This window comes from Polaribacter marinivivus, assembly GCF_042651285.1.
Classification (GTDB): Bacteria; Bacteroidota; Bacteroidia; order Flavobacteriales; family Flavobacteriaceae; genus Polaribacter; species Polaribacter marinivivus.
Map to the genome: position 1 here is coordinate 398,831 of NZ_JBHSCY010000001.1, position 115,343 is coordinate 514,173.

Annotated in this window: 112 protein-coding genes (2 of these 112 running past the window's edge); 57 read left to right on the plus strand and 55 right to left on the minus strand. The window is 29.1% G+C overall.

Going from position 1 to position 115,343, the window contains the following annotated elements:
• Both ACFOWD_RS01845 and ACFOWD_RS01850 read left to right on the plus strand, forming a co-directional pair.
• On the plus strand, window positions 1–1,337 hold the final stretch of the coding sequence (locus ACFOWD_RS01845; protein ID WP_377407624.1) for a WD40/YVTN/BNR-like repeat-containing protein. It extends 1,771 nt beyond the left edge of the window; 1,337 of the gene's 3,108 nt are visible here — the last part of the coding sequence; its start codon lies beyond the left edge, outside the window; the stop codon is at window positions 1,335–1,337.
• Between the two features lie 189 nt (window positions 1,338–1,526).
• Entirely contained in the window at window positions 1,527–2,837 is a 1,311-nt protein-coding gene (locus tag ACFOWD_RS01850) for an OmpP1/FadL family transporter (RefSeq protein WP_377407626.1), read from the plus strand.
• A gap of 339 nt (window positions 2,838–3,176) precedes the next feature.
• Here the strand turns inward: ACFOWD_RS01850 and ACFOWD_RS01855 are convergent, their stop codons facing one another.
• Together ACFOWD_RS01855 and ACFOWD_RS01860 are read right to left on the minus strand one after the other, a co-directional pair.
• Window positions 3,177–3,443, minus strand: a complete 267-nt coding sequence (locus ACFOWD_RS01855; protein WP_377407628.1) for a hypothetical protein — start codon at window positions 3,441–3,443, stop codon at window positions 3,177–3,179.
• Entirely contained in the window at window positions 3,444–3,770 is a 327-nt protein-coding gene (locus ACFOWD_RS01860; RefSeq protein ID WP_377407630.1) for a nucleotide pyrophosphohydrolase, read from the minus strand. It abuts the gene before it with no gap.
• Window positions 3,771–3,937: 167 nt separating this feature from the next.
• Here ACFOWD_RS01860 and ACFOWD_RS01865 point away from each other — a divergent pair, with 167 nt between their 5' ends.
• The 3 genes from ACFOWD_RS01865 to ACFOWD_RS01875 all read left to right on the plus strand — a co-directional run bounded on the left by ACFOWD_RS01865 (window position 3,938) and on the right by ACFOWD_RS01875 (window position 8,134).
• Complete coding sequence (locus ACFOWD_RS01865) at window positions 3,938–6,019, plus strand: adenylate/guanylate cyclase domain-containing protein (RefSeq protein ID WP_377407632.1); 2,082 nt, start codon at window positions 3,938–3,940, stop codon at window positions 6,017–6,019.
• 114 nt (window positions 6,020–6,133) lie between these two features.
• On the plus strand, window positions 6,134–7,408 hold the full coding sequence (locus ACFOWD_RS01870; RefSeq protein WP_377407634.1) for a carboxypeptidase-like regulatory domain-containing protein: 1,275 nt from the start codon (window positions 6,134–6,136) through the stop codon (window positions 7,406–7,408).
• A 114-nt stretch (window positions 7,409–7,522) separates the two neighbouring features.
• Window positions 7,523–8,134, plus strand: coding sequence for a type IV pili methyl-accepting chemotaxis transducer N-terminal domain-containing protein (locus ACFOWD_RS01875; RefSeq protein WP_377407636.1), 612 nt, complete (start codon window positions 7,523–7,525; stop codon window positions 8,132–8,134).
• On the opposite strand, the gene ACFOWD_RS01880 is transcribed toward ACFOWD_RS01875, so the two are convergent.
• Window positions 8,121–8,894: an alpha/beta fold hydrolase gene (locus ACFOWD_RS01880; protein ID WP_377407638.1), complete on the minus strand. Its 774-nt coding sequence runs from the start codon at window positions 8,892–8,894 to the stop codon at window positions 8,121–8,123. The genes ACFOWD_RS01875 and ACFOWD_RS01880 overlap by 14 nt on opposite strands.
• A gap of 49 nt (window positions 8,895–8,943) precedes the next feature.
• On the minus strand, window positions 8,944–9,657 hold the full coding sequence (locus ACFOWD_RS01885) for a pyridoxine 5'-phosphate synthase (RefSeq protein ID WP_377407640.1): 714 nt from the start codon (window positions 9,655–9,657) through the stop codon (window positions 8,944–8,946).
• A gap of 61 nt (window positions 9,658–9,718) precedes the next feature.
• On the opposite strand from ACFOWD_RS01885, the gene ACFOWD_RS01890 reads away from it, so the two are divergent.
• The 8 genes from ACFOWD_RS01890 to murI all read left to right on the plus strand — a co-directional run bounded on the left by ACFOWD_RS01890 (window position 9,719) and on the right by murI (window position 17,635).
• Complete coding sequence (locus ACFOWD_RS01890; protein WP_377407642.1) at window positions 9,719–10,378, plus strand: CBS domain-containing protein; 660 nt, start codon at window positions 9,719–9,721, stop codon at window positions 10,376–10,378.
• A gap of 32 nt (window positions 10,379–10,410) precedes the next feature.
• Window positions 10,411–11,310: an NAD kinase gene (locus tag ACFOWD_RS01895; RefSeq protein WP_377407644.1), complete on the plus strand. Its 900-nt coding sequence runs from the start codon at window positions 10,411–10,413 to the stop codon at window positions 11,308–11,310.
• A 105-nt stretch (window positions 11,311–11,415) separates the two neighbouring features.
• Complete coding sequence (gene porG, locus ACFOWD_RS01900) at window positions 11,416–12,093, plus strand: type IX secretion system protein PorG (RefSeq protein ID WP_377407646.1); 678 nt, start codon at window positions 11,416–11,418, stop codon at window positions 12,091–12,093.
• 4 nt (window positions 12,094–12,097) lie between these two features.
• Window positions 12,098–12,841, plus strand: a complete 744-nt coding sequence (locus ACFOWD_RS01905; RefSeq protein ID WP_298989679.1) for an isoprenyl transferase — start codon at window positions 12,098–12,100, stop codon at window positions 12,839–12,841.
• Complete coding sequence (gene bamA, locus ACFOWD_RS01910) at window positions 12,822–15,347, plus strand: outer membrane protein assembly factor BamA (protein ID WP_377407648.1); 2,526 nt, start codon at window positions 12,822–12,824, stop codon at window positions 15,345–15,347. The genes ACFOWD_RS01905 and bamA overlap by 20 nt, the downstream gene beginning before the upstream one ends.
• 64 nt (window positions 15,348–15,411) lie before the next feature.
• Window positions 15,412–16,227, plus strand: coding sequence for an OmpH family outer membrane protein (locus ACFOWD_RS01915; RefSeq protein WP_298989684.1), 816 nt, complete (start codon window positions 15,412–15,414; stop codon window positions 16,225–16,227).
• 36 nt (window positions 16,228–16,263) lie between these two features.
• A complete protein-coding gene (locus ACFOWD_RS01920) occupies window positions 16,264–16,770 on the plus strand; it encodes an OmpH family outer membrane protein (RefSeq protein WP_298989686.1) in 507 nt (168 codons plus the stop codon).
• 67 nt (window positions 16,771–16,837) lie between these two features.
• Window positions 16,838–17,635, plus strand: coding sequence for a glutamate racemase (gene murI, locus ACFOWD_RS01925; protein ID WP_377407651.1), 798 nt, complete (start codon window positions 16,838–16,840; stop codon window positions 17,633–17,635).
• Here the strand turns inward: murI and ACFOWD_RS01930 are convergent.
• From ACFOWD_RS01930 to ACFOWD_RS01940, 3 genes are all read right to left on the minus strand, one after another.
• Complete coding sequence (locus ACFOWD_RS01930) at window positions 17,632–18,612, minus strand: PorP/SprF family type IX secretion system membrane protein (protein ID WP_377407653.1); 981 nt, start codon at window positions 18,610–18,612, stop codon at window positions 17,632–17,634. The genes murI and ACFOWD_RS01930 overlap by 4 nt on opposite strands.
• A gap of 123 nt (window positions 18,613–18,735) precedes the next feature.
• Complete coding sequence (locus ACFOWD_RS01935) at window positions 18,736–19,104, minus strand: Na(+)-translocating NADH-quinone reductase subunit F (protein WP_298989711.1); 369 nt, start codon at window positions 19,102–19,104, stop codon at window positions 18,736–18,738.
• Between the two features lies 1 nt (window position 19,105).
• Complete coding sequence (locus ACFOWD_RS01940; protein ID WP_377407655.1) at window positions 19,106–20,458, minus strand: DEAD/DEAH box helicase; 1,353 nt, start codon at window positions 20,456–20,458, stop codon at window positions 19,106–19,108.
• Window positions 20,459–20,560: 102 nt separating this feature from the next.
• Here ACFOWD_RS01940 and ACFOWD_RS01945 point away from each other — a divergent pair, with 102 nt between their 5' ends.
• From ACFOWD_RS01945 to ACFOWD_RS01965, 5 genes are read left to right on the plus strand one after another with little or no spacing between them, the layout of a single operon-like run.
• Window positions 20,561–21,325: a TatD family hydrolase gene (locus ACFOWD_RS01945; protein WP_377407657.1), complete on the plus strand. Its 765-nt coding sequence runs from the start codon at window positions 20,561–20,563 to the stop codon at window positions 21,323–21,325.
• Window positions 21,325–21,807 (plus strand): methylated-DNA--[protein]-cysteine S-methyltransferase, encoded by a 483-nt coding sequence (locus tag ACFOWD_RS01950; RefSeq protein ID WP_377407659.1) that lies wholly within the window; start codon window positions 21,325–21,327, stop codon window positions 21,805–21,807. The genes ACFOWD_RS01945 and ACFOWD_RS01950 overlap by 1 nt, the downstream gene beginning before the upstream one ends.
• Window positions 21,808–21,862: 55 nt before the next feature.
• Complete coding sequence (locus tag ACFOWD_RS01955; RefSeq protein ID WP_377407661.1) at window positions 21,863–25,240, plus strand: hypothetical protein; 3,378 nt, start codon at window positions 21,863–21,865, stop codon at window positions 25,238–25,240.
• 51 nt (window positions 25,241–25,291) lie between these two features.
• Window positions 25,292–25,810, plus strand: coding sequence for a DUF3575 domain-containing protein (locus tag ACFOWD_RS01960; RefSeq protein ID WP_298989725.1), 519 nt, complete (start codon window positions 25,292–25,294; stop codon window positions 25,808–25,810).
• 11 nt (window positions 25,811–25,821) lie between these two features.
• Window positions 25,822–26,319: a DUF3575 domain-containing protein gene (locus ACFOWD_RS01965; RefSeq protein ID WP_298989736.1), complete on the plus strand. Its 498-nt coding sequence runs from the start codon at window positions 25,822–25,824 to the stop codon at window positions 26,317–26,319.
• A gap of 81 nt (window positions 26,320–26,400) precedes the next feature.
• Here ACFOWD_RS01965 and ACFOWD_RS01970 read toward each other — a convergent pair whose 3' ends face one another.
• Window positions 26,401–27,942, minus strand: coding sequence for a glycine--tRNA ligase (locus ACFOWD_RS01970; RefSeq protein ID WP_377407664.1), 1,542 nt, complete (start codon window positions 27,940–27,942; stop codon window positions 26,401–26,403).
• Between the two features lie 113 nt (window positions 27,943–28,055).
• Here ACFOWD_RS01970 and ACFOWD_RS01975 point away from each other — a divergent pair, with 113 nt between their 5' ends.
• Complete coding sequence (locus tag ACFOWD_RS01975; protein WP_377407666.1) at window positions 28,056–28,742, plus strand: ComF family protein; 687 nt, start codon at window positions 28,056–28,058, stop codon at window positions 28,740–28,742.
• A gap of 55 nt (window positions 28,743–28,797) precedes the next feature.
• Complete coding sequence (locus tag ACFOWD_RS01980; protein ID WP_377407668.1) at window positions 28,798–30,417, plus strand: Ig-like domain-containing protein; 1,620 nt, start codon at window positions 28,798–28,800, stop codon at window positions 30,415–30,417.
• Window positions 30,418–30,447: 30 nt separating this feature from the next.
• On the opposite strand, the gene ACFOWD_RS01985 is transcribed toward ACFOWD_RS01980, so the two are convergent.
• Together ACFOWD_RS01985 and ACFOWD_RS01990 are read right to left on the minus strand one after the other, a co-directional pair.
• Entirely contained in the window at window positions 30,448–31,596 is a 1,149-nt protein-coding gene (locus ACFOWD_RS01985; RefSeq protein WP_377407670.1) for a cystathionine gamma-synthase, read from the minus strand.
• A gap of 42 nt (window positions 31,597–31,638) precedes the next feature.
• Entirely contained in the window at window positions 31,639–32,094 is a 456-nt protein-coding gene (locus ACFOWD_RS01990; RefSeq protein ID WP_377407672.1) for a DinB family protein, read from the minus strand.
• A gap of 41 nt (window positions 32,095–32,135) precedes the next feature.
• On the opposite strand from ACFOWD_RS01990, the gene ACFOWD_RS01995 reads away from it, so the two are divergent.
• A complete protein-coding gene (locus ACFOWD_RS01995; RefSeq protein ID WP_377407674.1) occupies window positions 32,136–32,483 on the plus strand; it encodes an arsenate reductase family protein in 348 nt (115 codons plus the stop codon).
• Between the two features lie 19 nt (window positions 32,484–32,502).
• Here the strand turns inward: ACFOWD_RS01995 and ACFOWD_RS02000 are convergent, their stop codons facing one another.
• The 4 genes from ACFOWD_RS02000 to ACFOWD_RS02015 are packed head-to-tail and all read right to left on the minus strand — an operon-like array spanning window position 32,503 to window position 35,380.
• Complete coding sequence (locus tag ACFOWD_RS02000) at window positions 32,503–32,979, minus strand: DUF4252 domain-containing protein (protein WP_298989757.1); 477 nt, start codon at window positions 32,977–32,979, stop codon at window positions 32,503–32,505.
• Between the two features lie 59 nt (window positions 32,980–33,038).
• On the minus strand, window positions 33,039–33,512 hold the full coding sequence (locus tag ACFOWD_RS02005; RefSeq protein ID WP_377407677.1) for a hypothetical protein: 474 nt from the start codon (window positions 33,510–33,512) through the stop codon (window positions 33,039–33,041).
• A gap of 14 nt (window positions 33,513–33,526) precedes the next feature.
• On the minus strand, window positions 33,527–34,510 hold the full coding sequence (locus ACFOWD_RS02010) for a glycosyltransferase family 4 protein (protein ID WP_377407679.1): 984 nt from the start codon (window positions 34,508–34,510) through the stop codon (window positions 33,527–33,529).
• 9 nt (window positions 34,511–34,519) lie between these two features.
• The gene (locus ACFOWD_RS02015; protein ID WP_377407681.1) at window positions 34,520–35,380 is read right to left on the minus strand and encodes a hypothetical protein; all 861 of its coding nucleotides are present in this window, start codon (window positions 35,378–35,380) and stop codon (window positions 34,520–34,522) included.
• Window positions 35,381–35,481: 101 nt separating this feature from the next.
• On the opposite strand from ACFOWD_RS02015, the gene ACFOWD_RS02020 reads away from it, so the two are divergent.
• The 7 genes from ACFOWD_RS02020 to ACFOWD_RS02050 all read left to right on the plus strand — a co-directional run bounded on the left by ACFOWD_RS02020 (window position 35,482) and on the right by ACFOWD_RS02050 (window position 40,706).
• Complete coding sequence (locus ACFOWD_RS02020; protein ID WP_298989775.1) at window positions 35,482–36,105, plus strand: thymidine kinase; 624 nt, start codon at window positions 35,482–35,484, stop codon at window positions 36,103–36,105.
• Window positions 36,095–37,198, plus strand: coding sequence for an alanine racemase (alr, locus tag ACFOWD_RS02025; RefSeq protein WP_377407684.1), 1,104 nt, complete (start codon window positions 36,095–36,097; stop codon window positions 37,196–37,198). Before ACFOWD_RS02020 ends, alr begins: the two co-directional genes overlap by 11 nt.
• 54 nt (window positions 37,199–37,252) lie before the next feature.
• Window positions 37,253–37,660, plus strand: coding sequence for a large-conductance mechanosensitive channel protein MscL (gene mscL, locus ACFOWD_RS02030; RefSeq protein WP_298992516.1), 408 nt, complete (start codon window positions 37,253–37,255; stop codon window positions 37,658–37,660).
• Window positions 37,661–37,793: 133 nt separating this feature from the next.
• Window positions 37,794–38,324, plus strand: coding sequence for an RNA polymerase sigma factor (locus ACFOWD_RS02035; RefSeq protein ID WP_377407686.1), 531 nt, complete (start codon window positions 37,794–37,796; stop codon window positions 38,322–38,324).
• Between the two features lie 5 nt (window positions 38,325–38,329).
• A complete protein-coding gene (locus ACFOWD_RS02040; protein ID WP_377407688.1) occupies window positions 38,330–39,082 on the plus strand; it encodes a zf-HC2 domain-containing protein in 753 nt (250 codons plus the stop codon).
• Between the two features lie 9 nt (window positions 39,083–39,091).
• Window positions 39,092–39,913, plus strand: coding sequence for a hypothetical protein (locus tag ACFOWD_RS02045; protein WP_377407690.1), 822 nt, complete (start codon window positions 39,092–39,094; stop codon window positions 39,911–39,913).
• Window positions 39,914–39,944: 31 nt separating this feature from the next.
• Window positions 39,945–40,706 carry a DUF4097 family beta strand repeat-containing protein gene (locus ACFOWD_RS02050; protein ID WP_377407692.1) on the plus strand — a complete coding sequence of 254 codons (762 nt, stop codon included), beginning with the start codon at window positions 39,945–39,947 and terminating at the stop codon, window positions 40,704–40,706.
• 63 nt (window positions 40,707–40,769) lie between these two features.
• Here the strand turns inward: ACFOWD_RS02050 and ACFOWD_RS02055 are convergent, their stop codons facing one another.
• The gene (locus ACFOWD_RS02055) at window positions 40,770–40,940 is read right to left on the minus strand and encodes a hypothetical protein (RefSeq protein WP_377407694.1); all 171 of its coding nucleotides are present in this window, start codon (window positions 40,938–40,940) and stop codon (window positions 40,770–40,772) included.
• A gap of 211 nt (window positions 40,941–41,151) precedes the next feature.
• On the opposite strand from ACFOWD_RS02055, the gene ACFOWD_RS02060 reads away from it, so the two are divergent.
• On the plus strand, window positions 41,152–42,111 hold the full coding sequence (locus ACFOWD_RS02060) for a glycosyl hydrolase (RefSeq protein WP_377407696.1): 960 nt from the start codon (window positions 41,152–41,154) through the stop codon (window positions 42,109–42,111).
• A gap of 116 nt (window positions 42,112–42,227) precedes the next feature.
• Window positions 42,228–43,967 carry a T9SS type A sorting domain-containing protein gene (locus tag ACFOWD_RS02065; RefSeq protein ID WP_377407698.1) on the plus strand — a complete coding sequence of 580 codons (1,740 nt, stop codon included), beginning with the start codon at window positions 42,228–42,230 and terminating at the stop codon, window positions 43,965–43,967.
• A gap of 8 nt (window positions 43,968–43,975) precedes the next feature.
• Here the strand turns inward: ACFOWD_RS02065 and aat are convergent, their stop codons facing one another.
• A complete protein-coding gene (aat, locus tag ACFOWD_RS02070; protein WP_377407700.1) occupies window positions 43,976–44,608 on the minus strand; it encodes a leucyl/phenylalanyl-tRNA--protein transferase in 633 nt (210 codons plus the stop codon).
• A 1-nt stretch (window position 44,609) separates the two neighbouring features.
• Window positions 44,610–45,989 carry a short-chain fatty acid transporter gene (locus ACFOWD_RS02075; protein WP_377407702.1) on the minus strand — a complete coding sequence of 460 codons (1,380 nt, stop codon included), beginning with the start codon at window positions 45,987–45,989 and terminating at the stop codon, window positions 44,610–44,612.
• A gap of 124 nt (window positions 45,990–46,113) precedes the next feature.
• Here ACFOWD_RS02075 and ACFOWD_RS02080 point away from each other — a divergent pair, with 124 nt between their 5' ends.
• Both ACFOWD_RS02080 and ACFOWD_RS02085 read left to right on the plus strand, forming a co-directional pair.
• On the plus strand, window positions 46,114–46,734 hold the full coding sequence (locus ACFOWD_RS02080; protein ID WP_298989861.1) for a YqaA family protein: 621 nt from the start codon (window positions 46,114–46,116) through the stop codon (window positions 46,732–46,734).
• 19 nt (window positions 46,735–46,753) lie between these two features.
• Window positions 46,754–46,996 carry a DUF1456 family protein gene (locus tag ACFOWD_RS02085; protein WP_298989863.1) on the plus strand — a complete coding sequence of 81 codons (243 nt, stop codon included), beginning with the start codon at window positions 46,754–46,756 and terminating at the stop codon, window positions 46,994–46,996.
• 65 nt (window positions 46,997–47,061) lie between these two features.
• On the opposite strand, the gene ACFOWD_RS02090 is transcribed toward ACFOWD_RS02085, so the two are convergent.
• Window positions 47,062–47,430 carry a DUF3127 domain-containing protein gene (locus tag ACFOWD_RS02090; RefSeq protein WP_298989872.1) on the minus strand — a complete coding sequence of 123 codons (369 nt, stop codon included), beginning with the start codon at window positions 47,428–47,430 and terminating at the stop codon, window positions 47,062–47,064.
• A 5-nt stretch (window positions 47,431–47,435) separates the two neighbouring features.
• Window positions 47,436–48,296, minus strand: coding sequence for a flavin reductase family protein (locus ACFOWD_RS02095; RefSeq protein WP_377407704.1), 861 nt, complete (start codon window positions 48,294–48,296; stop codon window positions 47,436–47,438).
• Window positions 48,297–48,374: 78 nt separating this feature from the next.
• Between ACFOWD_RS02095 and ACFOWD_RS02100 the strand changes: the two genes are divergently transcribed.
• A complete protein-coding gene (locus tag ACFOWD_RS02100; RefSeq protein ID WP_377407706.1) occupies window positions 48,375–49,526 on the plus strand; it encodes a sensor histidine kinase in 1,152 nt (383 codons plus the stop codon).
• Here ACFOWD_RS02100 and ACFOWD_RS02105 read toward each other — a convergent pair.
• The 3 genes from ACFOWD_RS02105 to greA all read right to left on the minus strand — a co-directional run bounded on the left by ACFOWD_RS02105 (window position 49,523) and on the right by greA (window position 50,862).
• Window positions 49,523–49,924, minus strand: a complete 402-nt coding sequence (locus ACFOWD_RS02105; RefSeq protein ID WP_377407708.1) for a hypothetical protein — start codon at window positions 49,922–49,924, stop codon at window positions 49,523–49,525. The two genes, ACFOWD_RS02100 and ACFOWD_RS02105, sit on opposite strands and share 4 nt — an antisense overlap.
• 2 nt (window positions 49,925–49,926) lie before the next feature.
• Window positions 49,927–50,316, minus strand: coding sequence for an HIT family protein (locus tag ACFOWD_RS02110; protein WP_377407710.1), 390 nt, complete (start codon window positions 50,314–50,316; stop codon window positions 49,927–49,929).
• A gap of 72 nt (window positions 50,317–50,388) precedes the next feature.
• Window positions 50,389–50,862, minus strand: a complete 474-nt coding sequence (greA, locus tag ACFOWD_RS02115; protein WP_298989884.1) for a transcription elongation factor GreA — start codon at window positions 50,860–50,862, stop codon at window positions 50,389–50,391.
• A gap of 114 nt (window positions 50,863–50,976) precedes the next feature.
• Between greA and ACFOWD_RS02120 the strand changes: the two genes are divergently transcribed.
• The 5 genes from ACFOWD_RS02120 to ACFOWD_RS02140 all read left to right on the plus strand — a co-directional run bounded on the left by ACFOWD_RS02120 (window position 50,977) and on the right by ACFOWD_RS02140 (window position 56,514).
• Entirely contained in the window at window positions 50,977–51,393 is a 417-nt protein-coding gene (locus ACFOWD_RS02120; protein WP_377407713.1) for a phosphoribosylaminoimidazole carboxylase, read from the plus strand.
• A gap of 56 nt (window positions 51,394–51,449) precedes the next feature.
• Entirely contained in the window at window positions 51,450–52,604 is a 1,155-nt protein-coding gene (locus ACFOWD_RS02125) for a 5-(carboxyamino)imidazole ribonucleotide synthase (RefSeq protein WP_377407715.1), read from the plus strand.
• A gap of 85 nt (window positions 52,605–52,689) precedes the next feature.
• Window positions 52,690–53,169, plus strand: a complete 480-nt coding sequence (gene purE / locus ACFOWD_RS02130) for a 5-(carboxyamino)imidazole ribonucleotide mutase (protein ID WP_377407717.1) — start codon at window positions 52,690–52,692, stop codon at window positions 53,167–53,169.
• 50 nt (window positions 53,170–53,219) lie between these two features.
• Window positions 53,220–55,241, plus strand: a complete 2,022-nt coding sequence (locus ACFOWD_RS02135) for a M3 family metallopeptidase (RefSeq protein WP_377407719.1) — start codon at window positions 53,220–53,222, stop codon at window positions 55,239–55,241.
• Window positions 55,242–55,296: 55 nt separating this feature from the next.
• Window positions 55,297–56,514 carry a carboxypeptidase-like regulatory domain-containing protein gene (locus tag ACFOWD_RS02140; RefSeq protein ID WP_377407721.1) on the plus strand — a complete coding sequence of 406 codons (1,218 nt, stop codon included), beginning with the start codon at window positions 55,297–55,299 and terminating at the stop codon, window positions 56,512–56,514.
• Here the strand turns inward: ACFOWD_RS02140 and ACFOWD_RS02145 are convergent.
• Together ACFOWD_RS02145 and ACFOWD_RS02150 are read right to left on the minus strand one after the other, a co-directional pair.
• Entirely contained in the window at window positions 56,504–57,748 is a 1,245-nt protein-coding gene (locus tag ACFOWD_RS02145; RefSeq protein WP_377407723.1) for a glycosyltransferase, read from the minus strand. The two genes, ACFOWD_RS02140 and ACFOWD_RS02145, sit on opposite strands and share 11 nt — an antisense overlap.
• Complete coding sequence (locus tag ACFOWD_RS02150; RefSeq protein WP_377407725.1) at window positions 57,749–58,222, minus strand: heme-binding domain-containing protein; 474 nt, start codon at window positions 58,220–58,222, stop codon at window positions 57,749–57,751.
• 97 nt (window positions 58,223–58,319) lie between these two features.
• On the opposite strand from ACFOWD_RS02150, the gene lpdA reads away from it, so the two are divergent.
• From lpdA to ACFOWD_RS02190, 8 genes are all read left to right on the plus strand, one after another.
• Window positions 58,320–59,720, plus strand: coding sequence for a dihydrolipoyl dehydrogenase (gene lpdA / locus ACFOWD_RS02155; RefSeq protein ID WP_377407727.1), 1,401 nt, complete (start codon window positions 58,320–58,322; stop codon window positions 59,718–59,720).
• Window positions 59,721–59,798: 78 nt separating this feature from the next.
• Window positions 59,799–61,136: an anthranilate synthase component I family protein gene (locus ACFOWD_RS02160; RefSeq protein WP_377407729.1), complete on the plus strand. Its 1,338-nt coding sequence runs from the start codon at window positions 59,799–59,801 to the stop codon at window positions 61,134–61,136.
• A gap of 2 nt (window positions 61,137–61,138) precedes the next feature.
• Entirely contained in the window at window positions 61,139–61,378 is a 240-nt protein-coding gene (locus ACFOWD_RS02165; RefSeq protein ID WP_298989914.1) for a hypothetical protein, read from the plus strand.
• A complete protein-coding gene (locus ACFOWD_RS02170) occupies window positions 61,375–62,196 on the plus strand; it encodes an alpha/beta hydrolase (protein ID WP_377407731.1) in 822 nt (273 codons plus the stop codon). The genes ACFOWD_RS02165 and ACFOWD_RS02170 overlap by 4 nt, the downstream gene beginning before the upstream one ends.
• Before the next feature lie 23 nt (window positions 62,197–62,219).
• Window positions 62,220–63,524 (plus strand): tRNA lysidine(34) synthetase TilS, encoded by a 1,305-nt coding sequence (gene tilS / locus ACFOWD_RS02175; protein WP_377407733.1) that lies wholly within the window; start codon window positions 62,220–62,222, stop codon window positions 63,522–63,524.
• Window positions 63,521–65,485: a protein-disulfide reductase DsbD family protein gene (locus ACFOWD_RS02180; protein ID WP_377407735.1), complete on the plus strand. Its 1,965-nt coding sequence runs from the start codon at window positions 63,521–63,523 to the stop codon at window positions 65,483–65,485. The genes tilS and ACFOWD_RS02180 overlap by 4 nt, the downstream gene beginning before the upstream one ends.
• 153 nt (window positions 65,486–65,638) lie before the next feature.
• Complete coding sequence (locus ACFOWD_RS02185) at window positions 65,639–68,218, plus strand: phosphoenolpyruvate carboxylase (protein ID WP_377407737.1); 2,580 nt, start codon at window positions 65,639–65,641, stop codon at window positions 68,216–68,218.
• Between the two features lie 34 nt (window positions 68,219–68,252).
• Window positions 68,253–69,788 (plus strand): YifB family Mg chelatase-like AAA ATPase, encoded by a 1,536-nt coding sequence (locus tag ACFOWD_RS02190; protein WP_377407739.1) that lies wholly within the window; start codon window positions 68,253–68,255, stop codon window positions 69,786–69,788.
• Here ACFOWD_RS02190 and ACFOWD_RS02195 read toward each other — a convergent pair.
• From ACFOWD_RS02195 to ahcY, 4 genes are all read right to left on the minus strand, one after another.
• Entirely contained in the window at window positions 69,785–71,062 is a 1,278-nt protein-coding gene (locus tag ACFOWD_RS02195; RefSeq protein ID WP_377407741.1) for a Y-family DNA polymerase, read from the minus strand. The two genes, ACFOWD_RS02190 and ACFOWD_RS02195, sit on opposite strands and share 4 nt — an antisense overlap.
• Complete coding sequence (locus ACFOWD_RS02200; RefSeq protein WP_298989947.1) at window positions 71,059–71,424, minus strand: S24 family peptidase; 366 nt, start codon at window positions 71,422–71,424, stop codon at window positions 71,059–71,061. The genes ACFOWD_RS02195 and ACFOWD_RS02200 overlap by 4 nt, the downstream gene beginning before the upstream one ends.
• Before the next feature lie 100 nt (window positions 71,425–71,524).
• Window positions 71,525–72,955: an SLC13 family permease gene (locus tag ACFOWD_RS02205; protein WP_377407743.1), complete on the minus strand. Its 1,431-nt coding sequence runs from the start codon at window positions 72,953–72,955 to the stop codon at window positions 71,525–71,527.
• A gap of 72 nt (window positions 72,956–73,027) precedes the next feature.
• Complete coding sequence (ahcY, locus tag ACFOWD_RS02210) at window positions 73,028–74,341, minus strand: adenosylhomocysteinase (protein ID WP_377407745.1); 1,314 nt, start codon at window positions 74,339–74,341, stop codon at window positions 73,028–73,030.
• Window positions 74,342–74,403: 62 nt separating this feature from the next.
• On the opposite strand from ahcY, the gene ACFOWD_RS02215 reads away from it, so the two are divergent.
• Genes ACFOWD_RS02215 through arfB form a run of 5 tightly spaced genes read left to right on the plus strand, consistent with a single transcriptional unit; the run spans window position 74,404 to window position 77,101 of the window.
• Window positions 74,404–75,027 (plus strand): 4'-phosphopantetheinyl transferase family protein, encoded by a 624-nt coding sequence (locus tag ACFOWD_RS02215; RefSeq protein ID WP_377407747.1) that lies wholly within the window; start codon window positions 74,404–74,406, stop codon window positions 75,025–75,027.
• 10 nt (window positions 75,028–75,037) lie between these two features.
• Window positions 75,038–75,478 (plus strand): hypothetical protein, encoded by a 441-nt coding sequence (locus ACFOWD_RS02220; protein WP_377407749.1) that lies wholly within the window; start codon window positions 75,038–75,040, stop codon window positions 75,476–75,478.
• The gene (pnuC, locus tag ACFOWD_RS02225; RefSeq protein WP_377407751.1) at window positions 75,478–76,110 is read left to right on the plus strand and encodes a nicotinamide riboside transporter PnuC; all 633 of its coding nucleotides are present in this window, start codon (window positions 75,478–75,480) and stop codon (window positions 76,108–76,110) included. The genes ACFOWD_RS02220 and pnuC overlap by 1 nt, the downstream gene beginning before the upstream one ends.
• Complete coding sequence (locus ACFOWD_RS02230) at window positions 76,071–76,694, plus strand: AAA family ATPase (RefSeq protein WP_377407753.1); 624 nt, start codon at window positions 76,071–76,073, stop codon at window positions 76,692–76,694. Before pnuC ends, ACFOWD_RS02230 begins: the two co-directional genes overlap by 40 nt.
• Window positions 76,695–76,696: 2 nt before the next feature.
• Complete coding sequence (gene arfB / locus ACFOWD_RS02235) at window positions 76,697–77,101, plus strand: alternative ribosome rescue aminoacyl-tRNA hydrolase ArfB (RefSeq protein ID WP_377407755.1); 405 nt, start codon at window positions 76,697–76,699, stop codon at window positions 77,099–77,101.
• Here the strand turns inward: arfB and ACFOWD_RS02240 are convergent.
• The gene (locus tag ACFOWD_RS02240; protein ID WP_377407757.1) at window positions 77,098–77,493 is read right to left on the minus strand and encodes a nuclear transport factor 2 family protein; all 396 of its coding nucleotides are present in this window, start codon (window positions 77,491–77,493) and stop codon (window positions 77,098–77,100) included. The genes arfB and ACFOWD_RS02240 overlap by 4 nt on opposite strands.
• Window positions 77,494–77,814: 321 nt before the next feature.
• On the opposite strand from ACFOWD_RS02240, the gene ACFOWD_RS02245 reads away from it, so the two are divergent.
• Window positions 77,815–80,163, plus strand: a complete 2,349-nt coding sequence (locus ACFOWD_RS02245) for a TonB-dependent receptor (RefSeq protein ID WP_377407759.1) — start codon at window positions 77,815–77,817, stop codon at window positions 80,161–80,163.
• A gap of 49 nt (window positions 80,164–80,212) precedes the next feature.
• Here ACFOWD_RS02245 and ACFOWD_RS02250 read toward each other — a convergent pair whose 3' ends face one another.
• Window positions 80,213–80,665, minus strand: coding sequence for a hypothetical protein (locus ACFOWD_RS02250; protein ID WP_377407761.1), 453 nt, complete (start codon window positions 80,663–80,665; stop codon window positions 80,213–80,215).
• A 421-nt stretch (window positions 80,666–81,086) separates the two neighbouring features.
• Between ACFOWD_RS02250 and ACFOWD_RS02255 the strand changes: the two genes are divergently transcribed.
• Window positions 81,087–81,278, plus strand: coding sequence for a hypothetical protein (locus tag ACFOWD_RS02255; RefSeq protein WP_298989979.1), 192 nt, complete (start codon window positions 81,087–81,089; stop codon window positions 81,276–81,278).
• A 27-nt stretch (window positions 81,279–81,305) separates the two neighbouring features.
• Window positions 81,306–82,169, plus strand: a complete 864-nt coding sequence (locus ACFOWD_RS02260; protein WP_377407763.1) for a sigma-70 family RNA polymerase sigma factor — start codon at window positions 81,306–81,308, stop codon at window positions 82,167–82,169.
• Between the two features lie 36 nt (window positions 82,170–82,205).
• Here ACFOWD_RS02260 and ACFOWD_RS02265 read toward each other — a convergent pair whose 3' ends face one another.
• The 13 genes from ACFOWD_RS02265 to ACFOWD_RS02325 form a co-directional block, all read right to left on the minus strand.
• Window positions 82,206–82,472 carry a heavy-metal-associated domain-containing protein gene (locus ACFOWD_RS02265; protein WP_377407765.1) on the minus strand — a complete coding sequence of 89 codons (267 nt, stop codon included), beginning with the start codon at window positions 82,470–82,472 and terminating at the stop codon, window positions 82,206–82,208.
• 5 nt (window positions 82,473–82,477) lie between these two features.
• Window positions 82,478–82,843, minus strand: coding sequence for a rhodanese-like domain-containing protein (locus ACFOWD_RS02270; protein WP_377407767.1), 366 nt, complete (start codon window positions 82,841–82,843; stop codon window positions 82,478–82,480).
• A 4-nt stretch (window positions 82,844–82,847) separates the two neighbouring features.
• Window positions 82,848–84,254 carry an MBL fold metallo-hydrolase gene (locus tag ACFOWD_RS02275; protein WP_377407770.1) on the minus strand — a complete coding sequence of 469 codons (1,407 nt, stop codon included), beginning with the start codon at window positions 84,252–84,254 and terminating at the stop codon, window positions 82,848–82,850.
• A 69-nt stretch (window positions 84,255–84,323) separates the two neighbouring features.
• The gene (locus tag ACFOWD_RS02280) at window positions 84,324–86,063 is read right to left on the minus strand and encodes a SulP family inorganic anion transporter (protein ID WP_377407772.1); all 1,740 of its coding nucleotides are present in this window, start codon (window positions 86,061–86,063) and stop codon (window positions 84,324–84,326) included.
• Window positions 86,064–86,066: 3 nt separating this feature from the next.
• The gene (gene ruvB, locus ACFOWD_RS02285; RefSeq protein WP_377407775.1) at window positions 86,067–87,089 is read right to left on the minus strand and encodes a Holliday junction branch migration DNA helicase RuvB; all 1,023 of its coding nucleotides are present in this window, start codon (window positions 87,087–87,089) and stop codon (window positions 86,067–86,069) included.
• A gap of 102 nt (window positions 87,090–87,191) precedes the next feature.
• Window positions 87,192–88,973 (minus strand): cytochrome c oxidase subunit I, encoded by a 1,782-nt coding sequence (locus tag ACFOWD_RS02290; RefSeq protein ID WP_298990002.1) that lies wholly within the window; start codon window positions 88,971–88,973, stop codon window positions 87,192–87,194.
• 32 nt (window positions 88,974–89,005) lie between these two features.
• On the minus strand, window positions 89,006–90,016 hold the full coding sequence (locus ACFOWD_RS02295) for a cytochrome c oxidase subunit II (protein WP_377407777.1): 1,011 nt from the start codon (window positions 90,014–90,016) through the stop codon (window positions 89,006–89,008).
• 38 nt (window positions 90,017–90,054) lie between these two features.
• A complete protein-coding gene (locus ACFOWD_RS02300; protein WP_377407780.1) occupies window positions 90,055–91,497 on the minus strand; it encodes a quinol:cytochrome C oxidoreductase in 1,443 nt (480 codons plus the stop codon).
• 26 nt (window positions 91,498–91,523) lie between these two features.
• Complete coding sequence (locus tag ACFOWD_RS02305) at window positions 91,524–92,075, minus strand: c-type cytochrome (RefSeq protein ID WP_298990010.1); 552 nt, start codon at window positions 92,073–92,075, stop codon at window positions 91,524–91,526.
• Window positions 92,076–92,085: 10 nt separating this feature from the next.
• Window positions 92,086–92,613 (minus strand): DUF3341 domain-containing protein, encoded by a 528-nt coding sequence (locus tag ACFOWD_RS02310; protein ID WP_298990016.1) that lies wholly within the window; start codon window positions 92,611–92,613, stop codon window positions 92,086–92,088.
• 2 nt (window positions 92,614–92,615) lie between these two features.
• On the minus strand, window positions 92,616–94,082 hold the full coding sequence (gene nrfD / locus ACFOWD_RS02315; protein WP_377407782.1) for an NrfD/PsrC family molybdoenzyme membrane anchor subunit: 1,467 nt from the start codon (window positions 94,080–94,082) through the stop codon (window positions 92,616–92,618).
• 21 nt (window positions 94,083–94,103) lie between these two features.
• Complete coding sequence (locus ACFOWD_RS02320) at window positions 94,104–97,163, minus strand: TAT-variant-translocated molybdopterin oxidoreductase (RefSeq protein ID WP_377407784.1); 3,060 nt, start codon at window positions 97,161–97,163, stop codon at window positions 94,104–94,106.
• 73 nt (window positions 97,164–97,236) lie between these two features.
• Window positions 97,237–98,544 carry a c-type cytochrome gene (locus ACFOWD_RS02325; protein WP_377407786.1) on the minus strand — a complete coding sequence of 436 codons (1,308 nt, stop codon included), beginning with the start codon at window positions 98,542–98,544 and terminating at the stop codon, window positions 97,237–97,239.
• Between the two features lie 194 nt (window positions 98,545–98,738).
• On the opposite strand from ACFOWD_RS02325, the gene ACFOWD_RS02330 reads away from it, so the two are divergent.
• Entirely contained in the window at window positions 98,739–99,107 is a 369-nt protein-coding gene (locus tag ACFOWD_RS02330) for an SPOR domain-containing protein (RefSeq protein ID WP_298990028.1), read from the plus strand.
• A 72-nt stretch (window positions 99,108–99,179) separates the two neighbouring features.
• Here ACFOWD_RS02330 and infB read toward each other — a convergent pair whose 3' ends face one another.
• From infB to rimP, 3 genes are all read right to left on the minus strand, one after another.
• Complete coding sequence (infB, locus tag ACFOWD_RS02335; protein ID WP_377407788.1) at window positions 99,180–101,942, minus strand: translation initiation factor IF-2; 2,763 nt, start codon at window positions 101,940–101,942, stop codon at window positions 99,180–99,182.
• Window positions 101,943–102,005: 63 nt separating this feature from the next.
• Window positions 102,006–103,262, minus strand: coding sequence for a transcription termination factor NusA (gene nusA / locus ACFOWD_RS02340; RefSeq protein WP_377407791.1), 1,257 nt, complete (start codon window positions 103,260–103,262; stop codon window positions 102,006–102,008).
• A gap of 12 nt (window positions 103,263–103,274) precedes the next feature.
• Complete coding sequence (gene rimP / locus ACFOWD_RS02345) at window positions 103,275–103,736, minus strand: ribosome assembly cofactor RimP (protein ID WP_377407793.1); 462 nt, start codon at window positions 103,734–103,736, stop codon at window positions 103,275–103,277.
• A 166-nt stretch (window positions 103,737–103,902) separates the two neighbouring features.
• Here rimP and ACFOWD_RS02350 point away from each other — a divergent pair, with 166 nt between their 5' ends.
• Window positions 103,903–104,733 carry a universal stress protein gene (locus ACFOWD_RS02350; protein ID WP_377407795.1) on the plus strand — a complete coding sequence of 277 codons (831 nt, stop codon included), beginning with the start codon at window positions 103,903–103,905 and terminating at the stop codon, window positions 104,731–104,733.
• Here ACFOWD_RS02350 and truB read toward each other — a convergent pair.
• The 7 genes from truB to ACFOWD_RS02385 form a co-directional block, all read right to left on the minus strand.
• Window positions 104,730–105,422, minus strand: coding sequence for a tRNA pseudouridine(55) synthase TruB (gene truB / locus ACFOWD_RS02355; protein ID WP_377407797.1), 693 nt, complete (start codon window positions 105,420–105,422; stop codon window positions 104,730–104,732). The two genes, ACFOWD_RS02350 and truB, sit on opposite strands and share 4 nt — an antisense overlap.
• Window positions 105,423–105,428: 6 nt before the next feature.
• Entirely contained in the window at window positions 105,429–106,223 is a 795-nt protein-coding gene (locus ACFOWD_RS02360) for an undecaprenyl-diphosphate phosphatase (RefSeq protein WP_298990044.1), read from the minus strand.
• 2 nt (window positions 106,224–106,225) lie between these two features.
• Window positions 106,226–106,468 carry a DUF3098 domain-containing protein gene (locus ACFOWD_RS02365; protein WP_377407799.1) on the minus strand — a complete coding sequence of 81 codons (243 nt, stop codon included), beginning with the start codon at window positions 106,466–106,468 and terminating at the stop codon, window positions 106,226–106,228.
• Between the two features lie 3 nt (window positions 106,469–106,471).
• Window positions 106,472–107,350 (minus strand): cell division protein FtsX, encoded by an 879-nt coding sequence (locus ACFOWD_RS02370; protein ID WP_377407801.1) that lies wholly within the window; start codon window positions 107,348–107,350, stop codon window positions 106,472–106,474.
• A gap of 59 nt (window positions 107,351–107,409) precedes the next feature.
• Window positions 107,410–107,820: a methylmalonyl-CoA epimerase gene (mce, locus tag ACFOWD_RS02375; protein WP_377407803.1), complete on the minus strand. Its 411-nt coding sequence runs from the start codon at window positions 107,818–107,820 to the stop codon at window positions 107,410–107,412.
• 66 nt (window positions 107,821–107,886) lie between these two features.
• Entirely contained in the window at window positions 107,887–109,290 is a 1,404-nt protein-coding gene (locus ACFOWD_RS02380; protein ID WP_377407805.1) for a DUF5689 domain-containing protein, read from the minus strand.
• Between the two features lie 17 nt (window positions 109,291–109,307).
• Entirely contained in the window at window positions 109,308–112,058 is a 2,751-nt protein-coding gene (locus tag ACFOWD_RS02385; protein ID WP_377407807.1) for a carboxypeptidase-like regulatory domain-containing protein, read from the minus strand.
• A gap of 140 nt (window positions 112,059–112,198) precedes the next feature.
• Between ACFOWD_RS02385 and ACFOWD_RS02390 the strand changes: the two genes are divergently transcribed.
• Window positions 112,199–113,251, plus strand: coding sequence for an endonuclease/exonuclease/phosphatase family protein (locus tag ACFOWD_RS02390; protein ID WP_298990063.1), 1,053 nt, complete (start codon window positions 112,199–112,201; stop codon window positions 113,249–113,251).
• 83 nt (window positions 113,252–113,334) lie between these two features.
• Here ACFOWD_RS02390 and ACFOWD_RS02395 read toward each other — a convergent pair whose 3' ends face one another.
• Together ACFOWD_RS02395 and ACFOWD_RS02400 are read right to left on the minus strand one after the other, a co-directional pair.
• Window positions 113,335–114,879, minus strand: a complete 1,545-nt coding sequence (locus tag ACFOWD_RS02395) for an Rne/Rng family ribonuclease (protein WP_377407809.1) — start codon at window positions 114,877–114,879, stop codon at window positions 113,335–113,337.
• Window positions 114,880–115,170: 291 nt separating this feature from the next.
• Window positions 115,171–115,343, minus strand: partial view of an HU family DNA-binding protein gene (locus ACFOWD_RS02400; protein WP_298990068.1) — the 3' portion only. Its footprint extends 118 nt past the window's final position; the window shows 173 of its 291 coding nt (coding positions 119–291); its start codon lies off the right edge, out of view; it ends in the stop codon at window positions 115,171–115,173.

Here is a 115,343-nt window from a genome sequence, read left to right on the forward strand (position 1 = left end):
CAACTTGGAATAATATTACTCCTAAAAAAATGCCAGAATGGATGATGATTAATTGCATAGAAGTTGATCCCTTTAATAAAGGTGGAGCTTACATTGTTGGGACTAAATATAAAACAGGAGATTATGCACCTTACATTTATAAAACTGAAAACTATGGTAAATCTTGGAAACAAATTACAAACGGAATTGCCTCTGAAGATTTTACAAGAGCATTAAGAGCAGACCCAAAACGTAAAGGTTTATTATATGCAGGTACTGAAAGAGGTATGTATATTTCTTTTGATGATGGTGATAATTGGCAAACTTTTCAGCAAAATTTACCAATTGTACCAATTACAGATTTAGCTATTAAAAACGATAATTTAATTGCAGCTACACAAGGTAGATCTTTATGGATTATTGATGATTTAACACCTCTTCATCAACTAAATTCTTCAACATTAAAAGAAGATGTTGTCTTATATAGACCAAAAGATGCCTATAATATGAGTGGTGGTCGTGGAAGGACTTCTAGAACTGCAGGTACAAATCATGCAGGAGGAGTTGCAGTAAATTTCTACATCAAAGAAAAAGGTGATAAGGATGTGGTTTCTTTAACTTTTTATGATAAAAATGATAATGCCATCAAAACATTTAGCACCAAACCAAATAAAGATAATAAAGATGGTAAATTATCTGTAAAAGATGGTAATAATATTTTTTATTGGAATATGATGTATGATGGTGCAGAACGTGTACCAGGCATGATTTTATGGTGGGCTTCTTTAAGTGGACCAATGGCTTTACCTGGAGATTATAAGGTTGAATTAAAAGTAAATGACAAAATAATGAGTCAGCCTTTTATTATCTTAAAAAATCCTAAATCAGAAGCTACAGAAAGTGATATGAAAGCTCAATTTGACTTTATAAATAACATTAATGCTAAAATGACTGAGATACATAAAGCATTAAAGAATGTGAAAAAAGTTAGAAGTCAAGTTGGTTTATTGAAGAAATCCATTAAAGACAAAAAGAAACATAAAGACTTAATAGATTTTGCAGATAAGTTAGTAAAAGATATGACTGTTGTTGAAGAAACATTGTACCAAACAAAAAGTAAAAGTGGTCAAGATCCTTTAAATTTTCCAATTAGACTTAACAACAAATTAGCTCATTTAAATTCATTAACAAGAATTGGTAATTATGCTCCTACACAACAGGCTATCGATTTTAAAAATGAAATTACAAAACAAATAGATCTTGAATTGGCTAAATTAAATAAGCTCTTTAATAATGGTGTAAAAGAATTAAATACAAAAGTGAAAAATAGTGATATAGACTTAATTCAATTAGATTAATTTCATTTAGTATTTAAAACTTAGAAAAGTATATTAAACACGACTCATAGGGTCGTGTTTTTTGTTTTAAAAAGAGATGAAAATTTTCTAAAAATGATATTTGTCATAGCATAAAAATAGGGTTCGCCTTAGATTTAATGTTGCAAATAGAATGTTTAAAATCTTTAAATATTCACAAATATTAATATTATGAAAAATTCATTTTTAAAATTAATTACACTTTTATTCGCGTCAACTTTATTTGCTCAAACTGGGCATGTTATGCAAGGTGTTGGTGCTGTTAATATGTCTATGGGTGGTGCTGCAACAGCACAACCATTAGATATTTCTGGAGCAATGCAATGGAATCCAGCTGCATTATCAACCTTTGACCAAAAACTTATAAAATTTGATTTAGGCTTATTTTTCTCAGCACCAGAATTAAATTCTACAGTTCCTATTTTTGATTCAAATGGACAACCAACAGGAAACTTTATGAGTGGAACCACAGCTGATGATAGAGGAATATCTCCAATGCCAGCACTAGCAATGGTTTGGGGTAAAGAAGATAGTAAACATACTTTTGGAGTGTCTGCATTTGGTATCAGTGGATTTGGAGTTACTTTCCCAGAAAGTACAACAAACCCTATTAATATGCCTCAAAGTATGGGAGGATTTGGTAAAATTGAATCTGATTACATGCTATTACAAGTTGGTTTTAGTTGGGCTTATGAGTTAAGTGATAAGTTTTCTATTGGAGTACAACCTACAATGAATTACGCTGCCTTAGAATTGATGCCAAATCCAACAGCAAATCCAACACAAGCAGGTTACCCATCAACAGATAAAGCTACTGCACTCGGTTTTGGGGCTCAATTTGGAGTTTTCTTTAATACAGGTTCTGGTTTTAAGTTAGGCGCATCCTATAAAACAACTCAGAAGTTTAGTGAATTCGAGTTTAATAATACATATTTAGATGGTAGTACTGCTACCAATAATTTTCAAATGGATTATCCTGCTATATTATCATTTGGTCTTGGTTATTCAAAAGGAAATTTTGATTTCGCTTTAGATTACAGATCTGTTGATTACGAAAACACAGATGGTTTCTCTAAAACTGGATGGACTCAAACTGCATCTGTTGCAGGATTTGGGTGGAAAAACATAAATATTATATCTGCAGGATTGCAATATAAAGGAATTGAAAAGTTTCCATTAAGATTAGGCTATACATATAGTTCAAATCCTATTGAAAGTGATGTTGCGTTTTTCAACATTCCTGCTACAGCTATTATAGCAAATGCTTTCCAATTTGGTTTTAGTTATGAAATTAGTAATAAAATAATGTTAGATGCTGTTTATCATCATGGAGCAAGTGATGGTAAAACTTCTGGTCAATTATTAAACCCAATGTTTGCTTCAGCAAATAATCCTTATGGAGCAATACCAGGTAGTGAGGTTTCATATGACATGACCACTGATTTAATTATGTTTGGAATTTCTTATAACTTCTTAAAATAAGAAGGTAATAACTTGAATAGCTAGTTTAAATAACAAATAATTTTAAAAAGAAAATCGTCTAAAATTTTATTTTAGACGATTTTTTTAATTGTTTTTATTTTTCCAATTTGAATTGATTACTTTTCTAATTTTATGAAAAATTCTAAATAAAACAGCAAAACTAATATCTTGAAATAAAATCAAACGCCAATCAAACTCAATATTTAAAAAAAACTAGCTATAATTTGACCTATTGCAAACATTGCAAATAGTATAGGAATATAAATTAATAAGTACTTACCAATAGATAAAGAATTTATTAATTCTGTCTCTTCATTTATGTTTTTATTTAGTTTTTGATTAACCTTTTTTATATTCACTTTTTATATTTTTATTTGCCATATAAAAACCATACACTAAGCTTAAAACAATTTTAGGAGCAAAAAAGGCTTTATATCGTCCTTCTGCAAAGTTGGTTTTATTAACCTCAGAAAAATTACCAGAAAAAATATCTGAAAAACTATTTATTAAAAGAGAAAAAACAATTACAAAAAGAAAAAATGGAATGGCAAAATTTATAAATAATCTCCAAAATTTTGGTTTTTTAAAGTTGTCTAAAAATTTCATTTATTTTAATTTTTTGTTATTATGATGTCTGTCATGATCACGCTTAGTTTTAATATCTAACTTTTTCTCAAAAGCATCTTGTAGATTAACTCCTGTTTGGTTTGCTAAACATAAAACCACAAATAGCACATCTGCTAATTCTTCTCCTAAGTCTTTATTTTTATCAGATTCTTTTTCACTTTGCTCTCCATATCGTCTTGCAATAATTCTAGCAACTTCACCAACTTCTTCTGTTAATTGAGCCATATTTGTCAATTCATTAAAATAACGAACTCCATGATTTTTAATCCATTCGTCTACTTGTTGCTGAGCGTTTTGTATTTTCATATCTTAGAAGTTAAAGTTGTAAATTTACAAACTTTGCAAAGAATTATTTTTAAATTATCATAATTCTATAGGTTTTAAAAAAATTAGGTATATTGTTATGTCTATTTGATTTGAAACCATCTTTCTGTCCCTTCTAAATGGAATAAATCAATCTAAACTTTTATTCTATGAAAAAAATCATCTTTATTCTTACTCTTGCTTTTTTTACAACATCAATTAATGCACAAAAAAATGAATTTCAACAAAAACAAGACTCATTGTTCACCATTTGGCAAGACACAACAAAAAAAGATTATGACAGAGCCTATGCATTTGTAGATTATATAAACCCATATATGCAATTCGATTTAGACTCAGTATTAATTCATGCAGAAAACTTACAAAGTTTTGGGTTAAAAAATAATTTATCCTATGCTATAAAACATGCTAATAATTACAAAGGTAGTTACTGGATGAGCAAAGGAAATCTAGATAAAGCTATCTATTTTTTTAAAGAAAACATTGTTATCGCTGAAAAGATGAATGATAAAGACGGATTAGCTATAGCAGAGGCAAATATTGGTGTAAATTATTTCTACAAGAATGACTACGTGAAAGCTCTTAATTATACTTCAAGAAGTATTAAATATTTTAAAGAACTTGGAAAAAACTTAAGAGTTGCTAATGGTTTTAATATGATGGGAAACATCTATGGTAAAATAGGTAATAAAATAAAATCTATTGAGTATTATATTAAATCTTATGATATCCATAAAAAAGAGAATTTTAGGAGAGGTATGGTAAGTAATTTAATAAATTTAGGAACTAGATATTACGAAATTAAAGATTATAATAAAGCTTTAGAATATAGTAATAAAGCATTAAATATTAGAGGAATAAGTTCAGATAAATATTCATACTCAGTAGCTCTTAGTCATGTGGGATCTATATATATAGAACTTAAAAAGTTTAGTAAAGCAAAAGATTACTATACTCAAGCACTAAAACTTCAAGAAGAAATGGGCCTTGGCTTAAATATTTCTACTACTTTAATAAGTCTTGGAGTTTTAAGTCATAACGAAGGCAAAAAAAAAGAAGCTCTCCAATATTACAAAAAAGGGTTAAAAATTAAAGAACAAATCAAAGACCTAAATGGTATTTCAGATGCTCTATCTCGAATTGGTACATTATACAAAGAACAATCAAAATATAGTTTATCAATAAAATACTGTAAAGAAGGTTACGAAATGGCCAAGACTATAGAAAGTTTTGAAAAACAACAACAAAATTGTGATTGTTTGTATGAAAGTTATAAAGCCTCAGGTAATCTTAAAAAAGCACTAGAATACTATGAATTAGGAAACCAAGCAAAAGATTCCTTAAAGGAAGGCGAAACTGCAAAAAAACTCCAACAAATGGAGTTTGACAAACAAGTTACTGCAGATAGCTTAGCAACTGCAGAAAAAGAAAGATTAGTAGAGGTAGCTCATAAAGAAGAAGTACGTAAAAAAAACCAAACACGTAATATTTTATTTGGTGTTGCAGGTTTAATTTTACTTATAGCAGGTGGTATTTATAGTAGATTAAGATATGTTCGTAAATCGAAAGCCATCATAGAAAAAGAAAAAGATAGATCAGAAAACCTTCTTCTTAATATTTTACCTGCTGAAATTGCAGAAGAATTAAAAATAAAAGGGAAAGCAGATGCGCGAGATTTTGATATGGTTTCTATACTGTTTACAGACTTTAAAGGGTTTACAGAGCAAAGTGCAAAACTTAGTGCTGCTGAATTAGTAAATGAAATAAACACTTGCTTTGAAGCTTTTGATGCTATTATGGAAAAGTTTGGTATTGAAAAAATAAAAACCATTGGAGATGCTTATATGGCTGCAGGTGGTTTACCTATTCCAACTGATGATTCTGTAAAAAATACTGTTTTGGCTGCTTTTGAAATGCAAAATTTTATAAGAGAACGAAAAGCAGAAATGGATGCAAAAGGACTTCCTTCTTTTCAAATGCGAGTTGGTATAAACACAGGTCCTGTAGTAGCTGGTATTGTAGGTGTTAAAAAATTTCAATATGATATTTGGGGAGATACTGTAAACACAGCAAGTCGTATAGAAAGTAATGGAGAAGTAGATAAAGTTAATATAAGCCAATCTACTTATGAATATCTAAAAGATGATTCTGATTTTACTTTTGAAAGTCGTGGTAAAATTGTAGCCAAAGGTAAAGGAGAAATTAACATGTATTTTGTGAGTAAAAAATAAATACTAAACCAATCCTTTTTCTTTTGAAAAACTATTTATTTTGCAGCATTAGCTTTAATAAGAATATTCTAATCTTGTGAAAACAGAACTCACCTCTAAAAACATAGTATTTTTATGAAAATAAAAACACTAATTCTTTTTTTAATTGGCTTAAGTTTTAATTTAACTAGTCAAAATCAGTTTTCGATTTCTGGAGTAATTTTTGATAAAAAAACAAAGAATCCTTTACCTTTTGCATCTGTAGTTTATGTAAAAAAATCTTTGGGAACAACTTCAGATATTAATGGTAACTTTTCATTTACCATTTTTAATGCAAAAAAAACTGACACAATTTTAATCTCACATATAGGCTACAAAACTCTTAAACTACAGGTTTCTGAAATTAATAAAATAAAAAATATAGCACTTTTAGAAAATACCATTAGTTTAAAAGAAATTATTATTAAAACTAAAAGTAACTTAAAACTAAAAAAGTTTATTAAAGAAACTATTTTAAACTATAATAATAACAAAAAACAAGAACCTCATATAGCTATTGCACATTACAGAGAAAAGGCTAAAAAAAATAGCAAGTATATAATGTTTATGGAAAGTGTTGGGTATTCTGTTTATGCTGGCAAAACCAATAATGCCAGTCAGCTGTCTAATTATAAGTTTTTTAATAAATTATCTAGAGCTTATGTTAATCACCCTAAATGGAAAGCCTACAAAAAAAATGAAAAGAACTTAACAAAAGAAACCATAAATCCTTCAGGTGGTTCAAATTTAAATGCTTTTAGATATACAGAAATTTATGGGGTTTTATCTAAAAAGAATATCAATAGATATAAATTTAAAGTAGATAGTACTTTTTTTATTAAAGATGATTTAGTTTATGTTTTTAATTATAAGGGTAATATAGATAATGGAATATTATATGTTATTGCAAAAAATAAACACATTATAAAAATTACATCAAATACTAAGAAGTATTATAGTCAAGCTTTTCAGAAAAGAATTCCTGCAGAATTAGAAATTTCATTTAGTTATTATATCAACATTCCTTTTATTTCAAAAATTGATGCTTATATAAAACACAAAGACCTAACATATACTAACACATTAACTATAAAAACTCAGAAGTTTAAGGATTTTAAATTTTCGAATAAAGATTATTGGAGTTTAAACAGGTATGAGACGAATCCTTACATATTCTATGATTCTATAAAGTGGAATCAATTAGGAATTAAGGAGGATAAAGACTATTATAAAATAGCTATAGATTTAGTTGAGTCTACTTCAAATTTAGAAAATCATTTTAAAAAATTTAATAATCGATGGTTTTTTAATACCAAAAAAAATAATTATAATTCAATAAAAATAATAGAAGAATTAAAGTTAAATTTTTGATTTGAAAAGTTTAAAAAACTGATTTGGAGTAAAAATATTTATACAATCATTAACTATTTAATTATAAATATTTAGTTTTTAATTTGTTATCTTTATTAAAAATTCCTCCATGCTATGAAAAAAAGACTCTATTTTACAATAATAGTGCTTACTCTTCTTGTCTTTATAGACAAATATTATATTTATAATGATTTAGAGATTATTAAAAAAGATATTGAAGTAATTAATCTGGCAGGCTCTCAAAGAATGAGAAGTCAGAAAATAATTAAATTAGTTCTCTATTATGAAATAAATAAACCAGCGCCTTTTATTAATATTATTTTTTTAGAAAACAGTATTAATGAGTTTATTATATCACATAACCAACTTAAACAATTCCACATTAAAAGATATAAAAGCGAAAATCTAGAATTTTTATATAAAAAAATTGAACCTTTTTACAATAATATTGTCAACTCTGCTAAAACATTAATAGATGACAAAGACAATATTAAAAAAGTAAATAACTTTGTAAAAATGATTAAATTAAATGAAAACGACTATTTAAATCTTATGGATAAAATAGTTATGGAGTACGAAGCAATTGGACAACAAAGAATTGCAAAAATAGAATCTAGAGAGAACATTTTAAACACCATGGTTGTTCTTATTTTTTTAAATATTTTCTTTATGTCTGGTTTTGAAATCTTGAAAAAGAAAAAGAAAAAGAAAGCTAATTTGGCTTAAGAAAAACACAAACCTCATTGTAAAAATCTTTTGGATTTTCTGCATGTAACCAATGACCTGCTTTTTTAATTTCTATAATTTTATGATTAGGAAAATGAGCATTAATTATTAAACTTTCATTTTCTGTGATGTAACCCGACTTTTCTCCTTTTAAAAATAAAGAAGGTTTTGTAAATTTTGTGTTCTGAGGTAAAGCTTTACCAACTTCTGGATTATTATCAGTTAAAGATTTTAAATTAAACCTATAATCTAAAACACCTTTTGCTGCCCAATACACATTTTTTAATAAAAATTGACGAACACCCATTTCTGGAATATATTTTTTTATTTGATCGTCTACTAAACGTCTTGTATTTTGTTTAGAAAAATCAACCGAATTTAATCCAGCTAAAATTGCATTATGATGAGGCTCATAAGCCCTTGGAGATATATCAACTACGATTAATTTATCTACTAATTCTGGATAGGTAACTGCAAATAACATTGCTGTTTTACCTCCCATAGAATGGCCTATTAAGAAAATATTTTCAAGTTGATGATGTTGAATATAATTATATAAATCTTCAGCTAAAACTTCATAATTAAATTCATTTGCATGAAAACTACGCCCATGATTTCTTTGGTCTATTAAATGTACTTCATAATCTTCTGCAAACTGGTTGCCTAAAGTTCGCCAGTTATCAGACATCCCAAAATAACCATGTAATATCAATAAAGGTTTACCTTCTCCTAAAATTTGTGAATGTAAAATTGGTTTCATTTAATTAGGATAAAATTTTTTGAATTTCAATTTTCAGACTTAACAACATCTAGCATAATCTATGCAAATACATATTCACTACGTTTTGTAGTCCTAAATACAAACTCTCAGATATTAAGGCATGACCAATAGAAACCTCTGCTAAGTTGGGAATATTTTCTTTAAAAAACTTAATATTGTCTAAGCTTAAATCATGACCTGCATTTATACCAAGGCCTAATTTATGAGCTAAAACAGCAGCTTCTGTATAGGGTTCTATAGCTTGTTTATTTCCTTTGTCAAATTCACTTGCAAAATGTTCTGTATACAATTCTATTCTATCTGTACCTGTTTTTGCAGCAGCTTCCATTAACTTACTATCAGTATCTATAAATATAGAAGTTCTAATATTATTGTTTTTAAACTCAGTAATAACTTCTTTTAAAAACGATTGATGCTTAATAGTATCCCATCCAGCATTAGATGTAATTGCATCAATTGCATCTGGCACTAAAGTAACTTGTGTTGGTTTTACTTCTAAAACCAAATCCATAAAAGATTGTATTGGGTTACCTTCTATATTATACTCAGTGGTAACTACATCTTTTAAATCACGAGCATCTTGATAACGTATATGACGTTCATCTGGTCTAGGATGTATAGTAATTCCTTCTGCTCCAAAAGACTCTATATCTCTAGCAACCTTTAATAAATTAGGTACATTTCCTCCTCTAGAATTACGTAAAGTTGCAATTTTGTTAATATTTACACTTAACTTTGTCATGCGTATAAAATTAGTTTGCAAAGGTAACTCATTAAATCATTTTATCCTATATTCGTAACAAATGAACATTACAGATTACATACTAAATGAGATTAAACCACTAAAATTAAAAAGTAGTGTTGCAGATGCAATTGAACTTTTTGATAATTACCCAATTACTCATTTTCCTGTAATTGAAAATAATAAATTATTAGGGTCTTTTGCAGAGGATGATATTCATACTACAAATGAAAATGATCAAGAATTAGTTGAGCACACTCATTTGTTAAATTCTTTTTTTGCTGATGAAAAAGCAACAGTTTTAGAGTTGTTAAAAATTTTTGCAGATAATGATACTAATATTATACCTGTTTTAAATAAAAACAAAGATTATATTGGATATTATGATTTACGTGATGTTTTAGATGTATTTTCTACAAGTCCTTTTATGATAGAAGAAAGTGAAACTTTAATTGTAGAGAAATTAGAAAACGATTATTCTATGAGTGAAATTTCACAAATTATAGAATCTAATAGTGCAAAATTATTAGGTTGTTATATTTCTGAAAAAAAGAACGACTTTGTACAAATAACATTAAAAATTGTATCTAGTGACATACATGAAATTATGCATACATTTAGAAGATATGAGTATAAAATAATTTCTATGCATGATAACGATATATATTTAGAAGATTTAAAAAATAGGTCAGAATATTTACAGAAATATTTAGAAATGTAACGTTTAGCTATAAAATCTTAAAAATTTAAATTTTGAAAAAAGTAGCAATTTTTGGTCAATCTTACTCTATCTCTGCAGAGAAAGAAATAAAAGTTTTATTGAATGTATTAGAGACCAATAATATTGTTTGTTTCATAGAAAAAAAATTCTACGATTTATTAATAGAAGGTAATATTCTCTCAAAAAAGTATCCAACCTATTCAAACTTTTCAGATTTAAACTCGTCATTTGAAGCTATGTTTACATTAGGTGGAGATGGTACAATTTTAAGAGCAGTTACCTATATAAGAGATTTAGATATCCCAATCTTAGGTATTAATACTGGTAGGTTAGGTTTTTTAGCAACCATAAACAAAAATGAAATAAAAGAAAGTGTAGAACTTATTTTAAAAGGAGATTATTCTGTACAAAAAAGAACGTTATTATCTGTAGCTAATTCTCCAAAAAATGATGCATTTTCTGATATTAACTTTGCTTTAAACGAAGTCACAATTGCTAGAAAGAACACAACTTCTATGATAGGTGTAAAAACCAATTTAAATAACGAATATTTAACCAATTATTGGTCAGATGGTTTAATAATTGCAACACCAACTGGTTCTACTGGTTATTCTTTAAGTTGTAATGGCCCTGTAATATCACCAGATTCTAAGAACTTAGTTATAACTCCAATTGCGCCTCATAATTTAAACGCAAGACCTATGGTTATTTCTGATGAAACTACTATACAATTAGAAGTAGACTCAAGAGAAAAAGAATTTTTAATTTCTTTAGATTCAAGAATTGCCTCAATACCAAAAAACACAAAAGTTACCATCAAAAAAGCTCATTTTACAATTAAGAGTATAATCCCTAAAAATCAATCTTTTTTAAAGACATTAAGAAGTAAATTATTATGGGGAGAAGACACTAGAAATGAGAATAATATTTAAAAAACGAATACAATAAAAAGCTTAAAAAGTTGTTATTCAAAAAAGACTGAATATTAACTTTATTAAGCAAATTGAAATCCCTATATTTGCTCGCTATTTTTTAGGATGAAAAAAAGTATTTTATTAATAATTTTCATAGGTTTTTCTAATATTATGTTAGGCCAATTATATGAGATAGGCGTTTCTCTTGGTGGGTCAAATTATGTTGGTGATATTGGTAGAACTAACTATATTTATCCAAATAAACCAGCTGGAGCTGCTTTTTTTAAATACAATTGGAATCCGAAAATAGCATTAAGAGCAACATATAGTTATTTACCTATAGAAGGGAATGATTTAGATGCAGATACAGATTTTAGAGTTACAAGGGGCTTAAGCTTTACAAATACAATTCACGAATTGGCAATAGGGTTAGAATATAATTTTTACGATTACAATTTATCTGAATCAGATAAAACATGGACACCATATATCCTTTTAGAATTGGCAGCTTTTAATTCAAAATATGTTGTATCAGAAAACGCACCAAACCAATATGTTTTTGATAATAAAAACTCATTTGCAATTCCTTTTGGAGTAGGCATAAAATCAAAATTGGTAGGTTCATGGGCAATTTCATTAGAAAGTAGATTCAGATACACTTTTGATGACGATATTGATTACACAACAGACACTATTCAAAGTTTAAATTTTGGAAGTAATAATAGTGATTGGTATATGTTTACTGGTGTTTCTTTAATTTATACCTTTGGGAGACCTCCATGCTATACTAACGGATTATAATTATATGGATAAAAAACTACGTATAGACCTTACTAGAGTACCAAAACACGTTGCCATTATTATGGATGGTAATGGACGTTGGGCAAAAAGTAAAGGTATGAATCGTGTTTTTGGACATAGAAATGCACTAACAGCTGTTAGGCAATCAATAGAAGCAGCAGCCGAAATTGGAACAGAAGCTATAACTCTTTATGCTTTTTCTACTGAAAATTGGAACAGACCTTCAACAGAAGTAAAAGCCTTAATGACACTTCTTGTTAATTCGCTTAATAGCGAATTAAAAACATTTCAAGAAAATCAAGTGAAAGTTAATGCAATTGGTAACATTAAAAGTTTACCAAAAAAAGCGCAACAAACTTTAGCAAGTGTTATTGAACAAACAAAAAATAATAACAGAATTGTATTAACATTAGCTCTTAGTTATGGAGCAAGAGAAGAAATTGTTAATGCAATCAAAAACATATCTAAAAAAGTTGTTAATAAAGAACTCGATTTAGAAAAAATCGACGAAAATACTATTAATAACCATTTATATACATTTAATTTGCCCAATGTCGATTTAATGATAAGAACTAGTGGAGAACAACGCATTAGTAACTTTTTGTTATGGCAAATGGCATATGCCGAATTATATTTTACAGATGTACTTTGGCCAGATTTTAGACAAGAACATTTTTATGACGCTGTCATAGATTACCAGAATAGAGAAAGACGATTTGGAAAAACAAGTGAACAACTTACAAAGTAAATTTTATTTAAAATTAACTTCATATACAGTAGTGCTGTTTGCACTATTTTTTAGTTTTAGTGCTAATGCACAAGTACAAAAAGATACTATATCTAAAAATATAACTTTCGAAAAAGGGAAAGAATATATTTTAGGTGGTATTACAGTTACAGGCTTAAAAAAGTTTAGTGAAGAAACTGTAAAAGTTTTTACAGGATTAAGAAACGGACAAGTCATAAAACTTCCTGGAGACAAACTAACTAGTGCTATTAAAAAGTTATACGAAAGTAAACAGTTTAGTAACGTAGATGTTTATTTAGCAAGAATTGATGGAAATACTGTGTATTTACAGTTTGATGTGCAAGAGTTACCTCAATTAAATCAAATTAAAATATCTGGTGTAAAAAAATCAAAACAAAAAGAACTAATTAAAGACGCTGAGTTAAAAACTGGTGTTATGGTTACAGATAACCTTATTGTAACTACTAAAAATTACTTTACAAAAAAATATACAGATAAAGGTTTTTTAAAGACAAAAGTAAACCTTGACATTGTAAACGATACTACAGACCTTAATACTGTAAACATGAATGTGTTTATAGATAAGGGCAAAAAAATTAAAATCAAGAACATAAACTTTAATGGTAATGAAAAAATTTCTGATAAGAAATTAAGAAAAGCCATGTCTAATACCAAAAGAAAATTTGTTGGTAGATTTTGGAAAGGCTCTAAGTTTATAGAAGAAGACTATCAAGAAGATTTAGAAAGTATTTTAGATAAATACAGTAGATTAGGTTTTAGAGATGCAAGAATTTTAGATGATAAAATTTCTTGGAATGATGACAATACAATTAATATCGATATTGATTTAGAAGAAGGTAGACAATATAGATTTGCAGAAATCATCTTTGTAGGAAATAAAGAATACACAGACGAAGAGTTAAATGAAGTTTTAAGAATTGATAAAGGAGACGTATATAATGGAGCCGTTTTAAAAGAACGTGTAAAGGGTGATGGAACTCCTACATCAGAAGATTTATCTACTTTGTATCAAGATAGTGGTTTCTTATTCTCTCAAGTAAATGCTGTTGAAACTAAAGTACAAAATGACTCGATTACAGTTGAAATTAGAATACGTGAAGATGAAAAAGCACGTATTAGAAAAGTAACTGTTTCTGGAAATGACAAAACAAATGATCATGTTATTTTTAGAGAATTACGTGTAAAACCTGGTGATTTATTTAGTAGAACTAACATTATTAGATCTATTAGAGAAATAGGTCAATTAGGGTTCTTTGATCAAAATGTAGTACCAGATGTTATACCAGATTACAATAATAAAACTGCAGATATAGATTTTACTGTTGTAGAAAAAGGAGGTAGCCAAATAGAATTACAAGGTGGTTATGGTGGTGGATCTTTTATAGGTACTTTAGGTTTATCTTTTAATAACTTTTCAATAAGAAATATTTTTAATAAAGAAGCCTATAAACCATTACCAATGGGAGATGGTCAGAGTTTATCTTTACGTTTACAATCTAGCAGAACTTTTAATACATATAGTTTCTCATTTACAGAACCTTGGTTAGGAGGTAAAAAACCAAAATCTTTATCTTTTTCTGTATATTCTTCAAATCAATTTCAAATAAATCCTCAGACTTTTGATGTGGATAGAAGTAGAAGTTTAGGAATTGTTGGAGCTTCTATAGGTTTAGGTCAAAGATTAAAATGGCCAGATGATTTTTTCCAATTATCACAAACCATTGCTTATCAAAGCTTTAATTTAAATAACTATGGTTTTAGAGTTGGTAATGATGTTTTAAATAATGGTACATTAAATAACTTATCATATAATGTTTCTCTTACAAGAAACTCTGCAGGACCAAGTTTAATTTTCCCAACTTATGGTTCAGAATTTTCTATAGGAGTTAAAGCAACTTTCCCTTATTCTTTATTGAATGATAGAGATTACTCTCAATTAGATGCTGCAGAAAAATATAAATGGTTAGAATATTATAAAATTAAAGCAAAAGGTAAATGGTATACTTCTTTTACAGATAAATTAGTATTAATGACTAATGCAGAAATGGGATATCTAGGTTTCTATAACTCAGAAATTGGCTTATCTCCTTTCGAACGATTCTTTGTTGGTGGTGATGGAATTGCTGTTTTTCAATTAGATGGTAGAGAGGTTATTGGATTAAGAGGTTATGAAAACAATAGATTATCTTCTGTAGATGGAGGTTCTATTTATAATAAATTTCAATTAGAGCTAAGATATTCTATTACAGATTCTCCTTCTGCTTCTATATATACTTTAGGATTTTTAGAAGCTGGTAACTCTTATGACAATTTTAGCACGTTTAATCCGTTTGAATTAAAACGATCAGCTGGACTAGGGATAAGAATATTTATGCCTGCATTTGGATTATTAGGGATAGACTTTGCTCATGGTTTTGACCCATTACCTGGTTTCACAGAAAAATCTGGCTGGCAAACACATTTTATTATTGGTAGACAGTTCTAAGAAAAATGTACATTTGTAAAGTTCAATTTTTTTTGGCACGGTTTTTTCTAAACACATTATACAAATGAAAAAGTATTTTTTATTAGTCGTTCTTTTATTTACTGTAACAAACTTTTGGTCTCAAAGAAATCAGTTAATTGCTTTTATAGATATGGAATACATTCTAGAAAATGTTCCAGAATATTTACAAGCACAAAATACATTAGATGCTAAAGTTGCAAAATGGCGCAAAAAACTAGATGATCAAGCAAGACATATAGAAGTATTAAAAACAGATTTAGCAAACGAAAAGGCAATATTAACAAAAGATTTAATCGAAGAGAAAGAGGAAGAGATTACGCTAAAGCAGCAAGAACTTAGAAGATTAGAATCTTTATATTTTGGTCCAAAAGGTGATATGTTTTTAGTAAGAAAGCAATTGGTTAAACCTATTCAAGATCAAGTTTATAATGCAATACAGAGTATTGCAGCTAGAAAAAAGTATGATTTTGTTTTTGAAAAATCTAGTGATTTAATCATGTTGTATTCCAATAAAAAATACGATATTAGCGACCTCGTTTTATCAACCATAGACAGAACAAGATTAGCAAATAAAAAGCAAGAGGAGCGTAAAAAGAAAACAGAAGCTTCTAAGCTACCAAATAAAGATTTAACTGTTAAACAAAAAGAAATTTTAGCTAAGAAAGAAGAAGCTAATTCTAAAAAAGAAGATGCTTTAGCTAAAAAGAAAGCAGATAAAGAAGCTAAGAAAAAAGCTATTGAAGAAAAGCGTAAAGCTCTTTTAAAACAAAGAGAAGAAAAAAGAAAGTTGTTAAGAGAAAAAAAAGAAGCGCTAAGAAAGAAAAAAGAAGCAGAGAAAAAGAAAAAAGAAGATAATTAAACAAAAGACAAGAATAATAATTAAATGAAAATCAGGATGAGAAATTTAAAATCTTTACTATTAATTGCTGTATTTACTTTAGGGTTAGGTGGTGTTGCAAATGCACAAAAAATGGGACACATAGACTTTGAAAAATTAGTAGCTGAAATGCCAGCAACAAAACAATTGAAAGCAGATATCGAAAAATTAGGTAAAACATACCAAGACGAAATAGAAGGTATGGCTAAGAAATTAGATGCTAAAATGAAAAAATATACTGCAGAGCAAAATAATCAGACTAAAGAGATTAACGAAATTAGAGCTAAAGAAGTTCAAACAGATAATCAAAGGTATGAGCAATTAAGACAAACTGCTTATCAAGAAATGCAGAAAAAACAAGCTGAAGGCTTAAAACCAATTATCGAAAAAGCTCAAAAAGCTATTGAAGAGGTTGCTGCTACAAAAGGTATTTTATATGTATTAGATGCTTCTGTTGGTAAAGGCTTATTAGTTAAAAAAGGTGAAGACTTATATGCTGCAGTTAAAGCAAAATTAGGCTTCTAAAAAAGAAACTTTTATTAAAATAAAAAAACCTACTCTTCAGTAGGTTTTTTTTTATTTTTACAACCATATGAAATCTAATAATACACCTATAGGAATATTTGACTCTGGTGTTGGTGGTACATCAATCTGGAAAGAGATTGCAGAACTCTTACCTAATGAAAATACTATTTATCTATCTGATAGTATAAATGCGCCTTATGGAGAAAAATCTAAGGAGCAGATTATTCATCTTGCTAAAAAAAATACAGATTTATTATTAGAAAAAGGGGCTAAAATTGTTGTTGTTGCTTGTAATACAGCTACTACAAATGCTATTGATATTTTAAGAAAAGAATATAGTGTACCATTTATAGGTATAGAACCTGCTATAAAACCAGCATCTTTACAGACAAAAACAAATGTTATTGGAATTCTTGCTACTAAAGGAACATTAACAAGTGATTTATTTGAAAAAACTTCAAGTAGTATAAGGCAGAAAACAATGATTAAAGAAATAGAAGGTAAAGGTTTGGTTTCATTAATAGAGTCTGGCAAAATTGCTTCTATTGAAATGAAAAAATTATTAGAAAGCTATTTACATCCGCTATTAAAAGAGAACATAGATTGTTTAGTTTTAGGTTGTACTCATTACCCATATCTCATTCCTCAAATTAGAGAAATCGTAGGAAATAAAATTCAAATAATAGATTCTGGTGAAGCTGTTGCTAAACAAACTAAAGCTGTTTTGCATAAAAATAATATCTTAAGCCTTGCTACTTCAATTGGCAAGCATCAGTTTTATATAAACAAAAACAAAACTGTACTAGAAAACTTAATTATAAATTCTGGTATTAGTAATTGTTTTGTAGATCAATTAAGTTTTTAGAATCTTCCAAAAGCAGAATTAATATTAGGACAAGCTGCTGCTCTAGGCTCTCTAGTCCAAAGATTTAAACCAACTGATACTTGATGAAAACCAGTATTTGTTAGTACCACTTCGTTAATTTGACTAGTATATGTATAAGAAAACATCCAGTTTTTATAATTTAAACCAATTACTGGAGTTATAAATTCTGCATTTTGTATTGCATTTGCATCAAATGATCTTCTGTAAGATAAGGCTGCCCAAAGTTGAGATTCAGAAATATTCTTATAGGCTTTTAAGTTAATGTCTGCAATTCTTTCTCCTGTACCTTCTCTAAATTGTAACATAATTGAAGGCTCAAATTGAGCAAATAAATCTTCTCCAAAATAGTATCCAGCTGAAAATATATAATTTCTTAAATCTAAATTTTCTTGAACATTTAAGTTATTCTTAGCTGTTAGCAGTAAATTTTTAACTGTAAAGTAAGAAGATAATCCTCCATAATGATAAGCTACACCAAAATCTGCATTATAATAACTTGTGCTTTGCACAATAGCTGCTACTGCTCTATCTCCTGTAAATGTTCTTTGATCTGATTGATTTTGAACAAACGTAAAAGATAATCCAAAAGATAATTGATTAAAGTATTTACCATTTCCCATAGGTAAATGATATGCATATGTACCTTGAATTCCTTTTTGTGAATGAAATCCGTTTTTATCATTAAATAATACTAAACCATAACCTGCATTAGAATACTCTCCAAATCTAGTATGAAAACTTAAAGTTTGTAAAGAAGGAGCATTTGGTATACCTGCCCATTGTTGTCTAGCTGTTAAACGTAATTTACTTGAGTTACCTATACCTGCAGCAGATGGGTGTACTAAATACACGTTATCTGATAAATAATCTTGATAAATTGGTAAGGTTTCTTGAGCATAACTTTTAAATGAAAAAGTACAAACAAAAAGTAGGAGTAACCTAAAGATAAATTTCATTTAAAATTTTAATTTTTTTAAGAATTCAAATATATTCATTTTATAAGAAAATATATGTTTTCAAATAAATATTTAACATAGTATATAACTGATATATTTGGAGTTTATTTTAATGCTAAAACTTTATTCAATTATTTTTACAAAGTCTTCGAAAGCTACATAGTAGGGTTGGTCTTTAAAAACAGGGTTTTCTACACTTTCTGCATTAGCAATACCAACACCTGCAAACCAAACTTTTGCATTATTTTTTATGGCATGTTGTTTAAAAGTTTCCATCCAAATTTTATCATAATCATCATTTGGATTTTGTAAGTTATTTGAAGCTTTTACTAATACAAAAATCGTAGGCTCACCTTTTTTAAATAAAACAAACTGAGGATGTCTTTTTAACTGACTATTAATTGCTTGAAATTCATAGCCCATTTTTTCAAGTTTTTCACCAACAATATTCATTGCTAAATTATGAAGTTCTTGTGCTGTTAAAATCTGCATTTTATTTTTTCTTATTTCGTTTGTTATAGTTTTTGTCTCCTCTAGTTTTTGGCTTTTTATATTTTTTAGCAATTTCTCTTCTGTAAGAACCTCCTAAATTTACTTTTTTATTTTTTTCACTTTTTTCATGGAAAGCAGGCCCAGGAACATATTCTAATCCTGTTCTATTTTTAGATTGCTCTATATCTTCTCTTGGACGTTCATCTTCTGTTAAAAGTATAGAAATTTCTACATCTTCAGGTATTTCTAGTAAAGGAATTTTATAATTCATTAATTCCTCTATATTCAATTTAGCTTCTTGCTCTTTTTCAGTAGATAATAAAATTGTTTTTCCAGCTTTTTCTGCTCTTCCTGTTCTACCAATTCTGTGCATATAATTTTCAGGAAAATCTGGTGTATCAAAATTTATTACATGGCTAACATTATCAAAATCTAAACCACGAGCCATAACATCTGTTGCTACTAAAATTCGATTATTACCTTCATCAAATTGTCTAATAGATCGTATTCTATAATTTTGAGTTTTATTAGAATGTATTACACAAGTTTCACTACCAAAAACTTCTTCTAAGTGCTTAAATAAATAATCTGCTGTTCGTTTAAAAGCAACAAAAATTAATACTTTATTGTAGGTTTCTTTATCCTGTAATAGATGATTTAATAAATTGACTTTAGTAAAAAAGTTAGGTACATTGTATGCTACTTGCTCAATATTATCAAGTGGTGTTCCACTTACTGCAATTGAAATTTTATTTGGGTTTTTAAAGTAATCGTAAATTAATTGGTCTACATCTTCTGTCATTGTTGCAGAAAATAGAATGTTTTGTCTTTTCTCAGGTATAATATCAAAGATATTCATTAACTGAAATCTAAAACCTAAATCTAACATTACATCTACTTCATCTATCACTAATTTTTGAATAGATTTTAACTTTAAAGCATTACTTAAGCCTAAATCATACAAACGACCTGGAGTAGCAACAATAATATCTTGCCCTTGTAAAATAGCTTGTTTCTGTGTGTTTATATTTGTGCCACCATAAACTCCTAAAACACGAACATTTATATATTTTGCAAGTTTTTCAATTTCATCAACTACTTGTAAAACCAATTCACGAGTTGGTACAAGGACTAAAACTCTTGGATGTTTTTGCTTAGAGAATTTTAAATCTCGTAAAATTGGCATCATATAAGCAAAGGTTTTTCCTGTACCAGTTTGCGCAATTCCAACCATATCTTTACCAGATCTAACCACAGAAAAAGCCTGCTCTTGAATTGGAGTTGGGTTTTCGAAACCTAAATCATCAATGGCATATTGCAGCTGATTAGAAAGGTCTAATTCTTGAAAAGTCATTTACAAATCTTTTTGCAAAGGTACGTTTTATAAAACGTGATACAATAGCACTTTAAAGGAAGAATAATTTGTAGTTTTGTTAATGAAAATTTATAGGCTATAATGATTACAGATACGCATACTCATTTATATTCAGAACAATTTGATGAAGACAGAAAAGAGATGATTAGTCGTGCTAAAAATGCAGGTATTACTCGTTTTTTTATCCCTGCAATAGATGCTTCTTATACTCAAAGAATGCTAGATTTAGAGCAAGAAAATCCTAATGATGTTTTTTTAATGATGGGCTTACACCCTACTTCTGTAAAAGAAAACTATAAAGAAGAATTAGCTCATGTTAAAGAGTGGATAGATAAAAGAAACTTTATTGCAATTGGAGAAATTGGGATAGATTTATATTGGGATAAAAGTTTTTTACCACAACAACAAGAAGCTTTTAGAACTCAAATAAAATGGGCAAAAGAAAAAAAACTACCTATTGTTATTCATTGTAGAGATGCCTTTGACGAGATTTTTGAAGTTTTAGAATCTGAAAAAGGAGAAGACTTAAGAGGAATATTTCATTGTTTTACTGGCACTTTAGAACAGGCAAAACAGGCTATTTCTTATAACATCAAATTAGGAATTGGTGGGGTTGTTACATTTAAAAATGGTAAGATTGATAAATTTCTAAATCAAATAGATTTAAAACACATAGTTTTAGAAACAGATGCACCTTATTTAGCTCCTACTCCTTATAGAGGAAAAAGAAATGAATCTTCATATATTACCAATGTTATTGATAAACTTGTTGATATTTACGATTTAAATTTTCAAGAAATTTCAGAAATTACAACTCAAAATTCTAGAGATATTTTTGGAGTTTAATGGAATTAAAAACCACATACTATAAAAGTCCAATAGGTACAGCAAAAATTGTAGGTAATAATAATGGCATTCAATCTATTTCTGTATTAGATGATGAAACTATAAGTAGTTCTGCAATTATTCCTGAATGTTTAATAGAATGTGTTTCTCAACTTGATGAATATTTTAAAGGAGAAAGAAAGACCTTTGATTTAAAGCTAAATCCTCAAGGTACAGAATTCCAAAAAAAAGTTTGGCAAGAATTATTAAACATTCCTTTTAATAAAACTAGAACTTATTTAGAACAAAGCAAAGCTTTAGGAGATGTAAAAGCCATAAGAGCTGTAGCTTCTGCAAATGGCAAAAACCCTATTTGGATTGTTATACCTTGTCATAGAGTTATAGGTTCAGATGGTTCTTTAACAGGTTATGCAGGTGGTATTTGGCGAAAAAAATGGTTATTACAGCACGAAAACCCCAATAAACAACAATCTCTATTTTAATTTTATTTGCTGTAAAACATAAAAACATATTTTTACGTTAGTGGTTAAGGTTTCTATGTTTAAAAAAATCTTTTTTCTTTTTGTTTTATGCATTGGTGTTACTATCCAATCTCAAACTATTTCTTCAGATTTTAGAAAAAAAAATATTGAAGTAAAAAAAGACACCATTCAATTAGATTCAGTTGCCATAAATCCACAAAAGTTTAAAGTTTTAAATCAGTTTAATTTAGAAATTAAACCTTCTGAGTATGTTGTTGATTTTACTAAAGCTATTTTAATTATAGATGCTAAAAAATATCCTAACATCATTGTAGAATATTTTAGATTACCCGATTTTATAACCAAAACATATGCTCCTTTTGATGAAAGTTTAATTTTACAAAACAATACCAATAATGGTATTTTATATAGTTTAACAACCAATAAAAAACCCTCAGAAATTAAACTTTTTAATGGTTTGCAAACTCGTGGTTTTATTACAAGAGGAGTAACATCTGGTAATAACCAAAATGCAGTTACTAACTCTTCATTAGATTTAGAAATTTCAGGTAAGCTATCAGAAAGTGTTACCTTAAGAGCAAATATTTTTGACACTAACATCCCTATTCAAGAAAACGGAACTTCACAAAATTTAACAGACTTCGATCGTATTTTTATCGAAATTTTTCATGAAAATTGGAGAGTAAAAGCAGGAGATTTATCAATAAAAAATAACGAAACTTTCTTTTTCCCTTTTCAGAAACAAGTCTCTGGATTAGAAGTTGAGGCAAAAGTTACAGATAACCTAAAAGTAAGAGCTTCTGGTTCTATAGTTAGAGGTAAATTTAATACATACAGGTTTACAGCAGTAGAAGGTAATCAAGGGCCTTATAAAATTTTTGGTGCAAATAATGAAGCCGTAATTTTAATGATTGAAGGTGCAGAACAAGTTTATGTGAATGGTGTACAAATTAAAAGAGGTGAAAATGAAGATTATACTATAAACTATAATTTAGGTGAAATTACTTTTAACACCACGTTTCCTATTACTAATGATATGCGAATTTGGATCGATTTCCAATATGCAGATAGAAACTACACTAGATTTATTACTTATGAAAAAGCTGAATATAACAGTGAAAGCTTTAATATAGCTGGATATTTTTACTCAGAAAATGATGCTAAAAATCAACCTATACAACAGAGTTTATCTGAAAATCAAAAACAAATTTTGGCAAATGCAGGTAACAATCCTGATAATATGGTTGCAGAAAGTGCTTTTTTAGATGCATTTGATGAAAACAAAATTCTTTATAAAAAATCAACAAATAATCAAGTAGAGTTTTTTGAATATTCTACAAATCCACAAGATGAATTGTATAATGTAACATTTACTAATGTTGGAATAAATCAAGGTGATTACGTTCTAGACAGAACAATAGCTATAGGAAATATATTTGTATATGTAGGTCCTAATATGGGAGATTATGAACCAATAGTTCGTTTAGTTGCCCCTACAAAATCTCAATTATTTCTAGTAAAATCTGATTATAGTTCATCTAAAAAAACAAAACTAAATACAGAGATTGCTGTTAGTAATTACGATCAAAACTTATTCTCTTCTTTAGATGACAATCAAAATGTAGGTGTTGCTGCCAAAATTGGTTGGCAACAGATTTTAATTGATAAAAAATGGCAGTTAAAAACAAATATAAATCATGAATATGCTCAAAAGAATTTCTACTCAGAGCAGGTTTGGGAGCCTGTAGAATTTAATAGAGATTGGAATATTTTAACAAATAAAGCCACAAAAAATTATTTTCAATCAGAACTAATCTTACAAAATAAAACCAACGATTTTATAAAATATAACTTTAGTAATTTAAATTATGATAATGGTTTTAAAGGAAATAGACATACATTAACATCGATCTTAAAGAATGGAAGAACCACATTTTCTGCTAATGTAAGTTTGCTTAATAACACCTCTAATTTAGAGGATAACTCTTTTTTTAGAGCAATTGGTAAAGTAAATTATCAACTTAAAAAAACCTGGTTTGGATCTTTAGTTAATTTTGAAACTAACTCTAGAAAAAACGTAACAACAAATCAATTTGTGAACACAAGTCATAGATATAAAGATTTTGAAGTCTATTTTGGTGTGGGAGATACTACTAAAGTCTATGCAAAATTTGGTTATAATTTTAGAAATAATGATAGTATAAAATCGAATGCTTTTGCTGAAATAAATAATAGAAATACATTTTATGTAAAAAGTAAACTAATACAAAATAAAAAAACTAATCTTAGTGTTTTTGCAAATTATAGAATTACAGAAAACGCCTTTACAACAGACGAAAAAACATTAAATTCAAGAGTAGTTTACAATCAAAAACTTTTTAATAATTTTTTAAACTTGGGTACAGTTTACGAAACCTCTTCAGGTAATGTAGCAAGACAAGATTTTTTATATATTAAAGTAGAACCAGGTCTTGGTTATTATACTTGGATAGATTATAATAATGATGGTATTGAAGATTTTAACGAGTTTGAAGTTGCACAATTTCAAGACCAAGCCAATTACTTACGCCTACCAAAACCTAATTTACTATTTATACCTACTCAACGTGCCAAATTACAACAGAGTATTACGTTAAATGCTGGTAAATGGGCTAACCAAAAAGGATTAAAAAAGTTACTATCACATTTTTATAATCAAAGTTATTTAACGGTAGAAAATGAACAAGAAAGAGTTGAAAATTCATTTCAACTAAACCCTTTTGATTTTAATGAAAATTCTCTAATTTCTTTGAATTATAATATTAGAAACTCACTTTTTTACAATAGAGGATTACAAAATCATAGTATGACGTACACCTATGGAAACTCTAATATTAAACAACAATACTTTATTGGGAATCAAGAAAATAAAATTAATTTACATCAATTAGATTACACTCATAAATTTGCAGATTTTTGGTTAATAAATTTAATGGGAAAACTTGCTGAAAACAGTTTAGAAACAGAAAATTTTGCAGATAGAAATTATGATTTAAATGAGTTTGAAATTCAACCAAAAATTAGTTTCTTATACAATCAAAACAATAGATTTTCTGCATTTTATCATTTAAAAAATAAAGAAAATATAATTCAAAATTTCGAGTCTTTACAGCAACATAAATTTGGTGTTGAATATTTTTATATTAGTAAAAAACAAAATCAAATTTCTGCAAATGTAAACTACTTTTTAAATGATTTTGTTGGATCTACAAACTCACCTGTTGCTTACCAAATGCTAGAAGGTTTACAAGCAGGCAAAAACTATACTTGGAATGTTATTTTTAATCAAAAATTAAATTCTTTTTTAAACTTAAACCTAAGTTATTTTGGAAGAAAAAGTGAAACCTCCAAAACTATTCATACAGGTAACGTACAATTAAGAGCTAATTTTTAAGTTGTATTCTATGTCTTTTTAATACATTTGTTTTAAATCAATTTACAAAAAATGAAAAAACTGTTATTAGTTTTATTACTTACTTGCACTGTTGTAACTTTTGCTCAAACAGATGAGAAGTTTCCTCAAGATGTTAACAAAAAACATGAAATTAAATTAAATGCATTAACGTTAATCGCAGCAAAATGGATAGACGTTTCTTATGAAAATTTAATTAATGAAGAATCATCTTTTGGTATAACTGCTGCAATTAATACAGATAAAAGTGAAACAGACTTAAATTACCAATTAACTCCATTTTATAGAAGATATTTTTCAGGTAAATTTGCAAGAGGTTTTTTTGTAGAAGGTTTTGGCTCATTATTTTCAGCTAGAGAATACACAAACCTTTTTACATCTTCAAATGAATTTACAACAGGTTTTGCACTAGGCGTTTCTGTTGGAGGAAAATTTGTTTCTAAACAAGGTTTTTCTACAGAGTTGTTGTTAGGTGTTGGTAGAAACTTATCAGGAGACACAGATTATGAAGGCTTTGGTAGAGTTGCAATTTCAGTTGGATACAGATTTTAATACATTTATATATGAAAAAGTTTATTTTATTTTTCGCATTTTTAGTTAGCATTTCATGTTTTTCACAAAAAGAAATAAAGTTAGATGTTGCAGATGCACTAGTCATTAGAAGTTTAGAATTTTCTTATGAAAATTACATTAATGAAAATTCTTCTTTTGGTATTTCTGCTTTATTTAATTTGGCAAAACAATCAGCAGACTTTAGGTATAATGAAAACATGATGATTACTCCTTATTATCGTCATTATTTTACAACTGAAAAACAATGGAACTTTTTTGGGGAGGGTTTTTTAGGTATAAATTCTGGTAAAAAAGAATCTACAAAAGACTCTGGAGTTTATGATTTAAAATATACAGATGGAGCATTAGGTATTGCTGTAGGTACAAAATACGTTTCAACAGGTGGTTTAATAATAGATGCTTATGCAGGTGTTGGTCGTAATTTATTTGGATCTGACTCTCCTGTTTTAGTGCCTAGAGTTGGTGTTAATGTGGGTTGGAGATTTTAACTCAGTTAGCAGTTAGTAAACATAAAAAAAGAGAATTTCTGTTATAGAAATTCTCTTTTTTATTGCTTTATCTTATTTTAATTACATTTTCTGTAACCACTTTTTTACATCAACTTCTGCTTTAATAATAGCTTTTAAATCAGAAATTTTAACTCTTTTTTGTTCCATAGTATCTCTATGTCTAATTGTTACAGAATCATCTTCTAAAGAATCATGATCTACTGTAATACAAAAAGGTGTACCTGCTGCATCTTGTCTTCTATAACGTTTACCAACTGCATCTTTCTCATCATAAAACACATTAAAATCCCATTTTAATTCATCCATGATTTTACGTGCAACTTCTGGTAAGCCATCTTTTTTAACTAAAGGTAAAATCGCTGCTTTATAAGGTGCTAAAACTGCTGGTAACTTTAAAACCGTTCTTGTTGTTCCGTTTTCTAACTCTTCCTCAACAAGAGATTTAGAGAAAACAGCTAAAAACATTCTGTCTAAACCTATAGAAGTTTCTACAACATAAGGTACATAGCTTTTGTTTTCTGTATGGTCAAAATATTGTAATTTTTTACCTGAATACTCTTCATGTTGACTTAAATCGAAATCTGTTCTAGAATGAATACCTTCTAATTCTTTAAAGCCAAAAGGAAAATTAAATTCTATATCTGCAGCTGCATCTGCATAATGAGCTAATTTATCATGGTCATGAAAACGATAGTTTTCTGCTCCCATACCTAAACTCAAATGCCATTTTAAACGAGTTTGTTTCCAAGCTTCATACCATTCTTTTTGAGTGCCTGGTTTTACAAAAAACTGCATTTCCATTTGTTCAAACTCACGCATTCTAAAAATAAATTGTCTAGCTACAATTTCATTTCTAAAAGCTTTACCAGTTTGTGCAATTCCAAAAGGAATTTTCATGCGCCCAGTTTTTTGCACATTTAAAAAGTTTACAAAAATACCTTGAGCAGTTTCTGGTCTTAAATATACTTGTGTAGAATTTTCAGCAGAAGCTCCAATTTGAGTTCCAAACATTAAATTAAATTGCTTAACCTCTGTCCAGTTTTTAGAACCAGAAACAGGGCAAACAATTCCTAAATCTAATATTAGATTTCTAAATCCTTCTAAATCATTTTCTTCTTGAACTCTAGTTAACTCAACTGTAATTTCGTCCATTTGTTTTTGACGACGTAACACATTTGGGTTTGTACTTCTAAATTCTTCTTCATTAAAAGCATCTCCAAAGCGTTTTTTAGCTTTGGTAATATCTTTATTTATTTTTTCGTTTATTTTTTCTCTAAAATCCTCTACTAAAACATCAGCTCTGTAACGTTTTTTAGAATCTTTATTATCTATTAAAGGATCATTAAAAGCATCTACATGACCAGAAGCTTTCCAAGTAGTTGGGTGCATTAAAATTGCAGCATCTATACCTACAATATTTTCATGCATTTGTACCATTGCTTTCCACCAATAATCTCTAATATTTTTTTTAAGCTCAACTCCATTTTGAGCATAATCGTAAACCGCACTTAAACCATCATATATTTCTGATGATTGAAAAACATAACCATATTCTTTTGCGTGCGATAAAACTTTTTTAAACTGATCTTCTTGTTTTGCCATAATGAGCGCAAAGATAAACGTTTAGTGATTTTTATCAACTAAAAATCACCTTTTTTAAACAGAACTTATTTTGGTTAAAAATGTTTATATTTAAACAAAAAATTGCCTTTTAAATGAATCTACTAAAAGATTTATTTCATCTTTTTTACCCTAATTTATGTGCTACTTGTCATCAACAATTATTGCAAAACGAATCTGTTATTTGTACAATTTGTAGACATGATTTGCCTCATACTCACATCACAGATTTTACACAAAACAAAATTATTGATGCTTTTTATGGTAAAGTAATTATAGAGAAAGCTTTTGCTTTACTTTTTTATAGAAAAAACAATATCACCAAAAAACTAATTGAAGAATTAAAATACAAAGGAAATGAAGAGATTGGAGTTTTATTTGGAGATTGGTTAGGAGAATTGTTAAAAGAAAATAAAGAATTTAATGATATAGATTATATTATACCTGTTCCTCTACATAAAAAAAGATTAAAAGAAAGAGGTTATAACCAAGTAACCAAATTCGGACAAACTTTAAGCAATCATTTAAAAAAACCACTTGTAGAAAATAAATTAATTAGAGTTTCTGCCACTAAAACACAAACTTTAAAAACTCGTTTTGAACGGTTTAGAAATAATGACACAAAATTTTTACTAACAGATATAAACTTTTTTAAAAACAAACATATTCTTTTAATAGATGATGTAATTACAACAGGCGCCACTTTAGAAGCTTGTGCAAGAGAATTTTTAAATTCAAAAGACTGTAAAATTAGTGTTCTTACAATTGCTTATACAGAATAAATTTTATGATTTTATATTCAAAAATTAATCGTTAATTTGTGTCAAAATTATTTTTGTGAAAGCATTTTACAAACCACTTTTTATATTATTTACAATACTTTTGTACGTTAATTGTGCAAGAACAGGCAGGCCAGATGGAGGACCTAAAGATGAAGAAGCTCCTTTATTTGTTACTGCAGATCCACCTTATGAAACTGTAAACTTTAAAGAGAAAGAAGTAAAAATTGAATTTAATGAATTCATAAAACTAAAAAACATTAATAAGCAATTTGTGGTTTCTCCACCATTGAAAAATCCTCCACTTATTACTCCTCAAGGATCTGCAAGTAAATCTATAAAAATTGAAATTTTAGATACGTTACAACCAAATGTAACCTATATTTTTAATTTTGGAAATGCAGTAGAAGATAATAATGAAGGTAATAAATTAGAAAACTTTAAATATGTTTTTTCTACGGGTTCATATATAGATTCTTTAAAAACATCAGGCTTTGTAAAAGATGCAAAATCAACAAAAAAAATAAAAAATATTAATGTTTTATTATATAGAATAGATAGCAGTTTTAATGATTCTATTATTTATAAAAAGAAACCTAATTACATTACAAGTACACTAGATTCTACCTTATTTAATTTTACAAACTTGCATAAGGGTAATTATTTAATGATTGCTTTAAAAGAATCTGCAAACGATTATATTTTTAATCCAGTTACAGATAAAATCGGTTTCATTAAAGATACAATTCAATTACCTAGAGATAGTATCATTAGTAAACCCATAATTCTTTTCAGTGAAAATTTACCATTCGATTTTAAAAGAGGTAAAGAAATTACAAGGGGTAAACTTGAGTTTGGCTATGTTGGTAATGTAAAAGATTTAAAGTTAGAGTTACTCTCTAAAGTTCCTGATTCTTTTAAAAGTGTCTCAAAATTTATGATTGATAAAGACACATTAAACTTTTGGCATACTCCAGTAGATTTAGACTCTTTAAATTTTAAAGTTACTAATAGAGAATATATAGATACAGTTACTGTAAGATTAAGAAAAAATAAAATTGATTCTTTACAAATTAGCGTTTCTACAAGAAACACTTTGCATTTAAGAGATACCTTTTTTGTGAATACTAATAATCCAATTGTAAAAATAGATACAAGTAAAATATCTTTGTTCGACAAAGACACTATTGCAGTAAACTTTAAGACAATCTCTTCAAAAAAAGAAAATAAAATAGCAATACTTTTTGATATTAAACCTCAACAGAAATACAGAATTGTAGCTTTACCAGAAGCATTTACAGATATTTTTAATGTTAAAAATGACACCTTAAAATATTCCTTAACCACTAAAGAAATAGAAGATTATGGAAGAATAACAGTAAATGTTAATAATCTAAAAAACAAGAATGTTATTATTGATTTACTTTCTGGTACAAAACAAGATGAGCTAGTAGAACGTAAAATTATTACCTCTTCTTCACAAATTGTCTTCGATTTATTAAGACCTAGAAAGTATACTTTAAGAGCAATTGTTGATGAAAACAAAAACAACAAATGGGATACAGGTGATTTTCTAAAAAAGTTACTTCCAGAAAAAATAATGTATCATCCAGAAATTAGTGATTATCCTTTAAGGGCAAACTTCTTTTTAGAAAATATTAATTTTGTAATTGAATAAAAAAAGAGCGCTAATTGCGCTCTTTTTTATTTATAAGTTTAAGGCTTGATCTAAATCTGCCAATAAATCTTCTTCATCTTCTATACCTACACTTAAACGAATTAAAGAATCAGTAATTCCTATTTTTAGACGTTCTGGTTCTGGAATAGAAGCATGTGTCATTGTTGTTGGATGATTAACCAAACTTTCTACACCACCTAAAGATTCTGCTAAAGTAAATACATGTGTATTTTCTAAGAATTTAAAAGCAGCTTCTTTACTTTCATCTTTTAAACGAAAAGAAACCATGCCTCCAAAATCTTTCATTTGTTTTTTGGCAATAGTATGATTTGGATGATTTTCTAAACCTGGATAATATACCTCACCAACTTTTGGGTGATTTTGTAAAAACTGAGCTACTGCTCTTCCATTTTCACAATGTCTTTGCATTCTAATATGTAATGTTTTTACACCTCTTAATGCTAAAAAAGAATCCATAGGACCAGCAACAGCACCTGCAGCAAACTGTATAAAATGCAATTCTTCTGCAAGCTTTTCATCATTCACCATTAAAGCTCCCATAACTAAATCTGAATGTCCTCCTAAATATTTAGTAGCAGAATGCATTACTATGTCTGCCCCTAAACTTAATGGTTGTTGTAAATAAGGAGTTGCAAATGTATTATCTACAGCTACCAAAATGTCTGAATTATGTTCTTTAACTGCATTAGTAATTGCTTTAATATCAGCAATTTTCATTAAAGGATTTGTTGGTGTTTCTAACCAAACTAATTTTGTTTTTTCTGTAATTTTAGCTGTTACATTGTCTACAGAATTCATATCTACAAACGAAAATTCTAATCCGTATTTTTTAAATAATCGTGTAAACATTCTATAAGTTCCACCATATAAATCGTCTCCTGCAATAATTTCATCACCAGGATTTAATAAACGTAAAACACAATCTATAGCAGATAAACCAGATGAAAATGCAAAACCATGCGAACCTCCTTCTATAGCTGCAAAACTATTTTCTAAAGCTGTTCTTGTTGGGTTTGCTCCTCTAGAATATTCGTAACCTTTATGTTCTCCTGGACTAGATTGTGCATATGTTGATGTAAAAAAAACTGGAGGCATTACAGCACCTGTTGCTTCTTCATGCTTTTGACCTCCGTGAATTGTCTTTGTGTTAAATTTCATTATTTATTTATTTCTATCTGTAGTCTAAAAAAAGACAAAAGTTTACAAAAATTTCTTAATTGATCTTATAATTCCATAGTGAATGCCCTCATGAAAATTATTAAAAGGTATTGCATTTTCTATAGAAGTTAAGGTAAACCCAGTACTAGTAGGATACTCTATATAATTCTCGAAAATACCTGCTTCGTAATCTTCTTGTAATGTGTCTGGTAAACCCAATAACAATTCTACAACCTCTTCAAATTCTTCTTCAGTAAAAGTTTTTGTTGGTGCAGTTCCTTTTCTATGTGCCTCTATTAACTCATCTGTACATAAACAATTTAAGCCAGATAATTTATAATGCAAGAGCTGTTGTGTAACCACTAAATGCGCTACATTCCAAGCAATGTTATTTTTAAAACCTTCAGGTATTTTATGAATTTGATCCATAGACAAACCTTCTAATTCTTTAACAACTAGCTCTCTAGATTTTCTTAAAATATCAAATTGTGTTTTCATTATATTCACTAATTTTGAAAGTGTAAATATAAATCAATAAAATGAAGAAAGTATATTTTTTACAAACTTGTGATACGTGCAGAAGAATTTTAAAAGAAGTAAATTTAGATGGTTTTGAGCGACAAGAAATTAAATCAAATCCTATTTCTGTAAATCAATTAGAAGAAATGTATGCGCTTTCTGGAAGTTATGAAGCTTTATTTAATAAAAGAGCTAAGTTGTATAAAGCTATGGATTTAAAAAATCAAGATTTATCTGAGGCAGATTATAGACAATATTTACTTGATGAATATACTTTTTTAAAAAGACCTGTTTTTATAGTTGATAATTCTATTTTTATTGGAAATAGTAAAAAAGAAATTGAAAAACTAAAAGAGAAGATTGGTTAAATCTTCTCTTTAAATGGTATTAATCTGTTGTAATTTTTATGTTAGAATTAGACATCATCTCTGCTAATTCATCTGTAGTTAAATTAGTTTTTAAACCAAAAATAACCAATTTGTCATCATCACTATTTGCTCTTAGAATAATCTCTTTTACGATATCATTTTCTTCTAAAATATAAAAAGCGGCTTTGCTATTATCGCTTTTTACACGAGCCATAGTCTTTAATTTATTTTTTCTAAGATATTTTTTAAAATCTTTAGAAACAGAAGCATCATCATTATTAAATACCATTAATTTAAAATCACCCGATTTTTTTAATAGCTTTTTTAAATCTTTATCTTCATCATCACTTAAAAAAGAACCTGCAAAAGATGCATTTAAGTTGATTGAAAAAGCTGATTTATCTGAATGAGATTTGTAAAATTTTTTGAAAGTTGTTTCTTGTGCTGATAAGTTAATTGCAAATAATGCAAAAAATAAAATAGTTAATCGTTTCATGTTACTTGGTTTTCTTTTGAGACGATTAACTATTTGGTTTGTTACAAAAAGTATTTTTTTTAGAAAGACATTGTTATGCCTAATGAAGTTCCTTTTATGTTTAAATCGAAGCTTGGATTAAATTGATAAGCTCCTGAAGTAACATCATTATTATAAAGCTCTACTGCTTTTTTAGTTTTATTATTAAAGCCTTTTACAATAGGAATTGAAGCTACAATTAAAGCAGCACCAACACCTGCTAATGCCCATTCTGGATCTCCACCACCAATTGCTGTACCTATAGGAAAACCAACTAATGCACCTCCTGCTGTTCCTAAAATCATACCCCAAGTTTTATTAGATTTTGCAGACTGTACTAAATCATATGCTTCTTGATTACTTTTCATAATTTCTTGCATATCATTTAAAGATAAATTTTTTCCATCTTGAGTGAATTGATATCCACCCCAAACTTTATTCATCTCAATTTTTTGAGCATTTAAGGTAATTGATGTAAATAATATTGCTGCAAAAACAAATACTAATTTTTTCATTGAATTGATTTTTATTAATTAAGTTTATAAATATTTACTAGTTTTTTGGCTTCTTTTTCGGCGGCCCAATTTAATAAAATTTCTTTTCTAGCTTCTTTGCCTAAGTAAGAATTTTCATTTTTAATACAATTTTCTAAAAGCTCTTGTAATTCGTTTATTTTTCCTGCTTCAAATAAATATCCGTTTTTTTTATGTGTTATTAATTCTGAATGTACTCCAACGTTTTTTGTAGCAATAACTGTACATTCACAACTCATAGCTTCTGCAGTTACCAATGAAAATCCTTCAGAAAAACTTGGTGCAATTGCTATTTTAGCTGCTTGATAAAAAGGGACAATATCTCTAGTTTCATTAAAAAAATAAACTTGATCTTCAATATTACTATCTTTTGCTATATGTCTTAACTCCTTTAAATACTCAGGTTTATCAACCTTACCAACAATAACTAGTGCCCAATTTTTATAATTTTGTAATATTTTTGAAGCTTGTAATAATGTTGTTTGTCCTTTTGCTTTTCTTACTCTACCAGCATTCAAAATAATATTCTCTTGAGAAACTCCTGCTATTTTTACATTAACTTTTGACTCAAATTTATTGACATCTACTCCATGACCTACAATCTCATTTTTGATACCTAAATTAGCACTCATACTTTTTATTAGAGTGATTACAACATCTGCTTTTTTTAATAAAAACAAGGTAAGTTTAGAAGGTTTACTTTCTGCATGTCTAGTTGCTACTAATTTAAATTTTGCGCCTAAAAAGCGATAAAATAAAAAACGTATTATTTCATTATTTCTGTGACAATGCACAATAGTTTTTCGATCTGAAAATAAGATTGATTTTAGTTGTTTAGTAGAAATGTGTTGCCCATCTATATTTGAACCATAGACATAGGTTTCAAAATCTTCATTAAAAAAAGGAAGTACATTTTCTATACTTCTGGTAACACCAGTCTTGCGTTTATGAAAATGAGTATGAATTAAAACAGGTTTCAAAAAGTAATTTTAAGCAAATTTACGAGAAACAATCTCCATAAATCTATTTTCTAATTCTTCGTGTTCAGACCAATTATAATCTGGTTTTACCATTTTATTGATAAATTTTCTGGCTTCTTTTTCTGTTTTAAAAGTATTTAATTGAGAAATGACTCTATTGTAGTTTTCTTGATCTCCTTCAAATAAGTTTTTTACAAACGTTATTCTATCATTTAAACCAATTTGAATGTTTGAAAATAATTTATCGTTTAAAGATTTTGGCTGTACATTTTCAAACAAATCAGCCATAACATCAACAGAAATCGTGTCTTGTAATTCGTCTTCTAATGTTGGTGTTTTCTTTTCTCCAACATCTTTTACATCATTTTTAAAATTTGTTGGATTTTCTGTTGCAAACATTAATTGCTCTAACTCATCAAAAGGTTGTTCAATAATTTCTTCTACAACCTCTTCTTTTTTAGACTCAAGATCTTCTCTATTAAAATCGACAACTTTTTCTTTAAATTTTTTAGATTCTGCTGACTCTTCTACTGCATCATCCATCAAATCATAAACAATTTTTTCTTGTTCTTCAACCTCAACACTTTCATTTTCTTGTTTGAAAGGTTTTACATCTTTTTCAAATTCTAAAACTGGTTGCTGTGAATTCTCTTTTTTATCAAATGCAGTTTCAACTTGTTCTAATAACTCTTCTTTAGATGTTTCTAAATTTGGAGTGGTATTTACATATTCTTCAACAAATGCAAGCATAGAAAGCTTTTCATAAACTTCTTTTGAAATATCTTTTAATGCAAAAACATCATCTTTGTTTTTCATTTTTAAAATGCTATGAGCTAAACTCATTAAATCTGCTTCTAATTTTTTGTGCATAAGTTGTAGGTTGAAGTTACTTTTAACGCCTAATTATTTATAAATTTGTAAACGCCGAAAAATAATTAAAATTATAATACTTTAACGCTTAAAATTACAAAATGTTTCTCGAAAATACAGTAAATCATACAGAACAATTTGGCTGGATAGAAGTTATCTGTGGATCTATGTTTTCTGGTAAAACAGAAGAATTAATTAGGCGTTTAAAAAGAGCGCAGTTTGCAAAACAACGAGTTGAAATTTTTAAGCCTGCTGTAGATGTGAGATATGATGAAGATGAAGTGGTATCTCATAATGATAACAGAATACGTTCTACACCTGTACCAGTTTCTTCTAACATAAGGTTACTAGCTAATGATGTAGATGTTGTAGGTATAGATGAAGCCCAGTTTTTTGATGATGAAATTGTTGCAGTTTGTAACGATTTAGCAAATAGAGGAATTCGTGTAATAGTAGCTGGTTTAGATATGGATTTTAAAGGTAACCCTTTTGGTCCTATGCCAGCATTAATGGCAACAGCTGAGTATGTAACTAAAGTACATGCTGTTTGCACTCATACAGGAAACTTAGCACATTATAGTTTTAGAAAAGCTCAAAATGATGATTTGGTTATGCTTGGCGAAACTCAAGAATACGAACCTTTAAGTAGAGCTGCATATTATAAAGCAATACAAAAGCAAAAAGAAATGATTGCTTCTAAAAAAAGTGCATCAGATGACCAATAATCATGTTACTGTTTTAGAAATAGACGCTAAGGCTTTAGCTCATAATCTTAATTATTTTAAACAAAAATTACAACCAACAACAAAAATTTTAGCAGTAGTTAAAGCATTTGGTTATGGAAGTGATGGAGTAAAAGTTGCACAATTTTTACAAGATAAAGTAGATTATTTTGCTGTAGCTTACGCTCATGAAGGGATTGCTTTAAGAGAAGCAAATGTAAAAACTCCTATTCTTGTATTACATCCTCAAATACCTAATTTACAAAGTATTGTTGATTATAAACTTGAGCCTAACTTATACAATTTTAAAATATTTGATGCTTTTTTAACTTTAGCAGATGAAATTCCTTTAATGAATTACCCTGTTCATATTAAATTTAATACAGGTTTAAATAGATTAGGTTTTTGGCATAATGATATTCCTAAAATCATTGAGAGTTTACATAAAACTAATCATGTAAAAGTACAGTCTTTATTTTCTCATTTAGCAGCAAGCGAAGATTTGGAAGAAAAAGAATTTACCATAAACCAATTAAACAACTTTGCTTACATAGCTAAACAGTTTTACAAACATTTAGATTATGAACCTATGTTACATATTTTAAATACATCTGGGGTTGTAAACTATGCAAAAGCTCAATTTGATATGGTAAGAGTTGGTATTGGTTTGTATGGTTTTGGAAATGATGATAAAGAAACTGCTGAGCTTAAAAATACGCACAATTTAAAATCAATAATTTCACAAATTCATTTAATAGAACCAGGTGAAACTGTTGGTTATAACAGAGCTTTTGTTGCAAAAAGACATTCTAAAACAGCTACAATTCCTGTAGGTCATGCAGATGGTTTATCTAGAAAACTAGGCAATAAAAATGGATATGTACTCATCAATAATCAAAAAGCAAAAATTATTGGTAATGTTTGTATGGATATGATTATGGTTGATGTAACAAAAATTGACTGTAAAGAAGGTGATGAAGTCATTATCTTTAATAATCAAGAAATGCTTAATCATATATCAAAAGTTTCTGAAACAATTGTTTATGAAACCTTAACCGCCATTTCTCAACGTGTTAAAAAAATGTTAAAGAAATAAAAAAAATTAGTACATTCGCTTTACAAACTAATTTAAAAACAATTTAATATGGGTATGCTTAAAGAATTTAAGGACTTTGCTATGAAAGGAAACCTTGTAGATATTGCAGTAGGTTTTGTTATGGGTGCTGCATTTAAACAAGTAGTAACTTCATTTACTGGTGGTATTGTTTCTCCATTAATAGGATTAATATTTAAAGCAGATTTTAAAGATTTAAAATATGTAGTTAAAGAAGGTACATTAAATGATGCAGGAGAAAAAGTAGGAGAAGTTGCTGTTTTATATGGTGACTTTATAACAAATGTTATCGATTTTATTATTGTTGCTTTTGTAATGTTTATGATTATTAAAGGAATAAATGCTACTAAAAAGAAAGAAGAGCCAAAACCAGAAGCTCCAAAAGGACCTAGTCAAGAAGATTTATTAGCAGAAATTAGAGATTTATTAGCCAAGCAAAAATAAATTTATAAATTAAAAAACTTCTAAACCCAAGCATTAGCTTGGGTTTTTTTATGGATTCAAAAAAAAATACATACCACATGTAACCTTTTTGTAAATTGATGGTTTTAATAATAGTAACTAACCACAACCAATATTGAAACAGTTAACAGACGAAGAAATTATGTTAGCAATTGCCAATGGCAAAATAGAAATGTTAAGCATTTTGTTTGATAAATATAATGTACGCATCTATAACTATTTTAATAAAATGGTACAAAACAAAATGGTAAGTGAAGATTTAACACAAGATGTATTTATAAAAGTAATAAAGTATAGAACATCTTATAAAAACGGAAATTTTGCAGCTTGGATATATACAATTGCACGCAATATATTTTCAAGTTATTACCAAAAAACAAAAAAAGAACGTACTAATGAAATTGATGATGATAAATTGAATGCCAGTGAAAATTTAGTTTCAGAAAGCAATCAAGAAGAGATAGAACATTTACAAAAGGCGCTATTAAAACTATCAAATTCTGATAGAGAATTAATTGTAATGCATCGTTTTCAAGAAATAAAATACGAACAAATTGCACAAATTATTGGCAGTACAGAAAATGCTGTGAAAGTTAAGGTGCATAGAGCATTGAAGAAATTAAAAGAAATTTATTTTCAAAAATAAATAAGATGAAGTGTAAAGAAATTGAAAATCATTTAGGTGAATATTTAGAAGGTACTTTATCAGATACTATAAATTCTGAAATAAAGAATCATATAAATACATGTAGTAATTGCCAGCAAGAATTAGCAGAATTAAAATCGTTTTTAAGCATTTTAGACCATGATAAAATGGAAACTCCTTCTGCAAATTTAAAGTTGAATTTCGATAAAATGCTAGCTAAAGAAATTGAAGAAAACAAACCTAAAGTAATAGAATTAAAGACACATACAGATTGGAAAACTTACCTTAGAATAGCTGCAAGTGTTGTAATTGTTGTAAGTGCATTTTTATTAGGAAAATATCAATCAAACTCTTTACCAACAAACGAAAAAAATACAGCACAAGTGTTGGCACTTTTAGAAAATAGTTCAGCAAGTAAAAGAATTTTAGCAGTTACAAATGCTGAAGAATTTACAAATAAAGACACAAAAATTATAGAAGCATTAATTAATAGATTGTTTTTTGACAAGAATACAAACGTGCGTTTGGCTGCAGCAGAAGCATTGTCTAAATTCTCAGAAGAAACTATTGTTAGAGATGCTTTTATTAAAAGTCTTGAAACAGATACTAATACTTCTGTACAAATAGAAGTAATTCAAATTTTATCTAAAATTCAAGAAAAAAGAGCCATAAAGCCTATGCAGAAATTGCTCGAAAAAGAGGAAACTCCTCAATATGTAAAACAACAATTACAACTTAATTTATCAACATTATTATAGAAAGAAATCATGAAAAAAATAGTATTAATATTAGTATTCATTAGCAGTATTATTACTGCCCAACAAAAAGAATTTAAATATTCTTTAAACGGAATCACAAAAGTAGTTTTAACATCTGACACAAAGATGATTGTAGAAGTAGGTAATACAAGCCAACTAATTATTACTGATACAAAAAATAATAAATCAAAAAGTAATGAAAAACATGAGCATCATGAAGATCATTTTCCAAATAAAAAATCGAAAGAAAAAGAAGATAAAAGGAAAGGATTAACTGCTATTTATCCTGGAGGAAAAGATGATACAGATGGTTATGGATTTTCTATTTCTAAAGAAGAAGGGATTTTATATGTTACAGATTTAAAGTCTTTTATGCAAAGAAGAGGGTTAACTTTTAAGCTACCTAAAAACATGAATATTTCTGTTGATGCTGGAAACATGGGGTCTATTTATTTAGAAGGTTTTACAGGTGAAGTTGAAGCTACTTCTAACATTGGAAAAATTGAAATAAAAGATGTTACTGGCCCAATTACTGTAGATGGCAATGTTGGTAAAGTTGATATTGATTTTGTTAAAGTAAGTCAAAAATCGCCAATTACTATAAGTTCTTCTGTTTCAGAAATAGATGTTGCAATACCAGCAAATTCAAAAGCAGATTTAGAGTTAAGAACTCAAGGAACTGTGTATACCAATTTTGATATAGAAATGCCAAAGAAAAAAGGAATGCCAATTGTAAATGGTAGAAAAAGCATTGTTACTAAATTGAATAATGGAGGTGTAAAAATCTATATTAAATCTTCTATGGGTAACATTTACCTGCGTAAAAAATAAAAAATCAATCATTTAACTTAATATATTAATAATGAAAAACTTACTATTTTTCATAGGATTGTTATTGACTTTTAACAACCTATCAGCTCAAAAAAAAATAACAGAAAACACAAAAGCTAATGGTATAGATGATGTTTACATACATGTTAAATTCGCAAACAATATTGTAGTGAAAAATTGGGATAAAAACCAAATAGCATTAGAAGCAACTGTAAATATAGATGATAATAAACGTAATGATTATTTTTCTTTAAAAGCAGATAAAGTAGGTAGCACCTATAAAGTAGCATCAGATTATGGAGATTATTTTAAAAAATACAGAAGCTATTATTCTTACAACAAACATTCTCATGATGATGATGAAAAACACGATGATAAAAAAGAAAATAACGATTCTGATTGCCATAATCATAAACACAATAATATTGTAGACTATGTAATTTATGTTCCTAAAAATATGCAACTTAAAGTAAAAAGTATTTCTGGAAGTGTAGAAGCTGAAAACTATGCTGGTGTTTTAAAACTAGATTTAATTAGTGGCGATATCACAGTTAAAAAACACTCTAAAGACATGTATTTAAAAACAATAAGTGGTGATATAGACATATATGTTGCAGATGCAAAATTAGAAGCAAAAACTTTAACAGGTGGTGTTTATTCTGATTTAGATATCAATTTTTCTAAAAACAAAAGAAAAGGTTATGGTTCTAAAATTATTACTACCATTAATAAGGGAACTTCTAACCTTAGATTAAATACAATAAGTGGAGATATTTTTCTAAGAAAAATATAATTATTTGTATTATTTAATAGTAAACCATTTTCAAAAATTTGAAAATGGTTTTTTTATTTAAAGTTACTTTTTATAAAGTTTTAATTCCCTTTCAAAAAATACTTCCTCTTTTTCTTCTGGAAATTTAAAATTATCACAATAATAAATTCTTCTTGCATAAAGCCTAACTTTTAAAGGTTTTAAAGGATTTACTTTTGTGCAAACAATATCACCTGGCTTAAATAAATTATTCATGTTGTAGTTTTAAAGAAGAAATTCTTAATTATTTAAAGGTAGGTTATAAAAGTTAATAATATATGTCTTTAATGAAATTCATTTATTTTTAAAAAAGCAAATCATTTTAGAAATGGCTTTTTAGTATCTTTAAGTAATGAAAAAATACTTCTTTTTAATTTTTGTTTTTATTTATCAAATAGAATTTTCTCAATCAAAAACAGCAAATAGCATGAAAAATAAGTTCGAACCAAAAAATGGTAAAGTATTGGTTTTTGTTGGGCAAGATTTAGAAGCTTTGGGAGGTGTTAAACAATATAAAAATGGTTATCTAGATTACTTTGAAACTCCTGCAGGTATAACTTTATATTCAAATTTATCTCCTGGAGACCAATCTTACTCGTTATTATTAGAAGGTTTAGATGGATTAAAAACCAAAGCAAACTGGGGAGCAGGAGATACTTGTGCACAATATTTTATAGATGATGAACAATATAACAATACAAAGCTTACTATTGGCTTGTCTATGGTTAATCATGATAAAAATGTGGCTAAAGGCAAACACGATAAATTAATTATTGAATTAGGAGAATGGATAAAAACAACCAAAAGACCTGTTTTTTTAAGAATTGGTTACGAGTTTGATGGTTGGGATTGGAATAACTACAAGAAGAAACACTTTTTAAAAGCTTGGAAACGCATTTACAATATATTTAGAAAAATTAAAGTAGATAATGTTGCCTTTGTTTGGCAATCTAAAGGAACTGGATCTAACCAAAAGGTTTTAGAAGAATGGTATCCAGGAGATGAATTTGTAGATTGGTGTGGATACTCGTATTTTAATAATCCAGATGAAGAAATGATACAATTTGCCAGAAAACACAAAAAACCTGTTTTTATAGCAGAAGCTTGCCCTGTTTTAAAAGATGATTTTGGCAATTTCCATGCAGATTTAAAAAAGAATCCAAAATTAATTTGGGAAAACTGGTTTGTTCCTTTTTTTGAAACCATAGAAAAAAATAAAGATTTTATAAAAGCCTTTAGCTATATTAATGTTGATTGGAAATCTCAAATGATGTGGGCAACCAACGACTACTTTAAAAATGTAGACTCTAGAATTCAAAAAAGTGAATACATTACAAAAAAATGGTTAACAGAAATTGCTAAAGAAAAGTATATAAAAACTAATTAGTCTACTTAAAAAACAAAATCAATTTTATCTTTTTGTATTGCTCTTGTATTGGTTTATTCTTAGCCTTAAGTAATATTTGTCTCTATATTTGAAAATCTATTATAATTCAATTAAACATGAGAAAATTTTACATATTAATTTTAATTTTCAATATTAATCTTGGGTTTTCTCAATCACTTCCAATTGATTTCGAAACTTCAGTAACAACATCAGATTTTCAAGATTTTGATGGAGGAGTTGGTACTGTAGTATCAAACCCATATTTAGATGCTAATAACACAAGCAATACTGTTGGTCAAATTATAAGAAATGGAGGTAAAGTTTGGGCAGGCAGTAAAATTGTTCTAGAAAATAATTTAGACTTCTCTGTAAAGACAAAAATTACTATGAAAGTGTATAGTACTGCACCAATTGGTACCACTGTAAAATTTAAGTTAGAAGGCACAAGTGCTCCTGCAGAAGTAGATGCTTTTACAACAGTAAGTGGTGAATGGGAAACATTAGAGTGGGTCTTTTTAGAAGCTTCTAATGAATTGAATCAATTAGTTTTTATGTTCGATTTTGGTAACTTAGGTGATGGCTCAGCAACCTCAATATTCTACTTTGATGATATTGAACAAGTTACTGGACCTCCAGCTCCAATACCAACAACACTCCCTATTAATTTTGAGAATAATGTAGTAACTTCTGACTTTCTTAATTATTCTGGAGCTACAGTAAGTGTTATAGCAAATCCTCAAAAAAATGGAATTAACACAAGTAATACTGTTGGTAAATTTATTAAAGATGGAGGTGAATTTTGGGCTGGTAGTAAAGTATTACTATCAAACAATATAGACTTATCTACAATGTGGCAATTTTCTATGAAAGTTTATTCCACTGCACCTATTGGTACAAGAATAAAATTAGAATTAGAAGGCCTAGATGGAAAAATAAATTTAGATTATTTAACAACAGTTTCAAGTTCTTGGGAAACTGCTTCTTGGAATTTTCATGGTGTAACTGGTAATTATAATAAAATTAATTTTTTATTCGATTTTGGAAATGTAGGTAATGGTTCATCAAATTCTACTTTTTTATTCGATGATGTAGAACAAATTATTGGTAACAGTATCCCTGATCAAGTTGCAATAACTTTACCTGAAGATTTTGAAAATGGTGTTCTAGATTCAGATTTTAGAAATTTTTCAGGAGCATTTACAACAATAGTTGCTAACCCAAAAATAAATGCCAATAACCCTAGTGCAACAGTAGGTAAATTTGTAAGAAGTGGTGGAGCTCCTTGGGCTCAAAGTAAAATTAATTTAATTGATTTTTTAGATTTTACCAATTTAAGTGCGCTTTCTATGAAAGTTTATACTGAAGCACCTGTAGGTAGTTTATTAAAATTTAAAGTTGAAAGTACTGAAGCTGCTTTTGCAAATGAAAGAAACGTTAACACAACTGTTTCTGGAGATTGGGCAACTTATACTTGGGATTTTTCTGGTGATCCACCTGTATATAATGTAATTACATTAATGCTAGGTTACACAACACCAAATGATGCTTCTACTAATGCAACTTTTTACTTTGACGATATTACACATGAAAAGAGTACATTAAGTTCTAATGATGAATTATTAATAAACAAAATTTATGCTTATCCAAACCCGACTAAAAATGAAATAAATTTAAAAATCGAAGATGATTTTGAAGTTAAAAAAATAGAAGTATTTAATATACTTTCAACTAAATTATTTCAGTTTAATGGATATCAAAATAAAATTAACTTTTCTAATTTCTCAAAAGGTGTTTATATTTTAAAATTAACGTTAAAAAATGGCAGTATTATAAGTAAAAAAATTCTAAAACGATAGTTTAAGTTTTAAATAACTTCTTTTAAAATATTCAAAAACAGTTCTCTATCAATTTCTTTGGCTCCTAAACTTGCTAAATGATCGTTATACACTTGACAATCTATTATACGATAATTGTTGTTTTTTACTAAATGAATAAATGCTAATTTAGAGGTGTTAGATACTTTACTAAACATGCTTTCTCCGCAAAAAATTCCGTTAATTTCTAAACCATATAAACCACCAACTAATTCTTCATCTAACCAAACTTCTACAGATTTAGCAATACCTTTTTTATATAAATTAATGTATGCTTGCTGCATATCATCTGTAATCCAAGTTCCAAAACCATCTTTCCTATCAATATATTTACAATGATAGATAACCTCTTCAAAAGCTTTATTTTCTGTAATTACAAATTCGCTTTTTTGCATTACTTTTCGCATAGATTTTGAAATCTTCAAATCATTTGGAAACAAAACCATTCTTTTATAAGGACAATACCAAACAATAGGTTCTCCTTCAGAAAACCATGGGAAAATTCCGTTTTTATAAGCGTGTATTAAGCGTTCACAAGATAAGTCACCACCTAAAGCGATTATACCTTCTTTAGTTGTAAACTCATAAGGTGGAAATTCAATTTTATTTGAGAGCCAAAACATACTAAACTAATAAAAGTCCTAAAATATAAATACTAGAAGCTACTACCATTGCAATTAGTGTATAAGGTAGAATTTCTTTTGCCTTTAATTTAGTAATGCCAAGTAATGGCAAAGCCCAAAAAGGTTGCAACATGTTTGTTATTTGGTCTCCATAAGCTAAAGCCATAATTGCTTTTGGTAATGGTACACCTAATTGTAACGCAGACTCTACAACTATTGGTCCTTGTACAACCCACTGACCTCCTCCACTTGGCACAAAAACATTAACTAAACCCGCACTAAAAAAGGTAAAAATGGGCAGTGTTGGTTCTGTTGATATAGATACAAAAAAATCTGATATAAGATTTACCATTCCAGATTGATTCATAATACCCATAATACCAAAATAAAGAGGAAACTGAATCAAAATACCAGAAATATCTGATATAGATTCTCCTACTGCACTTGTAAATTTTTTAAAACTACCATGTAGCATAATACCTAATCCAAATAAGAAAAAGTTAATCAAATTTGGAGTTATTTTTAACTCAACTATATCATTAAAATATCGAATAAAGAAGGCTAATAAGACTACAAAACCAAAAAGCATGGCTAAAATTTTTGAAGTATCTAACCTTTCTGCTTTAGTAGTAACAAAATCATCTTTTTGTAATTGATATGTAGGTAAATCAATTTTTGTAGGCTTAGCATGTTTTCCTAAAAAATAGAATAATATTGGGATTACTATTAAAACAACTGTAAAAATAAGTAGGTTCCACCAACTAAAAACAGTTTGAGAATAATCTATATTATTAGGAATTTGATTAAGCAAATTACTTGAAGAAACCTGCTCCATAATCGATTTTATATGACCATCTTCATTAATTTTTATAGGTGCAGAGCCAGAGATTCCTCCATGCCAAACCATTAAACCTAAATAACCAGCAGCTCCAATAATTGGATAATTAATTTTAATATTACTTTTTTGTGCATGTTCTGCAACTTTTCTTGCTAAAAGTGCTCCAAAAATTAAACCTAAACCCCAATTAAAAAAAGCTACTAACATTGTAAAAAAAGCTACAATTGCAGCACTATTAGCGGTATTTGTACAATATTTAGTAATATGCAAGATTGCATTACTAATAGGTTTGCTTAACACCAAAACATGACCTAAGACTAAAATCAGCATCATTTGATAAGCAAATACTAAAAGGGAATTAGACCAAATTCCTGTTTCCCAAAACTCTAAAATTTCTTTGCTATAACTTAAAAAAGTCTCCTCAATTGGTTTTGTAAAAACAAGTGCTAAAAAAAAAGTGAAAAACGTAAGTAAAATAGCAATTGTAAAAGGTGATGGAAGGTAATTTTTAAAAATATTTTCAATAATTTTAGTAGCCTTCATCCTATTTATTTTTGATTAGCTAAAATACTAATTTCTTAAAAAACCGTTAATCTGCAACATAACAAAGTTTTCTAAATTTATTGTCATTACTTTTGCAAACTGATTCTTTTGATAAAAGAAAAAAATGCCGAAGAAAACAAAAAGATCTAATAAACGAAGAGCAAAACTGGTTCATAAATATTACTCTAGAACTGGTTTTTATTTATTTGTTTGGGAAAGTATAAAAAAAGCAATCTTACCAATTTTAGGTATTATTTTGGTTATTTTCTTATTTAATAAATACGTTTATAATATAAACGAAGGCTTACGAAATTTTACAGAAACTTTTTCTAGAATAACTGTTATTTCTGTTTTTTTTATTTCAGAAACTATTTTAGGATTAATTCCTCCAGAAATATTTATTGCTTGGTCTAAAAAAACAGAAACACCCATCTTAAATTTATCCATCTTAGCTGTACTTTCATATTTTGGTGGTTTGCTATCTTATTTTATTGGAAGAATGGCTTTAAAAGTAAATAGCGTAAAAAACTATTTAGAAGTTAAGATGGCAGACAACTTAAAAAACACTCGCAAATGGGGTGGCATTTTAATACTCGTTGGTGCATTATTACCTCTACCATTTTCCATAGCTTGTATGACAGCTGGTATGATTAAATACCCTTTTAAAAATGTAGTTTTTTTAGGATTATTTAGATTGGCAAGATTTGCAATATATGCTTGGGCAATTTTTAAAGTAGTCAACTAAAAACTACTACCTTTGTAATATGGGATTAACAAATAACGATATTTTTAAAAAACTACGAGTTGCACATAAACTAAGAGACACTGATATTATAGAAATTTGTGCTTTGGTAGATTTTAAAGTTACAAAAGCAGAATTAGGCGCTATTTTTAGAAAGGAAGATCATCCTAAGTATATGGAGTGTGGAGATCAATTTTTACGAAACTTTTTAAATGGATTAATTATTCATCTTCGAGGTCCAATGCCTAAAAAAGAAAATAAATAAGCACAAAAAAAGGAGGAAATTTAGTTTAAATTTCCTCCTTTTTTTATATATAAATAGCGTTTATTTTAAAACGGTAAATCGTCTGGTTCTTCATCAGAAACATTAGATGCTGGTTGAAACTGATCAACTGGAGGTAAATTTTGAGCTTGTGGAGCTTGGCTTAAGTTTTCGATTCTCCATCCTTGAATAGAGTTAAAATATTTAGCTTCACCTTGTGGATTTATCCACTCTCTTCCTCTTAAATTAATAGATACCTTAACATCTTGCCCAACTGCATAATTGTTTAACAAGTCTGTTTTATCTTGTACAAACTCAATCATTATCATTTGAGGATATTGCTCATCTGTAGTTACTACTAATTCTCTTTTTCTGAATCCATTAGATCCAAAAGTTTGTACATCTCCAATTAATTTTATTTTACCTATAACTTCCATAATTCTTATTTTAATAAAAGTACTCTCCAAGCACTTTCTACATCATTTTTTTGTAAATATTCTTGAGCAAATGTATGTTTTTTTGTCTTTTCTAACCCTATAAATTCAGGGTGTTCTTTTCCAAAGTTATTAACAGCTTCTTCTGTTGGTAAATGCTCTACATTTCCTAATAAACCTAAATTGTTCCCAGTAAGAATATCACTATTTCTAATTTCAGAAGGTATAGCATCAACCCCAATTCCTAAAGTAGCAATTGGCTTTGGAATTTCGAAAAACCCATCTCTAGCTCTAGAATAATAGCTACCTCCTGCTCTTGCAACCAAGTCTATTTTATGTTGGTCTATACTACCATCTTCAGCTAAAACGTCATCTGCTATATGTATTTTTACCACTTCACAAACTATTAAATTCCCTGCTCCACCTTCATTCCCTGTGTAAATAATATCTGTCACCTTACATTCAAATTGCACAGGAGATTCTGCAACTCTAAAAGGTTTTACTTCATCAGATTTCAGCATTGTTAAACCCGATTTTTCAAACTCATTTACCCCTTTTGCATACATTGTACTACTTAAAGACATTTGTTGTACAATAGCATAATTTACTACATTAATCACAACTTCTTTAGTTTCTTCTGCATTGTCTAAAGTATGTTTTGTGGTATTATTTCTAACACTTCTTGCAGGAGAAAAAATTAATGTTGGCGGATTTGAACCAAATACATTAAAAAAAGAAAAAGGTGCTAAATTAGGATTCCCTTCAGCATCAATAGTACTTGCAAAAGCAATTGGTCTTGGTGCAATAGCACCTAGTAAATAACTATGTAATTTACCTGTAGAAATTTCTTTTGGATCTATAGAAAGCATAATAAATATTTTGATTTGTAAAGATACTATCTAAACTTGAAATGAGTTATATACTTGAAATCTTTATATTTGTTTTTAATGAACCTATTCTCTAATACACTTTTATTTAAAAGAGTTGCTATTGCAGTTTCTTTTGTAATTGTTACACTTATTCTTTGGAATACCTATACTTTTTTTCAAAAGTTTAAGACAGAAGAACGTGTAAAAATGGAGATTTTAGCTGAGGCGCAAAAAGAAATAGGTTCTATTTCAGATTTAAATGCTAGTGTTACTTTACCTCTAAAAGTTATCGAAAATAACAATAGTATTCCTATGATTTTAGTAGATGAAAAAGGTGATATTTTATACACTCAAAATTTAGATTCTATAAAATCCCTAAATCCTAGTTACATAGAAAAGCAATTGGCTATTATGAGAAATCAAAATGAGCCAATTACCATTTCTTACGATGGAAAAAACAAACAGTTTATTTATTATAAAGATTCAGATTTATTAAATAAACTTACCTATTATCCAATAGCTTTAATACTTATTTTAATATTATTTTTAACAGTAATATACTTGTTTTACAGTTCTAATAAAGCTGCTGAAACAAATAGATTATGGACAGGAATGGCTAAAGAAACTGCTCATCAAATAGGGACTCCTTTATCTTCATTATTGGGTTGGATTTCTATTTTAAAAATGGAAAAAGTTGATGAAACTTATATAGACGAAATAGAAAAGGATGTTTACAGATTAAATACAATTGCCAATCGTTTTTCGAAAATTGGTTCTGTTCCTGAATTAAAATCAGAAAATATTATCTCAGTTACCAAGCAAGCTTTTGATTATCTAGAATCTAGAAGTTCTAAACAAATTAGCTTTTCTTTTAAAACTGATGAAAAAGAAATAAAGACAAAACTTAATAAAGAATTATTTGGCTGGGTAATCGAAAATCTAATTAAAAATGCCATTGATGCCATGCAAGGCAAAGGAAAATTACACTTAGAGATTTCTCAAACTCAAAAAAAAGTAAAAATTATAGTTTCTGACACTGGAAAAGGAATGCCTAAAAAACTATTTAAACAAATATTTAAACCAGGTTTTACAACAAAAAAACGTGGTTGGGGTTTAGGGTTGTCTCTTTCTAAACGAATTGTAGAAGATTACCACAAAGGAAAAATATTTGTAAAAAAATCTGAACTAGGAAAAGGAACTACTTTTCAGATTTTGTTGGATAAGATTTAACTACTAGACTTCAAACTTTGTCTTATTGCAATAATTGACAGAATAAATATTAAAAGAGAATAGATGTAGTCTTCCTCTTTATAACTTCCAATAAAAAAGAGCTTATTTCTATTTTTATTTGTAAGCATTAAAACTTGTTCTTTGTTTGAAACTAAATCACAAAATTTTATACCAGCTTTTTTAACATAAATCTTTCCATTATATTCTAAATTACAATAACCTCCTCTTGAAGTCACTGAACTACAATCTTCTGGTGCTTCTATAACTTTGGCATAAACTTTAATTTGATTTTTTTCAACAATCATTTTTTCATAAGTTCCCCAAAATAAAATCAGTGAAATTCCTAAAACTAAGAAACTTAAAATAAGTAATAACTTATTAGAGTTAATACTAAGCATAACTATACAAAATTATCAGCAATCAATTTAGCTAATTCAACAAACTCATCATTACTTAGCTTTACTTTTTGTTGAAACTGCATATCAGCCATCGAATTTATAGGAATTAAATGTACGTGAACATGAGGTACCTCTAAGCCAATTACACTCATTCCAATTCTCTTACAAGCAATTGTTTTTTCTAATGCTTTGGCTACTCTATATGAGAAATCCATTAACGCTGAATACTCGTCTTTAGATAAATCAAAAATCTTATTTTCTTCTTTTTTAGGTACAACTAAGGTATGTCCTTTTGCATTTGGGTTAATATCTAAAAAGGCGATAAAATCATTATTTTCTGCAACTTTATAACTAGGTATTTCTCCGTTTATAATTTTTGTAAATATGCTCATGATTTGTTGTTTTTAGTAAAAATAAAAAACGCTTTGCAAATGCAAAGCGTTTCATTAATATCTTTTGTTTTTTTACCTAGAAATTTCTAAAATTTCAAATTTCATAATTCCATTTGGCACTTGAATTTCTGCAATATCACCCACTTTTTTACCAAGTAATCCTTTTCCTATCGGAGAGTTTACAGATAGTTTTCCATTTCTAACATCAGTTTCAGAATCTGCAACTAATCTATAAGAAAACTCCATTCCGTTTGTAGTATTTTTAATCTTTACATTAGAATGAATTAAAATCTTAGATGTATCTAATTGACTTTCATCTAAAATTCTTGCATTTGCTATTACATTTTTCAGTTTTGCAATTTTTGTTTCTAAATGAGATTGTTCTTCTTTTGCTGCATGATATTCTGCATTCTCACTCAAATCACCTTTATCTCTTGCATCAGATATTTCTTGAGTTACTCTTGGTCTTTCAACTTGTTCAAGATGAACCAATTCATCTTTCAATTTCTTTAATCCTTCTGGTGAATAATAAGATATGTTACTCATAATAATTCTATTTAAAATAAAAATCTCATCGCCAAAATAGGAATGAGATTAGACTACAAATGTACAAAATATTTGTAAATTGGCATCGTTATTAGCACTAAACTACTGCTACTTATGTTTAAAAAAATAATATTACTTTTTGGCTTAATTGTATTATCAAACTGTTCTACTAATGAAAATTTAGCAAACTGTATACAATCCTTACCTTTAAGTGTAAATGCAGATTTAAATAACCCTAATTTAATAAATGTACAAGTTCCTGGAGGACATGCAGAAATTGCTGGTGGCAATAAAGGCCTAATATTATTTAATAAAAACGGAACAGATTTTGTTGCTTTTGATAGATTATGCCCAGCAAGCGACTGTAACTCTCCTATGACTTTTGAAAACAGATTGTTAAAGTGCTCTTGTGATAATAGTACTTACAGTGTAGACTTTGGTGGTGCTCCTCAAACAAACGGATTTGAATGTCCAGCAATCGAATACAGAGTTCTAAGAAATGGTAGTTCAATAAGAATAACTAATTTTTAGGCAAACTCCTTAATCTTGCTTATTTTTGCTTAGAATCAATAAATCTATAAGCAATCGTGCAAAATTATTTTTCTTCAAATTTTAAATTAGGTGTTTTAGGAGGTGGACAGTTAGGCAGAATGTTGCTTACTGAAACTCAAAAATTCGATATTCATACTTCTATTTTAGATGCAAGTCAATCTGCACCCTGTGCAGAAATTTGTAATACTTTTGTAATTGGTGATTTATTAGATTTTGATGCGGTTTATAATTTTGGTAAAACTGTAGATTTACTAACAGTAGAAATAGAAAAGGTAAACATAGACGCTCTTGATAAGTTAGAAGAAGAAGGGTTAACCATATATCCAAAACCTAAAGATTTAAGAATTATACAAAGTAAAGCAAGACAAAAGCACTTTTATTTTGATCATCAAATAAAAACAGCCCCTTTTTCTCATTTTGCATTTTTAGAAGAATTACAACATTGTGTAGAAAATAGCATAATTGATTTTCCTTTTGTATGGAAAGCTGCACGTTTTGGTTATGATGGAAATGGAGTTAAAATCGTTAGAAATTATGAAGATTTAGTTTCTTTACCAAAAGTTGAATGTATTACAGAAGAACTTATACCTTTTAAAAATGAATTAGCAGTAATTGTAGCTAGAAATGCTAAAGGTGAAACTAAAACTTATCCTGTAGTTGAAATGGAATTTCATCCAGAAGCAAACCAAGTAGAATATGTAATTTGCCCTGCAAGAATTGAAGATGCTGTTGCTAAAAAAGCACAAGAAACAGCACTTAAAGTTGTAAATGAATTAAATTTTATTGGACTTCTTGCTGTAGAAATGTTTCAAACAGAAACCAATGAAATTTTAGTAAATGAGGTAGCTCCAAGAACTCACAATTCTGGTCATTATTCTATAGAAGCGAGTTATACTAGTCAATTTGAGCAACATTTACGCGCTATTTTAAATCTTCCTTTAGGAAATACAGATAGTAAAGTTGCAGGAATTATGGTAAATTTAGTAGGTGCTGAAGGTTTTTCTGGTGATGTGATTTATGAAAATATTGAAGAAGTTTTACAGATTGATGGAGTAACACCTCACATTTATGGAAAAAAAGAAACACGTCCTTTTCGTAAAATGGGTCATGTAACTATTGTAAATGAAGACGTAAATAAAGCTAGAGAAATAGCACAAAAAGTTAAAGAAACAATAAGAGTAATTGCGTAGTAATTGTAATTAAGCTGAACTTGGTTCAGCTTCTCAAAATAAAAATAACAGATCCTGAAACAAGTTCAGGATAAATCTAAGATTTATGGTAGGAATAATAATGGGAAGCGATTCTGATCTTCCAATAATGCAAGAAGCAATAGATGTTTTAGAAAGTATGGATATTCAAATTGAAGTAGATATTGTTTCTGCTCATAGAACTCCAGAAAAATTATTTGACTATTCAAAAAACGCACATAAAAGAGGTATAAAAGTTATCATTGCAGGTGCAGGAGGTGCTGCTCATTTACCTGGTATGGTTGCAAGTATGAGTCCTTTACCAGTAATTGGTGTGCCAGTAAAAAGTAGAAATTCTATAGATGGATGGGATTCTGTATTATCTATTCTTCAAATGCCTGGAGGTGTACCTGTAGCTACAGTAGCTTTAGATGGTGCAAAAAATGCAGGAATTTTAGCAGCTCAAATTATTGGTGCATCAGATAAATGTGTTTTAGATAAAATTATAGCCTACAAAGAAGGCTTAAAAATAAAAGTTGAAAAGGCTTCAGAACGTGTAAAAAAATAACTTTTTACAATCAACTTTTTTAAATAACTATTCAAATTCACTTTTTTAAAATGAATCCATTATTACAACCTTTTGATATAGCTCCTTTTCAACAAATTAAAAGTGAGCACTATAAACCTGCAATTAAAGAAGCGATTGCTTTAGCAAAGGCAGAAATTGACCAAATTGTAAATAATACTGATACACCAACTTTTGAAAATACAACAGTTGCCCTAGATTTTACAGGTGAAAAACTAAATAGAATAACTTCTATATTTTTCAACTTAAACTCAGCAGAAACAAATGACGAAATTCAAAAAATAGCACAAGAAGTTTCTCCATGGTTAAGTGAATTTAGAAACGACATCACCTTAAATGAAGCGCTTTTTAAAAGAGTAAAATCTGTTTTTGATACTAAAGAAAATCTGGAATTAACTCCAGAACAGACTATGTTATTAGAAAAACAATACAAAGGTTTTGCAAGAAATGGGGCAAATTTAAATGATGATGATAAAGCAAAACTTAGAGCAATAGACACAAAACTTTCTAAACTCTCTTTACAGTTTGGAGAAAATGTGTTAGCAGAAACCAATGCTTTTGAATTACATCTTACAGATGAAAATGATTTGTCTGGTTTACCTGAATCTGCTAAAGAAGCTGCACATCAATTAGCAAAAGAAAATAATAAAGAAGGCTGGATTTTCACTTTAGATTATCCAAGCTACATCCCTTTTATGACCTATGCTGATAATAGAGCTTTAAGAAAAAAGTTAGCCCTTGCATTTGGTAGTAAAGGGTTTCAGAACAATAAAAACAATAACGAAAAAATTGTTTTAGATATTGTAAATCTTCGTCATCAAAGAGCCAATTTACTAGGATATAAAACACATGCGCATTTTGTTTTAGAAGAAAGAATGGCAGAAACTCCAGAAAAAGTAATTGAGTTTTCTAATAATTTACTTGAGAAAGCCAAACCAGCTGCACTAAGAGAATTTAAAAACTTAGAAAATTATGCTAAGAAACTAGATAATATAGATCAATTGCAAAAATGGGATGGAGCCTATTATTCAGAAAAATTAAAGAAAGAGTTATTTGATTTAGATCAAGAAATCTTAAAACCTTATTTTAAATTAGAGAATGTAATTGATGGTGTTTTTGAAGTAGCAACCAGACTTTTTGATTTGCATTTTAAAGAGGTTTTTAATGTAGAAAAATATCATGAAGATGTAAAAACTTATGATGTTACTGATAAAGATGGAAATTATGTGTCGCTTTTTTATGCAGACTTTCATCCTAGAAAAGGAAAACGAAATGGTGCTTGGATGACAAGCTATAAATCACAACAAATTAAAAACGGAGTAAACGAAAGACCTCATGTTTCTATTGTTTGTAATTTTACAAAACCTACTAAAACAAAACCTTCTTTATTAACTTTTAATGAAGTTACTACACTGTTTCACGAATTTGGGCATGCTTTACATGGTATGTTAGCAAACACAACTTATAACAGTTTATCTGGCACTTCTGTTTCTTGGGATTTTGTAGAATTACCAAGTCAAGTTTTAGAAAATTGGTGTTATGAAAAAGAAGCTTTAGAGTTGTTTGCAAAACACTATGAAACTGGTGAAGTAATTCCTATGAAATATGTAGAAAAAATAAAAGAATCTGCAAGTTTTCATGAAGGTATGCAAACTTTACGTCAGTTAAGTTTTGGCTTATTAGATATGCAATGGCATAGTCAAAATCCTTCTGAAATTACCTCTGTAAAAGAATTTGAAAATAATGCGTTTTCTGAAACAAAATTGTATCCAGATGTAGCAGAAAATTGCATGAGCACCTCTTTTTCTCATATCTTTCAAGGAGGCTATTCTTCTGGTTACTATTCATATAAATGGGCAGAAGTTTTAGATGCTGATGCATTTGAATTCTTTTTAGAAAAAGGTATTTTTAATAAAGAAGTAGCATCAAAATTTAAAGACAATGTGCTTTCTAAAGGAGGTACAGAAAAACCAATGCAATTGTATAAACGTTTTAGAGGAAAAGAGCCAAAACCAGACGCTTTACTAAAAAGAGCTGGGTTGTTAAGTGATTAAAACTAATTAACAAAAAATAAACTAAAATCGGTTTTTGAATAAGTATTTTTAGCTTATGAAAAACCGATTTTTATTTTTCTTTATTTTATCTAGCCTCTCTTTGTGGTCTCAAACTACTATAAAAGGAACTATTTATGATAAAAATGGTGTTTTAGAAAATGTTGCAGTTTATCTTAATAATACCATGTTTGGCACAACAACAGATGTTAAGGGCGAATTTGAACTACAAGTAAAAGAAGGGCAATATGAACTTATAGTTTCTTATTTAGGCTATAAAAAAATTGTATACTCCTTAAATACATCAAACTATACAAAGCCATTAACTTTTGTTTTAGAAGAAGAGGAAAATGTTTTAGATGAAATTGTTATTAAAAAGATAGTTTATGATGAGGAATGGAAATATAATTTACAAGCTTTTAAAGACGGCTTTTTAGGAAGAACATCACTTTCTAAAGAATGTGAGATTATAAATAAAGAGGTACTATTTTTTGATTTTAATCGAAAGGAAAATAAGCTGGAAGCTTTTGCTAAAAAACCACTAAAAATAAAACACAAAGCATTAGGTTACATCATCACTTTTGAACTAGAAAGTTTTGTAAGAACTAATGATTATATCACTTATTTAGGTTACACTAGATATAAAGAAATGAAAGGTGGTAAACGAAAACAAAAACGTTGGAAAAAAAACAGATTAATTGCTTATAAAGGTTCTCAGGTACATTTTTATAAATCTTTAATAAATGACACTTTTACCAAAGAAGGTTACATTATTAATCAGTTTAAAAGAGTAGAAAATCCTGAGAGACCTACTGAACAAGAAATACAAAAAGCACGTGAATTATTAAGATTAAATAGAAATTTTAATCTTGATTTTTCTAAAAAAATTGTAACTCCATTAACTGCTTTAGATTCAGCATTAGTTACTGTTAGAAAAGCAAGATTACCAAAGTTTAAAGATTATTTATACAAATCTAAATTAAAGAAAGATGAAGTAATCTCTTTTAAAAACAATACAAATACACTAACTTTTGATAATAATTTAAGTGTCGTTTATACTAATGAAAAAGAAGAAAAAGGGTATGTTATAAGAAATGTATTTAGTAAAAAAAGAGAAGCAACCTACCAAACTTCTTCAATTATTCCATTAGAAAAAAATATTGTTTTAGATAAAAGCGGAATCTTAATAAAACCTTTAAGCGTTTTTTATGAAGGCTATTGGTCTTATGAAAAATTTGCACATACATTGCCTTTAGATTACGAACCTACATATTAGGTTTATTCTTTTCCTCTATCCATTTACTCATATATTTTGTGGCTTGTAAAGTTTCATGCTGTAATAAACTCCCTAAAAAATTCTTGGTTCTGTGCTGTTCTATATTTTCTTGTAGTTGTTTAATTCGATTGATAAATGGAAGCTCTAACTTGTCTTTATCATAAATTTGATTGATAATTTCAATTCCGTTTTTTTGAGATTGTTCCCAACTATTTTTGTTGGTATATAATTCAATCGCTTTTTTAGCAAATTGTTTATAGTTATTTTCTATAAAACCATTCCAAGATAAATTTTCATGCATCCCTTCTGCTCCAATTTTTGAAGTAATTGAGGGTGTACCACAAATCATGGCTTCTGTTAACTTTCCTTTAATTCCTGCCCCAAAATTTAAAGGAGCTAAAACTACTTTTGCCTTAGAAATTACAGATTTAGAATTCTCTGCAAACCCTTTTATTAAAAATCCTTCTTTAGCATTATGTAACTCTTTTATTTGTTGATTTACATACGCTCCATAAATATGCATTTCTACATTTGGCAGTTGTTTTTTTATGGTACTCCAAATTTGTTTTTTTAGAGTTAAAACTGCATCTATATTAGGTTTATGATAAAAATTACCTATAAATATAAAGTCTTTTTTATCTTCAAAAGATTGCCATTTTTGGGTTTGACTTGCATCAATTTTATTGAATAAAAAAGGTAAATAATACAATAAAGATTCATCAATTTTGAAGAGAATTTTTAACAATTCCAATTCATAAGATGAAATAATTAAAGATAAATCACAACGTAAAATAGCAGCAATTTCTCTTTTAGTGTCTTCCGCTTTTAAAAGTGCTTCGTTAGAAAAATTCTCTCCTTTTTTATATTGTTGATGACGAACTTTACGTAAAAAATGTAAATCTTCTGTATCTAAAATTCGTAAAGCATTTGGGCAATGTTCTGCAACTCTCCATCCAAATTGTTCTTCAATCATAAAACGATCGAACATAACAATAGTGGGTTGCAATTCGTTTAAAAAATCATCAAAAGAAGATGAGTTTAATTGTATAGAAACCTCTTTAACACCTAACTCTGTTAAAGAGGTTTCTTTAGTAGATTTTTGTGAAGCACAAGCAAAAGTAACTTGCCAATGTTGAGCTAAAAAAAGTTGAATTAATTGTAACATTCTTCCACCTGCTGCAGAAGAATTGGGCTCTACCCAAACTGCTCCAATTATTAAAACTTTTGGCTTCAATTACTTTGCTGTCATTTGTTGCTTGTAATCTGCTTGTACTTTTTTACCCCAAGCTACAACAGCATCTATTTGTGCTTGTGTTAAATTAGCTTCAGCATGTGTCCAAGTATAAGAATTTAAAGGCATTTCTTTCTTCTCTACCTCTTCATACAATTCATCCATTTTATGCTCTTTTCTTTTTAAAGAATATTCACTCCATTTCGAAAAGTCTAAATGTTTTTTACCATCTCTAATATGCTCATCTAACCAATAATTAACAGGAGTTATGTTATTATACCAAGGGTAATTTGTTTTTGCTGAATGGCAATCAAAACAAGTTGTTTTTAAAATTTGAGTGACTTCAGCTGGCGGATTTGTCTCTGCTATAAATGCATTAACAGTATCTAAATTTCCATCATTTTTCTCTGGTCCAAAAAACTGAGCTACTACTAAAGCAATTAATAAAACAACACCTATTTTTTTTAAAACTTTCATAAGTTAAACATTAAAATTGAATCTGTGTAAATCTACAAAATCCTCTTATTATTCTCTAAAAATATATGTATTTTTGTCGCTCACAATTTCTTAAACAATGAAATACGATATTATAGTTATTGGTTCAGGTCCTGGAGGATACATTTCTGCAATTAGAGCATCACAATTAGGTAAAAAAGTAGCAATTATTGAAAAATATAGCACTTTAGGTGGTACTTGTTTAAATGTAGGTTGTATACCTTCTAAAGCTTTATTAGACTCTTCTCATCATTTTTATGATGCAACTCATCATTTTGAAGAGCATGGTATTACTGTAGAGAAACCTTCTTTTGACTTTTCTAAAATGATTGAAAGAAAAGCAAATGTAGTTGAAACTACAACTGGAGGAATCAAATATCTGATGGATAAAAATAATATTGATGTTTATGAAGGTTTAGGTTCTTTTGAAGATGCTACTCACGTTAAAGTTTCTAAAAACGACGGTTCTTCAGAGGTTATAGAAGGTACCAATATTATTATTGCAACAGGTTCAAAACCTTCTACTTTACCTTTTATAGAGATTGATAAAGAAAGAATCATTACTTCTACAGAAGCTTTAAAGTTAAAAGAAGTACCAAAACACTTATTAGTAATTGGTGGTGGAGTTATTGGTTTAGAATTAGGTTCTGTTTATAAGAGATTAGGAGCAGAAGTTACTGTTATAGAATATGCTCCGAAAATTACGCCAACAATGGATGCTGATGTTTCTAAAGAACTACAAAAAGTTTTAAAGAAACAAGGTATGAAGTTTAATGTAAGTCATGGAGTTACAGCTGTAGAAAGAAATGGAGATGAAATAGTTGTAAAAGCAAACAATAAAAAAGGTGAAGAAGTTACGTTTACTGGAGATTATTGCTTAGTTTCTGTGGGAAGAAAAGCGTATACAGAAGGTTTAGGCTTAGATAAAGTTGGTGTAAAAGTAAATGAAAGAGGTCAAGTAGAAGTTAATGATCATTTACAGACAAACGTTTCTAATATTTATGCTATTGGTGATGTTGTAAAAGGTGCAATGTTAGCTCACAAAGCTGAAGAAGAAGGTGTTGTTGTTGCAGAATATTTAGCAGGTCAAAAACCACATATAGATTATAATTTAATTCCTGGTATTGTTTACACATGGCCAGAAGTAGCTGCAGTTGGTAAAACTGAACAAGAATTAAAAGATGCAAATGTAGCTTATAAGGCTGGTAAATTTTCAATGCGTGCTTTAGGAAGATCTAGAGCAAGTGGAGATATTGATGGTTTTGTAAAAGTTTTAGCAGATAAAAACACAGATGAAGTATTAGGAGTTCATATGGTTGGTGCTAGAGTTGCAGATTTAATTATGGAAGCAGCAGTAGCCATGGAGTATAGAGCTTCTGCTGAAGATTTAGCAAGAATTTGTCATGGACACCCAACGTATTCTGAAGCTGTAAAAGAAGCAGCTAAAGCAGCTTGGGATGGTAAGCCATTAAACGCATAAATAAAAACCAAAATAAAAAAACCTCACTATTGGTGAGGTTTTTTTGTTTCCAAAACTTTCAAGTATTTTTACAATTCTATGCAAAGAACCATTAAAACTTTTTTAGTTGAAGATGTTCAAAAATTTAAAGACCAGCTTTTGGTTTGGTCTCAACAATTTGAAACTGTTTTATGGTTAGATTCTAACAACTACAAACAACAATATACAAGTTTTGATGCAGCTTTAGCTGTTGAAGAATTCACTTCTATAAAAACAGATTATCTGAATGCTTTTGAGAAATTAAAAGAATATCAAAGTATTACTAAAGACTATATTTTTGGTTATTTATCTTATGATGTAAAAAATGATATAGAAGAACTTAATTCTAACAATTTTGACGGTTTAGACTTTGCTGATATTTATTTTTTTCAGCCACAAAAACTATTTTTTATCAAAGACAACGCTATTGAATTTCATTATTTAAAAATGGCAGATGATGAGATAGCAATTGATTTTGAAGCAATTTGTAAAACTGAGCTTGACGAAGTTTCTCTAACAGAAAAGAAAAAAAGACCTTTCGACTTTGCTCAAGGTGACAAAAACATCAAAATAAAACTTCGTATTCATAAAGATGAGTATTATTCTAAAGTGACTAAAGTTTTAGAACATATTAAAAGAGGTGATATTTATGAAGCCAACTTTTGTCAAGAATTTTATGCTGAAAATAGTACTATAGATCCTGTAAAAGTATATCAAGACTTAAATGAAATCTCTAAACCACCTTTTGCTACTTTTTTCAAAAATGACCATCAATATTTGTTAAGTGCTTCACCTGAAAGATATATTAGAAAAGAAGGCTCAAAAATAATTTCTCAACCTATAAAAGGAACTGCAAAACGTTTAAGAAGTAAGATTGACGATACTAAAATAGCATCAGATTTAGCAAGAGATATTAAAGAACGTTCAGAAAATGTAATGATTGTTGATTTGGTTAGAAACGACCTTTCAAAATCTGCTATAAAGGGAAGTGTAAAAGTAGAAGAATTATGCAAAGTATATTCTTTTAAGCAAGTACATCAAATGATTTCTACAGTCGTTTCTGAATTAAAGGATGACATTCATCCCATTCAAGTTTTAAAAGATACTTTTCCTATGGGAAGTATGACTGGAGCTCCAAAAGTATCTGCAATGAAAATCATAGAAAATTTAGAAGAAACCAAACGTGGTTTGTATTCTGGAACTGTTGGTTATTTTACTCCTGAAGGAGATTTTGACTTTAATGTAGTTATTAGAAGTATTTTATATAATTCAGAAAAAAAATATATTTCTTATTCTGTAGGAGGTGCAATTACAGCAAAATCTATCCCTGAAAAGGAATATGAAGAGTGTTTACTAAAAGCAAAAGCAATGAAATTTGTGCTCCAAAATTCTAAATAGCTATGATTAATAACAAAGAAGAAAAATTCCAATCTATCTTTAATAACTTAAAAGAAAAGCCTAATGAAATAAATATGTTTGGTGCATTTTTAAAAATGTATCCAGAAGATTGGAAACAACTAAAAATAAATTTCAGTAAATTTAACAGAAGCAAACAATTTGGGAAAACAATTCCTTTACCAAAACCAGAATCATCCTTAAAAAAAGAGATTAGAGTTTGGTTAAAAAATCAAAAAATATGACACATCAAGAATTTAACTTTAACTTTCATAATACATCTTTTTATGGTCAATATTGGGAAGCCAAGCAAACAGAGGGAGTTGTAGTTTTGGTTCATGGAATGGGCGAACATTCTAGTAGATACAAACATGTTGCAAAAAAATTAACTGATAATGATTTTTCTGTAGTTACTTTTGATCAGTTTGGTCATGGAAAAACAAAAGGAAAAAGAGGACATAACCCAAATTTTGAAGCTGTCTTAAATTCAGTGACGACAGTAATTGAAAAAGCAAAAAAGCTTTTTCCAAACAAACCTATTTTTCTTTATGGGCATTCTATGGGTGGTAATGTAGTTACAAACTATGTACTTAGAAAAGAGCACCAAATTAAAGGAGCTATTGCAACAAGTCCTTTTTTAAAATTAGCTTTTGATCCACCTGCAATAAAGTTATTTGTGGGTAAAATGTTAAAAAATATAGTACCTTCTTTAACTATGGGTAATGAGCTAGACCCAAATGCGCTATCAAGAAAAAAAGAAGAAGTAAAAAAATATATGGATGATGATTTAGTACATGCAAAAATTAGCCCTAATTATTCTATTAAATTTATAGAAACAGGAAATTGGGCCATTGAAAATGCATCAAAATTAAATACACCCATGTTATTTTTGCATGGAACTTCTGACAGTATTACAGATCATAAAGGCTCAGAAGAATTTGCAGAAAACACTCATAAAGCAGCTGTAAAATTATATAAAGATGGCTTTCATGAATTGCATAACGATTTATGTGCATCAGAAATGTTAGAAGATGTTGTAAATTGGTTAAAATCTCAATTGTAAATTCTGTACTTTTGAAGTAATAAATGCTTCAAAAATTTAAACAACATATCACTAAAGAATTTCCTTTTTTAAAGGATACTAAACTTTTACTTGCCATTTCTGGTGGTGTAGATTCTGTAGTTTTGTTTCATTTATTACACAAATTAAATTATGATGTTTCTTTAGCACATTGTAATTTTAAATTACGAGGTAAAGAAAGTGATTTAGATGAAGAATTTATTAAAAATTTAAATCAAATATCGTCTAATCAGATTTTTACAATAAGTTTTGATACAGAAAAATATGCTAAAGAGCATAAACTTTCTACACAAATTGCAGCAAGAGAGTTACGTTACAATTGGTTACAAAAATTAATAACAGAACATAAATTTGATTATGTTTTAACTGCTCATCATGCAGATGATAATTTAGAAACCTTTCTAATTCATTTAACTCGTGGTTCTGGGTTAGATGGTTTTACTGGAATTCCAAAAGTGAATGGAAACATTGTTCGTCCACTTTTAGCTTTTTCTAGAGAAGAAATTTTAAACTACGCAAAAGATTATGATTTAGAATGGAGAGAGGATGCAAGTAATGCTTCTAACAAATACATTCGAAATAAAATTAGACATCAAGTTTTACCAGTTTTAAAAGAAATTAACCCAAGTATCTTAGATTCTTTTGCTACAACTTTAGAGAATTTGCAAGAGAGTAAACAAATTATAGAAGATAGCATTGAAAATATAGCATCAGAAGTTCTTGAAAAGGAAGCTAATTTTATTAAAATAGATATTGAGAAAATTAAAGAACTTTCAAATTCGAAAGCATATTTGTATCAACTTTTAAAAACTTATCATTTTACAGAATGGAATGATGTATATGATCTTTTAAATGCACAATCAGGAAAACAAGTTTTTTCTAAAACGCATCGTTTGTTAAAAGATAGAAATGTACTGATTTTATCAAAAATAGATTTGTCAAACTCGATTGAAATGGCATTTCAAATAGAAGAGGAAATAACAGAAATTACAAATCCTATTCACTTAACATTTGAAGAAGTATTTGAAAAATCAACAGAAAACAAACAAACAATTTACGTTGATAAAGATTTGTTAAAGTATCCATTAATATTAAGAAAATGGGAAAAAGGCGACTATATTTATCCTTTAGGAATGCAAGGAAAAAAGAAACTAAGCAAGTATTTTAAAGATGAAAAATTCTCTTTAATAGATAAAGAAAATACTTGGCTACTTTGCAATGCAGAAAATCAAATTATGTGGATTGTAAATCATAGACAGGATAGACGTTTTGTAAAAAATAACAACTTAAAAATTAGTGTATTATCATGAAGAAATTCATCAATTTTTTAATTTTAATTGTAGCCTTTTCAGGTTTTTCTCAAACTGAAGAAAATCCTATTGAAATAAAAACTTCTGTAAAAAAAATATCTGAAACTGAATATGATATCATATTTAATGCTACTCTTTATAAAGGTTGGTATTTGTATTCTCAATACAACCCTGATGAAGCTTCTTTACCATTAGAAATTACAATTCCTGAAAGTGAAAATGGATATAAATTAGTTGGTAAAGCAGATGAAAAAGATACGTTTAAAAAGTATTCAGACGTTTGGGAAAAAGAAGAAATAGTTTTTAAAGACAAAGCCATAATTACGCAAAGAATTGAGTTAACTAATAAAGATATAACTACTATTAAATTAAACTTCTTTGGTCAAGTATGTGAAACTGCTTGTATAAATATAGATGAACTTTTTACTATTTCTCTTTCTGGTGCTATTATAAACAATGATATCTCAATTGATGAAAAAAGTAAAGAACTTTCTAAAAAGTTAAAGCTAGACTTAAAAAATACAGCATTATTAAAATCTTCTACAGAAGACGAGAATAATACTTCAAATGGTTTACTTAATATATTTTTATTAGGTTTTGTCGGAGGTCTTTTAGCTCTATTAACACCATGTGTTTTTCCTATGATTCCTCTAACTGTATCATTTTTTACAAAACAATCGAAAAACAAAAGTAAAGGTGTTTTTAATGCAATTCTTTATGGTTTCTTTATAGTACTTATTTATATTTTATTAAGTATTCCTTTTCACTTTTTAGATAATTTAGATCCAGAAATTTTAAATACCATCTCTACTAATGTTTGGCTAAATATTTTCTTTTTTGCAGTTTTAGTGTTTTTTGCTTTTTCTTTCTTTGGTTTTTACGAAATAACGTTACCTAGTTCTTGGGGAAATAAAATGGATAATGCTTCTTCAGTTGGAGGTATCATAGGAGTATTCTTTATGGCATTAACGCTAGCTATTGTTTCCTTTTCTTGTACAGGCCCTATTTTAGGTTCGTTATTAGCAGGTTCTTTAACTTCTGATGGTGGAGCAATACAACTTACAGCTGGTATGTCTGGTTTTGGGTTAGCATTAGCTTTGCCTTTTGCGTTATTTGCGTTATTCCCAAATTGGCTAAACTCTTTACCAAAATCTGGTGGATGGTTAAATACAACCAAAGTTGTTTTAGGTTTTTTAGAATTAGCATTAGCTTTTAAATTTTTATCTAATGCAGATTTAGTTGCTCATTGGGATTTATTGAAACGTGAAGTATTTATAGGTATTTGGGTTGTTGTTTTTATTGGCTTAGCACTGTATTTGTTTGCGAAAATTAAATTTCCACACGATTCACCAATTAAAAAATTATCATTTTCTAGAATTTCTTTTGGTTTTTTAACACTAGCTTTTGTGGTTTATATTTCACCAGGAGTTTTGAAAAATCCAACTTGGAATTTGAGTTTGCTAAGTGGGTTTCCTCCACCACAATTCTACAGTATTTATGAGCAAGAAAGTGATTGCCCTTTAGGTTTAGATTGTTATAAAGATTTTGATGAAGGTTTGGCAAAAGCAAAAGAAGTTAACAAACCAATATTATTAGATTTTACAGGTTGGGCTTGTGTTAATTGTAGAAAAATGGAAGAAAACGTATGGAGTGTTCCTAACGTTTATAAAACCCTTAAAAATGATTATATCTTAATTTCTTTATATGTAGATGATAATGAAAAAGAGTTACCAAAAAATCAACAATTTGATTTTTTAAAAGAAAATGGAAGAATAAAAAAGATTAAAACTGTTGGTGATAAATGGTCTACATTTCAAGTAATTAACTTTAAAAATGCATCTCAGCCTTATTATGTGCTATTAAGTCCTAATTTAGAAATATTAAATACAGCACAACAATACACAGATAAAGAAACTTATTATAGTTGGCTACAAAAAGGGTTGCAAAACTTCAAAAAATAAAACAAATTCAACACTTCTATTCAAATATTGAGTATTTCAAAAAAAGTGTGTCTAATTTATATCGATTTCGTATTTTTTTAAGCTATTATTCATAAAAACCTAGCTTTTTTATTTTTAGATTTTCGTAATTTCACACTATAAAATTGTGAGATTATGTCTGCATTACCAAAACTAACTTTATTTAACGATAACGTATTATCTAGATATCAAATATACAATAGCATATTTGTTACCTTACCTTTTGATACTATAAGAGATACTGGAGTTTTACTGCCTCTATTTCAAAAAATGTGTGAAAAAGGATTTGAAAAAGGAAAAAACCCTACAGAAATAGTAGAAACGTTTTTCAAAAAATATCAAGATAATCCAACAGAAAAAGAACAGATAGATTTACTTTTTCATTTTATAAAATATATAGAGCGTTTAGTTGTTTTGTTTGATGCTGTTGAAGATGCAGCTTTTCCTATTGTAAATAATATGGAAGGTTTTGGAACACTTCGTAATTCTAAAGAAACAGCTATTTTAAGTAATAAAAAAGAACAATTAAAAAAATATCTAGAAGAATTTAAAGTAAGAATTGTTCTTACTGCTCACCCAACACAATTTTATCCTGGTAGTGTTTTAGGTATTATTACAGACTTAGACAAAGCTATACAAAATGATGATTTATTACTGATTAAAAAATTATTAGCTCAATTAGGTAAAACTCCTTTTTACAAAAAGAAAAAACCAACACCTTTTGACGAAGCTGTAAGTTTAATTTGGTATTTAGAAAATGTTTTTTATGATTCTGTAAGTAACATATATAATTACATTCAAGATAATATTTACGATGGTAATCCTACAGAAAATGAAATCATAGATTTAGGTTTTTGGCCTGGTGGAGATAGAGATGGAAACCCTTTTGTAACTACACAAATCACTTTAGATGTAGCAGAAAAATTACGCCAATCTATTTTAAGAAGCTATTATGGAGATGTTAGAAAACTAAAAAGACGTTTTACTTTTACAGGTGTAGAAGAAATTTTAACAAGAATAGAAAAAAGACTATATAAGCACGTAGTTAGAAGTTATACTAAGGTAAATTTCTCTCAAAAAATTCTACTAAGTGAGTTAGAAAAAATTAGAGAAATTATTAAAAATGATCATAACTCTTTGTTTATTGAAGAGATAAATGATTTTATCAATAAAGTTAGAATTTTTGGTTTTCATTTTGCGAGCTTAGATATTAGACAAGATAGTAGAGTGCATCATAAAGCTTTTACGCAAATTGTAGATGATTTATTAGCTACTGGAGACACAACTTTTCCTAAAAATTATCACAACCTTTCAGCAGAAGAACAAATAGAACTTTTATCAACAATTAAAGGAGAAATTGATCCAGAGATACTTACAGATGAAATGTCTGTAAAAACCATTGAATCTATTTATGCATTAAAAACCATACAACAAAGAAATGGAGAACGTGGAGCTAATAGATACATCATTAGTAATAATCAAACAGCATTAAATGTAATGCAAACGTTTGCTATGTTAAATTTATGTGGTTTCGAAAATGAACTACCTGTAGATGTTATTCCGCTTTTTGAAACTGTAGATGATTTAGAAAATTCAGAAAGTGTAATGCGAACTTTATATTCTAATAGAGCTTATAGACACCATTTATCTAAAAGAAAGAACAAACAAACCATTATGTTAGGTTTTTCTGATGGTACTAAAGATGGTGGATATTTAATGGCAAATTGGGGTATTTTTAAAGCCAAAGAAGCTTTAACAAAAGTATCTAGAGAATTTGATATCGAAGTTATTTTCTTTGATGGTAGAGGAGGACCACCAGCAAGAGGAGGAGGAAAAACCCATCAGTTTTATGCTTCTTTAGGGCCAACAATTGAGGATAAAGAAATTCAGTTAACCATACAAGGACAAACTATTAGTTCTAATTTTGGAACAAAAAATTCTGCACAATATAATTTAGAACAACTACTTAGCTCTGGAATTAAGAATGAAGTTTTTACTAAAGATCAAATCAGTACAAAACACAGAAAATTAATTGAAGATTTAGCTTCTACAAGTTATCAAACTTATGTAGACTTTAAAAATCATCCTAAGTTTTTACCTTACTTAGAAAAAATGAGTACATTAAAGTACTATGCTAAAACTAATATTGGTAGTAGACCTAGTAAACGTTCTAATTCTGATACATTAGATTTTTCTCAATTAAGAGCAATCCCTTTTGTAGGTAGCTGGAGCCAACTAAAACAAAATGTACCAGGATTTTTTGGTGTGGGTACAGCCTTAAAGAAATACGAAGATTCAGGTAAATTCGATGAAATTGTAGATTTTTATAATGCATCAGATTTCTTTAAAACCTTGTTAGAAAATAGTATGATGAGTTTAACAAAATCTTTCTTTGGATTAACCTCTTATATGGCTGAAGATGAAGAATTTGGCGAATTCTGGAAACTAATTTACGAAGAATATAAAACTACAAAAAGATTACTTTTAAAGTTAACTGGTCATTCTACATTAATGGAGAATTATCCTGTTGGTAAAGCCTCAATAGAAATGAGAGAAAACATAGTGTTGCCTTTATTAACAATACAGCAATATGCACTTAAAAAAGTACAAGATTTACAAAAATCTGGAGGTAATGAAAAGGAAATCAAAGTGTTTGAAAAAATGGTAATGCGTTCTTTATTTGGTAATATTAACGCGAGTAGAAATTCGGCATAATTTAATTTTTTTCTTTATTTTTAAAGAAAAAAATATGCTTGTTAAAGTTTTTGGCTCTGCCGTTTTTGGTATAGAGGCTACAACAATTACTATTGAAGTTAATATAGATAAAGGTATAGGTTATCATTTGGTAGGTTTACCAGACAAAGCTGTTAGCGAGAGTTCATATAGAATATCTGCAGCTTTAAATAATAATAATTACAAACTTCCTGGTAAAAAAATCATTATTAATATGGCGCCTGCAGACATTCGTAAAGAAGGTGCTGCTTATGATTTAAGTTTGGCTATAGGTATTTTAGCTGCTTCTAATCAAATACAATCTAAAAACATAGAAGATTATATAATTATGGGAGAGCTATCTTTAGATGGTAGTTTACAACCCATAAAAGGTGCTTTACCTATTGCCATAAAAGCTAGAGAAGAAGGTTTTAAACATTTTATTTTACCCAAAGAAAATGCCAAAGAAGCAGCTATTGTAAATGATTTAGAAATTCTTGGTGTAGACAATATTTTAGAGGTAATTCATCATTTTAATAATGAAAGAAAAATTGAACCTACTATAATTGACACAAGAGCCGAGTTTTATAAAAATTTAGATTTCCCAGAGTTTGATTTTTCTGATGTTAAAGGACAAGAATCTATAAAACGTTGTATGGAAATTGCAGCTGCTGGTGGACATAACATTATTTTAATTGGTCCTCCAGGAGCAGGTAAAACTATGTTAGCCAAAAGATTGCCTTCTATTTTGCCACCCATGACTTTGCGTGAAGCGTTAGAAACTACCAAAATTCATTCTGTTGTTGGTAAAACCAAAGACAATGGTTTAATGGTTCAACGTCCTTTTAGAAGTCCTCATCACACAATTTCTGATGTTGCACTTGTTGGAGGTGGACAATACCCACAACCAGGAGAAATCTCTTTATCTCATAATGGTGTTTTATTTTTAGATGAATTACCCGAATTTAAACGTACTGTTTTAGAAGTTATGCGTCAACCTTTAGAAGATAGAGAGGTCACAATTTCTAGAGCAAGATTTACAGTAACGTATCCAAGTTCTTTTATGTTAGTTGCTAGTATGAACCCTAGTCCAAGTGGATTTTTTAATGACCCAAATTCTCCTATGACCTCTTCACCTCAAGAAATGCAACGTTATTTAAGTAAGATTTCTGGACCATTATTAGATAGAATTGATATTCATATTGAAGTAACACCTGTTCCTTTTGATAAGTTATCAGAAGAAAGAAAAGGAGAATCTTCTGTAGAAATAAGAAAGCGAGTTACTGCTGCTAGAGAAATACAAACCGAACGTTTTGCTGCTTATGAAAACTTGCATTACAATGCACAGATGCAAGTAAAACAAATTCGTACATTTTGTAAATTATCAGAAGAAAGTAAAACGTTGCTAAAAACTGCCATGGAAAAACTAAACCTATCTGCTAGAGCTTATGATAGAATCTTAAAAGTGGCTAGAACTATTGCTGATTTGGCAAACTCAAAAGAAATTTCTCCTGATCATATTGCAGAAGCCATACAATATAGAAGTTTAGATAGAGAGGGTTGGTTGGGTTAACTTTTAGATTTTCCAATCGTTAACAACTCTTTCCATTGAGTTGTAAACCTAGGGCTTCTGTGTTCTTTTATAAGAGCCCATTGTTTTTCACGATTACCAACTGTAGCTAACTTTACGCAGTTTTTGCCAAACTTACTATTTAATTCATCTATAACTTTAGTAAGTTTAGAAGATTCACTTTTTTTAGGTTGATAAAATAAATTCGTTTGGATATCTGTATCTGGCACCAAGCCAAATAACTGTACCCCTACTTTTTTATAACGATAACCTGGTTTGTAAATTTTTTGTAATCCTTTTAAAGCTTCTTGGGTTAATTTAATAGTGCTATTTGTAGGTATGTCTAGCGTAATCACAATTTTATTTCTGTATTGTTTATCTGTATTACTAAACGAATTGGTATGTAAAAAAACCTCTAAATAGCTTGCTGCTGAGTTTTGCTGACGTAATAAATCTGCAACCTCTGCTACATAATAACTAGTAGCTTCTTCAATTAAACCATAATCTTCTAACTTATAGCCAAAAGATTTTGCTGTTCCTATTCCTTTTTTCTTGTCTACTTTTATGGTCATTTCATGACAAGGAAAATTATTTAATTCTCTCCACAAACGCTCACCTACAACTGTCATTTCTTTACGAACCCAAGCTAAAGGTACTTTTGTAAAATCGTAAGCGCTTTTTGCTCCTGTTTTTTCTACACGAATTTTGTGCTGTCTCCCAATTCCCCAAATATCTTTTAACGAAAAATACTTTAGCATTGCTATTCTTTTTTCTTCGTTTTCTACAACATAAACACCATTATTTTCAGCAACTTTTTTGGCAAATTTGTTCGCCATTTTAGAAAGCGATTTTGTTTTGGCAACTCCTACTCCAACAGGAATACCTGTGTTTTTGTGTACACGATCTTTTATTTCGTTAGCAATAGCATCTAGTTCAGAAATAGAATAATGAGATAAATCTACAAAGCTTTCGTCTATACTATATTCTTCTACATTTTGCGAAAATTCTCGCAAAGTATCCATAACTCTTTGAGACATATCTGCATACAAGGTATAATTTGATGAGAAACACGTAACATTATTTGCTTTTAAAACTTCTTTAATTTTAAAAACAGGCTCAAACATTGGAATATGCGTTAATGCTTTTGCTTCTTTATTGGCTGCAATTACACAACCATCATTATTACTTAACACAACAACAGGCTTATTCTGTAAATCTGGTCTAAATACCTGCTCACAAGAGGCGTAAAAACTATTACAATCTACTAAAGCAATCATAAGGTAGATTTTATAATGTAAGTAATAACACCCCAAAGCTGAATTTCTTCTTTTGAGTCTTTATCGATTCTAGTGATTTCGAAAGCGCCTTCTTTGGTAATGACTGCTAATTGATTTTGTTTTGGTGTAAGTGATTTGTCAATGATTAAAACATCATCTTTTAAAATTTGAAATTCAGAAAAACTATCATCAATAACACGCACATAAAATGTAGAAGAAGGGTTGTTGATGAGTGCATCATTTAAATCGATTCGAGGTTCTGTATAATGTGTTGCAGGACTAGAAAAACCAGTCTGACTGGGTCGTTTTACTCGATAACTTTTCTTCGATTTTTCTACTAAGTTTGCTTTGCCTGATTCCACACATTAAAATTAATGCAAAAAGGAATACGCAATTGTTAATTTTTAGAAATTAATTAACAAATTTCAGGTTTTTTGAGAATCAATAATTTACAAAAAGAGGTTAAAAAAATAACGGAATTATAAATTGATAATACAGAATTAGTAGACCAACAGCAATTACATTTAAGACAACACCTGCTTTAACCATTTGGTTTACTTTTACATAACCACTCGCAAAAACAATAGCATTTGGTGGAGTTGCCATTGGCAACATAAACGCACAACTACTAGCCATAGTTACAGGGATTAATAAGTTTAGAATAGGTATGTTTAGCCCTATTGCAATACCTGCAACTACAGGAGCTAAAACAGCAACTAAAGCCACATTACTCATTAACTCTGTCATAAACAACATCAATACAATTAGTAATGAAACTGTTGCTAAAATATTAAACTCACCAGCTGCAATAGTATCTGTAATTAATGCTACTAAACCAGAAGAAGCCATACCTTTTGCGAGTGCTAAACCACCTCCAAAAAGCAGTAAAATTCCCCAAGCTAATTTGCTAGTATCATTCCATTCTAAAACAAAATTTCCTTTTTTAAAATTTAGTGGAATCGCAAATAACGAAACTGCACCTATTAAACTGATAATAGTATCAGACAATTTTAATGTAGGAAAAATACTATTGATTAATGTTCTTGTAATCCATAAAAAAACAGTGATTGCAAAAATGGTTAATACTCTTTTTTCTTGTTTTGATATTTTACCCAATTTCAAAATTTCTTCATCAATTAAATTAGCAGATGATGTAAACAAAATTCCTTTACAAGGAAACATCCATTTTACCAATACAAAATAAACTGCTGCTATCATTAAGATAGAAAATGGCAAGCCAAAACTCATCCAAGTAACAAAAGAAATTTGGATGTTATATTGATTCTCTAACAAGCCTATTAAAACTGAATTTGGTGGTGTACCAATAACTGTAGCAATTCCTCCAGCATTTGCAGCAAAAGCAATACCTAGCATTATACTTAGGGCAAAATTTTTATCACCTTTAGTAAACCCATCTTTATCATCAATTAATAGTTTAATTACTGATATTGCAATAGGTAGCATTACAACTGTACTTGCTGTATTGCTAATCCACATACTCATAAAAGCAGTAGCTAGCATAAAACCTAACACTACTTTCTCTGGAGTTGTACCTGTTAATTTTACAATTGTTAAGGCAATTCTTCTATGTAGATTTACTTTTTCTAAAGCCAAAGCAAGTACAAAGCCTCCAAAGAATAAAAAGATGATGGGACTACCATAATTAGCACCAACATCTGCAATAGGCATCACTTTTAATAATGGAAATAAAATAAGTGGTAATAATGCTGTAACAGCAATATGAACAGTTTCTGTAATCCACCAAATTACCATCCAAACAGCAACTGCAATTACTGCATCACCTGTTTCTGAAACCAAGGTTATTGGTAAAAATTGAATGATAAAAAATAATAACGGCCCCAAAATAAGACCTATTTTTTTGGATAGTAGCATTAGTAAGCTTTGTGCTAAAATAAAAAAAACCTCTCAAAATTGAGAGGTTTTTTAATATCTAAAAATACATTCTTAGTATCTATAGTGTTCTGGTTTAAATGGCCCTTCTACAGTAACACCAATGTATTCTGCTTGGTCATTACGTAATTCTGTTAACTCAACACCTATTTTTTCTAAGTGTAATTTTGCTACTTTTTCGTCTAAATGTTTAGGTAACATGTACACTTTATTTTCATAAGCATCTGCATTATTCCACAATTCAATTTGTGCTAAAGTTTGGTTTGTAAATGAGTTAGACATTACAAAACTTGGATGACCAGTTGCACATCCTAAGTTTACTAAACGACCTTCAGCTAAAATAATAATGTCTTTACCATCAATCGTATATTTATCTACTTGAGGCTTAATTTCTACTTTAGTATCACCATAGTTTTTGTTTAACCAAGCAATGTCTAATTCGTTATCAAAATGCCCAATATTACAGATTATGGTTTTGTCTTTTACACCTTTAAAATGTTCTGCAGTAACTATATCTTTATTACCTGTTGTTGTAATAATAATATCTGCATTACCCATAACAGTTTCTAAACGTTTTACTTCAAAACCATCCATAGCTGCTTGTAAAGCACAAATAGGGTCGATTTCTGTTACTGTTACTATAGAACCTGCACCTTTAAAAGAAGCAGCTGTACCTTTACCAACATCTCCATAACCACAAACCACAACTCTTTTACCTGCTAACATAATGTCTGTTGCTCTACGAATTGCATCTACAGCAGATTCTTTACAACCGTATTTGTTATCAAATTTTGATTTCGTTACAGAATCGTTAATGTTGATAGCTGGCATAGGTAATGTTCCGTTTTTAACACGCTCATATAATCTATGCACTCCTGTTGTAGTTTCTTCAGATAAACCATTGATGCCATCTGCTAATTCTGGATATTTATCTAACACCATATTTGTTAAATCTCCTCCATCATCTAAAATCATATTTAATGGTTTACGATCTTCACCAAAGAATAATGTTTGCTCTATACACCAATCAAATTCTTCTTCATTCATCCCTTTCCAAGCATAAACAGGAGTACCTGTAGCAGCAATTGCAGCAGCAGCTTGGTCTTGTGTAGAAAAAATATTACAAGAACTCCAAGTAACTTCTGCACCTAAAGCTTGTAGTGTTTCTATTAATACAGCAGTTTGTATAGTCATGTGTAAACAACCTGCAATTCTTGCCCCTTTTAAAGGTTGTGCATCTGCATACTCTTCTCTTAAACTCATTAATCCTGGCATTTCTGCTTCTGCCAATTCAATTTCTTTTCTACCCCAATCTGCCAAAGAAATATCTTTAACTTTAAATGGTACGTAAGCTGTTTTTGTGCTCATATTATGTATATTTATTGTCTAATTTTTGCGATTGCAAAGTTACGATATCCTTTTTAAAAATTATGGCTCTTTACAAAACATTAACTATCAGCTCAGAAACTAAAGTTTTTATTTGGAAAATTGAAGAATCTATTGATGAATTAAAGGCTGGGATTACACTAACAACAAATAGTGAGGCTCGATTAAATTCGATGAAGTCTGAATTACATCAAAAAGGATTTTTAAGCATAAGACACTTATTAAAAGAGATCAATTTAAATGATGCTGATTTAGAATATGATGAATTTGGAAAACCTCATTTAAAAGAAGGTTATATTTCTATTACACATTCTTTTAATTTTACAGCTATTATACACTCAACAGATAAAGTTGTAGGCATAGATATTGAAAAACAGCGTGATAAAATTTTAAAAATTGCACATAAATTTACACCTATTGAAGAATATAAAACCATTGCAAATGTAGACGCTTTAATAGCTAAACTCACCATTGTTTGGGGCGCAAAAGAAAGTTTATATAAAATTTACGGAAAAAAGAAACTCTTATTTTTACATCATATTTATATAGAAGATTTTAAGTTTGACGACAGCAAAACAACTGGAGAAATTCGTTTTAATGGAGAACAAAACTCTTATGATATAGAGTTTTTAGAATTTGAAGGCTTTACTTGTGTTTACGCATTTTAAAAAACAATAAATGAAACATAGAAAAAAACTACTATTTATTACTATTTCTATAACATTAATAGCTACTTTTTTGCTAATAAGCAGCCCTACAGTTTTACTTTATAATTTAGCATCAAGTTATAATTTTCCTGCTGGCACATTAATAACTTGGTTTGGTTTTATGGGTTTATCTTTAAGTGTATATTTAAGTGTTGCTAATTTGCGTAATCCAAAAAACAGATTTAATAAACTTTTAAGTTATCAAATTAAAACTACTATTGTTATTGCTGCACTTTGGGTGGTTATCTCGTATTTATTAGCTGGTAAATTGTCTTTTACATTTACAGATAAAGTTGAATTTCAAGGAGGTCAATTAGCGATGAAGATATTTTGGACAATAAACTATGCATTAGTTATTATTCCAATATTAGTGCTTTTATGCTACTGGATTTTAAATAAAATTAAATTTTAATGTCAGAAATTTTCAATTTCTTTTTTGGTCAATATCAAGGTTATTCAACTGTAGATATTATCTTAGAAATTATTGCAGTAATTTTTGGTTTTTTATCTGTTTGGTTTTCAAAACAAAATAAAATTTGGGTATTTCCAACTGGAATGATTAGCACCTCAATTTTTGTATATCTTCTTCTAAAATGGGAACTTTTAGGAGATATGATGATTAACGCCTACTATTTTATAATGAGTATTTATGGTTGGTATATTTGGACACGTAAAGTAGACGAAACGCATGTTACACCAATTTCTACGACTAGCTTAAAAGAGAAAAAAACAGCATTTCTAATTTTTATTGCAACCTTAGTTTTTGTGTATGTTGTGTACAATTATTTTGATAAATGGACCTCTTGGGTTGCTTATGTAGATACTATTACCACAGCTATTTTCTTTGTAGGCATGTGGTTAATGGCAAAACGTAAAATAGAAAATTGGCTGTTTTGGATTATAGGAAACATCATTTCTGTACCTTTATATTTTTACAAAGGATTTACATTTACTAGTTTTCAATATTTAGGATTTACATTTATTGCCATATTTGGTTACTTAGCATGGAAAAAAAGCTTACACAAGACCCAATTAATATCGTAAAAGTTGTTTTATTTGGCCCAGAATCTTCTGGAAAAACAACACTTTCTCGTCAATTAGCAAGACATTATAATACTGTTTGGGCACCTGAGTATGCTAGAAAATATCTTCAAAAAAAATGGAACAACGAACGTAAAACTTGTGAACTAGAAGATATTTTACCAATTGCAATTGGTCAAATGAAACTAGAAAATAAATTAGCTAAAAAAGCAGATAAAATCTTGATTTGTGATACAGATCTATTAGAAACTAAGGTGTATTCTGAAGAATTTTATGAGGGTTTTGCAGATGATACTCTTAAAAAAGCAGCTAAAGAAAATAACTATGATTTATATTTATTAACCTATATAGATACTCCTTGGGAAGCAGATGATTTAAGAGATAGACCAGAACAACGTTTAGAAATGTTTAATGCTTTTGAAAAAGCATTACAAGAAAATAACAAGAATTACTTGTTACTAAAAGGAGATAAAAAAACACGTTTGCAAAATGCTATAAAGGCTATTGATAAGATTCTTTATCAAAAAGAGAATTTACATAACTTTTCAGATTCTTTATACAATATAAATGTTCGTTTAGAAGAGTAATTATGAATTCAAAAGACATCATAAACGAACTAAGTTTTAAAGCCATTAGAAGTTCTGGAGCTGGAGGACAACATGTAAACAAAACCTCTTCTAAAATAGAATTGACTTTTGATTTAGAAAACTCAAATGCGTTAAGTAAAAAAGAAAAAGAAAGGCTAAAAGAGAAACTATCTTCTAAACTAACAAACGAAAATATATTAATTCTATTCTGTGAAGAAACAAGATCTCAGCACAGAAATAAAGAAATTGCAATAAAACGTTTTTTAGAAACTATAAAGAAAGGATTAACCAAACCAAAAATTAGAAAAGAAACAAAACCTTCTAAAGCTTCTATTCAAAAAAGATTAGAAAAAAAGCAAAATAATTCAATTAAAAAAGCATTAAGAAAGAAACCAAATTTAGACTAACCTTTTATTTTTTCTAAATATTCTGCCATTTTTTGATGAACAACATTAACACCTTTTAATGGTCTTATCATTACTTTAATTTCTTTTAACTTACCATCTTTGGTAAATTGTAACATGTCTACACCATTTACAGAAAGACCATTAATTTCAGTTTCAAATTCTAGAATTGCATTTTGTTTATCTACAACTTCTCTTACATATTTAAAGCTATCATTTGCAATAATTTCTGCTGCTGCTTGTAAATACATAGTTACCATAAATTTCCCTTTTATAGGTTTAAATACAACAGGTGAGTATAAAGTAGCATTATCTGAAATAAAACTATTTAATTCATGAATATTTCTTTCATTTACAAACTTATGCCACGTATCTAATCCTACTAAATTTTGCATTTAATTATTTTTGGTGTATTTGTAAAGCTACAAAAAAATACGATTGTTATTTTGTAATTCAATTTTCCAATTTACCTTTGCATTGTTCTCATAAAGGGGTGCTATTATCAGTATTCAGTAATCAGTATTCAGTAATCAGTATTTCACTGCTAACTGAAAACTGTAGACTGCCAACTGAAAATCGGCTGAGATCATACCCAATGAACCTAGAACAGGTAATGCTGTTTAGGGATATTTAAAAAGTCATTATGTAATGACACTAATTATTCAATAATAATCACAAGAATAATTACCTCTTTTTATTCGTTTTAATTTTTTAAAATGAAAAAAATACCCATTTTTTTATTCTTGTTTGCAAGTATACTTGTAAACGCCCAACAGTTTAAACTTTCTGGTAAAGTTGTTGATGAAAACAACAATCCTTTACCTAATGCTAGTCTTGTAATTAAAGAAAATAAACAAGGCAAAACAACTAATTTTGAGGGGGAATTTGCTATGACTCTAAGAAAAGGAAATTACACAATTAGAGTATCTTTTTTAGGATACAAAACAGAAAGTAAAGAAGTATCATTAACAAAAGACACTTTCATTAATTTTGAGTTATCACCTAACGAAACTTTATTAGATGAAGTTTTAGTATCTGCAGTTCGTGTAAATGCAGATATTCCTGTAACGTTTTCTAACTTATCTAAAAAAGAGATTGCAAAACGTAATTTAGGTCAAGACATCCCTATTTTAATGAACTATTTACCAAACGTTATTTCATCTTCTGATGCAGGAGCAGGAGTTGGGTATACGTATATGAATGTTCGTGGTTCTAATAGTGAACGTATTAATGTTACTATAAATGGTATTCCTTATAATGATGCAGAAAGTCAAGGTACATTTTGGGTGAATTTAGGAGACTTTGCTTCTTCTACTCAAAACTTGCAATTACAAAGAGGTGTAGGAACATCTACAAATGGTTCTGGAGCTTTTGGTGCCAGTTTAAACATCTTAACAGATGCAGTTTCTGAAGAAGCTTATGGAGAAATACAAAACTCTTTTGGTTCTTTTGGCACCAGAAAACACACTGTAAAATTTAGTACGGGTAAATTAAATGAGCATTTTGAAATTGCAGGTCGTTTATCTAATATTTATTCAGATGGTTATGTAGACAGAGCATTTGCAGATTTAAAATCATACTATTTACAAGGTTCTTATACAGACGAAAATACCTTAATTAAAGCGATTACTTTTGGAGGAACTGAAAGAACTTACCAAGCTTGGTTTGGATTAGATGCTACTCAATTAGAACAAGACAGAAGACAAAATCCATATACGTATGAAAATGAAGTAGATGATTACAAACAAGATCACTATCAATTGCATTGGAATGAAAAATGGACAGACAAATGGTCTACTAATTTAGGATTAAATTATACAAAAGGAGCTGGATTCTTTGAGCAGTTTAAAGAAGATGAATCTGCTGCTGATTTTAATAATTTAATTGTTGATGGCACAGATGTAATTGTAAGACGTTGGTTAGATAATGATTATTATGTATTTAATTTTAATGCAAATTATAAAACAGACAAGATTAATTTAATTACAGGAATCTCTTATTCTAATTATACAGGAGATCATTTTGGAGAAGTAATTTGGGGAGAAGATTTAGCCCCAAATGTATCTATAAGAGACCGTTATTATTTTTCTGACGCAACTAAAAATGACTTTTCTGTTTTTGCCAAAGCAAATTTTGATATTTCAGAAAAACTATCTGGTTATTTAGATTTACAAGGTAGGTTTGTAAGTTACAAAACTAAAGGTTTAACTTCTGATAGAGCACCCATAGATGTTGATACTAACTTCGATTTCTTTAACCCTAAATTTGGTTTTACATATACTTTAAATCAAAATAATAATTTATATGCTTCTTTTGCAGTGGCAAATAGAGAACCCAATAGAAATGATTTTGAAGGAGGTGTTTCTACTGCAGAAACTTTATTCGATTATGAATTGGGTTGGCGTTTACAAAAAGAAAACGTTAAATTAAATACTAATATTTATTATATGGATTATGATAACCAATTAGTATTAACAGGTGCTATTGATGATGTTGGCCAACCAGTAAGAGCAACTTCTGGTAGTAGTTATAGATTAGGTTTAGAAATTGATGCTGATATTACCCTATCTGATAAATTTTCTGTGAGACCTAATGCTGCATTTAGTATTAATAAAAACAGAGATTTTTATTTAATAAGAGATGGTAATCAGGTTCCTGTTCTATTAGGAGACACAGATTTATCTTTTTCACCAAGTACTGTTTTAGGAAACATTTTAACTTATAATGCTACAGAAAACTTACAAATTTCTTTTCTTTCTAAATTTGTTGGAGAACAGTTTATGAGTAATTTTAGTAGTGCAATTTCTACTAATGATGTGTTAGATAGTTACTTTACAAGCGATTTAAATATTGTATATCAAATTAATACAAACAAAATTTTTAAATCAATTACCCTAACAGCTTTAGTTAATAATATTTTTAATGCAAAGTATGTTGATAGAGGATACTATTACATTTTTGATGACACTTGGTCTAATCCTGGAGTTACAAGAACTGTTGATGGTGCAGGATATTATCCGCAAGCAACAAGAAACTTCTTATTAGGAGCAACTTTAAGATTTTAATTCAAAAAAGGGGAGCAATTTGCTCCCCTTTTTTATATTAAATAATCTTTTAAGATTGATTCTCTTCTACAGTTTCTTTTAATTCTTCTCTTAAATCGTCAAATTCGTTTGAAAGATTTTCCCAATTTTTTCTAATTTTTGTTGTAGATGAATATCTTTGATCTACTAGAATAGAAAATTTTTCTTCTATCTCCTCTATCTCTATTAAAGCTTTATCAGTTTTTAACCAATCAGGTATACTTTCATCCATTCCTAAAATAGATTCACTTAATAAGTTCATTCTTGTAATTGAGGTATTAAAATCTAAGCTTTCAATTTCGTGTAATCTTATGTTCGAAATATTAAAATCATTCCAATTACTAAAAGAATAAGTTCCATAGTAATCTTTTTTAACTAGTAAACTTTTATCGTTTTTTAAGTCTATTACATCAATATTATCATTATCTGTAAAGTTATTTTCTTTTCTTAGATTACAAGAAATCATTGTTATTAAAACTGTCATCAATATAAATTTCATCGTTTTCATTATTCCTGCTTTTAGTATTCAATTTAAAATTACAAGAATAAATCACACTTTTTTGACGCTTAAACATCAAATCTTAACTCATACAAAAACTTATAAAAAATGACAAAATTGAGCTCATTTTAATAGTTTTTTGAATAAATATGGTTATTTTTTAGCAAAAACGGGTTATTTTTTGTAATTTCGCATTCGATGAAAAATTCTTCAATTTATCAAAAAAGAAATATGAGAATCTATAATTTTGAATTCTCTGTTTTCAAAAACCAGTCAGATAAATTTATACCACCAGCTTTCTAGTTGATATTACAGTAATCTACTTCTGTAAAAGAATTTCTACATTTTAAAATAATAATGAAATGATAAGAGCATACCTATGAGTTATGTTCTAAAATAAATGATGATGAAAATAATTGAATTTAAAAGACAAACTAAAAACAAAAAATATTATTCTCAAAAAATGGGAATGCTAAATACAAAAGTAACTTCTATTAAAAAGTATGTTTTAGGTATACCAGTAAAAACATTACATACTTATAGAGAAACGTATTATGGTCAAATAAAAAACTGTGAAGACTGTAAATTATATGCTTAAAATAATTCTTTAAAACCTGCAAAATATATGAGACAACTTAAAATTACAAAACAAGTAACCAACAGAGATACTAAATCTTTAGAAAAATACTTTCAAGAAGTAAGTAAAATAGATTTAATTACAGCAGATGAAGAAGTTGAATTGGCTGTTAGAATTAAAGCTGGAGATAAAAGAGCTTTAGATAAATTGGTGAAAGCAAATTTACGTTTTGTAGTTTCTGTTGCTAAACAATATCAAAATCAAGGATTAAAATTATCAGATTTAATAAATGAAGGTAATTTAGGCTTAGTAAAAGCTGCCAAACGTTTTGATGAAACAAGAGGTTTTAAATTTATTTCTTATGCTGTTTGGTGGATTCGTCAATCTATTTTACAAGCGCTTGCAGAACAATCTAGAATTGTACGTTTACCATTAAATAAAATTGGCTCTATAAGTAAAATTAACAAAGTTTATGCAAGGTTAGAACAACAAAAAGAACGTGTACCCACTTATGTAGAAATAGCAAATGAGTTAGATACTACTGTTAGAGATGTTAAAACTAGTATGAAGAATTCAGGTAGACATTTATCTATGGATGCCCCTTTTAAAGAAGGTGAAGATTCTAATCTTTATAATGTTTTACAGTCTAATGAAACACCAACACCAGATAGTGAAATGATTAAAAATGGTTTAAAGATTGAGATTGATAGAGCTTTACAATCTTTAAGCTATAAAGAAGCCAAAGTAATTAAAATGTTTTATGGTATAGGTAGAAAAACTTCTTGTTCTTTAGCTGAAATTGGTGAAGAATTCGATTTAACAAGAGAACGTGTTAGACAAGTGAAACAAAGAGCTATAAGACGATTACAGTCTAAATCTAGAAATCAAGTTTTAAAATATTATTTAGGATAAACTAAAAAAAAGTAGCTATTAAATAGCTGCTTTTTTTTAGTTATCAATTTTACCAACTGCACAACTAATAAAAGATTTTGCTTTGTGCAATACTGTATTTTTATCACCAATTTCTGGGTAACCCAATTTAGATAATTTAATTTTAACCTCTTTTAAATTATTTTTGGTGCTTGTAATACTAACTGAAGATTCTTCTAAATTTACATCTACGTTTTCAACACCACCTATTGCTAAAATTCCTTTTTTAATTGTAGCTGCACATCCACCACATTTTAAATTTTCTATTTGTAATGTAGTTTTCATAATATTTAGTTTTCTTTTATCCATTGGCTATAACCACCAATAACATTTACAACTTTAAACCCTTTATTTTTTAGTAAAATAGCGGCTTTACCACTTCTGTTTCCACTTCTACAATATAAATATACAGGTTTGTTTTTATCTAATTTATTTACTGCTTTTTCAGTGAAATCTTTATCAAAATAATTTACAAATAGTGCTTTTTCTATAGCACCATTTTTAACTTCTTCTGGTGTTCTTACATCTAATAATTGTATATCTTTTTTTAATAAATCTTTTAACTCTAAAGTAGTAATAGAATTTATTTCAGTATTCTGAGAATTACAATTAACAAATAATAAAAAAGTTAAAAAGAAACAAAAAACAGTTTTCATCTTTTTATTTTAAAGTTGATGGGCAAACTGCTTCAGTTCTTTTAATACCCGTTTTTTTAATTGCTCCATAACCTCCAGCAACATCAATAACATTATGAAATCCTCTTGCTTTTAAAATTGAAGCTGCTATAACAGATCTGTAACCACCTGCACAATGCACATAAAAATCTTTACTTTTTGGGAATTCTGTTATGTGATCATTTAAAAAATCTAAAGGCGTACTAGTTGCAATTTCAATATGTTCGCTTGTAAATTCTCCTGGTTTTCTAACATCAAAAACCAAGGCATCTTCTTTAATTTTTTCTTCTAGAGTTTGTGCAGAAACTGATTCTAAAGTATCTATTTCTTTCCCTGAACTTTTCCAAGCTTCAAAACTACCTTCTAAATATCCTAATACATTATCAAAACCAACTCTAGATAATCTTGTTATGGTATGTTCTTCTTTTCCTTCTGGAGTAACTAACAAAATAGGTTGTTTAATATCTTTAATTAAAGCTCCAACCCAAGGAGCAAAAGTACCTCCTAATCCAATAAATATAGATTGAGGTATAAAGCCTTTAATGAATTCTGATTGATGACGTACATCTAAAATAACAGCCTCAGTTTCATTTGCTAATAATTCGAACTCTTTTGGAGAAAGTGGTTTAGTGCTTTGTTTTATAACATCTACCACATCTTGATATCCTTCTTTATTTAATTTTACATTTAAAGGGAAATAAGCAGGAGGAGGCAATAAACCATCTGTAACTTCTTTTATGAATTCTTCTTTGGTCATATTAGCTCTTAAAGCATAATTTGTTTCTTTTTGATTACCAATTGTACCTACAGTTTCTTTACTTAAATTTTTACCACAAGCAGAACCAGCACCATGAGCAGGATAAACAATTACATCGTCTGCTAAAGGCATTATTTTAGTTCGTAAACTATCAAATAAAAAACCTGCTAAATCTTCTTGAGTTAGGTCTCCTTTTTGTGCTAAATCTGGTCTACCAACATCACCTAAAAATAAAGTGTCTCCACTAAAAAGTGCATGATCTTTTCCTTTTTCATCTTTTAACAAGTAACAAGTACTTTCCATAGTATGACCTGGAGTATGTAGAACTTTAATAGTAATATTACCAACATTAAAAACTTGATTGTCTTCTGCAATAAGAGCATCAAAATTAGTTTTAGCTGTTGGCCCATAAACAATTTTAGCTCCTGTTTTTTCAGCTAAAGTAACATGACCACTAACAAAGTCTGCATGAAAATGGGTTTCGAAGATGTACTTAACTTTTGCATTATTCTTTTCTGCTTTATCAATATAATCTTGTACTTCTCTTAAAGGATCTATTATAGCAACTTCTCCATTACTTTCTATATAATAAGCTCCTTGTGCTAAACAACCTGTATAAATCTGTTCTATAACCATAATAATATAATTCTAAATATTTAAAATTACCATAAAGCAATACTACTTTAAATGATAATTATCATTCTATTAATTTACTTCATCATAATATGCTTGATGAATGTATTTTGCATATTTTTCTTGATGTTTTCTATCTCCAGTTTTGTAAAATCTTACTGCCTGATTTGCCCTCATGAAAAAATGGTTCAAATCTATCACCTTAAGTAAGCCTCCTCTAAATAATGAATCTCTAACAGGGCCTTTCACTCCTGCAAAATAAAATTTAACATCTTTCTTTTGATAAAATTTTATTCGCTCTTTTAGCATTTCTACTCCTGTACTATCTATTCTGTTAATACTTTCTGCATCTAATACTATCAATTTTAATGCCTTCCCTTTTTTGGCTGCCATTTCGTCTAAATTGTCTCTAAAATAACTCGCATTTGCATAAAATAATTGAGCATCAAATCGTAAGACTAGAATATCATCTTCTAAAATAACTTCTTCAAACCTATTTTTATTTCTATAAAAGTTAGAATTTGGTACTTTACCTAGTTCTGTAACATATGGTCTAGAAGTTCTAAAAATTAGAATTATTAATGATAAACCAACCCCAACTATTATCCCATATTCTATTCCAAAAATTAAAGTAGAAACAAAAGTTGCTATTAATAACCAAAAATCTAGATTGTTAGCTTTCCATAAAAAAGTAGCTTCTTTAAAATTTATCAATCCAAAAACAGCTACAATAATAATTGCTGCAAGAACTGTTTTAGGTAAATGATAAAATAATGGCGTTAAAAAAAGTAAGGTGAAAATTACCATTGCAACAGAAATTAAAGCAGACATTCCTGTTTTACCACCACTTTCTGCATTTATTGCAGAACGAGAAAAACTTGAAGTTGATGGGTAAGCTTTAAAAAATGAACCAAAAATATTACTCAATCCTAAAGCTATTAATTCTTGATTTGGTCTAACTCTATATTCATCTTGTTTTGCCTCTAATGATTTACCTATAGATATAGTTTCTAAATAACCAACCATAACTAAAGTTAATGCAATAGGTAATAATTCTCTTATTTGATCTAAATCAAAAACAGGAAATGAAAAACTTGGCAAACCTGAAGGAATATCTTTAACAACAGCAACGTCTGATAAATTTTTACCAAAGTATTTCATTATTAAAATACCTAAAACAACCACAATTAAAGCATTAGGTATTTTCTTATTTATCTTTCTAAAAAAGATAATAATAAAAACAGACACTAAACCAATTGCTGTTGTATGAAAGTTGAATGTGCTTATTTGAAGCCAAATATCCATTAATAAATACTGGATTTGATCTGATTGAATAAAATCTACACCTAATAAATTACGAAACTGATTTACACCAATAATTAAGGCTACAGCAGATGTAAAACCAGTAATTACAGGTTTAGATAAAAAGTTTACAATAAAACCTAAGCTGAAAATTCCTAAAATGAATTGAATAACACCAACCATTAATGCTAAAAGAATAGCAATGGCTATATAACTTTCAGAACCTGCTAAAGCTAGTGTAGAAACACCTGTTGCAACAATTAAAGAATCCATTGCTACAGGACCAATAGCTACTTGTCTAGACGAGCCAAAAATAGCATACATAACTTGTGGCATCAAAGCACAATACAAACCATAAATTGGTGGTAAACCTGCAATTAATGCATAAGCTATGCCTTGTGGAATAAGTATGATGCCAACTGTAATTCCAGCTACTAAATCCCCTTTAAAAAGTGATTTATTATAGTTGGGTAACCATTCTAAAATAGGTATTACTTTTTTGATATTCATCAATTAAAATAATTCTCCTTGATTTGTTCCTTTTATTCTTCCTAAATGTTTGTAAGCTAAATCTGTAACTTCTCTTCCTCTAGGAGTTCTCATTATAAACCCTTGTTGAATTAAAAAAGGTTCATATACTTCTTCTATAGTTTCTGTGTTTTCACTTACTGCAGTTGCTATAGTGCTTATACCTACAGGACCTCCTTTAAACTTGTCTATTATCGTTGATAAGATTTTATTATCCATCTCATCTAAACCATGTGCATCTACATTTAAAGCTTTTAAGGCGTACTTAGCTATTTCTATAGTAATTTTTCCATTACCTTTTATTTGAGCAAAATCACGAACTCTTCTTAATAATGCATTTGCTATTCTTGGTGTTCCTCTGCTTCTACCAGCTATTTCTATAGCTGCTTCCATAGATATTGGCACTTTTAATATATGTGCACTTCTTTGTATTATCGTAGATAGTAATTCTGTTGAGTAATAATGTAGCCTGCTACTAATTCCAAATCGAGCTCTCATTGGTGCTGTAAGTAATCCTGATCTAGTTGTTGCTCCAACCAAAGTAAATGGTTCTAAATTGATTTGTACAGTTCTAGCATTTGGGCCAGACTCAATCATAATATCAATTTTATAATCTTCCATAGCAGAATATAAATATTCTTCTACTATAGGACTTAATCTATGAATTTCATCAATAAATAAAACGTCTCGTTCATCTAGGTTAGTTAACAAGCCTGCTAAGTCTCCAGGTTTGTCTAACACAGGGCCTGATGTAACTTTTATACCTACTTGCAATTCATTGGCTAAAATATGTGCTAAAGTGGTTTTTCCTAAACCTGGAGGACCATGAAATAAAGTATGATCTAATGCTTCATCTCTCTGGTTTGCAGCTTCAACAAATATTTTTAAATTTTCAAGTGCTTGATCTTGACCTGTAAAATCGTCAAAAGAGAGTGGACGTAGTTTTATTTCTACATCTAATTCTTCATTTGAATAATTATTATTTTCAGGATTCAAGTTTTCGTTCATAAAAACAAAGATAATATTATTTAAAATAGCTTTTTTGTAACTTTTGATACAAAAGAAAAAACCTTTCCGATTTGGAAAGGTTTTTTACTAAATATTGTTTTTCTATGATGGCTCTTCTCCTGGAAGTAATGGTGTTGTTTGCAACACAAAATCTTGTCCATGTAAATAATCGCTATCATCGTCATTTGGATCTACTTTTTTACTATAATCGTAAGCCCATCTATGTACTTCAGGAATTTTACCTGGCCAGTTACCATGTATATGTTCTACTGGAGTTGTCCATTCTAAAGTATTAGATCTCCATGGGTTTTGAGTAGCTTTCTCTCCTCTGTAAATAGAGATAAAGAAGTTCGCTAAAAATATAATTTGAGCTATACCACCTACTAAAGCAAATATTGTAATAACAACATTAATATCTGCTAAATCATCAAACATTGGGAAAGCTGTGTTTGAATAGTATCTTCTTGGTAAACCAGCTAATCCTATAAAATGCATTGGCCAAAATACACCATAAGCACATACTATAGTTATCCAGAAATGCCAATAACCTAATGTTTTATTCATCATTCTACCATACATTTTTGGGAACCAGTGATAAATACCAGCATACATCCCAAAGATTGCAGAAACACCCATTACTAAGTGAAAGTGTGCTACTACAAAGTAAGTATCATGAATTGCGATATCTAAAGCAGAATCACCTAAAACTAATCCTGTTAAACCACCTGTTACAAATGTTGATACTAGACCAATAGAAAATAACATAGCTGGGTTTAATTGTAAGTTACCTTTCCATAAAGTTGTTACATAATTAAACGCTTTTACTGCAGAAGGAATTGCAATTAATAAGGTAGTAAATGTAAATACAGATCCTAAGAATGGGTTCATCCCTGAAATAAACATATGGTGACCCCATACAATTGTAGATAAGAATGCAATTGCCATAATTGACATAACCATTGCTCTATATCCAAAGATTGGTTTTCTAGAATTTGTTGATATAATTTCTGATGTAATACCTAATGCTGGTAATAATACAATATATACTTCTGGGTGACCTAAGAACCAAAATAAGTGTTCAAATAATACTGGTGACCCACCTTGATAATGTAATACTTCTCCTGATATAAAAATATCTGATAAGTAAAATGATGTACCAAAGCTTCTATCAAAAATTAATAATAGAGCTGCTGATAATAAAACTGGGAAAGAAACAACACCAATAATTGCTGTAATAAAGAATGCCCACATTGTTAATGGCAATCTTGTCATTTTCATTCCTTTTGTTCTTAAGTTTAATACAGTAACAATATAGTTTAATGCTCCAATTAAAGAAGAAGCAATAAAGATAGCCATAGATACTAACCAAAGTGTCATACCTGTTCCAGAACCTGGTATTGCTTGTGGTAATGCACTTAAAGGAGGGTAAATTGTCCATCCTGCAGATGCTGGTCCAGCTTCAACAAATAATGATATTACCATAGTTACACTTGATAAAAAGAATAACCAATATGATATCATATTTAAGAAACCAGAAGCCATATCTCTTGCTCCAATTTGTAATGGAATTAATAAGTTTGAGAATGTACCACTTAAACCCGCTGTTAATACAAAAAATACCATTATAGTACCATGTATTGTAACTAGAGCTAAATACATATCAGGATTCATAACACCATCTGTTTGGTGTGGTCCTAAAAATGCTTCAATAATCGTAAACGATTTTTCTGGCCATGCTAATTGTAACCTAAATAGCATAGACATTAATACTGCAATAATTCCCATAAACATACCTGTAACAAGGAATTGTTTCGAGATCATTTTATGATCTTGACTAAAAATATATTTTGTTACAAATGTTTCTTTATGATGATGATCTGACATAATCTTATTTTATTTGTAGTGTCTTAATTTTTTTATTTTGCTAATACTGATGCTAAAGTTGGTTGCTTAGAAATCCATTCGTCATACTCATCTTGTTCTACAACAGTAATCTTCATTTGCATGTTGTAATGAGATGCTCCACAGATTTTATTACACAACAATAAGTAATCGAACTCGTAAAGTTCTTCTCCTTTAGCACTTCTTACTTTATTAATACCTTTTGTTTTTGCAACAACTTCTGGTTGTTGTCTCATTTCTTCAGTTGTATACTTTGGTGTAAATCCAAACTCTGTAACCATACCTGGCACACAGTTCATCTGTGCTCTAAAGTGTGGCATATAAGCAGAATGTAATACATCTTGTGAACGGAATTTAAAATGTATTTTTCTACCTTTTGGTAAATACAATTCAGTTACTTGAATATCGTCTTGAGAGTTTTTATCAGACATATCTACACCCATAGTGTTAATGCCTTCAATAAAGTTTACGTTTCCTAAACCTAAAGTTTTATCTTCACCTGCATAACGTGCATCCCATCTAAATTGTTGAGAGTAAACTTCTATAACGATTGGATCTTCTGCATCAGATAAATCCATAACATTATTCCACTGCCATAAACCATATCCAATTAAAACTACTAATACAATAGCTGGTGTAATTGTCCAAATAGCTTCTAATTTGTGACTATCTGCATAAAACTTCGCTTTTCTTTCTTTATTACCTCTATACTTAAATGTGAAGTAAAAAATTAAGAATTGCATGATAAATTGTACAATACCTATTAACCAGAATGTAATATTGAATAATCTATCATCATGTTCCCCTTCTAGAGAAGCTGCTTCAGGTAACATTATTACATTCATGAAAATCAAGCAATAAATCATCATTGCATATAAGAAAACCATGAAATAAATCGCATATTTTCCTTGTTTGGCATTATCAGCATCATCTGCAATTACAGTTCTAAAATTTAAAATTCTAGTTATTTGCCAAAAACTTACACCTATTGCAACACCTATAAAAATATAAAATAGAGCTAGCATATATATCGTTTCTTAATTGTTTTTAATTCTTTAATTTATTAATGGTGAGCTTCTGATTCTTCACCTCTATGTTCTATATTGTAATAGTGAAAGTGTTCACTTTCTTCTAAGAATGGGTTACCTTTTGGAATAGGGTTTGCTTTTGCAAATGCACTAAACACTGTATAAATAAATATTCCTAAGAAGAATAAAAACGCTCCTAATTCAGGGATTCCAAATGACCATTGAGCACCAACTGTACCAGGCATTATCATTACAAAAACATCAACATAATGTCCTGTTAAAATAACTATACCTCCAATAACCACAAACCAAGGAATACTCTTAAAATCACTGTTAAGTAATAATAATATTGGGAACACAAAATTCATAACAAGCATTGATAAAAATGGTAATTTATACTCATTAAATCTTGCCATAAAATAAGTTGTTTCTTCTGGAATGTTAGCATACCAGATTAACATAAATTGAGCAAACCATAAGTATGTCCAGAATACAGAAAAACCAAACATAAATTTTGCTAAATCATGAATATGACTATCGTTTACACCTGGTAAAGCATTTTTAGAACGTAAATAAATTGTAACAAATGCAATTACTGTTAAAGCACTTACTAATAAACTAGCTAAAACATACCAGCCAAATAATGTAGAGAACCAGTGAGGGTCAAGACCCATTATCCAATCCCAAGACATCATAGATTCTGTTAACATAAATATGAACAAAAATACTACTGAAACATTATAATTTAATTTATAGGTTTTATTACCATCGTTTGCAGTATCCTCTGCTATAGAATTCTTTCTAATGAACCATCTGTAAGCATTCCATAATAAAAGATAAACAATACCTCTAATTGTCCAACCAGGAACATTTATCCACCAAGATTTACCATCTACAATTGCATCGTAATTTGGGCTTGTTGGGTCAAAAGTACCTTCTGCCATCCAAGGAAACATATGATTTACATGTAACACAGAAGCTGATAATATCACTAATAACATTATAATTGATGTTGGCACTAAATTAGCTGAAATTGCTTCCATAACTCTAAATAGTACAACAGACCAACCTGATTGTGCAACTCTTTGAGCAGCGTAGAATGCTAATACTAAAAGTGATATACCTAAAAAGAAAAATAAAGATACATAGAATGCAGACCAAGGTTTGTTTTGCATTTGATGAAAAACATGTTCTGCATGAGCATTATCATTATGAGAATCATGAGCACTTGTTTCATTGTCTATAATCGGCTTATTTTCATGTGCACCAGATTTACTATCATGTTCATTCTTATGAACTTCTTTCTTTTCTCCATGAGAATTACCATGATCATCTCCATGAGAAGATTGATGTGCCATAATTTCTTTTGCTTCTTCTAAAGTTGAAGGAGCAGTTAAGAAACCATAACCAATACCTAAAGCACCTACTATGATAAGTATGATTGATGCTAATTTTAGTTTACCTGAGAATTGATACATATTTTTAGTATTCTATCTTATTGTAATTATTTTAATAAATCTCCACGTAATTGTTCTACGTAATGAATTATTTGCCAACGTTCTTTATATGTTAATTGAGACGAATGAGAACCCATTAAGTTTTTACCATGCATAATTACATGATAAATAGATCCTGCATTAATATCTCTATCTGCATAACTTGGTATACCAGCAAACTTATCTGCTTGAGCTAGATAACCATTTCCATCACCTTTTTTCCCATGACAAGAAATACAGTAAATATCATAAAGCTGTTTACCTTTTTCTAAATTTTCGTCATTTAAAGCCAAAGGATTTGTTAATTCAGCTTTTGCTTTATCATATCCTTCTGGTGTATCTGGTATGTCATAAGCAGGATGTCCTCCTCTTGAAATAGTACCTGCAACAGGCTTAATGTTTACTGGTGCATTATTAATACCATTTGCTCCATTAGCATCATAAGGCACAGACTCATACATGTCTGGCATATATTGTAATTGGCGTTCTCTTCTATTATTACAAGAAATTAAGATACTTGCAAAAAATACTAAAGCAATAATTGATTTTAAATTTTTCATTATCTATTGATTAGTGCTTATCTACTACATTTATTTCAACAGCCCCAGTTTTAGTTAATAAAGTAGTTAATTCTTCTACATTATCACCTACAGGTATTTCCATTAAAAAATGATCGTCTGTTGTTCTAGGATCTGGATTTTCAGCTTTTTTAAATGGCCATATTCTACTTCTCATGTAAAAAGTAATTACCATTAAGTGAGCTGCAAAAAACACTGTTAATTCAAACATAATTGGCACAAATGCTGGCATATTTTCGAACCAAGAAAAACTTGGTTTACCACCAATGTCTTGTGGCCAATCTTCTATCATCATATAATTCGTCATCCAAATAGCAATTGCTAAACCTGTAATACCATACATAAAAGCTGTAATTGCTAATCTTGTTGGTGCTAATCCCATAGCTTTATCTAAACCATGAACAGGAAAAGGGCAAAATACTTCTTCTATATGATGGTGTTCTGCTTTTACAGCTTTAACAGCATCTAATAGAATTTCGTCATCATTATATAATGCATGTATAACTTTAGATGATTCCATATTTACTTTTTATTCTTTTTATCTGAAGAATCTTCTTCAGTGATTTTATTATCAGCTAAAACAATAGCTGGTTTAGTTGGTATACCTTGTTCTCTTCTTTTCTTGTAAAACTCTCCAGAAGATTTTAAAATTGTCTTAACTTCTGCTTGTGCTATTACTGGAAATGTTCTAGCATATATTAAGAATAATACAAAGAAGAAACCGATTGTACCAATAAAAATACCTACATCTACGAAAGTTGGTTCAAATCTCCACCAAGTTGATGGTAAGTGACCTTTACTTAATACAATCGCGATAATATCAAAACGCTCAAACCACATACCAATGTTAATAAAGATTGATATGATGAAAGACCATATAAAACTTCTTCTTATTTTCTTTATCCATAATAACTGTGGTGTTAAAATGTTAAAGAATAATAAAGAATAAAATGCCCATGCATAAGGTCCTGTTGCTGCACCTACAGATAAGTAAGTATAGTTTTCATAAGGAGAACCTGTATACCAAGCTATAAAAAATTCTGTTGCATATGCTACAGCTACAATACCACCTGTTAAAATGATTACTATGTTCATATACTCAACATGTAAACGAGTAATATACTCTTCCATGTTTGTTACTTTACGCATAATACCTAATAAAGTTTGCACCATTGCAAATCCTGAAAAGATTGCTCCAGCAACAAAGTAAGGTGGAAATATCGTTGAGTGCCATCCAGGGTTAATAGATGTAGCAAAGTCAAAAGATACAATTGTGTGTACAGAAAGTACTAAAGGAGTAGCTAAACCTGCTAATACTAAAGATACTTCTTCAAAACGTTGCCAATCTTTTGCTCTACCTGACCAACCAAAACTTAATAATGCATAAATTTTCTTTTGAAAAGGTTTTACAGCTCTATCACGAATCATAGCAAAATCTGGCAGTAAACCTGTCCACCAGAAAACTAATGATACAGATAAATATGTAGAAATTGCGAATACATCCCAAAGTAATGGTGAGTTAAAGTTTACCCATAAAGATCCAAACTGGTTTGGTATAGGTAATACCCAATAACCATTCCAAGGACGACCCATGTGAATGATTGGGAATAAACCTGCTTGAAAAACGGCAAAAATTGTCATTGCCTCTGCAGATCTGTTAATTGCCATTCTCCATTTTTGACGGAATAATAAAAGTACAGCAGAAATTAATGTTCCTGCATGACCAATACCTACCCACCATACAAAGTTGGTAATATCCCAAGCCCAACCAATATTCTTGCTTAGACCCCAAACTCCAATACCTGTTCCAACTGTATAGAAGATACATCCAAATCCCCAAAGCATTGCTGCTAAAGAAATATAAAATGCCATGTACCAATTCTTATTTGCTTTACCTTCTATTGGTCTAGCAATATCTTCAGTAATATCGTGATAACTTTTATCACCTAACACTAAAGGTTCCCTAATGGGTGCTTCGTAATGAGACATATTCTATATCTTAATTTTTAATTACGCTTCGTTTGTGTTTTTAATTTTAACCTGATAGATTACATTAGGTTTTGTCTGTAAGTAATCTAACACATTATAAGCTCTTTTATCTTCTACTAAAGAAGTTACTTCATCTTCTTTATTATTTACATCACCAAATACTAAAGAACCTGTTGTACAAGCAGACGAACAAGCTGTTTCAAACTCATCTGTATTTACTGCTCTACCTTCTCTTTTTGCTTTTAAAATAGTTGCTTGTGTCATTTGTATACACATAGAACATTTTTCCATAACTCCTCTAGAACGTACAGTAACATCTGGGTTTAATACCATTTTACCATACTCATTGTTCATATTAAAGTCAAACTCATCATTGTTAGCATAGTTAAACCAGTTAAAACGACGAACTCTATATGGACAGTTGTTAGCACAATATCTTGTACCTACACATCTGTTATAAGCCATTTGATTTTGTCCTTGACGACCATGAGATGTTGCTGCAACAGGACAAACTGTTTCACAAGGTGCATGGTTACAGTGTTGACACATCATTGGTTGGAAAGTAACTTCAGGATTTTCTGCTTCAGTTTCTAAAGCTCTGTAAGTTTCTCCTCTACTTAATCCTAATTCTTTTGCGTCTTCTCTAGTTTCTACTTCAGAAGAATAATATCTATCTATACGCAACCAGTGCATATCTCTACCAACTCTAACTTCTTTTTTACCAACTACAGGTACATTGTTTTCTGCATGACAAGCAATAACACAAGCACCACAACCAGTACATGAAGTTAAGTCTATAGATAAATTAAAGTGATGTCCTAATTCTCTATTGTGCTCATCCCAAATATCAATTGTATTTGCTTCTACTTCTTGATGATCATAAGAAACATAAGCTGGCTTATTCCATCCATGATGATGATCTTTAGGATCTATAGTTTTATATTCCTTTAAGGAAGCAACCTTTAAAATATCATGACGCCCTGCAATTGTTTTTTGAACTTGTGGACATGCAAACTCATGATTACCTGCTACTTTTTCTATAGCAACACCAAATTGTACATTGTTAGAATTAGCATAAAGTGGGTAAGCATTTACTCCAACCTGCATTTCTTCTTTTAAACCAAAAGTTCTTCCATAACCTAAAGACAATCCAAAAGATCCTTTTGCTTGTCCTGGCTGAATGATTACAGGTAAAGTAACTGATTTACCATTTAAAGTAATTTTAGCATAATTACCATCAATAGCTCCATTATCTCTAACTGGGTTTTCAAAACCTAACTCATTGGCATCTGCCATAGACATTGTTAAGTAATTGTCCCAAGAAACTCTTGTTAATGGATCAGGGAATTCTTGTAACCAAGGATTGTTTGCTTGCTTACCATCACCTAAACCAGTTTTAGTGTATAAAGTTAATTCGAAACCTGTTGCTTTTTTAGCTGAATTTGATAAAGCGTTTGCAGCATCTGCTACATTAACTTCTGTTTCAAATTCTACAGTTTCGATTACTTCTAATTTATAGAAACCATTATGCAGTGCCTTGTTCCAAGAACTACCAGATAATATATTTTCTGTTGCAAATGATTTTAAATAATCGTAATATTTTGTTGAATTACCAGACCACTTTAATAACGTATCTTGAATTTGACGTGTATTAAATAAAGGCTGAATAGTTGGTTGAGATAAGCCATAAGTTGCTTGATCAAAATGTGTATCTCCCCAAGATTCTAAGAAATGTGGTGTTGGTAATGCAAATTCCATTGCATCAACAGTTTCGTTATTCTCAGTTGATAATGCAACCTTTAAAGAAACTTTACCTAACCCCTTTACAAAATCTTCAGTTTTAGCTAAAGAATAAATAGGGTTAACATTATAAGTTAATAATCCACCAACTTTTCCAGAATTCATATCAGCTATTAACTGATTTACTTCTGAATCATTTCCTTGACGTATATTTAATGTATTTGTAGTGTCAAAAATTTCACTACCTAATGCTTCGTTAATTGCAAATGCAACTAGTTGTGCATTTTTATCATTCATACCTGTTAAAACAACACCTTTAGAACCTGCTTTTTTAAGTTCTGCTGCCATTACTTTAACGTCTGCATCAACAGGTGTTGATTTAGATGATATATTGCTACCAGTGATTGCGTTATATAAATTGATTAAAGCAAAAACTTGATCAGATGGTTTTACAACCACTCTTTTATCAGAATTTGCACCAGTTAAAGACATATTGCTTTCAAACTGAACATGATAAGACATGCTTCCAGTTTCTGGCTTTCTACCATTTACATATTGCTTTTCAAAACCTCCATGGAAATCTCCTAAGAAATCAGCACCAAAAGAAACTATAGTTTTTGCTTTATCTAAATGATAGTTTGGTAATGCTCTTTTACCATACATAGCCATCATAGCGTCTGTAGCTCCAGATTCTGAAACTGCATCATAAACTACATGTTTAGCATTTGGGTTAGCAACTATAAATTCTTCAATTATTTTTTCTGTAGATGGGCTAGCTAAAGTACCTGTTAATAAAATAACTGATTTACCAGAACTCTTTAAATCATTTAATTTAGCAGCTATTGCAGCATCTGCATCAGCCCAAGTAATAGTTTCACCACCCTTAGTTGGCTCTTTTAAACGAAGTTTCTCATCATACAAAGATAAAACAGAAGCTTGTACTCTTGCAGAAGTAGTTCCATTAGCCTCTTTGTTAGGCATAATTTGTATTGGACGACCTTCTCTAGTTTTTACTAAAACATTTGCAAAATCAAAACCATCTGCCATAGAAGAAGCATACCAATCTGCAACACCTGGGATATAGTCGTTTGGTTTTACAACATAAGGAATAGACTTTCTTACAGGTCCTTCACAAGCAGCTAATGATGCAGCAGCAGTTGTGAAGCCAATGTATTTAAGAAAATCTCTACGAGAAGTAGAAGAATTTTCTAAAGTATCTTTATCTCCTAAGAATTCATCTGTTGGAATTTCTTCTACAAACTCATTTTTACTTAGCGTTTCAACAATAGAACTACCTTTAAGTTCCTCAACACTTTTCCAGTATTTTTTGTTTGAAGCCATTTATTATTTAGTTATTAGTTGTTAGTTTTAGCTATTAGTTTTCACTTCGACTAAAACTATCATTCTTCTTTTTTTAATAGTGACATTTACCACACTCTAATCCACCAAGTTGAGCTATCGTAACTTTTTCTACGTTATATTTTTTAGCTAATTCTTTGTGAATCTTTTCATAATACTCATTTCCTTTTGTATCAACCCCAGTTTCTCTGTGACAGTTAATACACCAACCCATTGTTAATGGAGAAAACTGACGCATTTCATCATACTCTTCTACAGGACCATGACATTTTTGACATTTTAAACCTGCAACAGTTACGTGTTGTGAATGGTTAAAATATGCAAAGTCTGGTAAATTATGAATTCTAATCCATTTTATTGGTTTTTCTTCTCCTGTATACTCAAGAGTTTCTGGGTCCCAACCTGCAGCCTCATATACTTTTGCTATCTCTTTGTCTAATTCTGCTTTACCATAAGTAACACCATCCCATTCTACCTTAGTTCCTTCAGCAACTTCAGCAATATTTTTGTGACAGTTCATACAAACATTTACAGAAGGTATTCCTGAGTGTTTACTATGTTTTGCTGATGAATGACAATATTGACATTCGATTTTATTTTCTCCTGAATGTATTTTATGAGAAAAAGCAATTGGCTGTAATGGCATATAACCTTCATCTACACCAACTTTATACAATGTGCCAAATCCAACATAAGCAGCGACTAACAATAAAAATATTGTTGATACAACTTTTAAGAAAGTGTTTTCTTTAACACCTACCCAAAGTTCTTGTAAATCTCTCCTTAAATTAGATTTTTGATTTTCTGCAGTATTACCTTTTAACTCGCTAACTTGCTTTAGCAAACTCGCAATCATTAAGAAAGCAACAACTATAGCAGCAGCAAGAATGTAAATTAACCACTCTGGAGCACTACCAACATTTACATTTGTTGGATCCACAACTGCTGTGCCTTGAGCTGTTTTAGCTACAGGATCTCCAACTGTTGTATAATATAAAATATCATTTATTTGTTGGTCTGATAACTGAGGAAATGCAGACATCACAGATCCATTGTATTCTTCAAAGATTGCAATTGCATCTCTATCTCCAGTAGCTCTTAGTTCTGCATTATTTTTAATCCATGCAATTAACCACTCGTTTTCTCTTCTTTCTTCTACACCTCCAAGCGCAGGTCCAATCAACTTTTTATCTAATTTGTGACAAGATGCACAAAGTTGTTTGAATAATTTCCTACCTTCTTTTTGACGTGCTTCATCTACATCTTGTGAAAAAGAAGATAAACTAAACGCAAAAAAAAGAATTATGGAAAAACTCTTAAGAAGTACTCTACTTAGCCTATTGTGTAATGATACACTTTTCATATATACAAACTATTTTAGTATCGTTTTAAATCGTTCAAAAAAATAGGTTTTGAACAGTTGCACAAAAGTACTACATATTGCCATATTTTAAAAAAAGAAAGGATTGTTAAATATTAATTTATAATAATTCTAAATAATATATTTAACAAATTTATTTTTAATCAAGTCGTTACATTTGTATAAACATTTTATTTATGAAAAATAAAGTATTCTTAATCGTTTTTTTCTTTATCGCAACTACATATATCGTAGATGTAAAGGCACAAAATAAGACCAATAGCAGTAAAGAAATTAAAGAATTAATAGCTAAAAAAAGGGCTTTTAATGATAAATATGGGTATGGATATACTATTCAAATTTATTATGGGAATGAAACAAAAGCAAGGAGCTTAAGAAGTAAATTCAGGATAGATTTCCCGAAAGTTTCTACGAATTTAAACTACGAACAACCATATTGGAAAGTTCAAGTTGGTAATTATAAAACAAGATTAGAAGCAGATAAAGCTGCACTACAATTTTCAGAAAAATTTTCTGGATTAATTGTGATCCCTCTAGGAAAATAAAATTTTTTTAAAACATAAAAAAAACCAAAATCTAAATTGATTTTGGTTTTTTTATTTTGATATGTAAAGTTTTTATAACTTCTTTTTAACTGCAACTTCTTTATAAGCTTCAATTTGATCTCCTTCTTGGATGTCATTGTAGTTCTTAATTTGAAGACCACAATCGTAACCTTTAGCAACTTCTTTCACATCGTCTTTAAAACGTTTTAAAGAAGCTAATAAGCCATCGTGAACAACAATACCATCTCTAATGATACGTATTTTAGAATCTCTAAAGATTTTACCTGTCATTACCATACAACCTGCAATATTTCCAATTTTAGAAATCTTGTAAACTTCTCTAATTTCAACAGTTCCTGTAACTTCTTCCTTCATTTCAGGTGAAAGCATACCTTCCATTGCATCCTTAAGATCGTTTATTGCATCGTAAATGATAGAATAAGTTCTAATATCTACTTCTTCTCTATCTGCTACTGCTCTTGCATTTCCTTGAGGTCTAACATTAAATCCAACAATAATAGCATCTGAAGCAGTTGCTAATAAAACATCAGATTCTGTAATTGCACCTACACCTTTGTGTAAGATATTTACTTGAATTTCTTCAGTAGAAAGTTTTTGGAATGAATTAGTTAAAGCTTCAACAGAACCATCCACATCACCTTTTAAGATGATATTTAATTCTTTAAAGTCTCCTAACGCAATTCTACGTCCAATTTCATCTAATGTTAATGTTTTTTGAGTTCTTACAGATTGCTCACGTTGTAATTGAGAACGCTTTGTAGCAATTTGTTTAGCTTCTCTTTCATCATCAAAAACAAGGAATTTATCACCTGCTTGAGGAGCACCATCTAAACCTAAAATAGACACAGGTGTTGATGGACCAGCAACTTTTAACTTTTTGCCTTTATCATCAAACATGGCTTTTACTTTACCACTATTTTTACCTGCTAATATATAGTCTCCAATTTTTAAAGTACCTGCTTGTACTAAAATTGTAGTTACATATCCTCTACCTTTATCTAACTGTGCTTCTACAACAGTACCAACCGCATTTTTATTTGGGTTAGCTTTTAATTCTAAAACTTCTGCCTCTAATAATACTTTTTCTAATAACTCATCTATACCTTGACCTGTTTTTGCTGAGATATCTTGAGATTGAATGTTACCTCCCCATTCTTCAATTAATAAATTCATTGAAGAAAGTTGTGTTTTAACATTATCTGGATTAGCATTTGGCTTATCTATCTTATTAATTGCAAAAATGATAGGTACACCTGCTGCTTGAGCATGAGAAATTGCTTCTTTTGTTTGTGGCATTACATCATCATCAGCTGCAACAACAATAATTACTAAATCTGTAACTTGAGCACCTCTAGCACGCATTGCTGTAAAGGCTTCGTGACCTGGTGTATCTAAAAATGCTATTTTTTCATCACCAACTTTTACAGAGTAAGCTCCAATATGTTGGGTAATTCCTCCACTTTCACCTTCTACAATATTTGCATTTCTAATATAATCTAATAAAGATGTTTTACCATGATCTACGTGCCCCATTACAGTAATAATAGGTGCTCTTTTTTCTAAATCTTCTGGTTTATCTTCTACTTCTTCAATAGATTCTTCTACTTCTGCACCAACAAATTCTACTTTATAATTGAATTCTTCTGCAACAATTACTAATGTTTCTGCGTCTAAACGTTGGTTCATAGTAACCATCATACCTAAAGACATACATGCAGAAATAATATCTGTTACTGGAACATTCATCATTGTAGCAACCTCACTAACAGTAACAAATTCTGTTACTTTTAAGATTTTGCTTTCTAATTCTTGTGCTTCTAATTCAGCTTCTGATTGCTCTCTGTGAGCTTCTCTTTTGCTTCTTCTGTATTTTGCTCCTTTACCTTTTGAAGATCTACCTTGTAATTTTTCTAAAGTTTCTCTTACTTGTTTTTGGATTTCTTCTTCAGTAAGTTCTTCTTTTTTAGCAGCTGGTCTTTGATTACCTCTACCTTTAAAACCTTTATTGTTTCCTCTATTGTTTTGAGAACCTCCTCTATTATTGTTACTTGTATTAGAACCAACAGGCTTGCTTATACGTTTACGCTTTTTCTTTTTATCTGATTTAGCGTCTTCTTTCTTAGCTTCTGGTTTTTTCTTTTTAGGTTTTTCAAATTGTTTTAAATCAATTTTTTTACCTGTAAAGTTTGGTCCATCTAACTTTTTATACTGAGTTTTAATCTTTTCAGCATTTTCTGGAGTAACTTCTTCTGTTTTTTCTACTTTCTCCTCTTTTTTAGGAGCTGCTTTTTTTACCTCTGCTTTTGGAGTCTCTTTTTTCTGAACCTTCTCTTCTTCTTTTTTAACCTCTACTTTTGGTTGTTCTTTTACAACTTCTTTAGGCTTCTCTTCTATTTTAGGTTCTTCTTTAGCTACTGGCTCTTCTTCTTTAACTTCTGGCTTAGCTGGTTTACCTAAGTTGTCAATATCAATTTTACCAACAGTTTTAAACTCAAGCTTTTCTGCTTTAGCCTTAAGAATCTCTTCTTTCTTTTCTTCTTCTGCTCTTTTCTTCTCTAATTTGGCTTCAAGCTCTAAACGAATAGCTTCTTTTTCTTTTCTCTTTTCTTCACCAACTTCTTTTGAAGCTGCTTTTTTATTAGCATCAGTTTCAAAGCCATCTAAAAGAACTTGATATTCTTCTGATGATATTTTTGTAGTTGGTCTAGCATCGACTTGAAAACCTTTACTTGCTAGATGCTCTACAGCTCTATCTAAAGAAATATTTAACTCTCTTAGAACTTTATTAAGCCTCATTGTTTTGCCTACAGACATATAATTCTTTTAACTTTATAAATGTAAAAGTATATACTTTTACGTTACTTTAATGTTATTTTTCTATTCTTCGAATTCTTCTTTTAAAATTCTCTGAACATCTATAATTGTTTCTTCTTCTAAGTCAGTTCTTTTTACTAACTCACCTACACTAGTTTCTAATACACTTCTTGCTGTATCTAAACCAATGTTTTTAAATTCTGCAATAATCCAGTCTTCAATTTCATCTACAAACTCTGTTAACTCTACATCTTCTTCTTCTAAACCTTCTCTTTGAACGTCTATTTCGTAACCTGTTAACTCACTCGCTAAACGAATATTTACACCACCTCTACCAATAGCTTTAGAAACTTCTTCTGGTTTAAGTAAAACATTAACTCTACCTTTTTTACCATTCTTTGGTTCTTCAAAAGTTTCTATTTCCATAGAAGTTACTTTTGCAGGACTTAAAGCTCTTGAAATGTATAATTGTTCGTTTTTTGTATAATTGATAACATCTATATTTTCGTTACCTAATTCACGAACTATACCATGAATTCTTGATCCTTTAACACCTACACAAGCTCCAACAGGGTCTATTCTATCATCATAAGAATCTACTGCTACTTTTGCTTTTTCACCTGGAATTCTTGCTACACCTTCTACTGTAATTAAACCATCGAAAACTTCAGGAATTTCTTGTTCAAATAATTTGTTTAAGAAAGCTGGTGAAGTTCTAGATAAAATAATTGCTGGTTTGTTACCTCTTAATTCTACAGATTTTATAACTCCTCTTACAGAATCTCCTTTTCTGAAAAAGTCTGAACGTATTTGTTCGCTTTTTGGTAGTACAATTTCATTACCCTCATCATCTAACAAAATAATTGCATTATGACGAATGTGATGCACTTCTGCACTAAATATTTCACCTTCTAAATCTTTAAATTGCTTAAAGATGTTTGTACTATCATGTTCATAAATCTTAGAAATTAAGTTTTGACGTAAAGCCAAAATTGCTCTTCTTCCTAAGTCTATTAATTTTACTTCTTCAGATACATCTTCACCAATTTCAAAATCTGGCTCTATTTTTCTAGCTTCAGATAATTCGATTTCTTCATTATCGTCTTCAGACATACCATCTGCAACTACAACTCTGTTTCTCCAGATCTCTAAATCTCCTTTATCTGGGTTTATAATAATATCAAAATTGTCATCAGAACCAAACTTACGTTTTAGTGCTGCTCTAAACACCTCTTCTAAGATAGACATTAATGTTACTCTATCTATACTTTTATTATCTTTAAATTCCGAAAACGATTCGATTAATGCTATATTTTCCATTACATTATTTGCTTAAAATACAATTTTCACTTTTGCTTCTTTAATATCTTTATATGGTATGGTAACTTTCTTTTCTACAGTTACTTTTCCTTTACCTATTGGTTTTGGCTCTCTAGCCTTCCATTTTAATTCTATTTCTTCTTCATTTACACTGGTTAGTGTACCTTCAAAATTATCTAGTTCTGTTTTTACTTTAAGAATTCTATTGATATTCTTTTTGTACTGTCTTTTAATTTTAAGTGGATGAGAAATATCTGGTGTAGTTACTTCAAGAGAAAAATCTTCTTCATCTCTATCTAAGTTGTGCTCTACATTTCTACTAATTCTAACACACTCACTTAAATTTACTCCATTATCTCCATCTACAGTAACTTGAATTTTGTTATTAGTAGAGATAACCAAATCAATTAAATATAATGATTCGTTCTCTGCTAATGCTTCGTCTACCAAGTCTCTAATCTTACTCTCGTTCATTTTATGCTTAAAAATAAGTATAAAAAGAGGGGACTTTTTAGTCCCCTTCTCTATCATTTTTCCTTAAATTCCGGTGCAAATATACGAATTGTTTAGGATTTACCAAACTTAGTTTGATTCAAATATTTTTTGTAATTTTAGATACAATCAAACCTAAAGCTCTTTTATGAATAAAATATTAGTTCCTGTAGATTTCTCTCAAAGTTCTGAGTTTGCATCAAAAATGGCAAGTACAATAGCCAAAAAATCAAAAAGTGAAGTTTTTCTGCTACATATGATAGAATTACCAACTGGTATTGTTGATATGGGTGCAGGTAGTAATTTTAGCATACCTGAAAGTATGCTATATTTAAGAAAAGTTAAAGAACGTATTGTAGATTTTAAAGAAAAGTTTTTTCATAAAAACACAGAAGTTCATCATTCTATACGTTTTCAAAACCCTCATGAAGGTATTTTAAAGTACGCAAAAAAAGTAGAGGCAGATCTAATTATAATAGGTTCTAAAGGACATTCTAATTTAGACGAAATTCTAATTGGTTCTAATACAGAAAAAGTTGTAAGAACTGCTGATATACCTGTATTAGTTGTAAAAAGAGATAGTAATAAATTTGAACTAAAAGACTTAGTTTTTGCTTCTGGATTTAAAGATGAAAGCGAAAAAATACCTTTTTCAAAGTTTTTAGATTTTGCAAATTCTTTTAAGAGTAAAATTCATTTGGTAAAAGTAAATACACCTTCGAATTTTGAAAGCACTCAAAAATCTAAAGAAAAAATTAAAAAGTTTATTGAAGGTTTTGATTTACCAAAACACTCTATTAATATTTACAATGATGTTTCTGTTAAAAAAGGAATCTTAAATTTTGCTAGAGATATTGATGCTGATTTAATTGCTTTACGAACTCATGGTAGAAGTGGAATTGCTCATTTATTTTCTGCTAGTGTTACAAAAAATCTTTCTAAAAATGCACTAAAACCAATGTTAACAATCAAGGTTTAATTGTTGTTTAGGCTTTCTATAAAATCATCAATTGTAAATGAGTTGTCAACTGAAAAATTTCCAATTTTAGTTCTTCTTAAGGCTGATAAGTGTGCTCCAGAATTTAATGCTAAACCAAAATCGTAAGCTAAAGATCTTATGTAAGTACCTTTACTACAAACCACTCTAAAATCTACTTTGGGAAAATTAATGTTTGTTATTTCGAATTCAGAAATGGCAACTTCTCTTGATTTTATTTCAGTTGTTTCTCCTTTTCTAGCAAGCTCGTACAAACGTTTTCCATCTTTTTTTATCGCTGAAAAAATGGGTGGTTTTTGTTGTATGGTTCCTAAAAATTGCTGTGTAGTTTCCTTTACTAAAGTTTCAGAAATATGATCTGTAGGATATATTTTATCAACTTCAGTTTCTAAATCGTAACTTGGTGTTGTTGCACCAATAGTAAAAGTTCCTGTATATTCCTTTATTTGACCTTGATATGTATTTATATTCTTGGTTTCTTTACCACAACAAATAATTAATAACCCAGTTGCAAGCGGATCTAAAGTTCCTGCATGACCAACCTTTATCTTTTTAATTTTAAAACGCTGTTTAATGTGCCAACGTATTTTGTTTACAGCCTGAAAAGATGTCCAGTTTAAAGGTTTATCTATTAATAAAACTTTACCTTCTAAAAACGATTCTTTAGTCATTTAAAATTAGCTTAGTAAAGAGTAACCTATTGCAATTAAACCAACAATTGCGCAGTAAATTGAAAAGTACGTTAATTTGCTTTTTTTAACTAAAGCAATCATCCATTGACAAGCTAATAATCCTGATACAAATGCAGCTATAAATCCAATAGAAATTGGCATCATTTCTGAAGATTGAAAGTTTAAATCTCCACTTAAAACATCTTTCCCGATTTTTCCAAAAATTAGAGGAACCACCATTAAAAAAGAAAAACGAGCTGCTCTTGTTCTATCTATCCCTAATAAAACTGAGGTAGAAATTGTTGCTCCAGATCTTGAAATTCCAGGTAACATTGCTATAGCTTGTGAAATTCCAATAATCACAGCATTTAAAAAAGAAACTTCTTTATTTGTGTTTTTAGCTTTATCTGCTAATAATAATAAGATAGCTGTTACTATTAACATAGCACCAACCAACAAAATTTTACCTCCAAAAAAAGCTTCTAATTGTTTTTCGAAAAGCAACCCAACAAAAACTGCAGGAATCATAGAAAGTATAATTTTTAAAGAAAATTTTAATTCATCATTCCATTTAAATTGAAATAATCCTTTAAAGATTTCAAAAACTTCTTTTCTAAAAATAACTAACGTACTAAGCGCAGTTGCAAAATGTAAAACCACTGTAAAAGTTAAACTTTCTTCTGGTACAGAAGTGTCTCCTAAAATGGCTTTCGCTAATTCTAAATGGCCACTAGAAGAAACTGGCAAAAACTCTGTTAATCCTTGAATAACTCCAAGAACTATTGCTTCAAAAATGTCCATAATTATTTTTTAGGATCTGCTAGAATTGCATAAATTTCTATAGCCAAACCAATGATGACTAATGTTGGCGCTAAACGAATTCTTTGCCAATTATAAATTTCTTCATTAAAAACTTCTGGATTATCACTTCCTCCACCTACCATAAATATAAAGCCTATTGCAATAAAAAAAATGCCTATAAGCATGATGATATAGTTTTTTTTACCGAACAAAAAAGTGGGTTGTTCTTGAGTATTCTTATTCATATTTTAATAATAAAGTTCGTCTGTTTTTAAGTTTAAAAAACGTTGTGTTGCAAAAAAAGTGCTTAACCAAGTTATTATAAAAGACCCAACTAACACACCTACTGTTAAGTATGTAAGAGTTACATAATCTTTTAAGAAATCTAAACTTGGTATGTATTTGTCTAAATAATAAATAACTATACCTAAACCAATTAACGCTACAAAAGCACCTATAAAACCAAGTTTTATACTTTGTATAATAAAGGGCTTTCTTATAAAACTTTTTGTTGCACCAACCATTTGCATCGTTTTAATATTAAAACGTTTAGCGTAAATAGATAATCTAATTGAGCTATTTATAAGTATAATTGCTATCAAACCAAAAAAACCACTTACTACAAGTAACCAAAAACTTATTCTTTTAATGTTTTTTGTTAAAAGGTTTATCAAAGGTTTATCATATGAAATATCAGCAACAAATGCATTTTTTAAATATTTATTTTCTAATTCAGTAATTTTTTCTGGAGTTACAAAATCTGCATTTAAATAAATATCAATGCCGTTTTTTAGTGGATTACTCCCTAAAAACTCTAAAAAATCTTCTCCTATTTCTTTACTGTATTTTTTTGCAGCCTGTGCTTTACTGGTATAAATTACTTTTCTAGAATATTCCTCTTTTTCAATAAATTCTTTAAATGATTTTATTTGTTTTTGGGTAACATTATCTTTTATAAATAATGTTATTGCAATTTTTTCTTTTACTCTATTTGCAACTTTTGTGGATTTCAATAAAATAAGTCCTAAAACACCTACCATAAATAAAACTAATGCAATACTTACTACTACAGAAAAGTAAGAAGAACGCAATCGCCTTTTTTGGTATGAATCAAATTTTGAAGACATGTTTAGAATTTATTGGTGCAAGATACTAATTCATAATAATTAACTATCTAAAGTTAATATTATTTTAACGAATTGTCTTCTTGACAAAGTTCTATTAAAACACCATTTGTAGTTTTTGGATGTAGAAAAGCTACTAATTTGTTATCTGCCCCTTTTTTAGGAGTTTCATTAAGTATTGTAAACCCTTCTTTTTTTAGTCTTTTTATTTCAGAAATAATATCATCTACAGCAAAAGCTATATGATGTATACCTTCTCCTTTTTTCTCTATAAATTTTGCTATTGGACTATTAGGGTTTGTTGCTTCTAATAACTCAATTTTATTAGGACCAGACTTAAAAAATGAAGTTTTTACGCCTTCTGAAATAACTTCTTCAATCTTATAATGACTTTTACCAAATAATGAAGCAAATAACTGATTCGATTTTTCTAAATCTTTAACAGCAATACCTATGTGTTCTATTTTATTCATATTGTAAAAATAAAAAAACTGGTAAAGAAAATCTTTACCAGCTTTATATTTAATTTGATTGTTTATTTATTTAGCTAATATTCTAAAATCATCAATCATATAAGCTCCATCTAAATCTGTATCTGTACCAGAACCTGTATATTTAAACGCAACATATAAAGTACCTGAAAAAGCAGCTAAATCTATTAAACCACCATCTTTAAATTGATACCATGAATCTGCTTGTGTAGGTATATTTGCAGAAATTGCTTGCCAAGTTGCAGCTGCAACATTAGAACCATCAAAATCTGTAGATACTAAAACTTCTAAAGTATTTGCAGAAGAATCTAAATGATGTTGTGCCAACATAAAGTTAACAAACACTTGGCTATGTGCACTTAAATCTACACTTGGTGATACTAACCAGCCAACATTTACAGCATCACCTGTTCTAAAGGCACTAAACTCTGCATAACCATTTCCACTAAACAGTTGCTCTGTCCATAACTCGCTTCCAGTTTCAGCAACATTTACCCAACCAGGAAAGTTTAAGTTTGTATTATCTGTACCTGCGTCAAAATCTTCTTCTACAACTACAGAGAAATCGTTAATATCTAAAGGCGTACATTTTGGACCATTCATGTCTACATCTTCAACTGAATTTAAAGCTAGTACTAAATCACTACCATTAAACGTTTTTGATACAACTGCAGAAATACTTCCACCACCTGAAGGCATAGGAGTAAAACCAAAAGAAGCAAAAGCACTTGTTTCTAATATAAAGTTTGTAAAACCAAAACCATCACAACTTTCTAAAGTACGTTGAGTATCGAATCTATTATTACTATCATGATAAGTTTTACCAGCTAAAGAAGATGGAAAATGTGCATTTTCTACTTTTACAAAGACACCTACATGACTATCGTTAATTTGAGATAATTTAACAGTTAAAGGTGTAATTTGTTCTGTATTAATAGATCTTAAAACAGCAGATTCTGTTTGATTAATTGATAAGTTTTCTACTTCATCATCAATATTTCTATCACCACCAATTGCAATCACTCCATCACCTGAACGAACCTCTCCAATATATAATCCTTTTAAGTTAATGTAAACTTCTCTACCAAAATTAAATTTATTGTAAGAGTCTATAAACTCAGTCACTACTTTTATTGCAGTAGTTGGACTTGTTGGACTATCTTGTATAAAAAATTCTTTATAAAAATTTCCACTTCTATCTGAAGAAGAAACATAACCTTTTACATAAATATCTGAAGTAATTTCAGTAACCTGCCCATTTACAAAAAGACCTTTTAAATTAGTTATAGAAATTTCACTATAACCACTTGTGTTTAATAAGGCTTGTAATGCAGAGTTTTCTTCTGCTCCAATTGAGTTTGGAACATCAAAATCTCCATCTTCTACACAAGAAGTAAAAGATATACTAGTAACTATTGCTAGTAAAAAGATGATTAATTTATTTGTTTTCATATCACTAAAATTATTTTTTAAAATCTTAAATTAACGTTTAAAAAGTAGGTTGTACCTCTACCATACCAATATCTATTTCCAAAAACTGGAGTGTCTAGAGATTTATCATCTCTTAATTGTCTAAAGTTTGCATTACGTCCTTGTTCAAAACCACCAGATTTATATTCTTCTCCAAACAAGTTGTTTACAGTTGCAAACACACTAATAAACTTATCTCCTATTTTCCAAGATTTACCACCCATAAGGTTAACAACCATATAATCATCAAACTTTTCTTGTTGTAATAACTCTCTTGCTAAAACAGGATCATAATCAGAAAAAGGTAAACCATCTGCATCTTCATAAAAATTAGAAGAACGCGTTAATGGGGCAACATCTACATAAGTGTTTGTAAAAAAGTTACTTGTTGCTCCTATCCACCAATAATCTGGATCTCTATATTCAAAACCAACTGAATAAGCGTTTTGTGGACCAGAGGCAATTTTGTAATTCTTTAAGTTAGAAACATAATCTTTAGATCTAAAATCTGCATCAAAACCACCATTATTAGCAACATCTGATGTTAAATATAAGTTTGGATTATTACCATATGTATATTGTCCAATTGCAGCTGCACCTTTTAATTTAATAGTTGATGTAACTTGCGCTTCTATACCTAATTCTAATCCTACATGATTTCTTTCTATACCTGATAAAACTTCTTGTACAAATGCTGTATTATCTCCTCCAACACCATCAGCAAAATAAAAAGAAATTTCAGTTGCATCAGTAACATTTGTGTAAAAAGCAGTTAATCGAGAAGTTATAATTGGACTTCTAACAATATAACTTAAATCTGTTGTAAAGATTTTTTCGCTTTGTATATTATCTACAGTATTGTTATTTTCTCTTGAGTTAGAGAAAGAGTTTCTAATAGTTGGTGCTTGTGTCATATAACCAACGTTAGCATCTATTAAATGACGACCTGTAATTTTATATGTTAAGCCTCCTTTTACACCAAAATTTGTAAAATCTAATTTTTCTGATAATCCTAAAGAATTATTTACAAAACGTCCATTTTGATATAATCCTTCTCTTTGATGTGTTGTTCTAGAAATATTAAAAGCAGTAAAGAAATCTACTTTATTATATTTAAATTGAGCTTGAGCAAATGCACTAGTTACATCAGAATTTAAATTGAAGTTATATCTAAATGTATCTCCAACACCAACAAGCCTATTAGGATTTAATAAATTGTTTTGTTTACTGTCTGGAGTATCAGCAAAAGGATTAATGTCTAAATAACCAATACCTCCTAATAAATCAATAACTTCTGCAAAATTATGAGATCTTAATCTTCTGTATTCTAACTTAGCATTTAATGTAATATTATTATTAAGATCTGAAGTTAAAATTGTATTTACAGTTAATTGCTTATCATCATTTCTATCTTCATATAAAACATAAGCATTGTCTAAACCACTTGCTGCATTAGTAATGTTTGCATCAAAAATACGATCCCAGTCTACTTGACCTCCATTGATAAAGTCTTGTTGTGCATCATAAGCACCAGCTTTATCTCCATTTCTCAAGAAATAACTTGGTAAATATTGATAATATGTAGGGCTTGGGTTTGCACCACCATTAAAATCTAAACGACTGTTTCCAATTTTACCAAATTGATAAGCCACATTAGTTTGTAAAGTTGTGTTATCAGAAATATCCCAATAATGATTTAACATAAGTATTGGTTCTTCTACTTCTTTAATTCTTGAGTTAATTTTTTTACCATTTAAATATCCCCAATAATCATTATAAGTTATCCCTTTTAAAGCAAATACTTCGTCTGTATTTGGAGAAGATTTACCTCTTCTGTTTGGCGTAAATATTGATGTAAATACTAAACTATGATTTTCACCAAATTGTTTCTCTAAAGCACCAAAAACTGAATATGCATTATAAGTTGTTCCTTCGTTAAACCCTTCGTTTCCTGCTCTTCTACTTGCAGAAAAAGTAAATGACCATCCATCATCAAGAATTCCTGTAGAATGTGTTGCCATTAATCTATGAACATAACTTCTATTAGAAGAAGAATAAGAAATTCTTGTACCTGCTCTTTGTTCAGAAGGTCTTGTGTTTATATTTGTAGAACCTAGCACACCACCAAAAGTGTAATTAGAAGGTGCTAAACCATTGCTAAACTCTTGATTTCTTAATACATCATTTAATCCTCCCCAATTACTCCATTGAGCTCTTCCATCAAAAAGTTTATTCATCTCAATACCATTAATTAAGACTTTACCATTTCCAGAATCTAATCCTTTTATTCTAAAAAAAGATTGACTAAACTCAAAAGCAGCTGATCTTAAAAATACATCTCTAGTTGCTTGTAAAAGACCAGATATATTATCTGCTGCACTAGCATCATCATTTAATTCATCATCTGTAATTGTAATAAGGCTTAAATCTTGGTCTTCTGTAATATCTTTATACAATAAAATAGTACCTAAATCTATTGGATTACCAGAAAACTCTAAAGGAAAATTTTGAGTTTCATAACCAGTTAATTTAATTTCTAGAAGATAACTTCCATTAGGCACACTTTTTAAAGCAAATTTACCATCTAAACTTGTAGTTTGTGATGATGGTGTATTTACAATGTTAACCAAAACACCTTGAAGAGGATTTTCAGAATCGCTATCTTTAACGATTCCTTTTACAATATTTTGAGATTTTATTCCTAAACTAAAGAATAAAATCACCAATATTGAAAATACTGTTTTTCTCATAAAAGTTTTTTGTGGTTGATATTTTTATTTGCAAAATGCCGTCAAAAGTAATGTTTTTATATATTGCTAATGTTAATATAACATTATAAAATTTTTGGCATTCATTTTGTTTTATATGTTTGCAAAATAAATAATAAAATATGAGAAAACAATTATCTGTAATAGTATTGTTATTAACAGTTTCCTTTACTTTCTCTCAGAAAAAAGGAAAACAGTATAATATTAGAACCTTAGCTTTCTATAATTTAGAAAACTTATTTGATACTATTAACGACACTACTATTAATGATGAAGCTAGCCCAATGATGGAGCTTAAATCTAATAGATCTAAAGTTTATTGGGATAAAATTGATAAACTTGGAAGTGTTATTGCACAAATTGGAGCAGAAAAAGCAAACACATCTCCTGCAATTATTGGTGTTTCTGAAGTAGAGAATTTAAGTGTATTAGAAGATTTAGTAAAATCTAAACACTTAAAAAGTAAAAAATACGGAATTATACATTACGATTCTCCAGACAAAAGAGGAATAGATGTAGCTTTATTATACCAAAAAAGATATTTTAAACCTATACATCATGAAGCGTTTAACCCAAATATTTACAGAAACAATAGAAAGGTCTATACAAGAGATCAATTATTAGTTTCTGGATATTTAGATGATGAATTGATTCATGTAATTGTAAATCACTGGCCTTCTAGAAGTGGAGGTGAAGCTAAAAGTAGACCTCTTAGAGAAAAGGCTGCTTATCAAAACACAAAGATTATTGAACAAATTAGAGAAAAGCATGAGAATCCTAAAATCATAACAATGGGAGATTTTAATGATGATCCAATAAACTCAAGCTTTAAAGAGGTTTTAAAAACAAAAAGTCGTAAAAAAGAAGTTGGTGAATTAGATATTTACAATCCTTATGAAGATTTACATAGAAGAGGGTTTAACACTTTAGGATATAGAGATAATATCAATTTATTTGATATGATTTTAATTTCTTCTCCATTATTAGATAAAGGTGAAAAAGACTTTTCTACATATAAAATGTACAAGGCAATGATATTTAACAAGCGTTTTTTAACAAATAAACGTGGTCAGTTTAAAGGTTATCCTTTTAGAAGTTTTTCTTACGGTGGTTATACAGGTGGTTACTCAGATCACTACCCAGTTTACATGTATTTAATTAAAGAGAAAAAATAAGCTTAATTTATTACAAAAATAAAAACCCACAATATTTGAATATTGTGGGTTTTTTGATAAAAAATTATTGCCTTAATTACAAGTTATTCTTTAACTGAAACAAACTTGTAATATAAATAGGTGTAAGCATCTCTAGGTATAATGTTTATCCACTTTTTATGTTTTAAATACCATTTAAAACGTATAGAATTTACTCCTTTTGTTAAATAAGCAGCAATAAAAGGATGTATATGTAATTGAATCTTTTTATTGGTTGATTTGCCACTTTGCATTTTAGAAATGTATTTTTCTAAGTCTGCTTCTATTTTATCTAACAAAACTATTGGGGCTTCTACTTGCCCATCTTTATTTGGATTTTCTTCGGTAGTTTTAATATTCATTACAGGTCTTACTCTTTGCCTAGTAATTTGTATTAATCCAAATTTACTTGGAGGTAATATTTTGTGTTTTGTTCTATCTAAAGACATAGCCTCTTTTAAATGCTGATACAGTTTATTTCTGTTTTCAGATTTATGCATATCAATAAAATCAACAACTATAATACCACCCATATCACGTAATTGTAATTGACGTGCTATTTCTGTGGCTGCTATTAAATTTACTTCTAATGCAGTCTCTTCTTGAGAACCAGCTTTGTTAGAACGATTTCCACTATTTACATCTATAACATGTAAAGCTTCTGTGTGCTCTATTACCAAATAAGCACCTTTACTCATGGATACTGTTTTTCCGAAAGAAGTTTTGATTTGTCTTTCTATTCCGTATTTTTCAAATATGGGAACAGAAGATTTATGAAGTTTTACAATTTTTTCCTTTTCAGGATATATTTCTTGTAAATACTCTTTAATCTCAACTTTTAATGTTTCATCATTTGTAACTATATTAGTAAAGCTTTCATTCATTACATCTCTTAAAATAGAAGATGCTCTGTTTAACTCACTTAATATTTTAGTTGGTGTATTTGTGTTTGCAATTCGCTTACACATAGTTTTCCAACGTTCTAATGAGTTTTGTAAATCTTTATCTAATTCAGCCACTTTCTTTCCTTCTGCAACAGTTCTTAAAATAACACCAAACCCTTTTGGTTTAATGCTTTTTGCTAATCTTTTTAAACGTTCTTTTTCTTTTGGGTCTTCGATTTTTTGAGAAACCGAAACTCGATTAGAAAAAGGAACAAGAACTAAAAATCTACCAGCAATAGAAAGCTCTGAGCTTAATCTTGGGCCTTTTGTAGAAATTGGTTCTTTTACGATTTGTACCAACAGGTTTTGCCCTGTTTTTAAAACATCAGTAATACTACCATCTTTATTGATGTCTGGTTGAAATCGGAAATTTTTTAAAGTGAATTCTTTATACTTACCTGTGCTTACTTTCTTAATGAATGCGTTTAATGAGTTTACTTGCGCGCCTAAATCATGATAATGTAAAAACCCATCTTTTGGGTAACCTACATTTACAAATGCTGCATTTAAACCAGATAATACTTTTCCTATTTTGGCTAAAAAAATATCGCCTACAGAGAATTTATTATCTGTTGTTTCATTATTTAATTCAATAAGTTTTCCATCTCTTAATAAGGCAAAATCAATATCAGCTGAATTTGAACGAATTATTAATTCTGTTTTCATACTGAAAATGGTTTTAACACTGCACTTCATTGTGCAGATGGATTAATATTGTCAGGTATTTATAATACCAGTGAGGTTTTATTAAAACCTCGATGTCAATGAACTTTTAGTTTTTTCGCTAAATTATAAACGAAAAAGTAAGCTACTGCTTACTTTTTCTTCTTATGTCTATTAGCTCTTGCTCTTTTCTTTCTTTTGTGAGTTGAGATCTTTGCTCTCTTTCTTTTTTTACCACTTGGCATAATTATCTTGTGTTTTTTTAAACTTTTTAAAGCTTAGATTACTATTATACTATTTAACAGCTACTTTGTTTTTAACTCCTTCAGTAAATGTTTTTGCTGGTTTAAACGCTGGAATATTGTGCGCTGGAATTTTAATTGTAGTATTTTTAGATATGTTTCTACCTGTTTTTTCGGCTCTAGTTTTTATAATAAAACTTCCAAAACCTCTTAAATAAACATTTT

Coding starts and splice junctions, on each gene's coding strand:
- ACFOWD_RS01850 (WP_377407626.1), top strand. CDS start 1,527: ATGAAAAATTCATTTTTAAAATTAATTACACTTTTATTCGCGTCAACT.
- ACFOWD_RS01855 (WP_377407628.1), bottom strand. CDS start 3,443: ATGAAATTTTTAGACAACTTTAAAAAACCAAAATTTTGGAGATTATTT.
- ACFOWD_RS01860 (WP_377407630.1), bottom strand. CDS start 3,770: ATGAAAATACAAAACGCTCAGCAACAAGTAGACGAATGGATTAAAAAT.
- ACFOWD_RS01865 (WP_377407632.1), top strand. CDS start 3,938: ATGAAAAAAATCATCTTTATTCTTACTCTTGCTTTTTTTACAACATCA.
- ACFOWD_RS01870 (WP_377407634.1), top strand. CDS start 6,134: ATGAAAATAAAAACACTAATTCTTTTTTTAATTGGCTTAAGTTTTAAT.
- ACFOWD_RS01875 (WP_377407636.1), top strand. CDS start 7,523: ATGAAAAAAAGACTCTATTTTACAATAATAGTGCTTACTCTTCTTGTC.
- ACFOWD_RS01880 (WP_377407638.1), bottom strand. CDS start 8,894: ATGAAACCAATTTTACATTCACAAATTTTAGGAGAAGGTAAACCTTTA.
- ACFOWD_RS01885 (WP_377407640.1), bottom strand. CDS start 9,657: ATGACAAAGTTAAGTGTAAATATTAACAAAATTGCAACTTTACGTAAT.
- ACFOWD_RS01890 (WP_377407642.1), top strand. CDS start 9,719: ATGAACATTACAGATTACATACTAAATGAGATTAAACCACTAAAATTA.
- porG (WP_377407646.1), top strand. CDS start 11,416: ATGAAAAAAAGTATTTTATTAATAATTTTCATAGGTTTTTCTAATATT.
- ACFOWD_RS01905 (WP_298989679.1), top strand. CDS start 12,098: ATGGATAAAAAACTACGTATAGACCTTACTAGAGTACCAAAACACGTT.
- ACFOWD_RS01915 (WP_298989684.1), top strand. CDS start 15,412: ATGAAAAAGTATTTTTTATTAGTCGTTCTTTTATTTACTGTAACAAAC.
- ACFOWD_RS01920 (WP_298989686.1), top strand. CDS start 16,264: ATGAGAAATTTAAAATCTTTACTATTAATTGCTGTATTTACTTTAGGG.
- murI (WP_377407651.1), top strand. CDS start 16,838: ATGAAATCTAATAATACACCTATAGGAATATTTGACTCTGGTGTTGGT.
- ACFOWD_RS01930 (WP_377407653.1), bottom strand. CDS start 18,612: ATGAAATTTATCTTTAGGTTACTCCTACTTTTTGTTTGTACTTTTTCA.
- ACFOWD_RS01935 (WP_298989711.1), bottom strand. CDS start 19,104: ATGCAGATTTTAACAGCACAAGAACTTCATAATTTAGCAATGAATATT.
- ACFOWD_RS01940 (WP_377407655.1), bottom strand. CDS start 20,458: ATGACTTTTCAAGAATTAGACCTTTCTAATCAGCTGCAATATGCCATT.
- ACFOWD_RS01945 (WP_377407657.1), top strand. CDS start 20,561: ATGATTACAGATACGCATACTCATTTATATTCAGAACAATTTGATGAA.
- ACFOWD_RS01950 (WP_377407659.1), top strand. CDS start 21,325: ATGGAATTAAAAACCACATACTATAAAAGTCCAATAGGTACAGCAAAA.
- ACFOWD_RS01955 (WP_377407661.1), top strand. CDS start 21,863: ATGTTTAAAAAAATCTTTTTTCTTTTTGTTTTATGCATTGGTGTTACT.
- ACFOWD_RS01960 (WP_298989725.1), top strand. CDS start 25,292: ATGAAAAAACTGTTATTAGTTTTATTACTTACTTGCACTGTTGTAACT.
- ACFOWD_RS01965 (WP_298989736.1), top strand. CDS start 25,822: ATGAAAAAGTTTATTTTATTTTTCGCATTTTTAGTTAGCATTTCATGT.
- ACFOWD_RS01970 (WP_377407664.1), bottom strand. CDS start 27,942: ATGGCAAAACAAGAAGATCAGTTTAAAAAAGTTTTATCGCACGCAAAA.
- ACFOWD_RS01975 (WP_377407666.1), top strand. CDS start 28,056: ATGAATCTACTAAAAGATTTATTTCATCTTTTTTACCCTAATTTATGT.
- ACFOWD_RS01985 (WP_377407670.1), bottom strand. CDS start 31,596: ATGAAATTTAACACAAAGACAATTCACGGAGGTCAAAAGCATGAAGAA.
- ACFOWD_RS01990 (WP_377407672.1), bottom strand. CDS start 32,094: ATGAAAACACAATTTGATATTTTAAGAAAATCTAGAGAGCTAGTTGTT.
- ACFOWD_RS01995 (WP_377407674.1), top strand. CDS start 32,136: ATGAAGAAAGTATATTTTTTACAAACTTGTGATACGTGCAGAAGAATT.
- ACFOWD_RS02000 (WP_298989757.1), bottom strand. CDS start 32,979: ATGAAACGATTAACTATTTTATTTTTTGCATTATTTGCAATTAACTTA.
- ACFOWD_RS02005 (WP_377407677.1), bottom strand. CDS start 33,512: ATGAAAAAATTAGTATTTGTTTTTGCAGCAATATTATTTACATCAATT.
- ACFOWD_RS02015 (WP_377407681.1), bottom strand. CDS start 35,380: ATGCACAAAAAATTAGAAGCAGATTTAATGAGTTTAGCTCATAGCATT.
- ACFOWD_RS02020 (WP_298989775.1), top strand. CDS start 35,482: ATGTTTCTCGAAAATACAGTAAATCATACAGAACAATTTGGCTGGATA.
- alr (WP_377407684.1), top strand. CDS start 36,095: ATGACCAATAATCATGTTACTGTTTTAGAAATAGACGCTAAGGCTTTA.
- mscL (WP_298992516.1), top strand. CDS start 37,253: ATGCTTAAAGAATTTAAGGACTTTGCTATGAAAGGAAACCTTGTAGAT.
- ACFOWD_RS02040 (WP_377407688.1), top strand. CDS start 38,330: ATGAAGTGTAAAGAAATTGAAAATCATTTAGGTGAATATTTAGAAGGT.
- ACFOWD_RS02045 (WP_377407690.1), top strand. CDS start 39,092: ATGAAAAAAATAGTATTAATATTAGTATTCATTAGCAGTATTATTACT.
- ACFOWD_RS02050 (WP_377407692.1), top strand. CDS start 39,945: ATGAAAAACTTACTATTTTTCATAGGATTGTTATTGACTTTTAACAAC.
- ACFOWD_RS02055 (WP_377407694.1), bottom strand. CDS start 40,940: ATGAATAATTTATTTAAGCCAGGTGATATTGTTTGCACAAAAGTAAAT.
- ACFOWD_RS02060 (WP_377407696.1), top strand. CDS start 41,152: ATGAAAAATAAGTTCGAACCAAAAAATGGTAAAGTATTGGTTTTTGTT.
- ACFOWD_RS02065 (WP_377407698.1), top strand. CDS start 42,228: ATGAGAAAATTTTACATATTAATTTTAATTTTCAATATTAATCTTGGG.
- aat (WP_377407700.1), bottom strand. CDS start 44,608: ATGTTTTGGCTCTCAAATAAAATTGAATTTCCACCTTATGAGTTTACA.
- ACFOWD_RS02075 (WP_377407702.1), bottom strand. CDS start 45,989: ATGAAGGCTACTAAAATTATTGAAAATATTTTTAAAAATTACCTTCCA.
- ACFOWD_RS02080 (WP_298989861.1), top strand. CDS start 46,114: ATGCCGAAGAAAACAAAAAGATCTAATAAACGAAGAGCAAAACTGGTT.
- ACFOWD_RS02085 (WP_298989863.1), top strand. CDS start 46,754: ATGGGATTAACAAATAACGATATTTTTAAAAAACTACGAGTTGCACAT.
- ACFOWD_RS02090 (WP_298989872.1), bottom strand. CDS start 47,430: ATGGAAGTTATAGGTAAAATAAAATTAATTGGAGATGTACAAACTTTT.
- ACFOWD_RS02095 (WP_377407704.1), bottom strand. CDS start 48,296: ATGCTTTCTATAGATCCAAAAGAAATTTCTACAGGTAAATTACATAGT.
- ACFOWD_RS02100 (WP_377407706.1), top strand. CDS start 48,375: ATGAACCTATTCTCTAATACACTTTTATTTAAAAGAGTTGCTATTGCA.
- ACFOWD_RS02105 (WP_377407708.1), bottom strand. CDS start 49,924: ATGCTTAGTATTAACTCTAATAAGTTATTACTTATTTTAAGTTTCTTA.
- ACFOWD_RS02110 (WP_377407710.1), bottom strand. CDS start 50,316: ATGAGCATATTTACAAAAATTATAAACGGAGAAATACCTAGTTATAAA.
- greA (WP_298989884.1), bottom strand. CDS start 50,862: ATGAGTAACATATCTTATTATTCACCAGAAGGATTAAAGAAATTGAAA.
- ACFOWD_RS02120 (WP_377407713.1), top strand. CDS start 50,977: ATGTTTAAAAAAATAATATTACTTTTTGGCTTAATTGTATTATCAAAC.
- purE (WP_377407717.1), top strand. CDS start 52,690: ATGGTAGGAATAATAATGGGAAGCGATTCTGATCTTCCAATAATGCAA.
- ACFOWD_RS02135 (WP_377407719.1), top strand. CDS start 53,220: ATGAATCCATTATTACAACCTTTTGATATAGCTCCTTTTCAACAAATT.
- ACFOWD_RS02140 (WP_377407721.1), top strand. CDS start 55,297: ATGAAAAACCGATTTTTATTTTTCTTTATTTTATCTAGCCTCTCTTTG.
- ACFOWD_RS02150 (WP_377407725.1), bottom strand. CDS start 58,222: ATGAAAGTTTTAAAAAAAATAGGTGTTGTTTTATTAATTGCTTTAGTA.
- lpdA (WP_377407727.1), top strand. CDS start 58,320: ATGAAATACGATATTATAGTTATTGGTTCAGGTCCTGGAGGATACATT.
- ACFOWD_RS02160 (WP_377407729.1), top strand. CDS start 59,799: ATGCAAAGAACCATTAAAACTTTTTTAGTTGAAGATGTTCAAAAATTT.
- ACFOWD_RS02165 (WP_298989914.1), top strand. CDS start 61,139: ATGATTAATAACAAAGAAGAAAAATTCCAATCTATCTTTAATAACTTA.
- ACFOWD_RS02170 (WP_377407731.1), top strand. CDS start 61,375: ATGACACATCAAGAATTTAACTTTAACTTTCATAATACATCTTTTTAT.
- tilS (WP_377407733.1), top strand. CDS start 62,220: ATGCTTCAAAAATTTAAACAACATATCACTAAAGAATTTCCTTTTTTA.
- ACFOWD_RS02180 (WP_377407735.1), top strand. CDS start 63,521: ATGAAGAAATTCATCAATTTTTTAATTTTAATTGTAGCCTTTTCAGGT.
- ACFOWD_RS02185 (WP_377407737.1), top strand. CDS start 65,639: ATGTCTGCATTACCAAAACTAACTTTATTTAACGATAACGTATTATCT.
- ACFOWD_RS02190 (WP_377407739.1), top strand. CDS start 68,253: ATGCTTGTTAAAGTTTTTGGCTCTGCCGTTTTTGGTATAGAGGCTACA.
- ACFOWD_RS02195 (WP_377407741.1), bottom strand. CDS start 71,062: ATGATTGCTTTAGTAGATTGTAATAGTTTTTACGCCTCTTGTGAGCAG.
- ACFOWD_RS02205 (WP_377407743.1), bottom strand. CDS start 72,955: ATGCTACTATCCAAAAAAATAGGTCTTATTTTGGGGCCGTTATTATTT.
- ahcY (WP_377407745.1), bottom strand. CDS start 74,341: ATGAGCACAAAAACAGCTTACGTACCATTTAAAGTTAAAGATATTTCT.
- ACFOWD_RS02215 (WP_377407747.1), top strand. CDS start 74,404: ATGGCTCTTTACAAAACATTAACTATCAGCTCAGAAACTAAAGTTTTT.
- ACFOWD_RS02220 (WP_377407749.1), top strand. CDS start 75,038: ATGAAACATAGAAAAAAACTACTATTTATTACTATTTCTATAACATTA.
- pnuC (WP_377407751.1), top strand. CDS start 75,478: ATGTCAGAAATTTTCAATTTCTTTTTTGGTCAATATCAAGGTTATTCA.
- ACFOWD_RS02230 (WP_377407753.1), top strand. CDS start 76,071: ATGGAAAAAAAGCTTACACAAGACCCAATTAATATCGTAAAAGTTGTT.
- arfB (WP_377407755.1), top strand. CDS start 76,697: ATGAATTCAAAAGACATCATAAACGAACTAAGTTTTAAAGCCATTAGA.
- ACFOWD_RS02240 (WP_377407757.1), bottom strand. CDS start 77,493: ATGCAAAATTTAGTAGGATTAGATACGTGGCATAAGTTTGTAAATGAA.
- ACFOWD_RS02245 (WP_377407759.1), top strand. CDS start 77,815: ATGAAAAAAATACCCATTTTTTTATTCTTGTTTGCAAGTATACTTGTA.
- ACFOWD_RS02250 (WP_377407761.1), bottom strand. CDS start 80,665: ATGACAGTTTTAATAACAATGATTTCTTGTAATCTAAGAAAAGAAAAT.
- ACFOWD_RS02255 (WP_298989979.1), top strand. CDS start 81,087: ATGAAAATAATTGAATTTAAAAGACAAACTAAAAACAAAAAATATTAT.
- ACFOWD_RS02260 (WP_377407763.1), top strand. CDS start 81,306: ATGAGACAACTTAAAATTACAAAACAAGTAACCAACAGAGATACTAAA.
- ACFOWD_RS02265 (WP_377407765.1), bottom strand. CDS start 82,472: ATGAAAACTACATTACAAATAGAAAATTTAAAATGTGGTGGATGTGCA.
- ACFOWD_RS02270 (WP_377407767.1), bottom strand. CDS start 82,843: ATGAAAACTGTTTTTTGTTTCTTTTTAACTTTTTTATTATTTGTTAAT.
- ACFOWD_RS02275 (WP_377407770.1), bottom strand. CDS start 84,254: ATGGTTATAGAACAGATTTATACAGGTTGTTTAGCACAAGGAGCTTAT.
- ACFOWD_RS02280 (WP_377407772.1), bottom strand. CDS start 86,063: ATGAATATCAAAAAAGTAATACCTATTTTAGAATGGTTACCCAACTAT.
- ruvB (WP_377407775.1), bottom strand. CDS start 87,089: ATGAACGAAAACTTGAATCCTGAAAATAATAATTATTCAAATGAAGAA.
- ACFOWD_RS02290 (WP_298990002.1), bottom strand. CDS start 88,973: ATGTCAGATCATCATCATAAAGAAACATTTGTAACAAAATATATTTTT.
- ACFOWD_RS02295 (WP_377407777.1), bottom strand. CDS start 90,016: ATGCTAGCTCTATTTTATATTTTTATAGGTGTTGCAATAGGTGTAAGT.
- ACFOWD_RS02300 (WP_377407780.1), bottom strand. CDS start 91,497: ATGTATCAATTCTCAGGTAAACTAAAATTAGCATCAATCATACTTATC.
- ACFOWD_RS02305 (WP_298990010.1), bottom strand. CDS start 92,075: ATGAAAAATTTAAAATCAATTATTGCTTTAGTATTTTTTGCAAGTATC.
- ACFOWD_RS02310 (WP_298990016.1), bottom strand. CDS start 92,613: ATGGAATCATCTAAAGTTATACATGCATTATATAATGATGACGAAATT.
- nrfD (WP_377407782.1), bottom strand. CDS start 94,082: ATGTCTCATTACGAAGCACCCATTAGGGAACCTTTAGTGTTAGGTGAT.
- ACFOWD_RS02320 (WP_377407784.1), bottom strand. CDS start 97,163: ATGGCTTCAAACAAAAAATACTGGAAAAGTGTTGAGGAACTTAAAGGT.
- ACFOWD_RS02325 (WP_377407786.1), bottom strand. CDS start 98,544: ATGAAAAGTGTATCATTACACAATAGGCTAAGTAGAGTACTTCTTAAG.
- ACFOWD_RS02330 (WP_298990028.1), top strand. CDS start 98,739: ATGAAAAATAAAGTATTCTTAATCGTTTTTTTCTTTATCGCAACTACA.
- infB (WP_377407788.1), bottom strand. CDS start 101,942: ATGTCTGTAGGCAAAACAATGAGGCTTAATAAAGTTCTAAGAGAGTTA.
- nusA (WP_377407791.1), bottom strand. CDS start 103,262: ATGGAAAATATAGCATTAATCGAATCGTTTTCGGAATTTAAAGATAAT.
- rimP (WP_377407793.1), bottom strand. CDS start 103,736: ATGAACGAGAGTAAGATTAGAGACTTGGTAGACGAAGCATTAGCAGAG.
- ACFOWD_RS02350 (WP_377407795.1), top strand. CDS start 103,903: ATGAATAAAATATTAGTTCCTGTAGATTTCTCTCAAAGTTCTGAGTTT.
- truB (WP_377407797.1), bottom strand. CDS start 105,422: ATGACTAAAGAATCGTTTTTAGAAGGTAAAGTTTTATTAATAGATAAA.
- ACFOWD_RS02360 (WP_298990044.1), bottom strand. CDS start 106,223: ATGGACATTTTTGAAGCAATAGTTCTTGGAGTTATTCAAGGATTAACA.
- ACFOWD_RS02365 (WP_377407799.1), bottom strand. CDS start 106,468: ATGAATAAGAATACTCAAGAACAACCCACTTTTTTGTTCGGTAAAAAA.
- ACFOWD_RS02370 (WP_377407801.1), bottom strand. CDS start 107,350: ATGTCTTCAAAATTTGATTCATACCAAAAAAGGCGATTGCGTTCTTCT.
- mce (WP_377407803.1), bottom strand. CDS start 107,820: ATGAATAAAATAGAACACATAGGTATTGCTGTTAAAGATTTAGAAAAA.
- ACFOWD_RS02380 (WP_377407805.1), bottom strand. CDS start 109,290: ATGAAAACAAATAAATTAATCATCTTTTTACTAGCAATAGTTACTAGT.
- ACFOWD_RS02385 (WP_377407807.1), bottom strand. CDS start 112,058: ATGAGAAAAACAGTATTTTCAATATTGGTGATTTTATTCTTTAGTTTA.
- ACFOWD_RS02390 (WP_298990063.1), top strand. CDS start 112,199: ATGAGAAAACAATTATCTGTAATAGTATTGTTATTAACAGTTTCCTTT.
- ACFOWD_RS02395 (WP_377407809.1), bottom strand. CDS start 114,879: ATGAAAACAGAATTAATAATTCGTTCAAATTCAGCTGATATTGATTTT.